The sequence below is a fragment of the Streptomyces sp. GbtcB7 genome, assembly GCF_019091445.1.
GTDB lineage: Bacteria > Actinomycetota > Actinomycetes > Streptomycetales > Streptomycetaceae > Streptomyces > Streptomyces mirabilis.
The window spans coordinates 1-113,231 of sequence record NZ_JAGXJM010000016.1 but is presented as its reverse complement, the minus strand read 5'-3'; the positions used below and the strand labels follow the sequence as shown (position 1 = coordinate 113,231).

At 69.0% G+C, this 113,231-nt stretch carries 99 protein-coding genes and 8 pseudogenes (1 of these 107 running past the window's edge); 48 read left to right on the top strand and 59 right to left on the bottom strand.

The window, feature by feature from the left end; translation table 11 throughout:
* A protein-coding gene (locus KVT44_RS60610; RefSeq protein WP_308314110.1) for a TetR family transcriptional regulator crosses the window boundary here: on the top strand, nt 1-968 show its 3' portion. It extends 979 nt beyond the left edge of the window; only the last 968 of its 1,947 coding nucleotides appear in the window; the start codon falls outside the window, past its left edge; the stop codon is at nt 966-968.
* A gap of 349 nt (nt 969-1,317) precedes the next feature.
* On the opposite strand, the gene KVT44_RS25815 is transcribed toward KVT44_RS60610, so the two are convergent.
* From KVT44_RS25815 to KVT44_RS25805, 3 genes are all read right to left on the bottom strand, one after another.
* Nucleotides 1,318-1,524: a three-helix bundle dimerization domain-containing protein gene (locus KVT44_RS25815; RefSeq protein ID WP_217568948.1), complete on the bottom strand. Its 207-nt coding sequence runs from the start codon at nt 1,522-1,524 to the stop codon at nt 1,318-1,320.
* 28 nt (nt 1,525-1,552) lie between these two features.
* Nucleotides 1,553-1,948: a luciferase family protein gene (locus KVT44_RS25810; RefSeq protein WP_217568946.1), complete on the bottom strand. Its 396-nt coding sequence runs from the start codon at nt 1,946-1,948 to the stop codon at nt 1,553-1,555.
* 221 nt (nt 1,949-2,169) lie between these two features.
* The gene (locus KVT44_RS25805) at nt 2,170-2,997 is read right to left on the bottom strand and encodes an SDR family oxidoreductase (RefSeq protein WP_217568944.1); all 828 of its coding nucleotides are present in this window, start codon (nt 2,995-2,997) and stop codon (nt 2,170-2,172) included.
* Between the two features lie 76 nt (nt 2,998-3,073).
* Here KVT44_RS25805 and KVT44_RS25800 point away from each other — a divergent pair, with 76 nt between their 5' ends.
* Nucleotides 3,074-3,523, top strand: a complete 450-nt coding sequence (locus tag KVT44_RS25800) for a MarR family winged helix-turn-helix transcriptional regulator (RefSeq protein ID WP_217568942.1) — start codon at nt 3,074-3,076, stop codon at nt 3,521-3,523.
* A 74-nt stretch (nt 3,524-3,597) separates the two neighbouring features.
* Here KVT44_RS25800 and KVT44_RS25795 read toward each other — a convergent pair whose 3' ends face one another.
* Entirely contained in the window at nt 3,598-4,536 is a 939-nt protein-coding gene (locus KVT44_RS25795; RefSeq protein ID WP_217568940.1) for a TIGR03620 family F420-dependent LLM class oxidoreductase, read from the bottom strand.
* Between the two features lie 188 nt (nt 4,537-4,724).
* Here KVT44_RS25795 and KVT44_RS25790 point away from each other — a divergent pair, with 188 nt between their 5' ends.
* Entirely contained in the window at nt 4,725-5,654 is a 930-nt protein-coding gene (locus KVT44_RS25790; RefSeq protein WP_308314109.1) for a LysR family transcriptional regulator, read from the top strand.
* An 82-nt stretch (nt 5,655-5,736) separates the two neighbouring features.
* On the opposite strand, the gene KVT44_RS25785 is transcribed toward KVT44_RS25790, so the two are convergent.
* From KVT44_RS25785 to KVT44_RS25775, 3 genes are all read right to left on the bottom strand, one after another.
* On the bottom strand, nt 5,737-6,270 hold the full coding sequence (locus tag KVT44_RS25785) for a DoxX family protein (RefSeq protein ID WP_268256049.1): 534 nt from the start codon (nt 6,268-6,270) through the stop codon (nt 5,737-5,739).
* Between the two features lie 333 nt (nt 6,271-6,603).
* Nucleotides 6,604-7,605 carry a zinc-dependent alcohol dehydrogenase family protein gene (locus KVT44_RS25780; RefSeq protein ID WP_217568936.1) on the bottom strand — a complete coding sequence of 334 codons (1,002 nt, stop codon included), beginning with the start codon at nt 7,603-7,605 and terminating at the stop codon, nt 6,604-6,606.
* An 87-nt stretch (nt 7,606-7,692) separates the two neighbouring features.
* The gene (locus KVT44_RS25775) at nt 7,693-8,292 is read right to left on the bottom strand and encodes a TetR/AcrR family transcriptional regulator (protein WP_217568934.1); all 600 of its coding nucleotides are present in this window, start codon (nt 8,290-8,292) and stop codon (nt 7,693-7,695) included.
* 204 nt (nt 8,293-8,496) lie between these two features.
* Between KVT44_RS25775 and KVT44_RS25770 the strand changes: the two genes are divergently transcribed.
* Together KVT44_RS25770 and KVT44_RS25765 are read left to right on the top strand one after the other, a co-directional pair.
* A complete protein-coding gene (locus KVT44_RS25770; protein ID WP_254649889.1) occupies nt 8,497-9,609 on the top strand; it encodes a PP2C family protein-serine/threonine phosphatase in 1,113 nt (370 codons plus the stop codon).
* Nucleotides 9,610-9,703: 94 nt separating this feature from the next.
* Entirely contained in the window at nt 9,704-10,378 is a 675-nt protein-coding gene (locus KVT44_RS25765) for a hypothetical protein (RefSeq protein WP_217568930.1), read from the top strand.
* A 24-nt stretch (nt 10,379-10,402) separates the two neighbouring features.
* Here KVT44_RS25765 and KVT44_RS25760 read toward each other — a convergent pair whose 3' ends face one another.
* The 3 genes from KVT44_RS25760 to KVT44_RS25750 form a co-directional block, all read right to left on the bottom strand.
* Entirely contained in the window at nt 10,403-10,831 is a 429-nt protein-coding gene (locus KVT44_RS25760) for a hypothetical protein (RefSeq protein ID WP_217568928.1), read from the bottom strand.
* Between the two features lie 321 nt (nt 10,832-11,152).
* Nucleotides 11,153-12,217, bottom strand: coding sequence for an LLM class flavin-dependent oxidoreductase (locus KVT44_RS25755; protein WP_217568926.1), 1,065 nt, complete (start codon nt 12,215-12,217; stop codon nt 11,153-11,155).
* A 115-nt stretch (nt 12,218-12,332) separates the two neighbouring features.
* On the bottom strand, nt 12,333-12,893 hold the full coding sequence (locus KVT44_RS25750) for an NADPH-dependent FMN reductase (RefSeq protein WP_075029532.1): 561 nt from the start codon (nt 12,891-12,893) through the stop codon (nt 12,333-12,335).
* Between the two features lie 85 nt (nt 12,894-12,978).
* Between KVT44_RS25750 and KVT44_RS25745 the strand changes: the two genes are divergently transcribed.
* Nucleotides 12,979-13,440 (top strand): MarR family winged helix-turn-helix transcriptional regulator, encoded by a 462-nt coding sequence (locus KVT44_RS25745; protein WP_054233414.1) that lies wholly within the window; start codon nt 12,979-12,981, stop codon nt 13,438-13,440.
* 16 nt (nt 13,441-13,456) lie between these two features.
* On the opposite strand, the gene KVT44_RS25740 is transcribed toward KVT44_RS25745, so the two are convergent.
* The 7 genes from KVT44_RS25740 to KVT44_RS25710 form a co-directional block, all read right to left on the bottom strand.
* On the bottom strand, nt 13,457-14,647 hold the full coding sequence (locus KVT44_RS25740) for a thiolase family protein (RefSeq protein WP_217568924.1): 1,191 nt from the start codon (nt 14,645-14,647) through the stop codon (nt 13,457-13,459).
* 50 nt (nt 14,648-14,697) lie between these two features.
* Entirely contained in the window at nt 14,698-15,342 is a 645-nt protein-coding gene (locus tag KVT44_RS25735) for a CoA transferase subunit B (protein ID WP_217568922.1), read from the bottom strand.
* Nucleotides 15,342-16,124: a CoA transferase subunit A gene (locus tag KVT44_RS25730; RefSeq protein ID WP_060894651.1), complete on the bottom strand. Its 783-nt coding sequence runs from the start codon at nt 16,122-16,124 to the stop codon at nt 15,342-15,344. The genes KVT44_RS25735 and KVT44_RS25730 overlap by 1 nt, the downstream gene beginning before the upstream one ends.
* A gap of 116 nt (nt 16,125-16,240) precedes the next feature.
* Entirely contained in the window at nt 16,241-18,004 is a 1,764-nt protein-coding gene (locus KVT44_RS25725; RefSeq protein WP_190171648.1) for an FAD-dependent monooxygenase, read from the bottom strand.
* Between the two features lie 14 nt (nt 18,005-18,018).
* Nucleotides 18,019-20,010, bottom strand: a complete 1,992-nt coding sequence (locus KVT44_RS25720) for a maleylacetate reductase and hydroxyquinol 1,2-dioxygenase domain-containing protein (RefSeq protein WP_217568920.1) — start codon at nt 20,008-20,010, stop codon at nt 18,019-18,021.
* A gap of 213 nt (nt 20,011-20,223) precedes the next feature.
* Nucleotides 20,224-21,132 carry an AraC family transcriptional regulator gene (locus KVT44_RS25715; RefSeq protein ID WP_254649866.1) on the bottom strand — a complete coding sequence of 303 codons (909 nt, stop codon included), beginning with the start codon at nt 21,130-21,132 and terminating at the stop codon, nt 20,224-20,226.
* 277 nt (nt 21,133-21,409) lie between these two features.
* Nucleotides 21,410-21,988, bottom strand: coding sequence for an ester cyclase (locus KVT44_RS25710; protein WP_217568918.1), 579 nt, complete (start codon nt 21,986-21,988; stop codon nt 21,410-21,412).
* Between the two features lie 157 nt (nt 21,989-22,145).
* Between KVT44_RS25710 and KVT44_RS25705 the strand changes: the two genes are divergently transcribed.
* A complete protein-coding gene (locus tag KVT44_RS25705) occupies nt 22,146-22,757 on the top strand; it encodes a TetR/AcrR family transcriptional regulator (RefSeq protein ID WP_217568916.1) in 612 nt (203 codons plus the stop codon).
* A gap of 313 nt (nt 22,758-23,070) precedes the next feature.
* Nucleotides 23,071-23,523, top strand: coding sequence for an organic hydroperoxide resistance protein (locus tag KVT44_RS25700; RefSeq protein WP_254649865.1), 453 nt, complete (start codon nt 23,071-23,073; stop codon nt 23,521-23,523).
* A gap of 126 nt (nt 23,524-23,649) precedes the next feature.
* Here the strand turns inward: KVT44_RS25700 and KVT44_RS25695 are convergent, their stop codons facing one another.
* Entirely contained in the window at nt 23,650-24,243 is a 594-nt protein-coding gene (locus tag KVT44_RS25695; protein WP_217568914.1) for a TetR/AcrR family transcriptional regulator, read from the bottom strand.
* 147 nt (nt 24,244-24,390) lie between these two features.
* Between KVT44_RS25695 and KVT44_RS25690 the strand changes: the two genes are divergently transcribed.
* The 3 genes from KVT44_RS25690 (at nt 24,391) to KVT44_RS25680 (ending at nt 27,685) form a co-directional block, all read left to right on the top strand.
* Complete coding sequence (locus tag KVT44_RS25690) at nt 24,391-25,137, top strand: SDR family NAD(P)-dependent oxidoreductase (RefSeq protein ID WP_217568912.1); 747 nt, start codon at nt 24,391-24,393, stop codon at nt 25,135-25,137.
* 78 nt (nt 25,138-25,215) lie between these two features.
* On the top strand, nt 25,216-25,965 hold the full coding sequence (locus tag KVT44_RS25685) for an SDR family NAD(P)-dependent oxidoreductase (protein ID WP_190171641.1): 750 nt from the start codon (nt 25,216-25,218) through the stop codon (nt 25,963-25,965).
* 553 nt (nt 25,966-26,518) lie between these two features.
* The gene (locus tag KVT44_RS25680; protein ID WP_217568910.1) at nt 26,519-27,685 is read left to right on the top strand and encodes an MBL fold metallo-hydrolase; all 1,167 of its coding nucleotides are present in this window, start codon (nt 26,519-26,521) and stop codon (nt 27,683-27,685) included.
* Nucleotides 27,686-27,837: 152 nt separating this feature from the next.
* Here KVT44_RS25680 and KVT44_RS58310 read toward each other — a convergent pair.
* Both KVT44_RS58310 and KVT44_RS60105 read right to left on the bottom strand, forming a co-directional pair.
* A pseudogene (locus KVT44_RS58310) lies at nt 27,838-28,272 on the bottom strand (MarR family transcriptional regulator); the annotation flags it as partial.
* A gap of 114 nt (nt 28,273-28,386) precedes the next feature.
* Nucleotides 28,387-28,593: pseudogene (locus tag KVT44_RS60105) on the bottom strand (helix-turn-helix domain-containing protein); the annotation flags it as partial.
* A gap of 238 nt (nt 28,594-28,831) precedes the next feature.
* On the opposite strand from KVT44_RS60105, the gene KVT44_RS25670 reads away from it, so the two are divergent.
* A complete protein-coding gene (locus tag KVT44_RS25670; RefSeq protein WP_217569119.1) occupies nt 28,832-29,497 on the top strand; it encodes a DUF4097 family beta strand repeat-containing protein in 666 nt (221 codons plus the stop codon).
* Between the two features lie 33 nt (nt 29,498-29,530).
* Nucleotides 29,531-30,352, top strand: a complete 822-nt coding sequence (locus KVT44_RS25665; protein ID WP_217568908.1) for an alpha/beta fold hydrolase — start codon at nt 29,531-29,533, stop codon at nt 30,350-30,352.
* Nucleotides 30,353-30,499: 147 nt separating this feature from the next.
* On the opposite strand, the gene KVT44_RS25660 is transcribed toward KVT44_RS25665, so the two are convergent.
* Nucleotides 30,500-32,437, bottom strand: coding sequence for a multicopper oxidase family protein (locus KVT44_RS25660; RefSeq protein ID WP_254649864.1), 1,938 nt, complete (start codon nt 32,435-32,437; stop codon nt 30,500-30,502).
* Nucleotides 32,438-32,827: 390 nt separating this feature from the next.
* Between KVT44_RS25660 and KVT44_RS25655 the strand changes: the two genes are divergently transcribed.
* Nucleotides 32,828-34,201, top strand: a complete 1,374-nt coding sequence (locus KVT44_RS25655) for a hypothetical protein (RefSeq protein WP_099924891.1) — start codon at nt 32,828-32,830, stop codon at nt 34,199-34,201.
* A gap of 46 nt (nt 34,202-34,247) precedes the next feature.
* Here KVT44_RS25655 and KVT44_RS25650 read toward each other — a convergent pair whose 3' ends face one another.
* The 4 genes and pseudogenes from KVT44_RS25650 to KVT44_RS60595 form a co-directional block, all read right to left on the bottom strand.
* Nucleotides 34,248-37,166 (bottom strand): BTAD domain-containing putative transcriptional regulator, encoded by a 2,919-nt coding sequence (locus tag KVT44_RS25650; RefSeq protein ID WP_308314108.1) that lies wholly within the window; start codon nt 37,164-37,166, stop codon nt 34,248-34,250.
* 113 nt (nt 37,167-37,279) lie between these two features.
* Nucleotides 37,280-37,441, bottom strand: a complete 162-nt coding sequence (locus KVT44_RS60605) for a carotenoid oxygenase family protein (RefSeq protein WP_308314107.1) — start codon at nt 37,439-37,441, stop codon at nt 37,280-37,282.
* Nucleotides 37,413-37,661, bottom strand: a complete 249-nt coding sequence (locus KVT44_RS60600; protein WP_308314106.1) for a hypothetical protein — start codon at nt 37,659-37,661, stop codon at nt 37,413-37,415. The genes KVT44_RS60605 and KVT44_RS60600 overlap by 29 nt, the downstream gene beginning before the upstream one ends.
* A pseudogene (locus tag KVT44_RS60595) lies at nt 37,658-37,951 on the bottom strand (carotenoid oxygenase family protein); the annotation flags it as partial. The gene KVT44_RS60600 and the pseudogene KVT44_RS60595, both read right to left, overlap by 4 nt.
* A gap of 329 nt (nt 37,952-38,280) precedes the next feature.
* Between KVT44_RS60595 and KVT44_RS25640 the strand changes: the two are divergent.
* From KVT44_RS25640 to KVT44_RS25605, 8 genes are all read left to right on the top strand, one after another.
* Nucleotides 38,281-38,898 (top strand): hypothetical protein, encoded by a 618-nt coding sequence (locus KVT44_RS25640; protein WP_217568906.1) that lies wholly within the window; start codon nt 38,281-38,283, stop codon nt 38,896-38,898.
* Nucleotides 38,899-39,096: 198 nt separating this feature from the next.
* Nucleotides 39,097-40,311: a carbohydrate-binding protein gene (locus tag KVT44_RS25635; RefSeq protein ID WP_217568904.1), complete on the top strand. Its 1,215-nt coding sequence runs from the start codon at nt 39,097-39,099 to the stop codon at nt 40,309-40,311.
* Between the two features lie 299 nt (nt 40,312-40,610).
* Nucleotides 40,611-42,704: an FUSC family protein gene (locus tag KVT44_RS25630; protein ID WP_217568902.1), complete on the top strand. Its 2,094-nt coding sequence runs from the start codon at nt 40,611-40,613 to the stop codon at nt 42,702-42,704.
* A 174-nt stretch (nt 42,705-42,878) separates the two neighbouring features.
* Nucleotides 42,879-43,583 carry a nitrile hydratase subunit beta gene (nthB, locus tag KVT44_RS25625; protein WP_217568900.1) on the top strand — a complete coding sequence of 235 codons (705 nt, stop codon included), beginning with the start codon at nt 42,879-42,881 and terminating at the stop codon, nt 43,581-43,583.
* Nucleotides 43,580-44,179: a nitrile hydratase subunit alpha gene (gene nthA, locus KVT44_RS25620; RefSeq protein WP_099924897.1), complete on the top strand. Its 600-nt coding sequence runs from the start codon at nt 43,580-43,582 to the stop codon at nt 44,177-44,179. Before nthB ends, nthA begins: the two co-directional genes overlap by 4 nt.
* Nucleotides 44,176-44,514, top strand: a complete 339-nt coding sequence (locus tag KVT44_RS60100) for a nitrile hydratase accessory protein (protein ID WP_217568898.1) — start codon at nt 44,176-44,178, stop codon at nt 44,512-44,514. Before nthA ends, KVT44_RS60100 begins: the two co-directional genes overlap by 4 nt.
* A gap of 284 nt (nt 44,515-44,798) precedes the next feature.
* On the top strand, nt 44,799-45,365 hold the full coding sequence (locus KVT44_RS25610) for a hypothetical protein (protein WP_229889208.1): 567 nt from the start codon (nt 44,799-44,801) through the stop codon (nt 45,363-45,365).
* A 150-nt stretch (nt 45,366-45,515) separates the two neighbouring features.
* Nucleotides 45,516-45,881, top strand: coding sequence for a hypothetical protein (locus KVT44_RS25605; RefSeq protein WP_217568896.1), 366 nt, complete (start codon nt 45,516-45,518; stop codon nt 45,879-45,881).
* A gap of 57 nt (nt 45,882-45,938) precedes the next feature.
* Here KVT44_RS25605 and KVT44_RS25600 read toward each other — a convergent pair whose 3' ends face one another.
* From KVT44_RS25600 to KVT44_RS25585, 4 genes are all read right to left on the bottom strand, one after another.
* Nucleotides 45,939-47,504, bottom strand: coding sequence for a DUF1254 domain-containing protein (locus KVT44_RS25600; RefSeq protein ID WP_217568894.1), 1,566 nt, complete (start codon nt 47,502-47,504; stop codon nt 45,939-45,941).
* A 96-nt stretch (nt 47,505-47,600) separates the two neighbouring features.
* Entirely contained in the window at nt 47,601-48,476 is an 876-nt protein-coding gene (locus KVT44_RS25595; RefSeq protein ID WP_217569114.1) for a geranyl diphosphate 2-C-methyltransferase, read from the bottom strand.
* Between the two features lie 83 nt (nt 48,477-48,559).
* Nucleotides 48,560-49,618: a family 2 encapsulin nanocompartment cargo protein terpene cyclase gene (locus KVT44_RS25590; protein WP_217568892.1), complete on the bottom strand. Its 1,059-nt coding sequence runs from the start codon at nt 49,616-49,618 to the stop codon at nt 48,560-48,562.
* Nucleotides 49,615-51,045 (bottom strand): family 2B encapsulin nanocompartment shell protein, encoded by a 1,431-nt coding sequence (locus KVT44_RS25585; protein ID WP_308314104.1) that lies wholly within the window; start codon nt 51,043-51,045, stop codon nt 49,615-49,617. The genes KVT44_RS25590 and KVT44_RS25585 overlap by 4 nt, the downstream gene beginning before the upstream one ends.
* On the opposite strand from KVT44_RS25585, the gene KVT44_RS60095 reads away from it, so the two are divergent.
* Entirely contained in the window at nt 51,046-51,168 is a 123-nt protein-coding gene (locus KVT44_RS60095) for a hypothetical protein (protein ID WP_268256046.1), read from the top strand.
* A gap of 414 nt (nt 51,169-51,582) precedes the next feature.
* Nucleotides 51,583-53,028: a glyceraldehyde-3-phosphate dehydrogenase gene (locus KVT44_RS25580; RefSeq protein ID WP_060898151.1), complete on the top strand. Its 1,446-nt coding sequence runs from the start codon at nt 51,583-51,585 to the stop codon at nt 53,026-53,028.
* Nucleotides 53,029-53,123: 95 nt separating this feature from the next.
* Here KVT44_RS25580 and KVT44_RS25575 read toward each other — a convergent pair whose 3' ends face one another.
* From KVT44_RS25575 to KVT44_RS25560, 4 genes are read right to left on the bottom strand one after another with little or no spacing between them, the layout of a single operon-like run.
* Entirely contained in the window at nt 53,124-53,993 is an 870-nt protein-coding gene (locus tag KVT44_RS25575; protein WP_217568890.1) for a sugar phosphate isomerase/epimerase, read from the bottom strand.
* Nucleotides 53,990-55,009 carry a Gfo/Idh/MocA family protein gene (locus KVT44_RS25570; RefSeq protein ID WP_217568889.1) on the bottom strand — a complete coding sequence of 340 codons (1,020 nt, stop codon included), beginning with the start codon at nt 55,007-55,009 and terminating at the stop codon, nt 53,990-53,992. Before KVT44_RS25570 ends, KVT44_RS25575 begins: the two co-directional genes overlap by 4 nt.
* 59 nt (nt 55,010-55,068) lie before the next feature.
* Complete coding sequence (locus KVT44_RS25565) at nt 55,069-56,502, bottom strand: sugar porter family MFS transporter (RefSeq protein ID WP_217568887.1); 1,434 nt, start codon at nt 56,500-56,502, stop codon at nt 55,069-55,071.
* A gap of 9 nt (nt 56,503-56,511) precedes the next feature.
* The gene (locus tag KVT44_RS25560) at nt 56,512-57,462 is read right to left on the bottom strand and encodes a TIM barrel protein (RefSeq protein WP_217568885.1); all 951 of its coding nucleotides are present in this window, start codon (nt 57,460-57,462) and stop codon (nt 56,512-56,514) included.
* 215 nt (nt 57,463-57,677) lie between these two features.
* On the opposite strand from KVT44_RS25560, the gene KVT44_RS25555 reads away from it, so the two are divergent.
* Nucleotides 57,678-58,685 (top strand): LacI family DNA-binding transcriptional regulator, encoded by a 1,008-nt coding sequence (locus tag KVT44_RS25555; RefSeq protein ID WP_217568883.1) that lies wholly within the window; start codon nt 57,678-57,680, stop codon nt 58,683-58,685.
* Between the two features lie 160 nt (nt 58,686-58,845).
* Here the strand turns inward: KVT44_RS25555 and KVT44_RS25550 are convergent, their stop codons facing one another.
* A complete protein-coding gene (locus KVT44_RS25550; RefSeq protein ID WP_190171620.1) occupies nt 58,846-59,850 on the bottom strand; it encodes a substrate-binding domain-containing protein in 1,005 nt (334 codons plus the stop codon).
* Nucleotides 59,851-60,592: 742 nt separating this feature from the next.
* Between KVT44_RS25550 and KVT44_RS25545 the strand changes: the two genes are divergently transcribed.
* The 6 genes from KVT44_RS25545 (at nt 60,593) to KVT44_RS58285 (ending at nt 67,376) form a co-directional block, all read left to right on the top strand.
* Complete coding sequence (locus KVT44_RS25545) at nt 60,593-60,793, top strand: DUF6229 family protein (RefSeq protein WP_095858363.1); 201 nt, start codon at nt 60,593-60,595, stop codon at nt 60,791-60,793.
* A 362-nt stretch (nt 60,794-61,155) separates the two neighbouring features.
* Entirely contained in the window at nt 61,156-64,026 is a 2,871-nt protein-coding gene (locus tag KVT44_RS25540) for a type 2 lanthipeptide synthetase LanM family protein (RefSeq protein WP_217568881.1), read from the top strand.
* A 365-nt stretch (nt 64,027-64,391) separates the two neighbouring features.
* Nucleotides 64,392-65,501 (top strand): PP2C family protein-serine/threonine phosphatase, encoded by a 1,110-nt coding sequence (locus KVT44_RS25535; protein ID WP_217569110.1) that lies wholly within the window; start codon nt 64,392-64,394, stop codon nt 65,499-65,501.
* 48 nt (nt 65,502-65,549) lie between these two features.
* A complete protein-coding gene (locus KVT44_RS58295; RefSeq protein WP_254649863.1) occupies nt 65,550-66,236 on the top strand; it encodes a cation:proton antiporter in 687 nt (228 codons plus the stop codon).
* A 267-nt stretch (nt 66,237-66,503) separates the two neighbouring features.
* Nucleotides 66,504-66,686: a hypothetical protein gene (locus KVT44_RS58290; RefSeq protein ID WP_254649862.1), complete on the top strand. Its 183-nt coding sequence runs from the start codon at nt 66,504-66,506 to the stop codon at nt 66,684-66,686.
* A 3-nt stretch (nt 66,687-66,689) separates the two neighbouring features.
* Nucleotides 66,690-67,376 (top strand): hypothetical protein, encoded by a 687-nt coding sequence (locus KVT44_RS58285; RefSeq protein ID WP_254649861.1) that lies wholly within the window; start codon nt 66,690-66,692, stop codon nt 67,374-67,376.
* Between the two features lie 73 nt (nt 67,377-67,449).
* Here the strand turns inward: KVT44_RS58285 and KVT44_RS25525 are convergent, their stop codons facing one another.
* Nucleotides 67,450-68,022 carry a dihydrofolate reductase family protein gene (locus tag KVT44_RS25525; protein ID WP_190171618.1) on the bottom strand — a complete coding sequence of 191 codons (573 nt, stop codon included), beginning with the start codon at nt 68,020-68,022 and terminating at the stop codon, nt 67,450-67,452.
* A gap of 721 nt (nt 68,023-68,743) precedes the next feature.
* Nucleotides 68,744-70,366 carry a glycoside hydrolase family 76 protein gene (locus KVT44_RS25520; protein ID WP_254649881.1) on the bottom strand — a complete coding sequence of 541 codons (1,623 nt, stop codon included), beginning with the start codon at nt 70,364-70,366 and terminating at the stop codon, nt 68,744-68,746.
* Between the two features lie 628 nt (nt 70,367-70,994).
* Between KVT44_RS25520 and KVT44_RS25515 the strand changes: the two genes are divergently transcribed.
* A complete protein-coding gene (locus tag KVT44_RS25515) occupies nt 70,995-73,817 on the top strand; it encodes a trehalase family glycosidase (protein WP_308314103.1) in 2,823 nt (940 codons plus the stop codon).
* Nucleotides 73,818-73,871: 54 nt separating this feature from the next.
* Here KVT44_RS25515 and KVT44_RS25510 read toward each other — a convergent pair whose 3' ends face one another.
* From KVT44_RS25510 to KVT44_RS25485, 6 genes are all read right to left on the bottom strand, one after another.
* Nucleotides 73,872-74,207: a hypothetical protein gene (locus tag KVT44_RS25510; protein WP_099925933.1), complete on the bottom strand. Its 336-nt coding sequence runs from the start codon at nt 74,205-74,207 to the stop codon at nt 73,872-73,874.
* 170 nt (nt 74,208-74,377) lie between these two features.
* The gene (locus KVT44_RS25505) at nt 74,378-75,805 is read right to left on the bottom strand and encodes a cellulose binding domain-containing protein (RefSeq protein WP_217568875.1); all 1,428 of its coding nucleotides are present in this window, start codon (nt 75,803-75,805) and stop codon (nt 74,378-74,380) included.
* Between the two features lie 48 nt (nt 75,806-75,853).
* Nucleotides 75,854-77,386, bottom strand: a complete 1,533-nt coding sequence (locus tag KVT44_RS25500; RefSeq protein WP_217568867.1) for a beta-N-acetylhexosaminidase — start codon at nt 77,384-77,386, stop codon at nt 75,854-75,856.
* A 43-nt stretch (nt 77,387-77,429) separates the two neighbouring features.
* On the bottom strand, nt 77,430-78,269 hold the full coding sequence (locus KVT44_RS25495; RefSeq protein WP_217568865.1) for a carbohydrate ABC transporter permease: 840 nt from the start codon (nt 78,267-78,269) through the stop codon (nt 77,430-77,432).
* On the bottom strand, nt 78,266-79,255 hold the full coding sequence (locus tag KVT44_RS25490; RefSeq protein ID WP_190171614.1) for a carbohydrate ABC transporter permease: 990 nt from the start codon (nt 79,253-79,255) through the stop codon (nt 78,266-78,268). The genes KVT44_RS25495 and KVT44_RS25490 overlap by 4 nt, the downstream gene beginning before the upstream one ends.
* Nucleotides 79,256-79,284: 29 nt before the next feature.
* Complete coding sequence (locus tag KVT44_RS25485; protein WP_217569108.1) at nt 79,285-80,514, bottom strand: extracellular solute-binding protein; 1,230 nt, start codon at nt 80,512-80,514, stop codon at nt 79,285-79,287.
* Between the two features lie 301 nt (nt 80,515-80,815).
* Here KVT44_RS25485 and KVT44_RS25480 point away from each other — a divergent pair, with 301 nt between their 5' ends.
* Nucleotides 80,816-81,655 (top strand): GntR family transcriptional regulator, encoded by an 840-nt coding sequence (locus KVT44_RS25480; RefSeq protein WP_099925935.1) that lies wholly within the window; start codon nt 80,816-80,818, stop codon nt 81,653-81,655.
* A 315-nt stretch (nt 81,656-81,970) separates the two neighbouring features.
* Here KVT44_RS25480 and KVT44_RS25475 read toward each other — a convergent pair whose 3' ends face one another.
* From KVT44_RS25475 to KVT44_RS25465, 3 genes are all read right to left on the bottom strand, one after another.
* Nucleotides 81,971-82,753, bottom strand: coding sequence for an SDR family oxidoreductase (locus KVT44_RS25475; RefSeq protein ID WP_217568863.1), 783 nt, complete (start codon nt 82,751-82,753; stop codon nt 81,971-81,973).
* Nucleotides 82,754-82,900: 147 nt separating this feature from the next.
* On the bottom strand, nt 82,901-83,740 hold the full coding sequence (locus KVT44_RS25470; protein ID WP_099924917.1) for an SDR family NAD(P)-dependent oxidoreductase: 840 nt from the start codon (nt 83,738-83,740) through the stop codon (nt 82,901-82,903).
* Between the two features lie 174 nt (nt 83,741-83,914).
* Nucleotides 83,915-84,790 (bottom strand): helix-turn-helix transcriptional regulator, encoded by an 876-nt coding sequence (locus KVT44_RS25465; RefSeq protein ID WP_217568861.1) that lies wholly within the window; start codon nt 84,788-84,790, stop codon nt 83,915-83,917.
* 222 nt (nt 84,791-85,012) lie between these two features.
* On the opposite strand from KVT44_RS25465, the gene KVT44_RS25460 reads away from it, so the two are divergent.
* The 3 genes from KVT44_RS25460 to cynS all read left to right on the top strand — a co-directional run bounded on the left by KVT44_RS25460 (nt 85,013) and on the right by cynS (nt 87,159).
* Nucleotides 85,013-85,885 carry a helix-turn-helix transcriptional regulator gene (locus KVT44_RS25460; RefSeq protein WP_217568859.1) on the top strand — a complete coding sequence of 291 codons (873 nt, stop codon included), beginning with the start codon at nt 85,013-85,015 and terminating at the stop codon, nt 85,883-85,885.
* Between the two features lie 159 nt (nt 85,886-86,044).
* A complete protein-coding gene (locus KVT44_RS25455) occupies nt 86,045-86,611 on the top strand; it encodes a flavin reductase family protein (protein ID WP_217568857.1) in 567 nt (188 codons plus the stop codon).
* Between the two features lie 104 nt (nt 86,612-86,715).
* Nucleotides 86,716-87,159, top strand: a complete 444-nt coding sequence (gene cynS, locus KVT44_RS25450; protein ID WP_217568855.1) for a cyanase — start codon at nt 86,716-86,718, stop codon at nt 87,157-87,159.
* A 33-nt stretch (nt 87,160-87,192) separates the two neighbouring features.
* Here the strand turns inward: cynS and KVT44_RS25445 are convergent, their stop codons facing one another.
* Nucleotides 87,193-88,044, bottom strand: coding sequence for an MOSC N-terminal beta barrel domain-containing protein (locus KVT44_RS25445; protein WP_308314102.1), 852 nt, complete (start codon nt 88,042-88,044; stop codon nt 87,193-87,195).
* Nucleotides 88,045-88,576: 532 nt separating this feature from the next.
* Here KVT44_RS25445 and phzG point away from each other — a divergent pair.
* The 3 genes from phzG to KVT44_RS25430 all read left to right on the top strand — a co-directional run bounded on the left by phzG (nt 88,577) and on the right by KVT44_RS25430 (nt 91,789).
* Nucleotides 88,577-89,212 carry a phenazine biosynthesis FMN-dependent oxidase PhzG gene (phzG, locus tag KVT44_RS25440; protein ID WP_217568851.1) on the top strand — a complete coding sequence of 212 codons (636 nt, stop codon included), beginning with the start codon at nt 88,577-88,579 and terminating at the stop codon, nt 89,210-89,212.
* 46 nt (nt 89,213-89,258) lie between these two features.
* The gene (locus KVT44_RS25435; RefSeq protein WP_217568849.1) at nt 89,259-89,951 is read left to right on the top strand and encodes a M24 family metallopeptidase; all 693 of its coding nucleotides are present in this window, start codon (nt 89,259-89,261) and stop codon (nt 89,949-89,951) included.
* Nucleotides 89,952-90,190: 239 nt separating this feature from the next.
* Nucleotides 90,191-91,789 carry a metallophosphoesterase family protein gene (locus tag KVT44_RS25430; RefSeq protein WP_217568847.1) on the top strand — a complete coding sequence of 533 codons (1,599 nt, stop codon included), beginning with the start codon at nt 90,191-90,193 and terminating at the stop codon, nt 91,787-91,789.
* A gap of 873 nt (nt 91,790-92,662) precedes the next feature.
* Here KVT44_RS25430 and KVT44_RS25425 read toward each other — a convergent pair.
* On the bottom strand, nt 92,663-92,839 hold the full coding sequence (locus tag KVT44_RS25425; protein WP_217569145.1) for a hypothetical protein: 177 nt from the start codon (nt 92,837-92,839) through the stop codon (nt 92,663-92,665).
* Here KVT44_RS25425 and KVT44_RS58280 point away from each other — a divergent pair.
* Nucleotides 92,768-92,977, top strand: a pseudogene (locus KVT44_RS58280) (transposase); the annotation flags it as partial. The gene KVT44_RS25425 and the pseudogene KVT44_RS58280 overlap by 72 nt on opposite strands.
* Before the next feature lie 516 nt (nt 92,978-93,493).
* On the opposite strand, the gene KVT44_RS25415 reads toward KVT44_RS58280, so the two are convergent.
* Nucleotides 93,494-94,243: an IclR family transcriptional regulator gene (locus KVT44_RS25415; protein WP_099924926.1), complete on the bottom strand. Its 750-nt coding sequence runs from the start codon at nt 94,241-94,243 to the stop codon at nt 93,494-93,496.
* 139 nt (nt 94,244-94,382) lie between these two features.
* Between KVT44_RS25415 and KVT44_RS25410 the strand changes: the two genes are divergently transcribed.
* The 4 genes from KVT44_RS25410 (at nt 94,383) to dmpG (ending at nt 98,040) form a co-directional block, all read left to right on the top strand.
* Nucleotides 94,383-95,147, top strand: a complete 765-nt coding sequence (locus KVT44_RS25410; protein WP_308314101.1) for an IclR family transcriptional regulator — start codon at nt 94,383-94,385, stop codon at nt 95,145-95,147.
* Nucleotides 95,148-95,237: 90 nt separating this feature from the next.
* On the top strand, nt 95,238-96,086 hold the full coding sequence (locus KVT44_RS25405) for a 2-keto-4-pentenoate hydratase (RefSeq protein ID WP_190173626.1): 849 nt from the start codon (nt 95,238-95,240) through the stop codon (nt 96,084-96,086).
* Complete coding sequence (locus KVT44_RS25400) at nt 96,083-97,030, top strand: acetaldehyde dehydrogenase (acetylating) (RefSeq protein WP_217568841.1); 948 nt, start codon at nt 96,083-96,085, stop codon at nt 97,028-97,030. The genes KVT44_RS25405 and KVT44_RS25400 overlap by 4 nt, the downstream gene beginning before the upstream one ends.
* Nucleotides 97,027-98,040 carry a 4-hydroxy-2-oxovalerate aldolase gene (dmpG, locus tag KVT44_RS25395; protein ID WP_217568839.1) on the top strand — a complete coding sequence of 338 codons (1,014 nt, stop codon included), beginning with the start codon at nt 97,027-97,029 and terminating at the stop codon, nt 98,038-98,040. The genes KVT44_RS25400 and dmpG overlap by 4 nt, the downstream gene beginning before the upstream one ends.
* Nucleotides 98,041-98,259: 219 nt before the next feature.
* Here the strand turns inward: dmpG and KVT44_RS25390 are convergent, their stop codons facing one another.
* From KVT44_RS25390 to KVT44_RS25375, 4 genes are all read right to left on the bottom strand, one after another.
* A complete protein-coding gene (locus KVT44_RS25390) occupies nt 98,260-99,204 on the bottom strand; it encodes a 3-carboxyethylcatechol 2,3-dioxygenase (protein WP_217568837.1) in 945 nt (314 codons plus the stop codon).
* On the bottom strand, nt 99,201-100,955 hold the full coding sequence (locus KVT44_RS25385; protein ID WP_217568835.1) for a bifunctional 3-(3-hydroxy-phenyl)propionate/3-hydroxycinnamic acid hydroxylase: 1,755 nt from the start codon (nt 100,953-100,955) through the stop codon (nt 99,201-99,203). The genes KVT44_RS25390 and KVT44_RS25385 overlap by 4 nt, the downstream gene beginning before the upstream one ends.
* Before the next feature lie 26 nt (nt 100,956-100,981).
* Nucleotides 100,982-101,842 carry an alpha/beta fold hydrolase gene (locus tag KVT44_RS25380; RefSeq protein WP_217568832.1) on the bottom strand — a complete coding sequence of 287 codons (861 nt, stop codon included), beginning with the start codon at nt 101,840-101,842 and terminating at the stop codon, nt 100,982-100,984.
* A gap of 363 nt (nt 101,843-102,205) precedes the next feature.
* Nucleotides 102,206-102,403 carry a hypothetical protein gene (locus KVT44_RS25375; RefSeq protein WP_217568830.1) on the bottom strand — a complete coding sequence of 66 codons (198 nt, stop codon included), beginning with the start codon at nt 102,401-102,403 and terminating at the stop codon, nt 102,206-102,208.
* Nucleotides 102,404-102,415: 12 nt separating this feature from the next.
* Here KVT44_RS25375 and KVT44_RS25370 point away from each other — a divergent pair.
* The 3 genes and pseudogenes from KVT44_RS25370 (at nt 102,416) to KVT44_RS25360 (ending at nt 103,939) form a co-directional block, all read left to right on the top strand.
* Nucleotides 102,416-102,954, top strand: a pseudogene (locus tag KVT44_RS25370) (winged helix-turn-helix domain-containing protein).
* A gap of 83 nt (nt 102,955-103,037) precedes the next feature.
* Nucleotides 103,038-103,370 carry a DDE endonuclease gene (locus KVT44_RS25365; RefSeq protein WP_308314100.1) on the top strand — a complete coding sequence of 111 codons (333 nt, stop codon included), beginning with the start codon at nt 103,038-103,040 and terminating at the stop codon, nt 103,368-103,370.
* A 98-nt stretch (nt 103,371-103,468) separates the two neighbouring features.
* On the top strand, nt 103,469-103,939 hold the full coding sequence (locus KVT44_RS25360; RefSeq protein WP_217568828.1) for a DUF5959 family protein: 471 nt from the start codon (nt 103,469-103,471) through the stop codon (nt 103,937-103,939).
* A 185-nt stretch (nt 103,940-104,124) separates the two neighbouring features.
* On the opposite strand, the pseudogene KVT44_RS25355 reads toward KVT44_RS25360, so the two are convergent.
* A pseudogene (locus KVT44_RS25355) lies at nt 104,125-104,322 on the bottom strand (transposase); the annotation flags it as partial.
* Nucleotides 104,323-104,589: 267 nt separating this feature from the next.
* Between KVT44_RS25355 and KVT44_RS25350 the strand changes: the two are divergent.
* Complete coding sequence (locus KVT44_RS25350) at nt 104,590-106,128, top strand: MauE/DoxX family redox-associated membrane protein (RefSeq protein ID WP_217568826.1); 1,539 nt, start codon at nt 104,590-104,592, stop codon at nt 106,126-106,128.
* 135 nt (nt 106,129-106,263) lie between these two features.
* Here the strand turns inward: KVT44_RS25350 and KVT44_RS25345 are convergent.
* The 6 genes and pseudogenes from KVT44_RS25345 to KVT44_RS25320 form a co-directional block, all read right to left on the bottom strand.
* Nucleotides 106,264-107,484 (bottom strand): annotated as a pseudogene (locus tag KVT44_RS25345) (IS256 family transposase).
* 92 nt (nt 107,485-107,576) lie between these two features.
* Nucleotides 107,577-107,894 (bottom strand): annotated as a pseudogene (locus tag KVT44_RS25340) (transposase); the annotation flags it as partial.
* A 1,325-nt stretch (nt 107,895-109,219) separates the two neighbouring features.
* A complete protein-coding gene (locus KVT44_RS25335) occupies nt 109,220-109,981 on the bottom strand; it encodes an SDR family oxidoreductase (protein ID WP_099924937.1) in 762 nt (253 codons plus the stop codon).
* A 58-nt stretch (nt 109,982-110,039) separates the two neighbouring features.
* On the bottom strand, nt 110,040-111,476 hold the full coding sequence (locus KVT44_RS25330) for an MFS transporter (RefSeq protein WP_308314099.1): 1,437 nt from the start codon (nt 111,474-111,476) through the stop codon (nt 110,040-110,042).
* Between the two features lie 271 nt (nt 111,477-111,747).
* Entirely contained in the window at nt 111,748-112,344 is a 597-nt protein-coding gene (locus tag KVT44_RS25325; RefSeq protein ID WP_217568823.1) for a TIGR03086 family metal-binding protein, read from the bottom strand.
* The coding region (locus KVT44_RS25320; RefSeq protein ID WP_217568821.1) for an RNA polymerase subunit sigma-70 at nt 112,341-113,231 on the bottom strand (891 nt) is incomplete at its 5' end. The genes KVT44_RS25320 and KVT44_RS25325, both read right to left, overlap by 4 nt.

Below are 113,231 nucleotides of genomic sequence, written 5' to 3'. Positions count from 1 at the left end.
GCGCCGGGAAGATCACCTGCCCCGTGCTGGTCTGCGAGGCGACCGACGACCTGTTCTACTTCCACCGCCGAGGAATCCGATCCGCGCAAGCTGTACCGGCACCTCACCGCACCGAAGACACTCCTCGGCTTCACCGAGGAAGAAGGCGGCGATGCCCACTGCCACCCGGGTGCCCTCCGTCTGGCGGTTGCGCGTATCTTCGACTGGCTCGACGACACGATCTGACCCGTTGCGCGTCACGCGGAACGCTCGGCTGCCGCCCCTGTGTGCGGGAGGCGCAGCCGGGCGCGAGCCGCCACTCACGCGAACCCACCGCATATCATTCCCGGGGGCCGGGACAGGCCGAAGACCAAGGAGGCCCCGTGGCCCAGCGCACAGAACGCGCGGACGCCCTGCGCAACCGAGAAGCCGTCCTGGCTGCCGCCGACGCCCTTTTCGCGGCCAGCAGCAGCCCCCACAGCGTGTCGATGGACGACATCGCCGCGGCCGCGGGTGTGGGCAAGGGCACCCTCTTCCGTCGCTTCGGCGACCGCGCCGGCCTGATCGGCGCTGTGATCGCCTCCCGCCTCGACCCCCTGCAGCAAGCCGTGCGGGAAGCGCAGGACGCGCCCGGCTCCTCATCGCGGCAGCGGGTGCTGGACCTCCTCGACGCCTCACTGCGCTTCAAGATCGAGAACCGGAACCTGATGACGGCCGCCGAGGACGCCGGGCTCAGCAGCCCCTACCAGGCCGAGCACTACGGCTGGTGGCACGAAATCCTCCGTGCGGCACTGGAACAGGTGCCCGGCGTCCACAACGCGGATTTCACCGCCCACGCCCTGCTGGCCGCCATCCGCGCCGACCTCGTGGCGCACCTGATCGACGATCAGAAGATGACGCCCGAAGGCCTGCGTTCCTCGCTCGCGTCCTACGTCGACAGCGTCCTCGGCGGCAGTGCCGATCCGCCCGGCACGCGCAAGGACGCGTGAGCGACTGCTCCCGGGCCGCAAGCCGATGTTCGCCACCGACCTGGACGCCGCCGCACGTGGCGCGTCATCGCCGCTGAGCTTCCTGGCCCACTCGGGCTCGGCCAGGACTTGCCGGAGCTGGACCGGCATGGGATTCCTGGTCCCTCGCACGGCACGCGGGGACCGCGAGATCGACGCAGCACACTTGTACGTCAGGCGAGTTGGCCCGGTTCCACTGCCCCGCCTGGTGCACATTCCACCTCGGCTTCACCGGTGCGGCCCTCGACGGGGAGCACACGACCGCTCCACCCTGCGGAGCAGCAAGTCTTCGGCGAGCGCGCCTGCGCTCGCCGCCGTGTGAAACGCGATGTCAGCCCTGAGCCTCGTTCAAAAGGGTGCGCGCCTTGCGTTCGACCAGGACCGGAACGAAGTCGCGCACGGGCCGGTCACTGAAGGCAGCGTGAGCCGTGGCTACAGCCGCCTCGACCTGCTCGGGCGTACACGTCTCGTCGTAGGCGCTCGTGAGACGTTCGACGACTCCGCGGATAGCGTCTTCCTCGCGCGTCTCGACAGCCACGACGTCCCCTGCCCGAAAGATGTGCTCCTCAGCTTCCGCTGGAACTGTCACGCGGAAGCGCCATGTCGTGGTGATCATTACACTTGGCCGACGGCGCATCGCGGGAAACCGGCCATGCCTGATGGGCCTGAAGAGCGAGGCTCACCAGGGTCAGCAGCAGGTCCATGTCCGTCTCGACTTCGAGGCGTATCGTCACCCAAGGCGAACCGGGCACCAAACGGACCGCGGTCGCGCCCCTGAGGTGGTCTTCGAAACGCCGGATGGCGCGGGCGGTGAGGTGCAGGTCAACGTCTTGGTCCGTATGGAAGTGGACGATCTCGTCCTGGACCGTGCGCAGCGCCCGCCCCGTGCCACAGCTTGGCGGTGTCTCCGTGAGGTCCGGCCAACTCGCCAGTTGCGCCATGGCGCGCAAGGCCAACGTCATGTACCCATCATGCCCAGCTCACCACGAAGTCACCATGACTTGGGGAAGCCGTAACTGAGGCGCACCGCCTGAATGTCCGGATACCAGTTCGCAGGCCGACGGGGCTTCAATGGCGCCTTTGGCCACCGGCGTCCGCCGTAGGCGACGCGCCGTCACTGAGGCGGCATGTTGGAGCGGTCGCCGAAGCCGACGCGGACTAGATGGTCGTCGACCTGCGGCTCTCATGCCCCGAGCCAGGAGGTGGTCAGAGCCTGTACGGCCGAGCCGTCGGCGTCGGCCAGCTTGACCGCGGTGAATCCGGCCGCGGACTCGGAGCTCTGGTAGCGGAACCGGGGCTCGGCGGCGGTCAGCGCGCCCACGACGGTCTCCGCGCACTCCCGGGCCGACTGTGCCGCGGAGAACGCCTGCTGGGTGCGGGCCAGATAGCTGTTGATCACCGACTGGTAGTCCCCGGCTCCGGCGACCAGGGCCTCGACGTCCCGGTCGGCCCGCACGTTCGCGACGAACTCGGTGGCCACCGCGCCGGGCTCGATCACACTCACCGCGACACCGAGCTTGCCGACGACCGGGGCGAGACTCTCCATCCAGCCCTCGACCGCGAACTTGGCGGCGCAATAAGCCTCGTTGAACGGCTGGCCGACCACCCCTCCCACGCTGGTGACCGTGATCAGACGTCCCTCGGCAGCGCGAAGGTGCGGCAGCGCGGCCTTGGTGACCTGGACGACTCCGAAGAAGTTGACCTCCATGACGTCGCGGACGTCGTCGACGCTCTCCAGCTCGATGGTGCCGAGGTGTCCGGCCCCGGCGTTGTTGATCAGCGCGTCCAGCCGTCCGTGGTCGGCGATCACACCGTCGACACAGGCCCTGACCGAGTCCGGATCCGTCACGTCGAGCTGTCGGACGTCGGCGTCGGGCAGCCGCTCGAGGAGTGCCGCGGCCTTGGCGGTGTTCCGCATGGTCGCGACGACCTCGTAGCCCGCCTTCGCGGCGAGTACGGCGGTTTCCAGACCGATGCCGGTCGACGTGCCGGTGACGAGGGCGATCTTCATGGCGAACCTCCATGGTTGCGTGTACACACACATATTAGAGTTGTGTGTGCGTGCGCGCAAATTGTAGACTCGCCTGGTGACGGACATCAGGCTCAAGCAGGCAGAACTGCCTGTCGAGGACCAGGCGTACTACCGCCTCGTAGGGGTGAGCAGTGCCCTCACCTCACGCGCGAGCGCCCGACTGGAGGAGGACTTCCGCCTGCCGGCCTCCTGGTTCGAGGTACTGCTCTGGCTCTACCACCAGGACGGGCCGCTGTCGGCCACCGATCTCGGCTCCTGTGCGTTGATCAGCCGCAGCCAGGTCTCCCGGGTGATCGACGCTCTCCAGGCCCGCGGACTGGTCACCCGCGCCCCCTCGGCCACCGACGCCAGGTCCGTCGAGGTGACCATCACACCGCGGGGCCGCGACCTCTTCGAGCGCGCGGACGCCGCCCGCCGCGAAACCCTGTCGCCGGTCCTGGCGGACAGGCTGGACCCGTCCGAGCTCGAAGAACTGGCCCGCATTCTCCTCAAGCTCAAGGGCTGAGGGCGGTATCGGCCGGCGTCGCCCCGGTGCACGTCTGAGGGCGCACCGGGACCGGACCGCCGGACAACGCCGGTTCAACCTGAGGTGTCGACGCCGGCCAGCGCCGGGGCGAGCCACTCCAGCTGGTCCACGCCGACCGAGAAGTCGGTGCCGACCTGCGACAGCAGCGTCACGTGATCCGCTCCGGCGGCCAGGTGCTCGCGCACCTTGGCCGCGATCGCGGCCGGATCGCCGTGGGCGATGATCGCGTCCACCAGCCGGTCACTCACCTCGGCGATCTCCTGGTCCGCGTAGCCCAGCCGGGCCAGCCCGGTAGCGTACGACGGCTGGCCGAGGGCGGCCGACACCCGCTCCCGCGCGATCGCCCGCGCCCGGTCGCGGTCGCTGTCGGGGACCACGGACAGTCCCACGACCAGCAGCTTGTCCGGGCCGAGCACCTGCCGGGCCTGCGCGGTGAACTCGGGGGGCTGTACGGCGGGCAGCGCTCCGTCGGCGATCTCGCCGGCCAGCGCCAGCATCTTCGGACCGTTCGCGGCGACGATTCGGGGAACGGCGACGTCGGGCGCGGGTGGCTGGGTCGGGGTGGCCATCCGTTCCACGTAGTCGCGCATGGTGGCCAGCGGGCTCCCGAACTCCTGGCCTACGTCGGCCGCCTGCTGCGGGTGGCCGACCCCGAGGCCGAGCACGAACCGGCCGGGATAGGCCTGAGCGAGTACGGCCGCCGCACCGTGCATGGTCTGCGGTTGCCGGGCCCAGATATTCGCGATGCTGGTGCCGAACGCCAGCCGCTCCGTTGCCGACAGCAGCACGGCCAGCTGGACGAAGGCATCCTTGCCACCGATGACCTCGTTGGTCCACACGGCGTGGTAGCCGGCGTGTTCCAGGCGGTGGACGGCCTCGCGCTGGAGATCGATGGACAGGGGGGTGGTGAAGGAGACCGGCAGGGTCACGCCGACCGGCCCCAGGGCCCGGCGGGCCGCGTCGATCACGGTAGTGGTCCCCGTGGACCCCATGAATATCCTCCTCGGATTGCCGGCCCGACACGGCGCTCAACGGTGTCCGACCGGTGATTCCACTGTGTGACCCCAGTGCACTCCAGGTCCAATGAATGTTTCGCAATACGCATCCCGCTTTGCGCAACACCCCAGTTCGCGGCGGCCATTCGGGCATACGCCGATCGGCGAGGGGCTACGCTGCAGATGTGCCCGACTCGCCACCACCTGCCCAGGACCTCGACCTGAAGCTGGTGCGGTGCTTCACCGTCGTCGCCGAGCACCGGCACTTCGGTCGCGCGGCCACCGCCCTGCACCTCACCGCATCCTCGCTGAGCCGGCAGATCAGTCGTCTCGAACAGCTGGTGGGCGCCCAACTGCTGGACCGCACCCCGCAGGGCAGCCGACTCACCGAGGCCGGAGAGGTCTTCCTCCCGCTCGCCACAGCACTGCTGCGCTCCGCCCACCAGGCCACGGCACGTGCCCGGGCCGCCGCCCAGCCGGCCCGGATCACCATCGGCTACATCGCGAACATCATCGTCACTCCGGCGGTGCGCGAGTTGCGCCGACGACACCCCGACGCCGAGGTGCGCTCCGTCCACCTGCCCTGGAACGAACCACGGGCCGCGCTGCTCGATCACCGGGTGGACGTGGCGGTGGCCCGGCTGCCGTTTCCCACCGACGAACTGCACGTCACGGTCCTCTACGACGAACCCCGGGCGCTCCTGGTGCCCCTGGACCATCGCCTGGTCGGCAAGGAATCGGTCACCCTCGACGACATCGCCGACGAACCCCTGTCCCGGACGCTCGACCCGATCTGGAACGCCTTTTGGCGAGTCGATCCCCGACCCGACGGACGGCCGGCACCCGACGGTCCGCTCATCGAGGGGACCGTCGAGGACAAGATCGAACTCATCGCAGGCGGGCAGGCCGTGGCCATCGTCCCGGCCGGCGCCCGCATCAACAGCCTGCGTCCCGACCTCACCACGATCCCGCTGGAGGGTGTCGAACCCAGCCACGTCGTGCTGGCCACCCGCGCCGGCGACCGCGGCCGTCTCGTGACCGCCTTCCGCCGATACGCCGAAGCCCACCTCACCCCTCCCGACCCAGGGAGCCCTGAGGTTGGCCCTCCCGCGTGATCCGCGGAATGACTCCGTGGCGCGGCTGGAGACTGACTGGCGGCTGGCGGCTGGCGGCCGGCGAACGGCTACTGGCGAATGGCTAGAGGATGAGGAGGACGATCGCGGCGCCTATTCCGCCCAGGAACAGAGCGACGGCCGCTTCGGCCCAGCCTCCTTTGCCCCACGGGAAAAGACGGTCGACGGCCAGCTTTCCCGGGCCGATGGCCGCGACGGCGAGTGCGGTGACGGTGATACACACGCTGTACTCCACACCACCTTGGGTGTCCCACAATCCATGCGCCCCGCTCACGGTCGCCATGGCATTGATCATCACGCCGATCAGGGCAGCCGCCGCCAGCGGCGTGAACAGTCCCAGAGCGAAGCCGATGCCGCCCAGGAATTCGGAGCCGCCGCCTATGGCGGCGTAGACCTTTCCGGGCCGGTACCCCAGCGCGGCGAACCCCTTGCCCGTAGCGGTGAGGCCGTCGCCACCGAATATCCCGAAGAGCTTCTGGGCACCGTGTCCCGCCATGAGCAGGCCGAACGTAAGTCGGATGAGAAGCAGACCGCAGTCACCGGCGGAGACCGCTGCCCGCGCGGGGGCGTCGACTGTCGGAGCGGTGGGAGAGCGCAGTCGCTGCGTTATGTAATTCACGGGGTGCTCTTCTCCGCAACGCGCTCCGGAACGGTGCCGGCTGACCATCCAGGAGCTCGCAGAGCTGATTGTCCGGTCGCCATGGCGCGTTGAAGACCTTCAAGACCTTCAGGACGCCATGTATGGAGGACCACAACGCTGCCACACGCGGCCGGAAAGGAAGTTCTCGCGTCGGATCGCGTCGGGCCGCCGGTCGTTTTCTCGTGCAGCGATACCGCCGCACTCTCCCATCCTTACTCCATTCCTTTCCTCATGGTCGAGCGTTCGACGGGGAAGGTACGCGAGCACTACAGGCGGAATACGGAGTGCGACTCACGGTCCGCTGGGAGCCTGTGCGATGTCCACCACGACCTTGCCTGCCGCGGTGCCCTGTTCGACCGCCGCGTGTGCGTCGGCGACGGAGTCGAGGGTGAACGTGCGTGGGTCGAGCCGTGGCTTCAGGGAGCCCGCGTCGGCGAGGGCGGTGGCCTCGCGCATGATCTCGCCGTGGTGCGCGCGGTGGCTGCCGGTGAGCATGGGCATGAGGGTGAACACGCCGGAATAGGTGGCGCCCCGGAAGGAGAGGGGAGCGAGGGCGTGGGTGCCCCAGCCGAGTGCGCTGACGACGTGGCCGGTGTACGTGCGCACGGCGGTGAAGGAGGCGTCGAGCACGGGACCGCCGACGGTGTCGAAGACGACGTCGAAGCCCTCGCCGCCGGTGTGTTTGCCGACGTACTCCGCCACGGACATCGCGGTGCGGTCGATGGGCGTGGCGCCGAGGCGCGCGACCTCCTCGGCGTGGGCGGGGGAGGTGGTGGCGTAGACGTCGGCGCCGTGGGCACGGGCGATCTGGATGGCCACGTGCCCGATGCCGCCGGCTCCGCCATGGATGAGGACCTTGTGTCCGGGACGGACTCGGGCGCGGTCGATCAGGCCCTCCCACGCGGTGATGAAGACCAGAGGCAGCGCGGCGGCTTCGCGCAGGGTCAGGGCGGCGGGTTTGACGGCGAGCAACCGGGCGTCGACGGCCGCGTACTGGGCGAGGGAGCCTTGGAGGTCGCCGACCCCGCCGGTGAGTCCGTAGACCTCGTCGCCGACTTCGAATCCGGTGACGTCGGCACCGACGTGCTCGACCACACCGGCGAGGTCCAGGCCGAGTACGGCGGGCAGGACGGTCCGGGCGTGTGCGGCCTTCCCCGCCCGGATCTTGATGTCGAGCGGGTTCACTCCACTGGCCGCGATCTTCACCAGGACCTCGCCCGGGTCGGGCGCGGGCCGGGGGAGGTCTTTGAGTACCAGGGGTGCCCCGAACTGTTCGAGGATCGCTGCGCGCATGGCCCTGCCTTCCTTCCTGGAAGTTGTTCGTGAGTACGGAGCCGGGGCGTGGGGCGCCTCGCGGTCACGGGTGTGCCTGGTGGCCCGTCACGGGAGGTTTTCGGCCGTGTCGCGGCGGGTGTGGTCCTCGAGGAGGCGCCGGGCCGCGGATCTGGCCTGATCCACCACCGCGCGGTCCTGGAGCAGCCGTCCGGACGCGAGGGCGCCGTCTATCAGGAGGCCGAGGTGGCGGGCGAGGGAGTCGGGGTCGGCGGCGCCCGCCTCGGTGCTGAGCTGTGTCAGCCAGGTGTGACGGCGTTCGGTGTGCTGCACGGTGATGGCCCGGGCCTCGGAGTCGAGCGCGGTCTCGACGGCGGCACTGACGAAAGGGCAGCCGAAGAAGCCGTGCCGGTCGAAGGCGTCGGTCAGTGCGTCGAAGAGCCCGGTGATCCGGGCCGCCGCATCGTCGCCCGCCCGCTCGGCGGCCGCCTCCAGTTGGGCGCGCCAGGATATGTCGGTTCTGCGCAGGTAGGCCGCGACCAGCTCGTCCTTGGTGCGGAAGTGGACGTAGAGGGTGGATTTCGCCACCCCCGAGGCGGCGATCACCTGGTCCACGCCGACGCCCCGCAGGCCGTTCGCGTAGAACAGGTCGGCCGCCGTGTCCAGGATCTTCTCGACCGTGTTCGTCCTTCTCGTGCGCGTCGCCATGTGCGGGCACCTCCCTTAATCGAACAGACTAGTCCGTTCGATTAAGGGAGGCAATGTCGGCCACCGAGATCGGCACCCGTTTGTGCCGAACGTTTCGGACCACCGTTCCACCGTCCCGCCGTGCGTCTACGTTCCCGAGTCGGGCCTGACCGCCCGGTGCCCCGCTCTATATCCACTTCGACCGATATGATGCGTTTTGTGATCATGTCCGGACGGCTGCGGCGCCGTCGTTCCCTCGGCGGTGGCTGGTGGGAAGCTGCCCCGCTGTCACCGGTAGTCCTCACCGTCCTCATCACCTGCCTGGCGTTCTCCACACCGAGGGAGATCGCCGTCAGTCGACTCCTGCCCGCCGCCCCCGCCCTGGCTGCCGCGATGTGGCCCGTACTCCCCACGATCCTGCTGGGCACGTTCTGCCTGCTGGTCATGATCGGCCTAAGCTTCGTCTACACCGACCTGGGGACGCAGTACACCGCGGCCGCGATCGTCGCGGTCACCCTGGCGGCCGCCTACGCGAGCCATGTCCGACTTCAGCGGGAGGAGGCGCTCTTCCACATCCGCCTCGTCGCCGACGCGGCCCAGAAGGTACTGCTGCGCCCTCTGCCACGCCGCATGGACGACGTCGAGATCGAGTCGTTGTATCTGGCGGCCCAGCAACAGGCCAGGATCGGCGGCGACTTCTATGAAGCCGCCGCCACGCCGTACGGGGTCCGGCTGCTCATCGGTGACGTACGCGGCAAGGGCCTGTCCGCGGTGGGGGCGGCCTCGGCAGTGATCAGCTGCTTCAGGGAGGCCGCGTACGACGAGCCCGACCTGAGAGGCGTCATCCATCGTCTGGAGGTCAGCATCATCCGCTACAGCGCCGCGTTTCCGGCGCAGGACCTGCCGGAGCGCTTCGCCACCGCTCTCATCGCCGAGATCCCGCACGGCGGCGGCCACGTCAGACTTCTCAACTGTGGGCACCCTCCGCCGTTGCTCGCGCATCGCGGGAAGATCCGCGTCCTGGATCCCACCGCTCCCTCGCCGCCTCTCCACCTCGCGGCGCTCCTCGGAGACCACTACTGCGTCGACACCGTCGCCTTCACCCCGGGCGACCAGCTACTGCTCTACACCGACGGCGTAACGGAGACCCGGGGCCGCACCGGTGAGTTCTTCCCGCTCCCGGACTGGATGCGGCGGCAGGGCCCGACGCCGCCCCGTGAGCTGCTCGACCGGCTTCACCAGGACCTGCTGCACTACAGCGGCGGCAGGCTCAACGACGACATCGCGGCCCTCGCGGTGAGGAGCCCGAGCACCCAGGCACCGGAATACCCGGTGTAGGTGGCCCGATGCCGTGGTCGGGGCCCGCGGTCGGATCCGCGGTGCGGCGCGGGCGGTGACGCAACGAAGTCGGCCAAGGCTCGTTGATCACCGCATGAAGAACGTCATCATGGGGCGGCAGTTGCACGTCCTGGCCACGGTTGCCGCCCTGACGCTGGGAGTTGCGGGCGCGGGAAGCGCACAGGCAAGCCCGGCGGCTCGGGGTTGCCCCACTGCGGAGATCTTCGCCACCGACAACACCGCGATCATCACGGATCCGGCCGACTCCCGGCTCAACACCCGCCTGACGCGCTTCGACCAGGAGGTGCGCGAGATCATCCACGCCAATGGAGCCAGGCCCGGCTCCTCGACCCTCCTGGACGGCGTCTTCTGGTCCGGCGACCTGAAGAAAGCCACCTACGAGCGGTCACGCGAGGTCGACGTCGACCAGGTCGGCCGCGACGGGCTTCACCACATCGCCGCCGTCGTCGCCAAGCAGTACCACCAGGAATCGGTACTCACGTTCCGCTGCCTGCCGCGCACCTCGCCGGACACCGACGCGGTAGAGATCCAGGCCCCCGGCGTCAGCCGAACCCGTCTGCATGACGCGCTGCTCGCGGACGCGGAGGCCCGCGCCCGGCTCGGCGGCGGCTCGGTCACCCTGGACGGGCGGCTCATCCTCATCGCCCCGCTCGCCGACCTGCCGGTGGCCCAGAGGTTCACGGCCGAGCTCGGCGTCGACTGGAACAGCGCCGAGGTGCGCTACGGGGACGAGGAGTTCGTGAGCTGAAACCGAGTCCCGCCCGGCTGAACGTCACGCGCGCTGGGGGCCGGCCGGTAGATGCGTGACAGCCACGAAGGTCGCGAAGGCGGCAAGACTCCCGCACGCGAGACCGGGCCAGTCGGCCCAGTCGGGATCGGTGGGGGCGGACACCAGGGCTCTGATGAGCCTGTCCGCAGACCATGCTGCCGACAGAGCGGCGACGAAGGCCGGCCAGCGATGCCGTACCCCCTTGATGACGTCGTCGAGGAGGGCTTGCACGGTGCCGACGAACATCACGACCACCACCATGTCCCCCCAGCCGAGGGCGGCGGCACCGGCTCCCGCCGCGACCACGAAGACCCAGACCCGCGCGAGGGGCCGGACCGGGGCGGCATCGCGAGAGGCCTGCCGCGGCAGCCAGAAGAACCGCCGCACGCTCTCCGTGAAACCGTGCCTGTGCTCTCCGTCGTCAGATGTCACATCGCCCCCCGACTGGTGAGGTGGACCGATTCGGCCGACCGCGCCGAACCGGCTCACCCGCGGATTCGTTCGGCTCGCGTCAGCTGGACGCACGGCAGGGAACGAAGGTTGCGGCGTCAGCAACGGGAAGGGGCGGTATCCGTCGGCCCTCCGTCGCGCACTCAGTGCGCGGGCCACGGATACCGCCCCGACGGACACGGCTACGGCCGTGTCCGATGGGTCGCGTGCTCCCACAGTCGCGACCCTCCTGCAGCCGTGTCAGCCATCACGGGGTGCAGGCGGCTTGGACGGCGACGCCGGTCGGCTTGAGGGTGGAACACCTCACGAGGCCATCAGCTCCCGCACCCGCGGGGCCACCTTGGTGCCGAAGAGCTCGATGGTGGTCATGAGCGTCTCGTGCGGCAGACCGTTCATCCCGTACTTGAGGTCGAAGCGGCTCGCGTCGAGCTCCCGGAGGGTGGCGGCGATCTTCTGTGCCACGGTCTCAGGTGATCCGACGAACAGTCCGCCGCCGGGACCGACATCGTTCATGAAGTGCTCGAATGTCGGGACGCGGAATCCTCGCTGCCGGGCCATCATGCGCATGGTCTTCTCGTAGTACGGCCAGAACTCCTCCACCGCCTGCTCGTCGGTAGCGGCCACATGCCCCGGACTGTGCACGCCGACGGGCACATCGGGTCGGTCGAACTTCTCCAGCGCCTGGCGGAAGAGCTGCGAGAAGGGGGCGAACCGCGCGGTCGGACCGCTGATGATCGCGAGCATCAGCGGGAATCCGTAGCGTGCGGCACGGACGACGGACTGAGGATTGCCGCCTACGCCGATCCAGGTGGGGATCGCTCCGGACTCGCTGTGCGGGTAGACGGGCTGGTTCGCCAGCGCCGGCCGGGTGCTGCCTGACCAGGAGACGGGCTTCTCCTTGCGCAGTTCGGCGAAGAGGCCGACCTTCTCCTCGAAGAGGGTGTCGTAGTCGCCGAGGTCGTAGCCGAACAGCGGGAAGGACTCCGTGCTCGAGCCCCGGCCGAGAATCACCTCGGCACGGCCGTCGGACACGGCGTCGAGGGTCGCGTACCGCTGGTAGACCCGCACGGGATCGTCCGAGCTGATGACGGTGACACCGGATCCCAGACGTATGTGCGAAGTACGCGACGCGATCGCCCCGAGCACCACATCCGCCGCCGAGAGCGGCATCCAGTCGACGTGGTGCTCACCGATGGCGAAGTGGTCGAGTCCGACCTCATCGGCGAGGACACCCTCCGCCACCAGGTTGCGGATCGTCTCGCCGTGCGAGAGCGGTCGACCCTGGGCGTCGTCGGTGACGTCGCCGAACGTGTCCAGTCCAAGCGTGATCGGGTGCCCGCCCGCGGGGGAGGCAGCACGTTCTGACATCGGCGGATTTCTCTTTTCCCGTAACGGTCGAAAGGGGGCCTCAGGCCCCGCACCCCGCACCGGTGTCGGACGCCGGTGCGGGGCATGGGTGGGCGGCGCCCCGTGATGCCTCGCGTCAGGCGGCACGCAGCGGAGCGAGGGCGTTGCTCCACGCCACGACCTGGTCGAGGGTGGCGGTGACGGCGTCACGGTGGCTCTCGGCGGGCTTGAAGACGCTGAAGTTCTCGAAGTCGGTGAACAGGGAGAGCGCCACTTGGGAGCGGACGTCCGCCATCTGCAGTTCACCGGCGATCAGGCGCAGGTGCTCGACGGCGCGGACGCCGCCGGTGGAGCCGTAACTGACGAAGCCGACGGCCTTGTTGGCCCACTCGGCCGCCAGGAAGTCGATGGCGTTCTTCAGCGCACCGGGCACCGAGTGGTTGTACTCGGGGGTCACGATGACGAAGCCGTCGAACGAGGCGATCTTCGCGGCCCACTGCTGCGTGTGCGGCTGGCTGTACTGGCCCATCGCCGGCGGGTAGGCCTCATCCAGCAGCGGCAGCTTGTAGTCCACCAGGTCGACGAGCTCGTACTGTGCGTCGGTGCGGCGCGTGGCCAGCTCGTGCACCCAGTGGGCGACGGCCTCGCCGTTGCGTCCGGGGCGCGTGCTGCCGAGGATGATGCCGATCCTTGTCATGGTGTGCACCTTCGCTTGTATGTGTGCTTGTCGAGTCAAGTAAATGTAGGAGTGCTTGCCGTGTCAAGGAGATAGGGTGTGAGGCATGCCCTACGACGAACAGCCCCTGCGCCCCTTGGATCAGACCGAGGAATCGCTCGTGCGCGCCCTGGCCCACGTCATGATGGCGCTGCCACGACTGGTGGACGCGGACATGGTCGGCGACGGAGGGCTGCCCCTTTCCGAGTACACCCCGCTCATGTTCCTGTCCGAGGCGCCCCACCGCCGGATGCGGATGAGTGAGCTCGCCACCGCCTGCAATCTCTCGCTCAGCGGCATGACCCGTGTCGTCAACCGCCTCGAAAAGCAGGGATTCGTCCAACGAGCCAAGTGCCAGGAAGACCTGCGCGGTTGGAACGCCGTCCTCACCGACGACGGCCTCGCCCGCCTCCAGGAGGCCTGGCCCGCCCACCTGGCCAGCATCCGACGGCACGTCCTCGACAACCTCGCCGGCCATGACCTCGCCGCACTGACCGCCGCACTCGAACGCGTGGCGACGACGCCCTGACCCGGTGGCGGTCGCCTCAGCGCTCCAGGACCAGGGCCAGGCCCTGCCCGACGCCGATGCAGAGCGCGGCCAGGCCCGTGCCCGAGCCGACTTCCGCGAGCTGATGGGCAACCGCTCCGGTGATGCGAGCGCCGGAGGCGCCGAGGGGATGCCCGATGGCGACGGCGCCGCCCTTCGGGTTCAGGATGCCGGAGTCGAGTTCCGGCAGGGCGGCGAGACAGCCCAGCGCCTGGGCGGCGTATGCCTCGTTGAGTTCGACGGTGTGCAGGGCGTCGAAGGTGCGGCCCGCCTTCGTCAGGGCCTTGCGGATGGCGTCGACCGGGCCCAGGCCGAAGTACTGCGGCTCGATGCCCGTCACGGCACTGGCGCGGATCCTGGCCAGCGGCTCACGGCCCGTCTCGGCCAGCCCGGCCTCGTCGACCAGCAGCAGGGCAGCCGCGCCGTCGTTGAGCGGCGAGGCGTTGCCGGCCGTGACCGTACCGCCCGCACGGAAGACCGGCTTGAGGCGGGCCAGCGCTTCGAGTGAGGTGTCGTCCCGGATCCCCTCGTCGCGGGGCAGGTCCACACTCTCGACGGGGACCACCTCGGCGTCGTACGCACCCTCCTTCCACGCCCGGGCGGCCTTCTCGTGACTGGCGAGCGCGAAGGCGTCCTGGGCCTCGCGGGTGATGCCGTACTTGTCGGCGATCAGCTCGGCGCTCTCGCCGAGCGGGATGGTCCACGCCTCGGGCATCCGCGGGTTGACCATCCGCCAGCCGAGGGTGGTGGAGTACAGCTCCTGGTTGCCGACCGGGAAGGCCCGCTCCGGTTTGGGCAGGACCCACGGGGCGCGGCTCATGGACTCCACTCCGCCGGCCACGGCGACGGAGGCGTCGCCGAGCGCCACGGCGCGGGCGGCCTGGATGACCGCCTCCATCCCCGAGCCGCACAGCCGGTTGACGGTGGTTCCGGGGACCGTCACGGGAAGACCTGCCAGCAGCACGGCCATGCGGGCGACGTCCCGGTTGTCCTCCCCGGCGCCGTTGGCGTTTCCGAAGAACACGTCACCGATGAGGGACGGGTCCAGGGCGGGACTGCGGCGGAGCAGTTCACGTACGACTCCGGCGGCGAGGTCGTCGGGGCGCACGGCGGACAGGGCACCGCCGTAGCGGCCGATCGGGGTGCGGACGGCGTCGACGACGTAGACGTCCCGCAGGCGCTCGTTCATCGGGACTCCTTGTGGTGGGGGGAGTTGGGCAGGGGAGGGCTGAAGCGGGGTCAGCCGACGGTGTCCGGCACACGCACGGGCGCGGCGGTACGGCTGACGATCTCGTCCGTGCTGACGCCGGGAGCGGCCTCCACGAGGACGAGTCCGTCCTCGGTGACGTCCAGCACGCCGAGGTCGGTGATGACGCGGTCGACGCAGGCCACGCCGGTGAGGGGCAGGGTGCACACGTCGACGAGCTTCGGACTGCCGTCCTTGGCGCAGTGGTCCATGACGACGACGACTCGGCGGGCGCCGTGGATGAGGTCCATCGCACCGCCCATGCCCTTCACCATCTTGCCCGGGATCATCCAGTTGGCGAGATCTCCGGTGGCGGAGACCTGCATGGCTCCCAGAATGGCGGTGTCGATGTGACCGCCCCTGATCATCCCGAAGGACAACGCGGAGTCGAAGAAACTCGCACCCGGCAGTACGGTGACCGTCTCTTTGCCCGCGTTGATCAGGTCGGGGTCCACGTCCTCCTCGGCCGGGTACGGCCCGACGCCGAGGACGCCGTTCTCCGACTGGAGCACCACGTGCACTCCTTCGGCCACGTGCTCGGGCACCAGCGTGGGCAGTCCGATGCCGAGGTTGACGTAGTCGCCGTCCTGGATCTCCGCCGCCGCGCGCGCGGCCATCTCGTTCCTGGTCCATGGCATCAGTGCCGCACCGTCCCTCGTGCCGACGGCGCGGAGACAGTGCGCCGTTCGATGTGTTTGTCCGCGGCCTGCTCCGGCGTCAGTTCCACCACACGCTGGACGAACACGCCGGGGAGATGGATCTCGTCGGGGTCGAGCTCGCCGGGCTCGGCCAACTGCTCGACCTCGGCGATCGTGACGCGGCCGGCCATCGCGGCGAGCGGGTTGAAGTTGCGGGCCGAGCGGTGGAAGACGAGATTGCCGTGGCGGTCGCCCCTGGCCGCCCGCACCAGTGCGAAGTCGGTGGTGATGCCGTGCTCGAGCACATGACGCCGGCCGTCGAACTCGCGGACCTCCTTGGGCGGTGAGGTGACGGCCACGGTGCCGTCGGGGGCGTAGCGCCAGGGCAGGCCGCCCTCGGCGACCTGGGTACCGACACCTGCGGGCGTGAAGAAGGCGGGGATGCCGCATCCGCCGGCGCGCAGGCGCTCGGCGAGCGTGCCCTGCGGCGTCAGTTCGACCAGCAGTTCACCGGAGAGGTACTGGCGGGCGAACTCCTTGTTGTCGCCGACGTACGAGCCGGTGACGCGGGCTATGCGCCCGGCGGCGAGCAGGATGCCCAGGCCGCCGCCGTCCACGCCGCAGTTGTTGGAGACCACGCTCAGCCCTGTCACACCGGTCGCGTACAGCGCGTGGATCAGCACGTCGGGGACGCCGCTGAGGCCGAAGCCGCCCACGGCCAGGGACGCTCCGTCCATGACGCCTGCCAGTGCCTCCTCGGCCGTGGCAACCACCTTGTCCATGTGCACTGCGCTCCGTTCCGGTCCGGCAGACCCGCCCCGGGTGGTGTCTGCCTCTGTTCGGGTTTCCGTGTGGGGGTGTGAGTGTGTGGCTGTGCGCGGGTGTCGCGTCGTGGTCGTCAACGGTGCAGTACGGTCCTCAGGGCTTCGAGCAGCTCGCCGTATGCCGTGGAGTCGGCGTCCGGCGCCGAGGAGGCCCGCCAGGCGATGTGTCCGTCCGGTCGGACGAGCAGGCACCCGTCCTCGGCCACCTCCGATGTCCGGCGCCACTCGCCGTAGGCGTCGCGGCTGTCCTCGGCGCCGATGCGGACGCACTTCAGAGGAATCCCCAGAGCCTCGGCGCAGTCGGCCGCGGCCGACTCCCACACACCACCGGACAGGCCGGTGATCAGCGTGAGAGCTCCCTTGCCGACGACGTCCAGCGTGGACAGGCGGTGGCCGTTGCCGTCGACGAGCCAGGCGTGCGGGAGTTTCGCGCCGGGGCGGGTCGTCGGCTGGTGGAAGAGCTCCGGATCCCGGGTCCATTCCTCGGCGGCGCCGGTGTCCTGGACGACCGCGGAGGAGTCGTAGCGCTGGTTCATCTCGACGCCATGGGCGTTGAACTCGTAGTTCTTCAACTGAATGGCCTCTTCCAGCGCCTGCCGTCGCTTGGTGCCCTCGGCCGTCCCGCTGCGGCACGCGGCGAGACCGTCGACGATGTCCTCCTCCTCGCTGTACTCGTCGAGTCCCAGTGCCTGGAAGATCGGACCGAACTGGTCACGGCTGAGGTTGGCGCGATCGACGATCTGCCGGCCGACCGGTGCCCGCTCCGCGGTGTACGTGTCGAGGAGCCCCGGACCGGCCTGACCGCGGATGACCATGGCGAGCTTCCAGGCGAGGTTGTACGAGTCCTGGATCGAGGTGTTGGAACCGAGGCCGTTGGACGGCGGGTGCCGGTGCACCGCGTCCCCGGCGCAGAAGACCCGCCCGGCCGAATACGTCGTGGCATAGCTGTGGTTGACCGTCCACAGCGAGCTCGACATGATCTCGACGGGAATGTCGCGGTCGCCGATGAGGTCGTGGACGATGTCACGGGCGGTCGCCTCGTCCATGTGGGGCGGGGGCTGGTCGATGTCGTATCCCCACACCAGCAGCCATTCGTTCCACGGCCGCACCATGCGCACCAGCCCCATGCCGATGCCGCCCATGTGGGCGCCGGGACGCATCACCCAGTACAGAACGCTCGGGCGGTGGGCCACGTGCCGGGACAGGTCGGCCTTGAAGACGATGTTCATGCTGCCGGCCTTGCCGCTCTGCCCGGCGATCGGCAGTCCGATCTGCTCCGCCACGCCGCTGCGGCCGCCGTCCGCACCGATCAGGTAGCGGGCTCGCACGGTGAACTCGTCTCCGCGCACCCGGTCCCGGAGCCGGGCGGTGACGCCGTCGGCGTCCTGTTCCAGGCTGAGGAACTCGGTGTCGAAACGGATCTTGGCTCCCCGCGCCGCGGCGTTCTTCACCAGGATCGGTTCCAGAAAGGTCTGCGGAAGGTCGATCATCTGCGCGGGGCTGGCGGCACCGTACTCGGTCGCCGCGTGCGGGCCGGTGCCCCAGCTGCGGATCCGGCCGATCTCCTCGCCGGCCAGGGCGGTGCACAGAACGGTGTCGCCCATGAGTTCGGCGGGGCTCCCGGCCGCGGCGGCTTCGCCGTCCACGCCGAGGTCGCGCAGTACCTCCATGGTGCGCTGGTTGGTGATGTGCGCACGGGGGGTGTCGGCCAGCCAGCCGTACTTGGTGACGAGCAGGGTGCGAATGCCGTACGTGGCCAGGAGCAGGGCCGCGGATCCACCGGCGGGGCCACTGCCGACCACGAGGACGTCGGTGTCGTAGGTGTGGGTCGAGTCCATGAGACTGCTCCAGGTCAGTGTGCGGGGCTGTCGGCCAGGCGGGCGATGCGGAAGGTGAACTGCAGGCTGCGCCACTCCCCGTCGACGGCACGGCCGTCCGGGGTCGGTCCGACCCGGGGTGTGAAATCCACGATCAGGCCCTCCTTGACGCCGAACACGGTGTCGGAGTCGATGTAGTGGCCGCCCTTCACGAACAGCTGGGTGACCAGGCGCTGGTGGCCGGCGGCGGAGATCATGAAGTGCAGGTGGGGCGCACGGTAGGGATGACGTTCGACGGCTTGGAGCAGCTGTCCCACCGGTCCGTCGTCCGGGATCGGGTACTCGGCCGGCAGGGTCGTCCAGAAGCGCAGGCGTCCCTGCTCGTCGGTGCGCAGGCGGCCCCGCAGCACCGGTCCGTCCAACTCGGGCAACTGGACGTCGTAGAAACCGTCCTTGTTGGCCTGCCAGACGTCCGTGACGGCATCCGGCACGGGCCGTCCGTCCGTATCGGTGATGAGGATGTCGGCCCACAGGGGAGTGCCGGCCACCCCCTGTGAGATGTCGCCGCCCTGTGCGGTTTCCGGCGGCCCGTCCGTGTAGAAGGGGCCGAGGACCGCTGACGGTGTGGTCTGCGGGGTGCGTGAATGGGTGAGCAGGTCGACGATGCTGGAGACACCGAGTGTGTCGGACAGCAGCACGAACTCCTGACGGGTGCTGGTGGAGATCTGTCCGGTACGGGTCAGGAAGTCGATGGCCTGTTCCCACTCGGATTCGGTGACGTCATTGCTCGTCACGAAGTGGTGCAGGTGCCGTACGAGATCGCTGAGCAGCTGCCTGCCCCGCGGATCGGGTGCGTCCGCGAAGCTCTCCACCACCTGTGCGGTCAGGCGCTCCACGTCCGAAACCACTCCGTGCGCCGCGGGGGCCGCCGGCCCAGGGGTTCGCGGAGCGGGAGTCGGCGCCGCGGGAACCGTCGGACGGCGGCCCTGCCAGGCGTCGCGCAACAGGCTCTCGATTCCCGTGGGCGTCAGCTCACGGGGGTTGGGGTACGGCGTGGCGACCGCCAGCCGCGCGGCCTGCGGCAGATCCGCCTCCGCCATGCCCAGCTCGCGCAGCGAGGTGGGGCCCCCGAGCGAGGTGATCAGGTCGAACATCCCGCTCGGAGCGTCCGGCACGCCGAGTGCGTCGGCGATGCGGCTCATGGCGTCCCGAGCGGCCGGGGCGTTGTAGGCCATCGCGTGGGGCAGGATCACGGTGTGCGTCGCGGCGTGCGCCAAGTCGAACGCACCCCCCAGTGTGTGGCACAGCTTGTGATGCAGGCCCATACCGACGGAGCCGAGGCAGGTACCGGCCAGCCACGCGGCACGCAGGAGGTCGGCGCGTGCCGCGGTGTCGGACGGCTCGGCCACGAGAGCCGGCAGGGCGCGGGCGCTCAGCGCGATCGCATCGAGCGCCATGGCGTCGATGACGGGGTTCGCCTGTGGCGCGTACAGGGCTTCCACGGCGTGTGCCATGGCGTTGACCGCGCTGGTGACCGACAGGCCCACCGGCAGGCCGAGGGTGAACTCGACGTCGTAGACGACGGTCTCGGGCAGGATCGCGGGCGAGGCCACCGTGGTCTTGCGTCCGTCCTGTGTCTCTCCGAGGACGGGGGTGACTTCCGAACCCGCGTAGGTGGTGGGAAGGATCAGCTGCGGCAGATCGGTGCGGAGCGCGAGTGCCTTGGCCAGCCCCGTGGTGGAACCGCCGCCGACGGCCACCAGGCAGTCGGCGGAGTGTTCCCGGAGGACGTCGAGGGCCCGCTCGGTCACCTCGACCGGAGTGTGCATGGTGGCACCGTCGAACTCCGCCACGATGACGTCACCGAGGACATCACGGACCCGGGCGGCGGCCTTGGCCACCGACGGAGTGGACAGGAGGAGGACTCGGGAACAGCCGAGTCGCTCGACCTCCTCGCGGACCTGGCTGACCGTTCCGGTGCCGAAGACGATCCGCGAGGGATGGGAGGTGTACACGAAATTCCTCATGGGGGTCCGCCTTCGCGTTGCCGTGGGTCCCTGAATTTCTGACACCGAGTGTGGGGACGGCGGGCCCTCGGACTCCTGCACGTTTCGAGCGTGTTTCTGCAGGATCGGCGCGGTGCCCTGGCCCTGGCGGGGGCGAGGGGTGGGGGCGCGAGGTGGATGCGGTGCCTGTGTTGCGCCGCAGAAAAGGGCCGGGGCGGGCCGCGGAACGCGGCGTCAGCCCGCGCGTCGGACCGCGGCGGGGGTCGTGCCGAGCTTGGCGCGCATCACGCGCGTCAGGTGTTCCTGATGGGAGAAGCCACAGTGGACGGCCACGTCGGGGATGGGCAGGACCGTGGTGCGCAGCATCCGGCGTGCGTGGTCCAGCCGCAGTTGCAACAGGAACTGGTGCGGAGATTTTCCGGTGCTGGTCCTGAACTGCCGACTGAACTGGCTCGCACTCAGCCCGGTGGCGGCGGCCAGATCGGAGACGCGCAGCGGGTCGGAGATGTGCTGCTCCATCAACTCCCGTGCGGACACGAGCTGCTGAGAGGTCAGCCCCGACATCGCGCCGGCCGGGGCCGCGGGCCGACCGGCCGTGTGCGCGTGGGCGAGCTGGGCGGCGAGCATGCCGACGAGGTGATCGACGTAGGTGCGCGCGGAGGGCTCCCACTGCCGCACGACGCCGTCCAGAGTCAGCATGACCTGCTCGATCAGGGGATCCGAGCTGCCCAGTTCCTCGGCGAGTTCCACCGCCTCACGGCCGCCATGCGCTTCCTGGAGGGCCGAGTCGCTGAGATAGAGGTGGACGGTGTCGAGGCCCCCCTGGAGTTCGACATCCAGGGCGCGACCTGCCGGGTGGACAAAGAGCCCCCCGGCCGGAATCCGCTGGGCCCGCATCGACCGGCCGGACCGGCGTCGGACGGTGACCGGTCCACTGAGGTGAAGGATCAGCAGGTGAGTGGGGGCACCGTCGAAGGTCGAGTGGTACGGCGTTTCCCGCTGGGTGGACAGATACGCGTGCTCCCAGCCCAGACCCGAGCTCGTCCGGTCCGGGGCGACCCATTCCTGGCGCAGGATGCCGCCCGTGTCGAGGAGCCCCAGCTCAGACATAGTTCCATCCCCGATCTCGGCGGTGGTGCCCATGCGAGCCTCCCATACGGTCGGCGATCAGGTCCATATTGTTGAGTGCTAAATCATTGCCGGATATTCCCGCCGGGAGGAGGTGGCGGATCGGTCGGCGGGGCGCCGACGAATGGTCAGGTCGGTCGGGCAGGCCGGGTCCGGAACACACGGTCGTCGGGTGGTTGCGTGAACGTTGTCCATGCAATCCCGGTGGAGCCTGGCCTGCCGGGACGTCGAGGAGGCTTTCGGTTCAGCGGTTCAGCGACTCGGCGGCTCAGTGACGCAGCGACTCGGCGGTTCAGTGGCTCGGTCCCGGGTTGTCCTGCGGCCGGCCGGCCGCCTCGACGGCTTTCGCCGTGACGTCGGTCGCGGCGCGCGTGGCCCTTCCGGTCACCCGCCAGGCGACCATGCGCAGCGCGGTGGCCGGAGCGGGCGGGAAGACGCCGAGCTGGCCGAGCATGGTCATGTCGTCGCGCACCGCTTCGTGTCCGACCACTTTGCCGTCGCGGAGTTCGAGCACGTGGATCTGTTCGAAGTCGATGTCACGCCCGGTGGGGGGTATGGCCTGGTCGAGAGCGCCGTCACGGAAGCGGACGAAGGGACCTGTGTGGCGGCCCTGCATGCGAAGCCGTACCCAGACCTGCTCGTCGTTGCGGGCGATGCCGAGGACGGGGAAGGTCAGGTCGCTGAAGGCGAAGCGCATCCACGCGCTGGAGGCAAGGACTCCCGCCGGTCCGGGGAGTGCGCAGGCCGTGGGCGACACGGCTGCCTCGCGGTTGTGGAAGTCCTCGTGTACCACCTCGGCGGCCAGTGCCGGATCGCCTGTCTCGAGGACCCGGAAGAGTCCGTGGGCCAGGTCCGTGGCATCCATGCCCATTGCGTTGATCCCTTTCGACGGGTGTGTGATCCGAAGGGTGACGCCGACCGGTCCGAGGGGGACAGCGGCGCGGTCGTAGCCGGGGCCGAGCGCGAGGCCGGCCGGCGGATATTGAGGTTATAGCACGCCTAATGAATTCACGCCTTAGGATGACGCCATGCCGTCCAAGCGCCGCTACGTCTCCCCGCTGCGCGAGCAGGCCGCCGCACGGACGCGGACGCTGATCCTCGGGCAGGCCACGAAACTGTTCGCCGAGCACGGCTACGGTCGCGTGACCGTCGCCGACATCGCTTCAGCGGCCGGCGTCGCCTCGAAGACCGTCTTCGCGAGTGTCGGGAGCAAGAGCGACATCCTGAACCGGATCGTCGACCAGGGTGTGATCGCTTCTGGTTACGAGCAGGCCATGGAGGACCTGCTCGCCCTGCGGACGCCGGAGTCGGTCCTGAAAGCCCTGGCCCACGGCACGCGGATGGGCAACGAGGGGCAGTTCGCCGTGCATGAAGCGATCCGCAAGGCGCTGCCCGTACATGAGAACGGCGAGGCCCTGTGGGAGCGCGCGACCGCGGCGTACCGGGACGCACTCCGCGCGACCGCCCACCACCTGCACCACCTGACCCCGCCGCCCTCCCACTCGGTGAAGGAGACGGCCGACCTTCTCTGGTACTGGTTCGGTCCCACCGGCTGGCGAACGCTCGTGGTGGAGAACGGCTGGTCATGGGAGCGCGCCGAGGAAGTCCTCTACCGCACTTCGGTCGCCACCCTTCGCTGACACCGTTCGCCGAAAGCCGCCTGCACGACGACGCTGGTCCGGACGCCGCTCGACAGCTCCACACGCGCTCAGGACTCATTCCGGCGGCTGAAGCTGCGCCACGCACCGCGATGCCGCGTCGGTCTCCACGACCGTTCGAAGAACCGGGGACGGTTGTGGCCGAAGAGGGCAGGGCCTTCGAAATGCCCTCGCAGGCCGATCAGGCGTCGCTCATGTCGTACGGATGGGTTCGTCGGGATGCGATCAGCGGCAGACTTTGGAAAGGTCCCGGCCGTGGGCCGGGGCGATCCGCGGGTCCGGAAGGGAGATCGAGATGGCACGAGTTCTCTACACGGCGGAGGCAACCGTGACCGGCGGCCGTGTAAGCGGCCACGGGCGCACCCATGACGGAGTCCTGGACGTCCAGCTCCGTGTGCCGAAGGAGATGGGCGGCGACGGGGGTGGCACGAACCCCGAACAGCTCTTCGCGGTGGGTTATGCGGCCTGCTTCGAGGGCGCACTCGGCGTGGTGGGCCGTCGCGAAAGGGTCGAAACGGGCGACGCTTCGATCGAGAGCCGTGTCAGCCTCCTGCCCACCGAGGATCGTGGGTTCGCACTTGCCGTGGAGCTCCACGTGACCCTGCCGCAGATCTCGGATCCCGAGCAGGCAGCACAGATCGTCGCGGCCGCACATCAGGTGTGTCCCTACTCGAACGCCACCCGGGGCAACATCGACGTCACCTTGACCGCCAACGGTCACGAGGTCGACTCGGGCGTCGACGACTGAGCCGGCGCCGCCCAGGCCCGGCCCACTCCCGGCGGGGAGCGGCTCCTTCTGGGTCGGGCCACCACAACGACAGGTGGGCGCGGTCGACAACGACAGGTGCGCGCGGTAGCCGTCGGGTGGTCCGTCTCAGTGCGGGACGGCGGCCTCGACCAGGGCCGCGGCTACGGTACGGGCCGCTGATTCGGCGCTGGGGTCGCGGTCCAGCCAGGCGCTGATCCCGGCGCCGTCGTAGAGCAGGATCAGTTGGTGGGCGAGTGACTTCGCGTCCGTGGCGCCTGCCTGCTGGGCGAGGTCGAAGAACAGCTCGTGCAGCCAGGTGCGATAGTCCTGCGCCGTCTGTTCGACGACACCGCCGGGCGGGGCGTCGGCACTCGCGCTGATGAACGCGCAGCCGCGGAACCCCGGCTCGGTGAACGACAGCCCCTGCACCTCGAACGCGCCGACCAGGCGCTCTTTCGGGGAGTCGTAGCGGGCTTCGAGTTCGCGTGCCATGCGCTCGGCGGTCGCCGTGTGCCGTGCCTGGAGATAGGCGCGGACCAGGCCGTCCTTGCTGCCGAAGGCGCTGTACAGCGTTGCCTTGGCGACTCCGGCGTGCTCGATGACGCGGTCGATCCCGACCGACTGGACTCCCTCGGCGTAGAACAGCTCGTTGGCGGCGGCCAGCAGCCGCGCCCGTGCGGCCACGCTGCGTTCCCGGGGGGACAGCACCTTCTCAGACATGGGTGCACATTAGCAGACAGATCTGTCTGTCTGCAATTGACCGCCCCTTTCTCATCCGTCTCCCTTGACGCATCCAGACAGGTCTGTCTAGGTTGGAATTGTTGCCAGACAGACCGGTCTGGATGACATCTTCGGAAGGCGCATCCCATGTCTGTGGAGCGCGAGGACAACCTCGACCTGCGACCCATTACCGCCCTGGTCACCGGGGCCACGTCCGGCATCGGCCGGGCGATCGCCAAGCGGCTCGCCGCCGACGGCATGTCCGTCGTCGTGACCGGCCGCAACGCCCAGCGCGGCGCCGAGACCGTCAACGAGATCACCGCGGACGGCGGCCATGCCCGGTTCGTCGAGGCGGACCTCGAGGACCCGGCCGGCATCGAGCGCCTCGCCGCCGAGGCCGGTGAGATCGACGTCCTGGTCAACAACGCCGGGCACGCGGTCTGGGCACCGACCGAGGAGATGAAGGTCTCCGACTACGACGCGATGTTCGCCGGCAACGTCCGTGCGGCGTTCTTCCTCGTGGCGGCATTCGCCCCTGCGATGGCGGCGAAGGGATCGGGTAACGTGATCAATATCGGCAGCATGGCGGGCAGCGTCGGCCTGGCCAGCGGTGCCGCGTACGGCGCGACCAAGGCCGCGCTGGCATCCTTGACGCAAGGCTGGACGGCCGAGTACAGCGGCCGCGGCGTCCGCTTCAACACCGTTGCCCCCGGTCCCGTCTACACCCGGCCCGAGGCCCGCGACCTGTTCGACGCCCTCGGCGAGACCACCGCGATGAAACGCGCGGCCGAGCCCGCCGAGGTCGCCGAGGTCGTCGCCTTCCTCGTGTCGCCGAAGGCCGGCTATGTCACCGGCGCGACCATCGCCGTCGACGGCGGCCGCACCGCCATCTGAACCCGCCCGCTCCTTATGCGGGGATCGGGCACCAGGGCTGATTCGACGCACATATGACACATATGAAAGGTCACAGCCATGAACAGGCTGGACGGCAAGGTCGCCGTCGTCACCGGCGGCAGTAGCGGTATCGGATTTGCGACCGCGCAACAGTTCGTGGAGGAAGGTGCCTTCGTGTTCATCACCGGACGGCGCCGGCCCGAACTGGACAAGGCGAAAGACGAGATCGGCAGGAACGTCACGACCGTCCAGGGTGACGTCAGCGTCTCCGCCGACCTCGACCGGCTCTTCCGGACCGTCGCGGAGGAGAAGGGGAAGATCGACGTCGTCGTCGCCAACTCGGGTCTGGTCGATCCGCAGGTGTTCGGCCGGATCACCGAAGCGAGTTTCGACCGTACCTTCAACGTCAACGCCCGTGGCACCCTCTTCACCGCCCAGAAGGCCTTGCCCTTGATGAACGACGGCGGTTCGATCATCCTCGTCGGATCGATCGCGGGCCACGTCGGCGTCGAGGGGTACACCACCTACAGCGCCACCAAAGCCGCGCTGCGCTCCTACGCCCGCACCTGGACCAAGGAGCTCAAGGGCCGCGGCATCCGGGTCAACGTCCTCAGCCCCGGCCCGATCGACACCCCGATCATGGACAGCCAGGCGGACTCCAAGGAAGGTGCCGACGCGATCAGGGCGGCCTTCGCATCCGTCATCCCACTCGGACGCATGGGACGTCCCGAGGAAGTCGCCGCGGCCGCCGTCTTCCTCGCATCCGACGAGAGCAGCTTCTGTGCAGGCATGGAACTGAGCGTCGACGGCGGTATGGCACAAGTCTGAGGCGGGAGCCCGTCGAACGGGGGCTCTCGACCCCGTCACGTCGCGGCAGGTCAGGCGCCTCCCTGCAAGCCCGCCCGGAGGGCGTCGAGCAACTGGTCCAAGTTTCCCAGCTGTTCGGCGCCCATCGCTCCGAAGACCTCCCGCAACACCCCTACCCTCGCCGCGGTCCCCGCGGCGAGCGCCTTGGCGCCCTCCGGGGTGAGGCGCACCAGCTTGGAGCGCCCGTCCTGAGATCGGGCGAGGCGAAGCGGTTCAGCGTGCGCTGCGGGAGGCCACGGCCGAACTCGTCCACGACATCCGGCGGCCGCGCAACGCCTGAACGACACCGCCCGCCCCGCCCGACGGGAGTGCTCCAGTCAGTGAATGGCCATGCCCAGAAGATGTAGACACTGGCATCATTGTTGTCGTTGACATCATTGTTTCCAGTGACTACATTCAGGGTCGCAGATCCTGCGGAAACCCCGAGGGCTGTTCGTCGAGGCGGCAGGTCGACAGTGAACCTTCCGTCTCATCTCAGCCTCGGCCCACCCGGCTATCACCACGGAGACCTCTCATGCCTCTGCCGCGCCTCGGGCGGTTGCTTCGCCCCGCCGCCTTCGGCGGCATCCCCACCGGTGCACGACTGGAGCGTATGCAGGCATCTCCTCAGTACGCCGACGGCAGCTTCCGCAACCCGACGGACACCCTCACCATGGCCTCCGGCTCCGCGCTCGACTTGGCCCGGACGAACGTCCACCGGGCCGATCGCGTCCGTCGCAGGCCGGCCACGGCGATCCCCCTGCACCGACCGGCCCTCACGGGACCCGACGCGGCGCCGGAATCCGGTCTGCGACTGACCTGGACGGGGCATTCCACCGTTCTCACTGAGATTGACGGCGCAAGGCTGCTGTTCGACCCGGTATGGGGCGAGCGTTGCTCACCGGTGGGCTTCGCGGGACCCCGACGACTCCACCCGGTCCCGTTGCCCCTTGAGGACCTCGGCCCCGTGGACGTGGTGGTGATCTCCCACGACCACTACGACCATCTGGACATGCCCACCATTCGCGCCCTCGCCGGCACGGGCGCCCAGTTCGCGGCCCCGTTGGGCGTGGGGGCGCACCTGGAGCGCTGGGGAGTCGCACCAGAACGGATCACGGAACTGGACTGGCACGAGTCGACACGGGTCGCAGGTCTGACACTGACTGCCACACCCGCCCGGCACTTCTGCGGACGGGCCCTCCACCGCCGCACACTCTGGGCATCCTGGGTGGCGACCGGCCCCACGCACCAGGTCTTCCACAGCGGGGACACGGGTTACTTTCCCGGCTTCGCCGAAATCGGGGCGGCACACGGCCCGTTCGACGCGGTGATGATGCAGATCGGCGCCTACAGCGACTTCTGGCCGGACATCCACATGACGCCGGAGGAGGGTCTCCGCGCCCATCTCGACCTGGGCGGAGGCGAGCCGCACGGCGTGCTGCTGCCGATCCACTGGGGCACCTTCAACCTGGCCCCGCATCCGTGGGAGGAGCCCGCCGAGCGCACGTACGCGGCCGCTGCTGAAGCAGGTGCTCGGGTTGCCCTGCCCATACCGGGTCAACCCTTCGAACCTGGCGGCGAATTGCCTCAAGCCCCGTGGTGGCGCACGGTGGCAGCGCCCGCATCCGACGCAGCCTCGACCGTCTCCAAGGCCCGCCACCCGGCGGGCGCTCGCCCCGCTCCGGCCCAGCAGCAGCCGTAACTCCGACGCACGACAGGGCCGCGAGCGGTGTCTCGCGGCCCTGTATCGACCTGAGTCGCGCGGGCGCTTGCGGTCACTGGCCGGGCGGGGACTCCGGCAGCTCCGCCGCGCGGCGGCCGGGCCGTACCGCGCCCGCACTCCGCATCGGTTGTCTATCCGTGGTCCGGACCTGGTTGGGCGGTGTCGTTCGAGGTTGCTTCGGGTCTGGTGTGGAGGACTTCGCGGGCCTGTTCGGCGGCGCGGGTGATGCTCTCGCTGATGAAGTCGAGGAAGCGGGCGATGTTCTCCAGGCGGGTGGCGGCGGGGGTGTGGGGGCCGAGGATGGCGACGCCTTGGCGTGCGGTTTCGACGAGTTGGTCGTTGGCTCGGGCGCTGGCGATCGTCGCCTCGTACCAGGCGTCGTCGTCGACGACGTAGCGGTCGCGGCGGCGTTCGTCGCGTTCCCGGCGGACGAGGCTCTGGCTCTCCAGGAAGGCGATCGCTTTGGAGATGGACGCCGGGCTGACCTGGAGGCGCTGGGCGAGCTGGGACGCGGTGAGGCTGCCCGCGTCGGTGGTGAACAGGCAGGTCAGCACCCGGGCCGTCATCTTGGTCAGGCCCGAAGCCATGAGGACGGTGGTGAACGTCTCCTCGTACTCGGCCACGGCCTCGGCGTCGCGTCCGTGCGGCTGGGCAATTGACTCCGGCCCTCGGGAGGAGGCGGGCCGACGCCGGTGCGCGCGGCGTTCGGTGGCGCGGTGGGCCAGGTCGGCGCGGTAGGCGGTGGGGCCGCCGTTGCGCATCACCTCACGCGTGATCGTCGAGGTGGGACGGTCGAGGCGTCGGGCGATCTCCGCGTAGGGGAGGTTGTCGGCCAGCCCCAACGCGATCTGCTGGCGTTCCTGCTGGGTGAGCCTGCCTCCCGGCATCGCAATCTCCTTGATGGTCCTTCGCGGCGGTCCCTGATCCCCCCACTGTAGCGTTCACGTCTCGCCCATTGCAATGACCGGAGCAATGGGCGTTGCGTTACCTTCAAAGCCGTTGCAACAGTTTCCTGGCATCTACCTGCACAGATGCCAATTCTGTGCAACAAGCTCGTTGTCTGATTCTGGAAAGCAACGTAGCGTTTCCGATGTCAGAAACAACGAGCGAGCACGGGAGAACATGATGCAGAAGTTCGACACCCCCGCCCCGATCTCCGCCGTCCTGGACATCCCCGCCGGACGCGTCCAGTTCATCGCCGCGGACCGCGCCGACACCACCGTCGAGGTCCTGCCCGCCGACCCCTCCAAGAGCCGCGACACCAAGACCGCCGAGCAGACAGAGGTCGCCTACGCCGACGGCGTCCTGCGGATCACGGCCTCGACCCCCGACAACAAGCTCTTCGGCCCCTCCGGATCCCTGGAGGTCACCGTCCAGCTGCCGGCCGGCTCCCGCATCGAGGCCCAGACCGCCAGCGCCGAGCTCCGCGGCGTCGGACGCCTCGGCGACGTCGCCTTCGAAGGCGCGTACCGCCAGATCAAGATCGACGAGGCCGCGAGTGTCCGCCTCACCGCGATCGACGGCGACGTCGAGGTCGGCCGGCTGGGCGGCTCCGCTGAGATCAGCACCGCTAGGGGCGACATCCGGATCACCGAGGCCGTGCGCGGCACGGTCGTGCTCCGCACCCAGTCCGGCGACATCTCGGTCGGCGCCGCCGCCGGCGTCTCGGCCACCCTGGACGCCGGCACCGCCTACGGCCGCGTCAGCAACGCCCTCAAGAACGACGGCACCGCCGAACTCGACATCCGCGCCACCACCTCCCGCGGCGACATCACCGCCCGCAGCCTCTGAACAAACTGAAGCAGAACCAGCCAGGGGGAACACATGACGAAGAACAGCACTTCCTCGACCGGTTCGAAGTGGACCGGCATGGTGCCGGTCGACGATACGGCCCTGGCCGTCACCGACACCGGCGGACCCGGTGTCCCTGTGGTCTACCTCAATGGCCAGTTCGCCACTCAGGGGTACTGGCGGCGGGTCATCGCCGAACTGGGAACAGGGTGGCGGCACATCACCTACGACGAGCGGGCCCGCGGCAGATCGAAGAGCTCGGCGGACTATTCCTTCGAGGCAGCCGTCCGGGACGTCGATGCCGTTCTCGCGGCCAGGGGTGTGGACCGGGCGCTGGTGGTGGGCTGGTCCTACGGGGCGGTCGTCGGGGCGCACTGGGCCGGCCGGAATCCGGAGCGTGCCCTGGGCACGGTCCTGGTCGACGGCGCGTTCCCCTACGACTGGCTCGACGAGGCCATGGAGCAGCGGATCCGGAAGCTGTTCCGGCGGATGGGCTGGTTCCTGCCGCTGCTGCGCCCGACGGGGCTGGCCCCGCGGATGACCGCCGAGCAGCAGGCGAACAGCAACATCGAGCTCGGCAGGCTCTCCCGCGAGCGCGAGCTGGGCCCCGTGCTGGACGACATCACCGTCCCCGTGCGGTACGTGGTCGCTTCGGGGACGTCCTTCGGAAGTCGCGGTGACGAGCAGGAACGGATACGCACCGGCCTCGACGCGGTGACCACCAGCAACCCGAACATCCAGATCAGTGCGAAGGTCGCCGGCAACCACGGTGCGATCCTCAAGAAGGACTTCCCGTCCATCGCCGAGGCCGTACGCGAGGTCGCCGCCCTCGACCGCGCGGGGCGGACGGGGTGAAGCTGTAGCGGCCGAGCACGTTGAGGGGGTCACGGAAGCGCGGAGGAGAAGCGCCGGCGAACTTCCCGTACGCCTCGGCCTGTTCATCAGTAGTGCCGGTCCGGGCCCCTTGGGCGCGGACCGGCACACGCGGGTCGATCGATCCCGTCAGTGGCTGTGGCCGCCACCGCCATGGCCGCTGTTGTGGTGGATGCCGTCGGGGCCGACGATCGTCCACGGACGCATCAGGTCGTCGTCTTCGTGTTCGAGGAGGTGGCAGTGGTGGATGTACGTCGCCGGGAGCTCGGCGCCACTGTCCGGAATCGACGCGATCTCATCCTTCGGCGGGATGAATTCCTCAATGATGATTCTGGTCACCATCTGCGCAGGGGCCTTGACCGTGTCCTTGTAGGACAGCGCTTCGTCCGGGTCCGGCGGAATCGGTGGGCCGGTGAAGTAGTTGGCCAACACCGGGTGGTCCTTTGGTTTGCGGCCACCGTAGATCCACTTTTCGTAATCCTTCTGGTAGGCGGCCGCGTCGATCGGCTGCCTGTTCAGCACCTGGAAGTTGACGAGGTGGACATGCATCGGGTGGGCGTCGTGGTTGGGATTGATGTACTCCCAGATCTCGGTAGAACCCTCCTTGATGAAGTCCTGGGACGGCTCCATGTATGGCACCGCGTTGAACGTCATCGTCCTGTAAAGCTCGTGCTGGTACACGACCCATTCCCGCCGACGGGTGTGCGGTTTCGGCTTGATGGGTGCGACCGCCTTCAGCCTGAGTTTCTCGGGTGGCGTCGTCCTGTCCTCACCTCCGGACAATTGCTTGGTGACCCGGAATTGCATGATGTCTGCGATTTCCGGTCCGCAGCCGGGGATGCCGGGGAAGTGGACCTGCGTTCCCGGGTAGTTCGTCAATTTGACCTTCGTGCCCGGGCGCACCCGACTGAAGTCGACGATCAGGTCGTACCGCTCGGCTGGACTGATCAGGAAGTCCAGCATGTGCAACGGGGCGCGGAAGCCGCCGTCGGTGCCGATCAGCCAGAACGGCAGTGGGGGCTCAAGAAGTGCGTCTCTGGGGTCTACGTCGAACCTCAGCCGCCAGAAACGCTCGTTCGAAGCGTTGAGAATGCGCAGCCGGTAGCGTCGCGGTTCGACGTCAAGGTAAGGGTATGCCTTCCCGTTGACGACCGGGGTGTCCTCGCCTTCCCTGTCGGTCATCGTGTAGGCGAGCGAGCCGTTCGCGTTGAAGGTCCGGTCCTGCAGGATGAGGGGGACCTCGAATTCGCCTCGCGGCAGCCCGAGCCGCTCGTCGGCGGGGTCACGAATGAGGTAGAGACCGGCAAGGCCCGCATAGACGTTGAGAGCGCTCATCCCCATGGCGTGATCGTGATACCAGAGCATGCACGCATGGTCGTGGTTGGTGTAGCCGTAGATCGCTTCGTTGGGTTTGACCCGGCTCGGGTCCAGGGTGGTGTAGCCCTCGGCGTGGAAGCCCTTCGGGCTGAACGACTGCAGCGGCAGGCCGTCGGACTGTGGTGCTGTGTAACCGCCGTGCTGGTGTACGACGTTCCACACGTTGATGTCATCGGGGAACTGCGGGACGTACTTGTAGGGAGGCGGAGGGATCGGGGCGACGACGGGCTTCTTCTCGCGAATCATGTCGATCACGTGCTGGAACATGTGGGTGGTCGGCAGCTCGTTGCGCCACTTGACGACCGTCGGGTGGTCCCTGGTCACGCTGAAGGTCGGCCCGAGATAGCCCATGCCGATCGGCCTGTGAGGATCGTGCGGGTTCGTGGCCCAGTAGCCCCACGCGGGTGACGGCTCGAGATCCCGGTGGAATTGCCACGAGCCCTGCCGCATCGTGACCTCGTAGTAGTCGGCGCCTGGATAGACGGAAGGATCAGAGATGGCTGTCATCGGCCTGGGCAGCGGGTCGACGAACTTCTCCAGCGGAGGGGTGTTCGGCGTCCCCGAGGGGTCCTCACACCCTGCCGGCGGGTGAGCCGTCGCCGAATACGCCCGCGTTCCCAGAAAATCCCGCGGAAGCATGGCCGCAGCCCCCAGGCCACCGGCCATGAGGAATTTCCTTCGCTCGATCATCGTCCCCGTCCTTCCGTCGCCTCACGTAGCGCCCAAGGAATACAGGGGGCTGGTTCGGAACGTAACCGCAGCGCGCCGGTCCGTTCTGATGGGGCCACTCATTGAGCCGATCTGAGCAGCAAATCGGAAGGCGTCGGAATTGGAATCAAACTATTACCGCCAGTCGTTGCTGCTTTCCTGTGTGTCAATTCAATACCTTGTTGTCGTGGTGGAAGCGGTCGGTGGTCAGTTCGGCGACGCGGGTGGCGGGCAGGGCGTAGCGTCTGAGCAGGGCGCCGGTGATGCGAGCTCCTGAGCAGGTCCCGGACGCGGGGGCGCGACCTGACGAACGGTGAAGTTCCGTCCTCAATCACCGTGAACCGTGGTCAACATCGTTCTAGCATCTGTCAGGTGAAGATCCATGGAATATTCAAAAAGGGCCTGAGACCCGCTGCGGCCACCGCGTATTTGGCGGTGGCCATGCTGTTGGTGTCGGCGGGCACCGCTCAGGCGGCCCCCGGCGACAACCCCAACAAGCTGACCACGATCACCTCGTCCTCGGAGCTGTCGAAGCTCCAACTGGTCGAGCACCGGGTCCCGACGGCCTCTCTCGACAACCTGGCGAGCGAGATGGGCACGTCCCGCGGGGTCGACCAGGTCCTCGCCAGTGCCAACCACCCGATGCGGAACGCGGCGAACTGCTACGGCACCGAGACCGCCGCCCTACCGGTGAAACCGACCGCCGAGTCCTCGTACTGCTGGGACACCGGTGACGCGGTCACACAGGACTGGCTGCCGCAGTCCGTGACCTCCTCCGGAGATGCGGACAACGACGGTGTGTGGGGCACCAACAAGGTCATCCTGTCCGGGTGGGGACAGAACGGCACGACCACCACGGACCACATGGGCCGTATCGCCTTCATCGACGCCAACGACCCGAACAACCTCAAGTACCGCTGGGTGCTGCCGGTCATCCCGCTCAACGGCGGCACCGACTACCGCGCGCTCAAGTCCCACATGGGCGGCATGGTCTGGTACCAGGACAAGCTGATCGTCACGTCGTGGGAGAAGGACTCCGACAACAACGTGATGTACATCTTCGACATGAAGCGCATCCTCCAGGCGACCGTCAACAGTTCCGCGGTCGGCAAGGTGAGTGGCGGATGGTCGGCGGACGGCTACCAGTACGTGATGCCGGCCGTCGGCTCCTACAGCCTCGCCGGAGGAGCCTGTAGTTCGACCAACGACGACTCCCTGCCGTGCTTCGGCTCCATCTCGCTGGATCGCAGCAGCGTGCCGGACAGCCTGGTCGCCACCGAGTGGTTCTCCTCCGGCGGCACGGAGCCGGCCCGCATCTGGCGGTACGACTTCAGCTCCGAGCCCGGCTACCTCGCCACGGACAGCAGCAGCCACGTGAACGCCTCGGCGGCGTACGAGACGAACGCCGTCGGGTTGCAGGGCGTGCTGTCGCACAGCGCCACCAGCGGTGGCACTCCGAACTTCTACGTCGACGACGCGCGCGGCGGTGTCGGCCAGCACGGCATCCTGTGGCGGCAGAACACCAGCGGAGCCACGGCGGCCGCCAACTGCGGGCAGGACATCATGTACGCCTGCTGGGGCCAGCACACCGAGAGCATGTCCTACTGGTGGAGTACGGGCCGGGTGTGGACGCTCACCGAATGGGCGGCCGACAGCGCAGGGCACTGGACAGGAACCGACAATGCGATTCCGCAACGGGTGCTGTTCTCCGTACCGCTGTCCTCGATAGACAGCTCACTCAGCTGACGGGGATGTGTGCCCCGGGACAGCGATTCCCGGGGTACACATCCCGTCACGCGTCACCGAGCGGTTCACCCAGTTCCTCGAGGCGGACACGGACGCGCTCGGCGTCGGGGTGGGCGAGTTCGGTGAAGAGGGTGAGGGCGCCGCGCCAGGCGGCGCGGGCGGCCTCGTGGTCGCCTGTCGCACGGTGCGTGTCACCGATACGGACGAGGGTTCCGGCCTCCTCGGCCGGCACTCCCAGGTCCCGAAAGATGGTGAGAGCGTTGCGGTAACTGGTGAGGGCCTGTGGGTGGTCGCCGAGGTTGTGGTGGGCGTAGGCGATGCTGTCCCAGGTGGCGGCCTGGCCGATGTGGTCTCCGAGATCCCGCTGAATGGTCAAGGCCTCTAGGCAGTGGTCGAGGGCTTGTTGGTGATCCCCGAGCGTCGCGTGGTCCCAGCCGACCGCGTTGAGGGCGGTCGCCTGCGCGGCCCGCCGGCCGGTGGCCCGGAAGAGATCCAGGGCCAGCTGATCGTGCCGGAGGGCACCGGGGAGGTCACCGTGCTGCTCGGCCTCCCAGCCGAGGCTCAGGTGGACGTAGGCCCGTCCGACGTCGTCTCCGAGTGCGGTGAAGAGTCCCAGGACACGGTCGAGGTGGGCACCGGCTTCGTCGCGCAGGCCCAGTCGGCCCGCCACCCGGGCCAGTCCGAGCAGGCCGTGAGCTTCCACGACGGGGTCGGACAGCCGCAGTGCGGCCTCGAGTGCGGTCCGTTGGGCGGTCGCCCAGTCGTGCCAGTGCCCCTGCCGGTCGAAGAACCGCTCCAGGGACGAGACGAGCAGGCAGACAAGGCGGTCCGAACCCGAGCTCGTGGCCGCGTCGATGACGGCGAGCAGCACCGCGTACTCGGCCGCGAGCCAGGCCAGGGCCGACTCGTCGTCGGCGAGCGGTTCGGGGAGGGTCCCCTCGGGGAGAGGCGGGAGCGGCATGGTGTCCACGTACGGTGCGATCAGCCGACCGGCGGCGTGCGCCGTGTACAGATAGTGCTCGAACAGCTGGTTCACGGCCGCCCGGCACTCGGCCTCGCTGTGCTGGGCGTGTGCCAGTTCGGCGGCGTAGGCGCGGAGCAGGTCGTGGAAGGCGTACCGGCCGGGGGCGTGCTCGTTGATGAGATGCACGCGGGAGAGCTCGGTCAGCAGCAGCCGCGCCTCCCGTACCGCGAGCCCGGCCAGGGCGGCCGCGGCCGACGCGGTGAAATCAGGTCCGGGATGCAGTCCGAGCAGTCGGAAGAGGCGGGCGGCGGCGGGGGAGAGGGCGCGGGAGGACCAGGAGAAGACCGCGCCGACATCGGCCGACGCGTCGGCCTCGATGAAGGCGTCGAGACTGCCATGGGCGTCGCGCAGCTCGGCGGCGACGGCCGACAGCGAGAAGCGCGGGTGGGCGGCCGCGCGGGCGGCGACGCAGGCCAGGGCCAGCGGCAGCCCGGCGCACAGTGCCGTGATCTCGGCCGCCGCCGTCCGCTCGGCGGAGACCCGCTCGGCCCCCAGGCGGCGGACGAGGAGTTCCCGTCCCTCGTCGGTGCCGAGCGGACGCAGGGTGAGGGAGTGGGCCCCATGGGCGGCCACCAGACCGGAGAGTTGGTTGCGGCTGGTGACGATCGTGAGGCAGCCGGGCGTGCCGGGCAGCAGCGGCCGTACGTGATCGGAATCCCGCGCGTTGTCCAGCAGGACGAGGAACCGGCGTCCGGCCAGCATGCTGCGGTAGAGCGCGGCCTGGGCGTCCAGACCGTGCGGGACGCGTTCCGGCGGTACCCCCAGTGTGTCCAGAAAACCGCGGACCGCTTCGTCGGGACGCATGACGGCCCCCGATGGGTCGAAGCCCCGCAGATTGACGTAGAGCTGCCCGTCGGGATAGCGGTCCGCGACCCGATGGGCCCAGTGCACGGCGAGCGTGGTCTTTCCGATTCCGGCCATTCCGTCGATGGCACTGATCACCACTGTTTCGGCGGACCGCCCCTCGCTCGACAGCGGTGCGAGGACCTCGGCCAGTTCGGCCCGCCGCCCGGTGAACGTCGGTAGATCGAGCGGCAGTTGCGCGGGCACGGGCAGGGAGGCCACTCGCGGACCGACGAGGTCCGAGGCCGTTGGACCCTTGTCGGTGTGCGTCTCGGAGGCGCCGGCTGCGGGCCCGGCCGCCGTGGATGCCGCGTCGCGCAACACCGCCTGGTGGGCGTCGCGCAGCTCCGGTCCAGGATCGATGCCCAACTCGTAGGCGAGATGGTTCGACACGGTGAGGTACGTGCTGAGCGCCTCGGGCCGTCGACCGGTGGCCGAAAGAGCGAGCATCAGCCTGGCCATCAGCGGTTCGTCCAACGGGCTGTCGGCAGCGGCCTCCCGGAGCCGGGGGAGGACCACACCCGGCACGTTCGCACGCAGCGCGACATCGGCGGCCTCCTTCACGGTCGCGAGGCGCTCGCCCTCCAGCGAGACGAACGCCGCGTGTGCGCGCGCCTCCACGGGGATCCCGTGGGCCGTCGGCCCCTGCCACAGCGACAACGCCTCGGTGAGGAGATCCACGGCCCGTTCGGGTGCCCTGTCCGAGGCGGCCCGCCGGGCCTCGACCCGCAGCGCACGGAAGCGCAACAGGTCCAGAGAGTGGCTGTCGGCCACCAGTCGGTATCCGCCCGTGTCCCGGAGCAGCCACTGGCCTGTCGCCCGGGTGGGAAGGCCGGGCTCCAACAGGCGGCGCAGTGCCCCGACATGCCGGTGGACCACATTGACCGCGGTGTCCGGCGGACGCCCGCCCCACAGGACGTCGACGATCTCGCTCACGGAAACCGGCTGACCTGCCCGTACCAACAGCAGTGCCAGCAGCGCCCTTTCCTGCGGACGCCCGAGGTGCAGCTCCGTCCCCGCCCGCCAGACCCGAACCGGTCCAAGTACCGCGAACCGCACCGGATCCGGCGCCACCGCATGCCCCCTCTGGTCTTCCACCCCCGGCGCTCACCCTACGTCACGCCGCTGGGACGCCTGTCTGAAGGACGACCGGCGTACGGCAGTGCCCTGTAGGCCTCCGGCATCAGCTGAACTCCGCGCCGTGTGTGCCGTCACTCCTCCGTCGGCAGCCGGCACCCGTGCAGTCCCAGTGGCACTCGCACCGGGATCCGTACGCGCGCCACCGGGCCCGCCTCCGGTTCCTGCGCCGCGAAGACCAGCAGCTGGCTCGTCCCGTCCGTCCTGTCACACGGCTCGTGCCGGACCGTTGCCACCCTCCCTGTCGGCCGCTCGGTCCGCGCCCGACCTTTCGGAGTCACCGAGTGCCAACCGGGGCCACTGTACGTAGTCGAGCGTCACCGTCGGGTCCGGTCCGTCCGACTTGCTGGTCCAGTCTGACGAGTCGTACGCGTTGACGGTGTGCCACAGCCAGAAGGCCTCGTCCTCGGCCCAGCGCACCGGCCCTCCGTCCCGTGGCACGAGGTGGTCGATCATCGGACCCGATGGAACGGTGCGGCGCGGCAGGTCAGCCACGGCGGTTCGAGGCCGTAGCAGAAGACAGCCATCTCGCCGGTGAGCGGGTCGGTCTTCGGATGCGCCCTGATGCCGGAGGGCAGTGCGCCGCCGAAGGTCTCCTTGCCGAGAGTGTCCGGACCCGGGCTCACCCTGAAGGGGCAGGCGGATTCGGCCAGGGCGAGAATCCTGCCACCGTGTCCGACGACGTTGATGTCGGGCAGGTCTGCGGATTGGGGCCGTTGCGCAGGTACAGCCCGTCCAGGTCGTGCGGCAGGTGCCCCTGGACGTCCAGACCGATGACGTCGACCTCTTCGATAACCGGGGCGTTCAGTCAAACGCCGAGGTCCGCCGCCTGCGAACGGAGTGCCGAACAGGTACCGGGGGACTTCCGCAGCGGATGCGGCGGGGTTGGGGCGGTCGCAGCATGAGAAGCAGAGGTCCTCGCCTCAGCGCCCGGCCGGGGGATTCCTCGCGCTCTCGGTTTCCGACATGGAGGCGCCATCCGCGGAGGTGTCCGATGGCTCAGCCCGATGCGAATCGAGGACTCGGAGCGACGGGGAGCGGCGAGTCTCCGCCGTCCAGAACGACGCCGGCCGGAATGACGGCGGCCGATGCGCAGGCTGATGCGCAGGCCGATGTGTCCAGCGGCGAAGCCCCGCGCACCAACAGTGTCTTCCTCGGTTTCGCCCCCTGGATCATCTTTGACGTGGTGGCGAGCCCCAGTACGTGGAAGTACGCCGCACTGGCAGCGCTCATCGCGGCCCTGGTGCTCAACGTGCCCGACCTGCGGCGCGGGAGCTTCAAGATTCTGGAGGCGGCGAGTCTGGTGTTCTTCGCCGTCCTCTTCGTACTCGGGCTCGCGGTGAACCGCCAGGACCTGATGTGGCTGGAGACCTACGCGCAGACGTTGGCCAACGGGGTGATCGCCGTCGTGGCACTCGGTTCCCTCGCCTTCACACCGTTCACCGAGCAGTACGCACGCGAGTCGGTGCCCCGCCAGTACTGGGACACACCCTTGTTCCGGCGCACCAACAGGATCCTGACGGCGATGTGGGGTGGGGTGTTCCTGGTCACGGCCCTGCTGGGGCTGCTCGCGCTGCATGTGAAGTCGGGGTCGGACTGGCTCAACTGGGTCATCCCGATCGCCTTGCTGGTCGCAGCGATCCGCTTCACGAAGTGGTACCCGGCACATGTCAGGGCGCAGGCGCGGGGCTGACCCGGCGGAGGCCACGCTCCGCAGTTCGTGTGCGTCGACCGTGATGTCTCACCGTGTTCCGTTCCTCCCGTAGCGGGGAGAGGTAAAGCAATCGTATGGTCTAGTCCAAGAGTTATCTGGTCTAGGCCAATCTATTGGCATGGACGCAACACCTGCAGGAAGCTGGGGCGACTCTCCCCCACCTCCTGGAGGCACGCAGTGAGACGTCTTCGCGCATGTCTGGGCGCGGCAGCCGCCGTTGGACTCGCCGCAGCGGGCACGACCGCACTGGTCGCGGGCAGCGCTTCCGGCGCGACCTCCGCACTCGGCAACCGCTGGTACGCCGCGGCTCCCTACCTGATGCCGCTCGACAACGACCCGCCGGACCCGGCCACCATCATGGACGCCACCGGCCTCAAGGCGTTCCAGCTCGCCTTCGTCCTCGCCCCCAACGGCGGCGGCTGCAGCCCCACATGGGGCGGTACGGCCGCGGTCTCCTCGGACACCGCCGTGCAGTCGGTCGTCAACACCATCCGTGCCAAGGGCGGCGACGTCTCCGTCTCCATCGGCGGTTACGGCGGCACCAAGCTCGGCCAGGTGTGCTCGGACGCGGCTGCCACGGCGGCGGCGTACCAGCAGGTCATCACCAAGTACGGTCTGCACGCCATCGACTTCGACCTCGAGGAGCCGGAGTACGAGAACACGGCGGCCATCAAGAACGAGATCGGCGCCGCGAAGATCCTCCAGCAGAACAACCCCGGACTCTACGTCTCCGTCACCACCGCCGGCACCGCTGACGGGACCGGCTGGTTCGGAAAGCAGATGCTGCTGGAGGCGAAGTCACAGGGTTTCACCCCGAACAACTTCTCCATCATGCCGTTCGACGGCGGCTTCAACGGAGCCGCGTCGCAGACCAGCGCGCTGACCAACTTCAACCAGATCCTGCAGTCCACCTTCGGATGGGACCAGGCGACCGCCTACGCCCACGAGGGCTTCTCCGGGATGAACGGGCGCAGCGACACCGGCGAGTTCTTCACGCAGACCGACTTCCAGACCGTGCTGGACTACGCCACCAGCCACAACATGGACCGCTTCACGTTCTGGTCCCTCAACCGCGACCGTCAGTGCACCCCGGCCGACAACGGCGGCCGGACCTCGGGCACCTGCTCCAGTGTGGCGCAGAACTCCTGGGACTTCGCCAAGTACTCGGTGAAGTTCGCCGGGGTCACGCCGCCCTCCTCGACTCCCACCCCGACGCCGACGCCCACGCCCCCGAGTACCGGGTGCAAGCCGGCCTGGAGCTCGACCGCGGTCTACACCGTCGGCAACGAGGTGTCGTACAACAATCACAACTGGAAGGCCAAGTGGTGGACTCAGAACGAGACGCCCGTCGCCTCCGACTGGGGCGTGTGGCAGGACGAGGGTGCCTGCTGACGACCTGACCGCCTGACGACCTGACCGCCTGAGGTCTGCCGGACCGGTTCGGCGGGGCCCGTGAGGTGCCCCGCCCACCGGGCGCCGCGCGGCCCGGTGCCCAGTGCCTGGTGCGTGCCCGTGCGCCGATCAGGGCCGCCACCACGTGCGCCGGCCGTTCAGAGGGTCGAAAATGGGCAGAGGCGCGGTCGTCGAGGACACGCGGTGCCTGCCGAGAGGAACCTCGCCATGCGCGGACAGCCGCCATTGCCGTCAGGGGCCGTTCGCGGTGCACGTACCGGCGCGGGCGGCGAGCACGCATGACGCCGGGGCCGGGTGGTGCCGCGATCCTACGGCGGTCGATTCAGGTCACCTGCTCGGCGAGCGTCGGCTTCTACACGTTCCTCTACGGTCTTCAGCAGCCCGTGGCGGCGCTGTACGCACTGTTCACACCGATCGCGTTCGGCCTGCTGTCCACCATTCCCGGGACCGGTCGGCAGCAGGCATGGATCACCTTGCGGACCCTGCCGTTCGGAGTGGTGTTCGTCGCGCTGGGCACGGCACTCGCGGTGAGCACGGCGGCCGCCGTGGCCGGCATGCTGATCGTCGGATTCCTGTTGAGTTTCACCGTGGTGGCCGGACCTCGTACGGCGGGTCCCGCCCCCGGTCTCCAACTCCTCTACATCCTGGCCTGCTTCCCGCCGTACGCCCCTCAGACGCTGGGCGCCCGGCTGACGGGCGTGGCCGTGGGCGTCGTACTCCTCTCCCTGTGCCAGGTGTTCGTGCTGTCCGGTCCACCTGCCACGAGCTACCGGACCGTGCTTGCCGACGCGCTGGAGACGGCCGCCGCGGCAGCGGTCGATCCGGCCCGGGTCTCGGTCGCGAGGCTGCGTGATCTCAGCGAGGGGATGCGGCTGTCGCGGGTTTCCCCAGGTGAGCGCCCGACCGGCCCGGGGCGCCGGGACCGGGCCCTGGCACAGGCGGGAGCCGCGGTCCGCCGGGTCGTGGACCAGTTGGCGTCGCGGAGCACGACGTCCGTGCCCCCTGGAGCGGCACCGCGCACGGATCCATCGTCCGCCGCGCTCCGCGAACGCGTCGCGCGGACGTGCGAGGACACGGGTGCGGCCCTGCGCGCCGGTGAGCGGCCACCGACGGCCGACGCGCTCGACAAGGCGATCCGGCAGTTCCAGGCGGAACGGATCCGCCGTGCGGCCGACCCGGGGGAACCGGGCGTGGACACCGACGTCCTGCGGCGACAGGCGGCGGAGCTGACACTGGCCGAGTCGACGTGGATCGCGGTGACAGCCGTGGGTGTCTCTGCCGCCGGGCGCAGAACCTCACCTCTGCGGCCCCGCGAACTCTTCTGGTACGCCGACCTGCCCACGACGCAGCTGTGGGCGCGTCGCATCGTGGGCAACGCGACGCATCGCTCGGTGTGGTTCCAGAACGCGGTACGGGTCGCGTGCGGCCTCGCCATCGCCCGTCTTGTCGCCGGCACCCTCGACCTCGCGCACGGCTTCTGGGTCCTCCTCGCGGTCCTCACGCTGGGGCGTACCACGGTCGGCGCCACCTGGCGGGCCGTGCGCCAGGCCATGATCGGCAACCTGGTGGGGGCTGTCGCGGCAGGTGCGCTGCTCATCGCCCTCGGTCGGCACCTGGACGCCTACGCCGTCCTGCTCGTGCCGGGCATGCTCATCGCCTTCGCTCTGGGCCCGCGGCTCGGAATCGCCTACGCACAGGGGCTGTTCACGCTGGTGGTCACCCTCGCCTTCGCCCAGATCACCCCGACCAGCTGGCGACTGTCGGAAGCCCGCATCGTCGATGTCGTCACCGGCAGTGTCATCGGCCTCCTGTGTGGGCTGCTCGCCTGGCCGGCGGGGGCACGGAGAGAGGTTCACCGCACCATGGCGGGCCTGCTGCGCTCGTGCGGGACGTTGGTACCCGCCACGGTCGAGGCGCTGCTGGCCCCGTCGGCGGCCGCTCCGTCTCCGCCCGCGACGTTGCCGACGCTGCGGCATCTGCGTCTGGCGGAGGCCGCCTACGCGCAGTTCCGCAGCGAGCCACCCACCGCCTGGGAGGGCGCCCAGGCCGACTGGCACGGGGTGCTCATCGTGGCGTACCACACGGTGCTCGGTGCCCAGCGGCTTCCTTGCTTCGAAGCGCCCCTGACCGAGGTGCCGCCCGACGCGCGCGCATGGGTCCGCGGGACGGCCGCCGAGCTGACGACGGACGCCGACCGCATCGCCACGTACTTCACCACCGACGAGCGCCCCGCACCCGGCCGCAGCCCCCCTGGCCCACCGCTTCCGGAGCACCATCCGGCCCTGCCCACACTCATCGATCTCGAGGTGTGGTTGACCGACATCGACCACCAGCTCGCCCGCATCGAAGACTCCGTCGGCCCCAAGACCTGATCCCGACGGGTCCCGGCACACCATTCGCAAGGCGTCCGCCACCGTCGGCCGGGACGGTCGCCGGCAGTGGGCTGCCTGAACGGCCCGATCCATCCCGGCCTGCGGCGCAGAAGGGAGAGGTCGCATAAGATTCGAGTATCTGGTCCGTTATGCGGCTATTTGAGGAGTCGCGTCATGGAGGGCGTCGCTGACATGGGGGGCACCTCGGGATGGGGCCCCGCGCGTCCGCCGAAGGCCGATGAACCGGTCTTCGCGGAGCCCTGGCAGGGCCGGGCCGCCGCGCTGACGATCCTGGCCACCCGGGTGTCCGGTCGGAATGTGGACGCCTTCCGGCACGCGCAGGAACGCCTGGACCGAGCCGCCTACCTCGATGAGGGCTACTTCGGCCGCTGGCTCAACGCCGCCGAACTGATGCTCATCGAGGGCGCCATCCTCGCCCCCGGCGAGATCAACGCCCGGGCCCGCGACCTGCGTGGCGAACACGTCGAAAATCCCTCCGTCTCCGTCTCCGTCCCCGAATCGGCCCGGCCCGACGCCGGCCCGCCCACCGCGGCGATCGCCGCCTGGCGGTCCGCTCCCGGTTCGCTGCGCACCATCGACGCCGCCCCCGCCTTCGCCGTCGGCCAACGGGTCCGCGCCAAGAACATCTCGCCGCCCGGGCACACCCGCCTGCCCGGCTACGTCCGGGGACACGCCGGCGTCGTCGAGGTCATCCAGCCCGCCGCCGTCTTCCCCGACACCCACGCGCACTTCCTGGGCGAGAACCCCCAACACGTCTACTCCGTACGGTTCGACTCGCACGAACTGTGGGGCGGGGGCGCCGACTCCTTCGCCGTCACCGTGGACCTGTTCGAGAACTACCTGGAGACCACCTCATGACGACCTCCAGCGAATCCGGCGAGGCCCCTTCCGCGGCCCTGCGCACCGAGGCTCTCGAACAGCTGCTCACCGAACGCGGTCTGATCGACCCCAAGATCGTTGATGCGTTCATCACCAACTACGAGACCAACGTGGGTCCGCTCAACGGCGCCAAGGTGGTCGCCAAGGCCTGGACCGACCCCGAGTACCGCCGACGGCTCCTGGCGGACGGTACCTCCGCCATCAAGGAACTCGGCTTCGGCGGCCCCCAGGGCGAGCACATCGTCGTCGTCGAGAACACTCCCACGACCCACAACGTCGTCGTCTGCACCCTGTGCTCCTGCTACCCCTGGCCCGTGCTCGGCCTTCCGCCGAGCTGGTACAAGGACCCCGTCTACCGTGCACGCGTGGTCAAGGAACCCCGCACCGTCCTCTCCGAGATGGGCCTCGACCTCGGCGACGACGTCCAGATCACCGTGCGGGACTCCACGAGCGAGGTTCGCTGGCTCGTCCTGCCCGAGCGGCCCGCCGGCACCGAGCACCTGACCGAGGAGGAACTCGTCCCGCTCATCACCCGGGACGCCATGGTCGGCGTGGCGAAGGTGGCAGCCGCGTGACCGCCCCCCTCGACATCGACGGGACCGCGGCCCCACCCCGCGCCAACGGGGAACTCGTCTTCTCCGAACCCTGGGAGAGCCGCGCCTTCGGGATGGCTGTCACCCTCTACGAGGCAGGCGCCTTCACCTGGCCCCAGTTCCAGGGCGCACTCATCGCCCGCATCGCCGCGTGGGAGAACGCACTCGACCAGGACCGGCCGTGGAGCTACTACCACCATTGGCTCGCCGCGCTGGAAGACGTACTGGACGAGCAGGGAACCGTCTCCTGCGACGAAGTCGCCACTCGTGCACTCATCCTGGCCCAACGCCCGGCCGGTCACGACCACCACCACTGACCCCGGCGTTCCCGCACCCCCGCCGCGCACACGACGGCGCCCTCGAGCTTCCCGCGGTTGTGAGCCACCTCTGATCCGGCTCTGATCAAACCCTGATGGAGCGCTGCGAGGCTCATGAACGAGATGAACGCCGATCGCGCGTCGCCGAAACCGTTCCACCGCAGTCGGCGCGACATCCCCCGAAATCCGCCCTCCTCATGGAGTGATCAATGGTATTCGCGCACCGCAGGAACGGATCGGCCAGGCATATTGCCCGTACGGCCGGGACGCTCGCAGCTCTGACCATGGGTGCTTCACTGCTCGTGGCCCCCCAGGCGTTCGCGGCCAGTAGTCCGACCAACGCCGAACTCCTGAAGGCCTGCAACTGGGCAAGTCTCTGCAAGTTCCACCCGCAGAGCTACTGGGGTTACACCGGGCCGAAGCATCAGGTCGGCAGCACCGCGTACAACTGCGGGAGCAACACCAACCAGCACCGGATCGACTGGTCGGACACGACCACCGCCGGCAACACGGTCGGCGTCTCCGTCTCGGCGACCTACAAGTTCTCGTTGGTCTTCGAGGCCTCCGTGGAGACCAGCTACAGCCACAGCTGGGAGAACTCCCACACCGACACCGAGTCCAACACGATCAACATCTCGCCGAGAAGTGTCGGGTGGCTTGAGCGCGGAACCTCGAAGCAGCAGGCCAAGGGCTGGTGGGAGATCCAGTTCAAGAACAAGTACTACGACCACTACGTCTGGTACATCTACGACTTCCAGCAGTCCGGCTTCAACAAGGACAACCCCAGCTACGGCTACGTCAACTTCAAGGACCGGCCGATGACCCCGGCCGAAATCGGCGCACACTGCTGAATCGGCCTTCACCCCCTGCCCCGGTCGGACCGTGCCCGGCGACATGGCGGCGACGCGTCCAGTGATCCCGTCTCAACACCCCGCCCCCATCCAGTCCAACCCGGTCCCGTCCAGTCCAACCGGTCCAAGAACAAGAATGGTGACAGTCCCATGCACAGTCTCAAGCGCAAAGTCGCCACGGCGGCACTCGTCGCAGGCGCCCTCTTCGGCGGTCTGGCGGTTCCGGGAACGGCCTACGCCGCCAACAAGTACGTACAGCTCAAAGTCTGCAGTGGGTCCACCGAGACGGTGAAGTTCTACTTCGTCGGGGAGAACCAGTACGGCGACTGGGGCGGCTCGAGGTTCTGGGAGATCGCCCCGAAGGGTTGCACCGTGGCGGACGGCTACTGGTGGATAGCCGGGCAGTCGGTCGAGTTCCACCACCGCAAGCCCAGCACCGGATGGCGGTGGGAACCCCGGCTCATCTCGGCGAACGACACCAGCAACGGCGCCACATACCAGCTCTACATCGGCTGAGAGGGGCCCCGTGCACGGGTCCGTGGGCCGCCACGCGCGGCACACGGACCCGTCGGGTCACTCGACGCGGGTGAGCGGAGGGCATTCCCATACCGCGTCCACGACCTCGCGGTGCGGACGGTACATGCGCAGGATCACGAACCAGGTGCCGGTTTCGGGTGTGGGCAGCCAGTTGGACTCGCGGTCCTCGCCCGGTGATGTGGACTGTAGATGGAGGGTCAGTCCGCCGTCAGGGTCCATGGCGATCCCGGTCGTGCGGTCCCCGACCGAGTAGCGGCCGGCCGGGTTGGGGATCAGGTTCATGTCGTCGCCGTACGCGGACAGGGACCAGAAGGCATCGACGGGTGGCATCGCGCCCGCGTCGAAGCGCAGCGCGTACCGGCCGGACGACAGCTTGTTGCCGTCCGCGTCGTCGTAGTTGAGCAGATAGACCGCCTCGTCGGGATCGTTGGCCATGATGCCCGCCAACGACTGGTCGGCGGCACGCTTGACGAAGTCGTCGCCGAAGCGGCCCATCTGCGGTGGCGGATAACGCCAACCGTTCACCACATGTGCCCACTCACCGCTGAGCATCTGCTGTTTGAGCATCGGCGTGCCGACAGCCGCAGCCCTGATGAGGTTCTGTCTGACCGCCTCAGGCTGGGCCTCGACGTCGAGACCGGGACCGATGCCGACCTCGGCGAACTGCTTGAGCAGGATCGCGTGGTGCGCCGGTGGCGGGTTCTCGGCCAGCATGGCGTTGAGCGTCTTCCAGGGGCCGAGGGGATCCTGCGCGGGGTCCACCGGCGCCGGCACCTCATGGCTCGCCGGGAGCAGCGCCGGGTCAACGGGGCCGCCGCCCCTGTCGAAGAAGCTGAGCGGAGTGAGCCGGTACTGGGCTTGGAGCGTCTGCACGTTCGGCACGTCGTCCTCGCCGTCGACCAGCGTCCTGCCGAGGATCAGGATCCACGGGCTCGGCGCGGTCGCGACACGGCGCACACCATCGGGAAGCTTCCCGCTCCAGTCCGGACCGACGATCGCGAAGTGGCCGGCCTCGGATCCCGTGGAGCGCTGGCCTATGTAGTCGAAGTTGTCGGAGGTGATGCCCATCAGCTCGAAGGAGAAGTAGCGATCACCCATGTCCGGATGCGAGAGAATGACCGGCTCGTCGCGCAGGTTCACCCACGCGGTCGAGTACAGGGTGTCGTTGTTCGGACAACCGCCGTCCCGGTACGAGGCGTCCAGCAGTTGTTGTGCGTGCCAGAAATGGTTGACCGCGGCGTACGGCACCGTCGCCGGGTCACGCGGCTGGGTCACCCACTGGTGGCGCAGCCTGGCGTTGTAGATGTACGGAAAACCGTAGACGAATGCCTGCTCACCCAACGTGTAGGCGTACTCCCCACGCCAGTCACGCACTCGTCCGGTCAGGATGGGTGTCACCGCCTGCCGCACCAGCGGCAGCGTCTGAGGCAGATGCCGCAACCGGTCCACCACGGCCTGGGGGTGCCGTACGGCATCCGCCGCGGCCCGACCGGCGGCGCCCGCGGCGCTCGCTGCCCGGTTGATGGTGGCCGTGACGCCTGCGGCATCGTCGTGCGTCCGCCGAAGCGGACGGTGATGTGTGGGATGTGTGGCTTCGGACATGATCATGTCCTCCCCGTTGTGAACACCTTATGGGAAGCCTCTGCACCACTTCTCACCATAGGTCGCATCCGGAGGAGCGCCAACGCGGGGGAGATGTCAGACGCGGTCAGCCGCGATGAGCAGGTACTGGAAGCTGCCGTTCTCGTAGGCGCTCAGGAACGTTTCCTCGATGCCGGTGACCAGGTGGTCGGCCTGCTTGCGGAGTTCCCAGTAGGGGATGGTGTCGGCGGTCAGGTCCTGGACGTGGACGGGTACGAGGCGGTTGCGGGCCATGGCGCGGAAGTATTCCGACCGTGGGTGGATGTCGCAGATGTAGTGGGCGTTGATGAGAGACACCTCCCGGGAGGCCCGCCCGTAGGCGTCGTTGTAGCAGCCGGTGATCGTCACGTAGCGTCCGCCGCGGCGCAGCAGCCGTGCGTGCTCGGCGAACAGCAGGTCGAGTTCCACGTACATGGTGGACTCGTTGTTCCAGGAAGCCGCATACGCGCCGGAGGGCAGGCCGGTGTCGAGCATGTTCCGGTGGTGGTAGCGGACCTTGTCGTCGATGTTCCGAGTGCGGGCCTGGGCATTGGCGAAGTCGGCCTGTTTCCTCGAGATCGTGACGCCGTCGGTGTGGCATCCGTACCGCAGATGGGCCACCACACTTCCGCCGCCGCGCCCGCAGCCGGCGTCGAAGACGCGGTCGGCGCGGGTGAGGGGGCCGAGATGGGAGGCGAGGAGGTCGGCCTGTGCCTGTTCCAGACGGTGCAGTTCGGCGGTGATCCGGTCACGGCGCATGGCAGCGCCGTCTCCGTCCCCGCCTCCGTGCCGGTCCTCGTCGAGTACCGACCGGTCGACGTCCCCGATGCCGTAGTGGTGGTGGTAGAGGTCGTCGATCTTTCCGAGTTCGAGGTTGACCGGGTTCTCCTCGGCGTTCCAGTAGTCCGCGACGCGGGTCTGGTACGTCGACTGGCAGGTGGACTGGGTCGGCATCGGTGCTGCCGCGGTACCGGCATCGGTGATGGGCAAAGGTGACTCCTTGTGGCGCGGTGGACGACGGGCCGGGCGGCAGGGTGTTACCAGTAGTTCGGCAGGTGGTAGCGGTGGGTGTTGGTGGCGTGCCATTCGTGGTTGCCGGACACCCAGGCGGCCAGGCCCCCGGCGTAGCGCTCCACGAGAGGCGAGGTGGCGGACAGAGCCGCCGCCTCCTCCTCGAACGCCTCCATGACCTGGTTGTGGATCTCGACGGCCTTCAGGAAGGCGGCCTTCAGCCCGCACCGTTCGTTCGCGGCGATGACCTGAGGCAGATTGAGATGGCTGGGATCGTTGGCCAGTTCCTTGGTGAAGGAGTACAGGTCGTTGACGATCGTGGTGGCGTTGCCGGCGAGTGCGGTGATCCGCTGGATCTCGGGCCGGACGTAGAGGGCCTCGGGCAGCTCGTAGCCGTCCACGGCGTCGACGATCGCCAGGCAGGGGCGGAAGTTGTTGAACTGCCGCATCATCAGGTACTCCCAGACCGGTGGCACGTATCGGATCTCGGCCCAGGCGGCCTCACCGAGATAGCCCAGATGCAGCCGGGCGAGATCGTGCACCAGCCGGTCGGTCTGGCTGGGGGTGGCGAAGACGGCGTAGTCCTTGAGGGCCCCGTGGTACGAGCGCAGCGGCCCGTCGGCCTGTACGCCGCGCCGCCACCGTGCCTCCAGTTCGGGAGTGGAGTGGAAGGGGTCGAGCGCGGACTGGGCCCTGATCAGCCTGCCGCCGAGGCCGCGCGATGAGCCGCCTCTGTCCTCGTCCTCCTCGCAGTAGCAGTTGTCGACGAGGTTCTCGGCCAGCAGCAGTTTGCCGGCCGTGGTGAGACGTTCGAGGTCGGCCGCGCCCGGATGCTGGAGTACGACGGCCCGGCCGAACTGGAACCCCGCGAAGTCCCCCGTCCACGCCTTGGGGAACGCGTCGAGCCGACGGACCCAGGCCTCCAGCCTGCGGTCGACCTCCGCTGCCTTCCCCGGGTCCGCGGGGGCGGCGGGCCGGTGGCGCAGCCCGGGGATCGCCCCGCTCCGCCGGGTTTGCGTGACGGGGACGAGGCGGGGCGGCCCGGGCAGTCGCGTCGGCGATCCGGAAGCCGATGGTGTGCTCATTCCGCGGTCCGCCCGACCTGGACGTTCTCCAGGATCCCCGCGGCGTCGGGTACGAGGATGGCCATCGCGTAGTAGGCGGTGACCAGGTAGCTCATGATCGCGGTGCTGTCGATGCCCATGAACCGTACGTTCAGACCGGGCTCGTACTCCTCCGGAATGCCCGTCTGGTGCAGGCCTACGACCCCTTGGTCCTTCTCTCCCGTGCGCAGCGCGATGATGCTGCTGGTGTGCTGGGGACTGATCGGGATCTTGCTGCACGGAAAGAGCGGAACGCCGCGCCACGCCGGTACTTCGTGGCCGTCGAGGTTCACGGTGCCGGGCACCAGCCCGCGCCGGTTGCACTGCCGGAAGAAGGCCGCTATGGCCTTCGGGTGGGCCAGGAAGAGCCGGGTCTTGCGCCGCATCGACAGCAGTTCGTCGAGATCGTCGGGCGTGGGGGGACCGGAGAAGGTGCTGACGCGCTGGCCGTAGTCGACGTTGTGCAGCAGACCGAACTCGCGGTTGTTGACCAGCTCCCACTCCTGGCGCTCGCGGATCTCCTGGATGGTCAGGCGGAGTTGCTGCTCGGTCTGGTTCATCGGATGGTTGTAGAGGTCGGCGACCCTGGTGTGGACGCGCAGGACGGTCTGGGTCAGGGACAGCTCGTATTCGCGCGGGGCGAGGTCGTAATCGACGAAGCCGCCGGCGAGGACCGGTTCGCCCACGTGTCCGGCCTGCACGGGTACGTCGGCCTCGCCCTTGCGGTTCATGGGCTTGCTCTGCTGCTGTGCGAAGGCGTCCAACTGGGCGGCGAGCGACGGGGTGCGCTCCACGAACGCCATGAGCGTGTCCCAGTTGAGTGCCAGCACCACGCCCGGAGTCTCGGCCCGTACCGAGCCGAACCACAGCGGGTCGGCCTGGCCGATGGCCTCGTCCCCCATGCCGTCGCCGTCCGTGATGACTCCGGTGACTTCCTGCTCGCCGTACTTGCCGGTGGTGTAGCGGGTGAACCGGCCGTGGACGACGAGATAGGCCTCGGTGACGGGCTGCCCGGCGTCGAAGAGGACCTGGCCCGTACGCACCTCACGCACCCTGAACCGTGAGGAGATCTCCTGCAGGGCCGCGGTGTCGGAGTAGCCGCGCAGGGCGGGCAGCTCTGTCAGTGTCTCGGGAATGACCCTGATGTCGTCCGCGCCGTTCTGCTCGAACTGCACCCGGCCCCGGCCGACGCGGAGTTGGAGTCGCCGGTTCACCCGGTAGGCGCCGCCCTTGACGTCCACCCAAGGCAGCATCTTGAGCAGCCATCGCGAGGTGATGGCCTGCATCTGAGGTTCGGACTTGGTGGTGGTGGCCAGCTGACGTGCCGCGTCGGTGCTGAGACTGGTGGACCGTGGTCCGTCGGCGGTGGACCCGGCGGCGCTTTCTGGGGAGCTTTCCGGGACTGTCACATGTCCTCCCGATACGTGAGCGGGCGTGGGTGGATACGCACGAAGATCAGCGAACAAGGCAGGGCGTCGACGCCGTACGCCTCGGGCAAGGGCTCCTACGGCCCGGCCATGGACGACGTCTGACCTGAACCCGTGTCGAAGGGGCGCCCCGGCGACGCGTCGGGAGCCGTGCGGCGTGGGTTCACGGAGGCGGTGGAGGTCGAAGAGGGGTTCCGGGGAGGCGGGCGCCAGGACAGTAATCTCGTGACGGTCCGGGCAGTTGGGCAGCGCGCGCCCCATGTCAAGCGAAACAGTCACCGGTGGCGGTCGGAACCGCGTGAAAGGGGCGCATTCGTGCCCTCGAAGTGGGCGTCCCAGGCGCGAGGCAGACCGGCCAGGAGGGCGCGCTCGCACGCCGGTCGCCGGGACCCGCGCCACCGGCGCGACGGCGTACGAGCGTCTCAGCTGCGCGTTCCTCTTGATCAGGTGGCCCCGCTCGAATGATCGAAAAGGCGTCGGGCTACCATCTGAGCGCCACCTAGCTCGAAAGATGAATCTGTGACTGTCAATGACGACTCGTTCACCAACTGGAACAACCGCGAGGAGATCGCGGAGTCGATGATCCCGATCATCGGGAAGCTGCACCGGGAGCGGGACGTCACGGTCCTGCTGCACAGCCGTTCCCTGGTGAACAAGTCAGTGGTGAGCATCCTCAAGACCCACCGGTTCGCCCGGCAGATCGCCGGCGAGGAACTCTCGGTCATCCAGACGCTGCCGTTCCTGCAGGCTCTCACCACGCTCGATCTCGGCCCGTCGCAGATCGACATCGGCATGCTCGCCGCGACCTACAAGTCCGACGACCGTGGTCTGTCGGTGGCGGAGTTCACCGCCGAGGCCGTTGCCGGCGCCACGGGCGTCAACAAGATCGAGCGCCAGGAGCCGCGCGACGTCGTCCTCTACGGGTTCGGCCGCATCGGCCGCCTCGTCGCCCGCCTGCTCATCGAGAAGGCCGGCTCCGGCAACGGCCTGCGACTGCGCGCCGTCGTCGTCCGCAAGGGTGCCGGCCAGGACATCGTCAAGCGCGCCTCGCTGCTGCGGCGCGACTCCATTCACGGCCAGTTCCGGGGCACGATCACCGTCGACGAGGCGAACAGCAAGATCGTCGCCAACGGCAACGAGATCAAGGTGATCTACTCCGACGACCCGCTGTCGGTGGACTACACGGAGTACGGCATCAAGGACGCCATCCTCATCGACAACACCGGCAGGTGGCGTGACCGCGAGGGCCTGTCCCAGCACCTTCGCCCCGGCATCGCCAAGGTCGTCCTGACCGCACCGGGCAAGGGCGACGTTCCCAACATCGTCCACGGCGTCAACCACGACACGATCAAGCCGGACGAGCAGATCATGTCCTGCGCCTCCTGCACCACCAACGCGATCGTCCCGCCGCTGAAGGCGATGGCGGACGAGTACGGCGTTCTGCGCGGCCACGTGGAGACCGTCCACTCGTTCACCAACGACCAGAACCTGCTGGACAACTACCACAACTCCGACCGGCGCGGTCGTTCGGCGCCGCTCAACATGGTCATCACCGAGACCGGTGCCGCCTCCGCCGTCGCCAAGGCGCTGCCCGACCTCAAGGCGAAGATCACCGGCAGCTCCATCCGCGTCCCGGTACCGGACGTGTCGATCGCCATCCTCAACCTGCAACTCGCCCGCGAGACCACGCGCGAGGAAGTCCTCGACCACCTCCGCGATGTCTCGCTGACCTCGCCGCTCAAGCGCCAGATCGACTTCATCAGCGCCCCTGACGCGGTCTCGAGCGACTTCATCGGCTCGCGTCATGCCTCGATCGTCGACGCCGGCGCGACCAAGGTCGAAGGCGACAACGCGATCCTCTATCTGTGGTACGACAACGAGTTCGGCTACTCCTGCCAGGTCGTCCGCGTCGTCCAGCACGTCTCCGGCGTGGAGTACCCGACCTTCCCCGCCCCGGCGGTCTGATCGCGGCGGCCTCTCCCGGTCGGCATCCAGGTGCCCTCCACTCCCACCGTGCCCCGGCGGTCCTCCGGCCGTCGGGGCACGGTGGGTCGCTCGCGTTATGCGGAGAGCTCCTTGCTGATGCGGTCCAGCATGAACGCGGAGGATTCCCTGGCGCGTTCCTCCCAGGCGAAGACGCACGCGGTGGCGACCCCGTCGAAGTTCAGTTCCCGGAGTGTGCCGAAGAAGGCGTCCCAGTCGACCTCGCCCTGGCCGATGTCGAGGTGTTGGTGGATGCGGGCCGCGGTGCCGGGCGGATTGAGGATGTAGCGCAGGCCGGAGGAGCCCTTGTGGTTGAAGGAGTCGGCGATGTGCACATGGTGGAGCTTGTCGCCGGCGTAGCGCATCATCGCCGCGATGTCCGCGCCGACGTCCGAGGCTCCCGAGAGGTGGAAGGAGTGCGGGGCGCAGTAGAGGTAGTTCACCCAGGGCTTGTTCACGGCGCGAACGAGGTCGACCGCCGGCGTGTTCTCCTCGCAGAAGTCGTCCGGGTGCGCCTCCAGGTTGAGGGCGATGCCCTCGCGTTCGAAGACGGGGAGCAGTTCCTCCATGGAGCGCCAGAAGGCGGCCTCGCTCTCGGCGGCCCGGTCGGGGCGCCCGTTGAACTCCGAGTTCATCAACGGGCATTCGAGCTCTGCCGTGATCTCGAGCATCCGCCTCCAGTAGCGGACGGCGGCCTGCCGTTCGGTCTCGTCGGGCGAGGACCACTTGTAGAGCGGGAGTACGGAGGAGAGCTGGACGCCGTGCCTGCGCAGTGAGTTCTTCAAGTCGGCCACACGCCCGTCGTCCGCCCGTGGATGCAGGAAGAACGGCATGAAGTCGTCGCGCGGGGACAACTCGATGTACTGGTAGCCGAGTTCGGCGACCGTGCGGACCATCTCGTCGAGCGGCAGGGCGCGGAACATGTAGGGGTCGAGGGCGATCTTCATGCGGCGCCTCCGTAAAGGGCGGGGCGGGGCTTCATGTCCACGGTGACGACGGTGCCGTCGGACTCCAGGGAGCGGACGGCGGCGTCGGTGATGACGGTGGCGGCGTAGCCGTCCCAGGCGGAGGGGCCGGTGGGCTCGCTGCCGGTGCCGACGGCCGCGATCCATTCGCGGAACTCGGTGTCGAAGGCGTCGGCGAAACGCCCCTTCCAGTCCTGCGGTACGGCGGTCTCGTGGTGTCCGGCGGTGCGGACCCCGACGGCGGCCGGGTCGGGCAGCCGGACCAGGCCCTCCTCGCCGACGGTCTCGCACTGGATGTCGTAGCCGTACTGGCAGTTGACGAAGACCTCCAGGTCGATGCGGACCCCGTTCGCGGTCTCGAAGAGCATGATCTGCGGGTCCTTGAGGTGCGCGAACCGCTTGCCGGTGGCGCGTGGGGTGATCACCTGGGCGGAGACGATCTCGTCGTCGAGCAGCCAGCGCAGGACGTCGATCTCGTGCACGGCCGTGTCCTGCGCGGCCATCACGGAGGTGTACGACTCCGGCACGGTCGGGTTGCGGTGGGCGCAGTGCACGATCAGCGGGGCGCCGATCGATCCGGAGGCGAGGACCTCCTTCATCTGGCGGTAGCCGACGTCGAAGCGGCGCATGAAACCGACCTGGACGAGCCGGCGGCCGTGGGCGCGCTCGGCCTCGACGATACGCAGACAGTCCTCGGCGGTCGTGGCGAGGGGCTTCTCGCAGAACACCGGCTTACCGGCCGTGACGGCGTTCAGGACGTGCTCGGCATGGGTGGGGCCCCAGGAGGTGACGAGAACGGCGTCCACCTCTGGGGAGGCGATCAGGTCGGCACCGGTCGGCAGCGCGCCTGCGCCGACGCGGGCGGCCACCTCGGTGGCGCGGGCCTGGTCTATGTCGGTCACCGCGCTCACGCGTGCGCCGGTGACGACCTCGGTGAGTCGTCGTATGTGGTCCTGGCCGATCATTCCGGCACCGATGACACCTACACGTACGGTCATGATCGTTTCCTTCGGGAGAGGAGTCAGGAGCGGAGTCAGGAGAGAAGTCGGAAGAGGGGTCAGGAGAAGCGCGTCCGGAGTTCGGCTTCGAGGGTTTCGAGGGTGCGGCCCCTGGTCTCGGGGACGTAGCGCTTGACGAAGGTGAGCGAGAGGACGCCCGCCGCCACGAAGAGGAAGAAGGTGTTGGAGATCCCGATCCCGTCGACCAGGGACGGGAAGACCAAGCCGATCGCGAAGTTGGTCAGCCACAGCACCACGGCCGCGACGCCCATCCCGAAGCCGCGCATCCGCGTCGGGAAGATCTCCGACAGCATCAGCCAGGTCACCGGCGAGATCGCGCCCTGCTGGAAGGCGAGGAAGGTGACGGTCATCGCCAGCACGGCGAACGCCCGGCCCGTGCCTTCCGGCAACGCCAGCGAGAACACGCCGATCAGCAGCAGGGCGGTGGTTGTTCCGATCTGACCGCTCATCAGCATGGGCCGACGGTCGACGCGGCCCAGGAGCCAGATGCCGACGAAGGTGGCCAGCACCGAGATCACGCCGTTGGCGATGTTCGCCGTCAGGGCGCTGTCCGCGGTGAAGCCGGCGTCGGTGAGGATCTGAGTGCCGTAGTACATGATCGTGTTGACGCCGGTGATCTGCTGCACGATCGCGATGCCGAAGCCGATGAACATCAGTCGGCGCACCCAGGGGGTGGCCTTCATGTCGCGCCAGCCGCCGAGCTTCTCCTGCTCGTCCTTGACGGCGAGTGCGGACACCTCGCTCAGTTCGGCCCGGGCCCGGGCCTCGGACCTGACCTGCTTGAGCACCTCGAAGGCCTCGTTGAAGCGGCTCTGGGAAGCCAGCCAGCGGGGGCTGTCCGGCATGACCAGCATGCCGAACCAGAGCACGACGGCCGGGACCGTGGCGATCACGAGCATCCAGCGCCAGACACCGCCGGACTCACCACCCACGTCGGCGATGACCGCGTTGGAGGTGAAGGCGAGCAACTGACCGCTGACGACCATGAGTTCGTTACGGGTGACCAGTGCGCCGCGTCGCTCCGCCGGTGAGATCTCCGCGAGGTAGACGGGCACGGTCACCGACGCGCCGCCGACCGCGAGGCCGAGTACGAACCGAGCGACCACCATGACCGCGGTGGTCGGGGCCAGCGTGCAGCCGAGCGCGCCGACGAAGAACAGCACCGCCAGTGTCAGGATGCTGCGCCGCCTGCCGCGCGCGTCCGAGAGCCTGCCGCCGGCCACGGCCCCGAGTGCGGCGCCCAGCAGCAGCGAGCTGGTGACCATGCCCTCGGTGACCGGGGTCAGTCCCAGGTCGTCGGTCATGTAGGGCAGGGCACCGTTGATGACGCCGGTGTCGTAGCCGAAGAGGAGCCCGCCGAAGGTCGCGATGAGGCTGATGACCCGGAGCCGTCGTCGTACCGCGGCCGGTGCGTCGTCGACGATCCGGGGCGCAGTGGTGGATGCCGTTGCCGTGTCGTCCCTGACGTCCATGGCCGCCGCCTACCGGGTGGTCTTCGGGCGCCGGGTGCCGGAGAGGCCGCAGCCGTCCAGGTGTTCACGTGTGCGTACGGCGATGGGCAGCGGCACATCGGGAGCGCACGGATACAGGTCCTGCTCGACGATCACGAACAACTCGGCGGCAAGTCCCGCGAGTTCGGTCACCACGTCGGCCGGGTTCGGCACGCCCTCCGGCGGGGACACGCACACCCCGCGCCGTACGGCCTCGCCGAACGAGAGGTTCTCCGCGGCGACTTGGGCGAGGACCGCCGGGTCCATCTGCTTGATGTGCACGTAGCCGACGCGCTCGCCGAAGCGGCGGATCAGGTCCAGGTTGTCACCACCGCCGTATGCCACATGGCCGGTGTCCAGGCAGAGGTTGGTGTACCGGCTGTCGGACTCGCCCAGCAGCCGCTCGATCTCGGGCTGGGTCTGGATGTGACTGTCGGCGTGCGGGTGGATCACGAGCCGTAGGTCGTACTCGTCGAGCAGGAGTCGGCCGAGCCGGTCGGCGGCGCGGCCGAAGCCCGCCCACTGCACGGCGGTCAGCTCGGGCGGCTCGGTGAACTCGCCGGTCTTCTCGTCCCGGTACATGGGCGGGATCAGGACCAGATGGTGGGCGCCCGCGGCGGCGGTCAGCGCGGCCACCTGCCGTACGTGCGCGAGCATCTCGTCCCAGGCTTCCGGTCGGTGCAGCGCACCGAAGGCGGTGCCGCCGGAGACCTGGAGCCCACGGGCGTCGAGTTCGGCCTTCAACCGCTGCGGGTCGGTGGGGAGATAGCCGTACGGTCCGAGCTCCAGCCACTCGTAGCCGGCCTGCGCGAGTTCGTCGAGGAAGCGGGTGTACGGGACCTGGTGCTCGTCCTCGGGGAACCAGACGCCCCAGGAGTCGGGAGCGGAGCCCAGGCAGAGGTTGCCCGCGGTGGTGCGGAGCGGGGATGGCGCCGGTGCCATGGCGTGTCCTTGGGGGAGGGGGCGGGGGACGTTCGGCGGTCTTACGGTGGGTTCTCTCGCGCGCTCTACTAGCGCGCTCTAGTGCGAGTACGATGGCCCCTGTCCAAATGTCATGTCAATAGCTTGTTGCTGGGAGATTTCGCGACTGCCCTTAGGGTGGGCGCCGTCGAAGGGTGGGTACGCAGGTGGACGCATCGGGCAAGCAGCGGCCCACGATGGCGGACGTCGCTGAGAAGGCTGGTGTTTCCCGTGCGCTGGTCTCGATCATCTTCCGGAATCAGCCCGGCGCGAGTCAGGAGACCCGCGAGCGGGTGCTGCGTGTCGCCGACGAGATCGGCTACCGCTTGGACAGCGCGGCCCGGCTCCTGGCCCGCGGCCGCAGTCGCACGCTCGGCGTGATGTTCACCGTCCACCAGACCTTCCACTCGGACCTGATCGAGGGCATCTACCCCGAGGCCGAACGGCTCGGCTACGACGTCGTCCTCTCCGCGAGCTCCCAGGGCCGCAGTGAGGCCAAGGCGGTGGAGGCTCTGCTCAGTCACCGTTGCGAGGCACTGATCCTTCTCGGTCCCGAGGCGGAGCCCGCGTACCTGGAGGAACTCGGTCAGCGCACGGCGACCGTCTCGGTCAGCCGCCGGGTTCCCCGCGCCCGCGTCGACTTCGTGCACAGTGCCGAGGCGAAGGGCATCCGGCAGGCCATGGACCATCTGGTCGAACAGGGCCACCGGCGCATCGTGCACGTCGACGGTGGCCGGGGCCCCGGCTCGGCCGAACGCCGTCGCGCCTACCGGGCCGCGATGCGCCACTACGGCTTGGAGTCGGAGATACGGGTGATCCCCGGAGACCACACCGAGCGGTCGGGCATCGAGACCGGCCGCGTGCTCCTGGCGGAGCGCGACAGCGGGCATCCGCTGCCGACAGCGGTCCTCGCGGGCAACGACCGTTGCGCGATGGGCTTGTTGATGGCGCTGGCGCGGGCAGGCGTCGACGTTCCACGCGACATGTCCGTCATCGGCTACGACGACAGCCATCTCTCCCACCTGATGCCGATCGGCCTGACGACCGTTCGCCAGGATGCGGTCCTGATGGCCGAGCACGCGGTGCGGTTCGCCGTGCAACGGCTGGAGGACGTTGGCCTGGAGCCTCGAGAGGCGGTGCTGGACCCCAAGCTCGTGGTGCGCGGTACGAGCGGGCCGGTTCCGTCGGACGGCCCCGAGGGGTAGGCGGCGTCGAGGCACGGAGCGGCGGCGTCTGCCGTGCGCGGTGACCCGGCGCACGTCATGGGCTTTGGCATACGCGACGGTGCCTCCCTCGCCGCCGAGGACTGCCCGATGCGGCGAAGGGAGGCTCGGCCGCTGTGCCCACAGCCCCGGTCGGATGCCGCTATCGCGTGCCGTTCTGCGCGAACTCGGCGACGGTGTCGACGTTCTCCTTGGTGACGAAGGCAGGTCCGGTGAGGACCGGCGCGGTGCCGCCTCCGCTGACGTTTCCGTTGGTCTTGTACAGCCACAGGGCGTCGACGGCGAGGTAACCCTGGAGGTACGGCTGCTGGTCGACCGCGAACTCGACCGATCCGCTCTGGACGGCCTTCACCAGGTCCTTGTTGAGGTCGAAGGTGGCGATCTTGGCCTTGCCGCCGGCGTCCTGCGCCGACTGCACGGCCGTGAGTGCGAACGGGGCGCCGAGGGTGACCACTTGGTCGATGGAGGAGTCCTGCCGGAGCTTGGCGGTGATCGTCGCCTTCACGGACGGCATGTCGGTGCCGTTGACGTAGAGGGTGTCCGTCTTGCCGGTGAATCCCTTCTTCAGCCCGGCGCAGCGGGCCTCCAGCGCGACCTGCCCCTGCTCCTGGATGACGCAGAGAGCGTGCTTGGCGCCGAGCCGGCTCAGGCGCCCGCCGAAGGCCTGGCCGGCGATGTTCTCGTCCTGGCCGAAGTACTCGAGCATGTCGAGTCGCTTCCAGTCGTCCAAGCCGGAGTTGAAGCCCACGACCGGTACGCCGGCTGATGCGGCCTTGGCCGCCACCGCCTTCAGGGCGTCGGGCTTGGCCGCGGTGAGCGCGATGCCGTCGACCTTCTGGTCCAGGGCGTTCTGCACGAGATTGGCCTGGTTGCCCGCGTTGGGGTCGCTGGAGTAGACGAGCTTGACGTTGTCCTTGGCGGCGGCAGCTTGGGCGCCCTTGCGGATCAGGTCCCAGAAGGTGTCGCCCGGGGCAGCGTGGGTGATCATGGCCACGGTCATGCGTGGGGTGTCGGCCTTGCCCGCGGAGGCGGCCGCGCCGCGTTCCTCGGACTTCTTGCCGCCCGAGCTGCTGGAGCAGCCGGCTGCGATGAGTGTGCAGGTGAGAACAACACCGGCCAAGGCGGCCGCTCGGTGGTTTCTGCGCATGTCCGTTGCGCCTCTCTGTGCTGGTCAGGGTGGGTTTTGGCGGGGCGGGGGGATGGCGTCGACGCCCGGCGGGCGGGCTTGAGGGCTTTCGATGACGGGGAGGGACACGCTCGGCCCTGCTCGGCGGCCGCGGTTGGTGTGTGACGGCGGAACGTGGAGCGGTGGGGTGGCGGCGGTCATGGGTGCGGACCGCCGGCCGTTCGCGACCGGAGACTAGAGCGCTTTATTAGCGCGCTCTAGTGGCACGTACTATGGAGCGCTCTCCAAGTGATGTCAACAGGTTTGTCAGGACGTTCCGACATGTGCCGGTGCGCGGATACGGCGGTGGGCGGTCCTCGGCGGCCGTCGACTTCATGGGAGCCGGTATCGGAGACCGCCGGTGCGCTTGTTGGCCAAGTGGCCGGTCTGGACCGGGACATGAGAGGGCGCGAGATCGGGGTCGTTCGGTTGCCGACCGGCCCGCGGTGACCGGACGAGCGCCGAGGCGCCCTTACCTCGCTCTTCAGGGGCTTCTCGTCGGCGCGCAGCCCGGGCCGGAGCTTGGAGTCGGAGGCTCGGCGTCCGCTGCGTCCGCCCGGTCGGCGCTCGGCCGTGCGACCGTCCCACCCGTCCCGTGGGAGGTGGCAGGCCGCATGAACACCACATGGCTTTGGCCAGATTGGACGTCTGACGGGTGTTCGAACCCGGCGATACTCAGGGCTGGGCAATCCGCCCCAATCCCCACATCCACCGGAGGTCTCTCATGCCCCAGACCAGCGTTGCCACCACCGCCGTGCTCGATGCCTGGCTGGCGGGCGCCGAGAGCGCGTACGGCCAGACCAACCCCGCCGGACCCCTCTACGTCGGCGGCGCCGCCGCCGAGGCCGCGCTCACCGACCCGAGCGACTCCCTCTACGGCTTCTGTTCCAGCCCGAGTGGGTCGCACGGCAGCTGGTGTTGCTGATCGCCTGCGGTGACTCCAGGGCCCTTTGTGGAGGGCCTGACCGCTGAGTGCCCTCTCCAGGGCGCGCTTTTTGACCGTATCGCCTGCGGAGTACGCCTCTTCGGGAGCGCCCCTGCGGGGTACGGTTCATAAAGCCGGAGCGTGGGAAACCGCGCGCCGAGCCACGACGCGTCCGCACCCGGGAACGCGCCGCAGCCTGCCGAGTCGGTTGCCGCCCGCCCCGCGCGCGTCGGGGATGCGGGGGTTTCCGGCTCGGTCGGTTGCTGCCGGGTGCGGACGGGTCCGGGCTGGTCGCACAGTTGCCCGCGCTCCCTCGGAACGACGCAAGAAGCGAGTTCATGGCGGAATGAGGAGGGTGGACGGTGAGCGGATCGGCGCCGGAAAGATCGGAAAGGCCGGGGAAGCCGGGGGAGTCGGGAAGGCGGGACGAGGCGGAATGGTTCGCCCGACCCGTACGGACGATCGCCCGGCCTTGGCGGGAAGAGCTGGCCCGGCGGCTGGCCTCCCTTGACGCCCTGAGCCGGGAAGAACAAGAAACGGTACTGGAAGCCGGCCACACCGCCCTGCTCAAGTCCCTGCACGCGAAGCTGTCCCGCCTGTTCCTGATCGAACTGCACGCCCTGCGCATGACAGCGGGCGGCGGACGTCACGCCGAGGACGCGGGGGCGGGATCCGACACGCGGACGTGGACCGCGTTCCTGGAGCAGGCCGAGGAGGAGGGCTATCTCGACCGGCTGGCCGGCCGATACCCGAACGTCGGCCCGCGGATCGCGTCGGTGGCGCGGCTGTCGGTGGCGGCGACGGCCGGATTCGCGGAACGGCTCGCCGCGGACCGCGAAGTGCTGCGGCCGCTGCTGGGGGGACCCGCGGGGGAGATGCGCGCCGTCGCGTTCGGGGCGGGCGACACCCACCGGGGCGGCCTGACGGTCAGTCGGGTCGACTTCGCCGGCGGCAACGTCATGTACAAGCCCCGGCCGTCCGCATCCGACGTGGCGCTGGGCGCGCTGCTCGACGAGCTCTACGCGGATTTCCCCGGCGCACCGTCGCCCGACGAGCGCATCCGGGTGCCGCGGACACAAGCACGCGAGGGCTACGGCTGGGCCGAGTTCGTCCGCCACCGCTACTGCGCGGACGAGGCCGAACTCGCCGCGTTCTACCGGAACATAGGGCACTGGCTGGCCGTCCTCCGCTTCACCGGCGGCACCGACATGCACGCGGAGAACATGATCGCCGCGGGTCCGGTGCCGGTGATCGTGGACGCCGAGACGCTCTTCGACGCCCCCGCGCCCTTCCCGCCCAGCGGCCGGGGCGACGCGGTGGACGTGGCCGCGGCGGCCATCCGCCGTACGGTGCTGCGTACCGGACTGCTGCCCGTACGCGGCACCGGCTTCGCGCTCGGCGGGGTCGACATCTCCGGAGTCGGGTCGCTGCCCGGCCAGCAGCCGCTGATCCCGAACCCGGTGATCGCGGACGCCGGCACCGCGGCGGCCCGTTTCCAGGTGGACCTGGTGGCGATGCCCACCGCGGGCAACCACCCCAGTCCCACTCCCGTGCTGAGCGCGTACTGGGACCGGATTCTGGCCGGCTTCCGCGAGATGACCGCGCACCTGCGTAGGCCCGGGACCGATCCGCACCGGCTGCTGCGCCGCTTCGAAGGCGCCCAGGCGCGGCGGATCCTGCGGCCGACGCAGGCGTACGTCGACATCGGCCGGATGCTCTGGCACCCGGCGTCGTTGCACGACGAGGCGGCGGCGGTCGAACGGGCCCGGGACATCCTGCGGCGCAACGCCGAGGTGCTGCCCGGTGCGCCGACCGAGCGTGCGGCCATCGACGGCGAGATCGCGGACCTGTTGGCCGGTGACGTGCCGATGTTCACCTTCACCGTGGACTCGGCCGCCGTACGGACCACCGTGGAGGACTGGCGCACCGCCGACCTGGCGCTGGAGGAGGCGGTGATCCAGGACGCGCTGGTCGGTGCGTACCTCAACGAGCGTTCGCTGCCCACGCGGACGCAGGCCGCCGCCCGCGACCCGCACGCCCGGGACCGGGAGCGCCGCCGCCGCGACCTGGCCGCGCAGATGGTACGGCGGCTGTGCGACGGGGCGGTGCGCGGCGAGGACGGCACGGTCACCTGGATCAGCCCCGTCTTCACCCCCGCGGGGTGGTCGATCAGGGTGCTGCCCGCCGACCTCTACACCGGGCAGGGCGGGGTGGCGCTGACGCTCGCGGAGTACGTGACCGAGGTGCGGGCCGGGCGGGCGGAGGAGGTGCCGGGCGTCGCCGAGACGTTCGAGGGGGCGCTGCGGGTCCTGGTCGGCACCGAGGACCGGACACCGACGCCGTCACCCGGGGCGTTCAGCGGTGCCGCGTCGCAGGTGTGGACGTGGCTGGCGCTGCACCGGGTGCTCGGTGAGGACTGGCTGCTGGAGCGGGCCGCCGCGAGGGCCCTGCTGCTCGCGGAGGGCCGACTGGTCGAGGACGACGTCGAGGTGGACCTCCTCAACGGGGCGGCAGGCGCGGTCGTCCCCCTGCTCAACCTGGCCGCGGCGACCGGGCAGGACCGCTGGCTCGGCGCCGCCGCGCACATCGGCCGCCGACTGACCGGGCTGGCCACCCTCGACGCGAGCGGCGCCCGCTGGACGACCCGGCTCAACCCCGAGGGCATCGGCGGCTTCGCCCACGGCGCCACCGGCATCGGCTGGGCGCTGACCCGGCTCGCGCTCGGCGACGCGGGCTCCGCGGCCGAACGGCGCGACTGGAACCACCTCGCCGAGCGGGCCTTCGCCTATCAGGAGTCCCTCTACCAACCCGAGCACGGCAACTGGCTCGACGTCCGCATCGGCGCCGAGGAGGACTTCTTCACCAGCTGGTGCCACGGCAGCGCGGGGGTGGGCATCGGCATGCTCGACCTCCACCGGCGCACGGGCGATCCCGCCCACCTCGACATGGCCCGTCGGGCCGCACGTGCCTGCGCCGCCGAGGGCTTCGGCTGGAGCCATACCCTGTGCCACGGCGACCTCGGCCTCTGGGAATTCCTCACGTCCATGGACTTCGGCGACCCCTCCGACCTCGACGCCGAGATCCTCACCGGCCTCGAGCAACGCGGCCCGGTCGGCGGCCTGGCCCGCGAGGCGTTCTCGCCCAGCCTCATGTCCGGCCTCTCAGGAGTACTCCACACGCTCCTGCGCATGCACCCCGCGGCCACCCTGCCGAATCCCCTCCTCCTCGACTGACCCGACCTCGGGCGTGGTCGCGGAGGTGGTCGCGCTCCGTGTCCGACGGGGCGGCCACCGTGGTGAACGCGACGCCGGACGGGCAGCGTGAGGCCCTGGTCGCATGCGGTTGGGGGCTGGGCGGCAGCCCTGCCGACCCCGCGCCGGGCGCCGGTGCGGGGTCGGTCCCGTCGACGCGTGGTCCGGCGCGTGCGGGACGCGCTCGGCAGTCCTGCCGGCGCATTGCCGATAGTTCTCGGCTGCGCTCGCAAGCTGTCCTGGGGCGGTGCACTGTGGAACATGTGGGGATTTGGGATCGCTTTGCCGGCTTCGGCCCGGGGCAATCGAAGCATGTGCTGCTGGCGCTCCCCGTCCTGCTGATCGTGATGATCACGGTCGTCGACATCGTTGCCCCGGCCGACATCCACCTGGGCCCGCTGCTGGTGATCGCGCCGGCGATCACCGCATCCTTCGCCGGCCCCCGGCTGACCGGGGCGATCGGCGTCCTGGCGCTCGCGGCCGAGGCAGGCATCGCCCTGTACGACGGCATCCTCTTCTCGCGCAACGTCGTCGTGCAGATGGTCGCCCTCGCCGTACTGAGCCTTCTGATCGTGGGCTACTCCGTGGTACGCGAGAGACACGGACGGGAACTGGCCCAGGTGAGATCGGTCGCCGAGGCCGCACAGCACGTACTGCTGTGGCCGCTGCCCAGCGGGATCGGCCCCCTGCGTACGGCGTCGGTATATCTGGCCGCCGAGGACGAGGCCGAGATCGGTGGAGACCTGTACGCCGTCACGCGTACCGACGACGCCACGCGCGTACTCATCGGAGATGTCCGAGGCAAGGGCTTGGCGGCCATCGGCGAGGCCGCTCTGCTGCTCGGCGCGTTCCGCGAAGCCTCCCATCAACACGCCGACCTCATCGCGCTGACGGACGCGCTGGAACAGAGCGTCGGCCGCTACCACGGCGAATTCACCCCGCCGGAGGACGAGGCCGGGGCCGAGGAGCGCTTCGTGACCGCCCTGTTGCTCGAGATCCCCGACGATGCCGCCATCGTCAGGATGACCAGCTGCGGGCACCCCGCGCCCCTGCTGCTCAGCCCGGAACACTCCGTCACCGCACTGAGGCTGCACCCCGCGCCCCCGCTGGGAATCGGCGTCCTGGGCCCATCGCCGCGCACGCTGGACGTGTTCACCTTCGAAGCCGGGGAAACCCTCCTGCTCTACACCGACGGCGTCATCGAGGCGCGCAATCAGAGCGGTGACTTCTATCCGTTCGCCGAACGAGCCGCCCAGTGGACCGAGAGCGGCCCCGAAGCGCTCCTGCGTCACATCCGGCGTGACCTCCTCGCCCACGTCGGTGGACGCCTCGGCGACGACGCCGCGCTCATCGCCCTTCGCCGGACACCCACCCATTCCGGCCACCACCTCGCCAGGCTCATCCACGCCGAGCCCTCCAGAGGGTGGGGGCGGGACTCCCAGGAACGCAGCTCCTGAGAAAGTCCTGGCCTGGTTACCCGTGCGTCGCGGCGCGACCGTGGAGCCATGAACACGAACGGCACCGACGTGGAAAGCCTGGAACTGATCGTTGTCGTCGCCGTCGGTGTACTGGCGATGGGCCGGCTGTCGCGTCGTACGGGCCTGAGTGAACCGCCGCTGCTGCTCGGCGCGGGCTGCCTCGTAGGACTGACACCCCCCTTCGCCGGGTTCACGCTGTCCCCCGACGTCGTCCTGTTCCTCTTTCTTCCCGCCCTGCTGTACTGGGAGGCGCTGACCTCCTCGGTACGCGAGATCCGCGACAACTTCCGCAGCATCGCCCTACAGGCCACCGGGCTGGTGCCGGCCACCGCCGTCGCAGTGGCCGCCGTGGCCCACACGTTGGGCTACAGCTGGCCCATCGCCTTCGTCCTCGGTGCCGTCCTGGCTCCGACCGACGCCGCGGCCGTCGCCGCCGTGGCCAAGGCCATGCCACGCCGCATCCTGACCGTGCTGCGCGCCGAAAGCCTGCTGAACGACGGCACCGCTCTGGTCCTGCTGGCCGTGGCCATCGAGGTCGTCACCGACGAGCGACCCTTCTCCTGGTCCGGTACGGCGCTCGCCTTCGTCGAGTCCTACGCCGGCGGAATCGTGATCGGTGCCGCGACCGCACTGCTCCTCATCCCGGTCAGGCGCCGGCTGCCCGAGCCCCTGCTCCACAGCGTGCTGAGTGTCGCCACCCCCTTCCTCGCCTAGGGCCTGTCCGGCGGATCATGCCGGAGACGCGGGGTCTGGCACGCCCTCCCCCAAGCTCTTCGAGCAGGGGGTGCCCCCAGCGGCGTTGTCGTCGGTCGCCGACTCCCCCAAGCTCTCGGCTTCGCTCGAGCAGGGGGGACCCCCATCGCGTCGACTCCCTCCTCCGCCTTGCAGCTGCACGCACCAAGCCCCGCTCACCAGCATCGATGAGACCCCGCCCGTTTCCTGCGACCTGATCCGCCGGACGGGCCCTACCTCTGCGGCCTTGTGACCACCCGGTTCGGCCCCCGCGTCATCGGTTCCGACGCCCGCATCCAGGCCATCGCCTTCTGGGAAGTGGCCAGTTACCCGCTCAACAGCGCGCTGTTCATCCTCGTCGATATCCAACTGCCCGCCGCGATCAGGGCATTGACCTCGGTCTCCCTCGCGCAGGCGGCGATCGCCGCCTGAGCCGTGAGCGTCGCTGTGATCGGGACACGGCTGCTGTGGTTCTACTCGGTCCCCTATCTGGTCAGGTTCCTGGACCGGCGTCCTCAGCAGCGGGACCGCCGTATCACCGCCCCTCAGCGGCTGCCGCTGGCGTGGGCGGGGATGCGCGGAGCCATCTCGCTGGCCGCGGCGCTGACCGTGCCCGCCGTGACCGCCGAGGGACATGTCGTCGAACAACGCGACGCCGTCGTGTTCATCACGGCTGTCGTCATCGTCGTCACCCTTACGTTCCTCGGTCCGACGCTGCCGACCGTGGTCCGCCGGGCCCGCTTCCCCGAGGACGAGGTCGAGACCGCGGAACTCACCCTCGCCCGTTGCCATATGAGCAGCGCCGCCCTGCGCGCCCTACCGGAGTTGGCGCAGCGGTTCGGGGTCCCCGAGGCGGCCACCCTCCGCATGGCCCAGGACATCGAGGACCGTAGGGCCCCCGCTCCCGGCTCCACGCGACGCCGTGAGAGCGTGCGGCGCCTCGAACTCGCCCTGCTTCAGGTCAAGCGGGACACGCTCAGGGACCTGCGCGACGCCGGCCGCATCGACGACATCGTCCTCCGCGCCGTTCAGGAAGTGCTCGATATGGAGGAGGTCCGCCTGGGGACAAAGGCGCATCACCCAGCGGCGGAGTCTTCCCAGGACGACCCCGCGCGCTCCTAGGGCCCTCTTCGGAAGTGGATCAAGGCCGTGTGCGGTGATCGTGTCCCGCGGCGTGGAAAGCCTCTGGGCTTGGTCAGCGGACGACGTCGAGGACGTTCATCTGCAGGCCGTTGGAGTACACGGCGTGCTCGACGAGCCTGAGCTTCTGGGTGTCCTTGTCGGTGGCGGGGAACAGGCGCTTGCCCGCGCCGAGCAGCAGCGGGTGGACGAGCAGGTGGTAACGGTCGATCAGGCCGGCGTCGGCGAGGCTGTGGTTCAGGGCGACGCTGCCGTGGACGATGATCGGGCCTCCGTCGGTCTCCTTGAGGGCGGCGACCTCGTCGAGGGAGCGCAGGATGCTGGTCTCGCCCCAGTTCGAGACGAGCTTGTCCTCAGTGAGGGTGGTGGAGACGACGTACTTCGGCATGGTCTTGTAGTGGGCGAACTCGTTCATGTCCGGCCACACCGGGCTGAACGCCTCGTAGCTGGTCCGGCCCATCAGGACGGCGGTGGATTCCTGCTGCTCCCGTGCCTTGATGTCGAACGCCTCGGGGACGAACTCGACGTCCTTGAAGGTCCATCCGGAGTTGCGGTAGCCGGGTTCGCCGCCCGGGCCCTCCATGACGCCGTCGAGCGAGATGAAGGCGGAGCTGATCAGGGTACGCATGCTGGTTTCCTTTGGGGTTTCTGGTGTGCGGTTTTCGATTGCTCGCCGCCGCCTCGACCACGTTCGAGGCGGCGGCCTCCTGGTGGGGACTCTTTGCGGGCCGCCCCCGGAGGGAGGCCGGTGCGGTTCCGTGCCGGGGCCGGGCGGCGAGGATCCGGGCCCGCATCGGGTCCAGGGATGCCTCGGCCGCGCGGGTCTTCGATCACAGCGACGTCCAGCACCGCTCCAGAATCTCTCCGACAAAAAAAATTGTCAAGGAGGGAAATGTTGTCGGTGGGTGGAATGGCGGCAGACAGGGTAGGCGTGGGAACCCATCGGACAGTGGGAAACGGCCCGGGATCCCGGCGACGGTGGGTCGCCAACGCCTCTGCCCGCGAGTCTCACGACGCCGATCTCCTGATCGCTGTGATCCACGGCTGGTGAGGCCCTCGGCTCGTGCAGTGAGGGCGGGCGGTGCCACATTGTGCGCGGTGCGAACCGGCATGCGGTGCCGGTTGAGTACTGGGGCATGCCGTGCGTTCGAGATCGGCTTGCCCGGGGGCACGCCCGGGAAGTGCCACCGGCGACCTGGGCGGACCCGCGAGAGCCGCGGCCGTAGCCGGGGCTGTTCGACGAGGCGCCGGAGGAGCTCGTCGAGTCGTGGAGGGCCGAGCGCGCTCATGCCGGCCGACTCGCACGTGGGTCGGGGACCCGCGTGCGAGCCGGCTCCCGGAACCGGTCGTCAGCCCGCGGCGGCGGTGAGCGCTTCGAGGGCGCCGGCCTGGGTACGCCAGTCGGTCTGGTTGGGGCTGGTACCGGCCCAGCGTTCGCCGAGGGCGTTGAGGGAGCTACGGTCCCGCGCCCACAGCGTGTCGGCCTGCTTCTGGACGTAACTCTGGTAGGTGCCGGAACCGGTGGCCTTCGCGAGGTCGGCGAAGTTCCGCATGAAGATGCCCTTGAACTGCTTCTGGTTGTCGTCGCAGGACGTCGAGCCGACGTCGCAGGACTCGGTGAGCACTCCGCCGGAGGTCAGCGTCGGGCTGCTGATCGCGGCGTCGGCCAGGGTGCGCGCGGTGGTCAGCAGCGAGCTGTCCCCGGTCGTCTTCCACAGTTCGGTGAAGCCGCCGATGGCCAGTCCCTGGTTGTAACTCCACACGGTGGAGCCGTTGTTGGCGCAGGCGGAGGTCAGCCCGTCGTTCACCAGACCGGAGGAGTTGATCATCCCGCTGGACCGGTACCAGGCGGCGGACGTCTTGGCCCGCTGCAGCCAAACGGTGTCGCCCGCGATGCGCTGGTGCAGCGCCGTGGTCAGCCAGAGGTACTGCCCGTTCGTCACGGCGTTCTTGTAGGTGCGCTCGCGGTCCCACCACACGCCGCCCCCGCAGGTGCCGGGGTCCCAGTACTGCTGAACGTAGTTGGCGATGGTGACCGCCTCGTTCAGATAGCGGGAGTCACCGGTGTAGTCGTACGCGTCGATCCAGGCGATGGCCCACCAGCCCGAGTCGTCGATGGAACGGCTGATGAAGTCGCCCTCGATCGCATCCGAACTGCGAACACCGGCCGCGAAGGTGCCCTTGTTCTGGTCGAAGGTGCGGGCGATGACCCAGTCGTAGTCGTGCCTGCCGGTGGCCCGGGAGGAGTCGATGAGCGCGGTGAGGGTGGCGGCGGAGTTCCACCAACTGCTCGGCCACCAGCCGTTGTAGGGGTCGTACGAGGACATCAGCGCGTCGGCCGCCGCGCGCGTCCTGGTCGGCACGGGTCTGACCCACGCGGTGCAACTGCCCTCGTTGTGGCTTGCCTCCCGGCCGCAGGCGCGGACCGCGCCGCCGTAGAGCAGCCCGCGCGGATCGCGGGTGGCGTACATCGCGGTACGGGTGCCGGTGGCACCGGACGGGGTGCTGGTGCGGCCGAGCGAGGAGCCGTCCGGCCAGGTCGAGCCGCCGTCCCAGGAGCGGTCGAGCCAGATCTCGTCGCCGGCGCCACCGGTGTCGATGCTCGCCCAGGCCATGGAGTTCTTCTGGTCGACGTGCAGCCGGATCGTGCGGCCGTAGAGAGTCGTCGACGGCACCGGCTGGTCGTCGCCGGCCGCCTTGCCCGCGTCGGTGCCGTCACAGAGCGTGTCGCAGACCGTGGGGTAGACCCAGTTCGTACAGCCGACCCCTGCGGCGTCGCCGCAGGCCCGCACGAGCCCGCGCCGGTGGTTGCGAGGATCGGTGATGTTGTACATCAGCGTCCTGGTACCGGTCCAGGTTCCCGGGACGCTCGCCTTGCCGAGCAGTCCTTCCCAGGTGGCGCCGCCGTCCCAGGAGCGGTCCAGCCACACCGAGTCGCCGGTCACGCCGTTGTCGATGCTGGCCCACGCCATGTCGTCCGCGTCGGACACGTGCAGTTCGAGGCGACGGCCGTTGAGGTCCTTGTTCGGCACCGGGAAGCTCTCCTGCCGGGCCTGTGAGGGGTCCAGCGTGTCACAGGCCAGTACGCACACCTGGGTTGCGGCGGCCGCCGGCGTCGCGGCCGGGACCAGTGCCACGAACGCGAGAGCGGCCGTCAGCAGGAAGGTGAGGAGCCGTGGTCTGACAACGATGTCGGAGTTGTGTGAGGGCACCGGAACTCGCCTCGATTTCAGGGTGGGGGACGCCGGTTGGGTCTCACTGAGCCGGACGGGGGACCGGCAATGGTCCATACCTGCCCGGGAGGCAGTGAACCGGCTTGGTGGGGTGCTGTCAATGTCTCCAACGGGAGTGATTTCAGGGGTGGTTCACACCAGCTGTGACGGGTTGACACCCCGCTGTGGGGCGCACATCATCGGTGGAACTTCGGCGAGGCGTCTCGCACACCCACCGCTTCATGAGTCCCAGGCCTTCGTCAGCGATCAGTTTGAATCGATTCAAGCACTTCGTTCCCGCATTCAGACCCGGGAGGTACCTATGCGGCGCCGCCGCCCCTTGTTGATCCGAACGCCCTGCCCAGGGCGCCTACTTGGCCTCGCCACAGTGGTGTCCGCCGCACTGCTCATGGCTCCCGCGCCGGCCACATCGGCGGCCACCTCGTCGACCGCAACAGGAGCCGGCAAGGCGACCCTTGACGCCCTGAACTACTCGCCGACCTCGCGCACCCTCAAGCCGACCGCGATCTACCGAACGTCCGGCAGTGTCGCGGACCCGCAGAACGTCCTCAGCGGGCAGCCGACGCGGATCTCCGGCTCGCAGTCGGCCGTCACCCTCGACTTCGGCAAAGAGGTCGGTGGCGTGACAACGTTGTCCTTCGGCAGTACCAGCGACAGCGGCCAGCGCGTCGGCCTGGCCTTCAGCGAGTCGTCCCTGTACGTGGGCAACAACAGCGACCGCAGCAGCGGACGCGACGGCGAGGACGGGGCGCTCTACGCCACGGCCTCCGCCAACGGCACCTACACGGTGCCCACCGCTCAACAGCGGGGCGGCTTCCGCTACTTGACGGTTTTCCTGGACACCTCGGGTTGGGTGGATCTCAAGGGCGTCAGCCTCAACTTCACCGCGGCTCCGGGCAAGGCCGACCCGGCCGACTACGCCAACTACTTCTCCTCCAGCGACGACCTGCTCAACCGCATCTGGTACGCCGGGGCGTACACCGTCCAGCTCAACACGATCGCCTCCAACCAGGGCCGCGCCTGGCCCCCGCCGTCCTCGGCGTGGGACAACGGCGCCACCGTCGGCGTGGGTGACTCCGTCCTGGTCGACGGGGCCAAACGCGACCGTACGGTGTGGCCCGGCGACATGGGCATCGCCGTACCCACGCAGTACGCGTACTCCAACGACCTCGTCTCGACCCGCAACGCGCTCACCACGATGTACAACGCGCAGTCGGCGGAAGGTGAAATCCCCTGGTCGGGGCCGCCGTTCAACCTCACCGGCTCGGACACCTACCACACCTGGACGCTGCTGGGGACGTCGACGTACTACACCTACTCGGCCGACCGGGCGTGGCTGGATTCCGAATGGGCCGACTACAAGCGCGGGATGGCCTTCATCACCAACAAGATCGACGGCAACAACCTGCTCAACGTGACGCGCACCCAGGACTGGGCCCGGGTCGGCCAGGGCGGCGAGAACGTCTCCGCCAACGCGCTGCTGTACGCCGCGCTCAAGGGCGGCGCCACCCTGGCCACGGTCGAGGGCGACAGCGCACTCGCCGCGAGCTGGAACGCCAAGGCGGCCGCCATCAAGTCCGCCGCCAACTCCCTGCTGTGGGACGCCGCGAAGGGCATGTACAAGGACAACCCCAGCAGCGGCCTGTACCCGCAGGACGGCAACTCCCTCGCCGTCTGGTACGGGTTGACCGACTCCGCGGCCAAGTCGAAGAGTGTCATCGCGGGGCTCGGGAAGAACTGGGGCATCTACGGCCCCACGACTCCCGAATGGGGCGGCAACGTGTCGCCCTTCGCCGGCGGCATGGAGCTCAACGCCCGCTTCACCGCCAATGACGACTACACCGCCCTGGACCAGATCCGCCGCACCTGGGGCCACATGCTGACCAGCGACATCGGCTCCAAGAGCACCTTCTGGGAGGGCATCAAGGCCGACGGCGGCCTCGCCTACGGGGGTTCGTTCATGAGCCTGGCCCACGGCTGGTCCACCGCGCCCACCTCCACGCTCACCTTCGACGTGCTCGGCACCGCACCCGAGTCGGCGACCGGCACGTACCGCTTCGTCCCGCACCCCGGCGACCTGACCAGCGCCGAGGGCCGCATCACCATGCCCCAGGGCGCCGTCAACGCCTCCTGGTCCCGCGACCCCGCCGCCGGCACGTACTCGGCGCACCTCACCAGCCCGGCCGGTACCACCGGCCGCATCGGCGTCCCGAAGTTCGGCGGCGGCAACATCTCGGTGTCCGTGAACGGCACCGTCGTCTGGAGCAACGGAACGTTCACCCCCACCTCGGGAATCACCGGCGCGAGCCAGGACGACACCTACGTCTACCTCACCGGCGTCGCCCCGGGCGGCTACACCGTGGCCGCCACCGGACTGGGCAATCCGTCGCCGCCCGCCGATCCCGGTACCGGCGCGCTGCGGCCGGGCTTCACCCGGTGCGCGGCCGAGGGCGGTACCTGCTCCTTCAGCGGCACCCGCTCGGTGGCCTACGGGGCTGGGACCTACACGTACAAAACAGTGACCGGCAGCACCGCCTGCACCAACGACTCCTTCGGTGGTGACCCGGCGTCGAATCTCGTCAAGTCCTGCTACGTCGCCGACGCGGGCGGCCCGCCCGGATACACCGTCTGCGCGGCGGAGGGCGGCACCTGCGCCGTGCCCGGCTACAACCGTGACGTCGTCTACGGCGCCAACGGCAACTTCGCCCACCAGGTCACCAACGGGTCCGTCGCCTGCACCAACGCCCACTTCGGCGATCCCATCGACGGAGTGGCCAAGTCCTGCTACGTGGCGCCCGCGGGAGGACCGTCCGGTGGCTGGACCAAGTGTGCGGACCAGAACGGAACCTGCCCGGCCGCCGCGGGGCAGCCGGTGACATACGGCGCCTTCGGAGCGTTCACGACGATCACGGCCACCGGCGACACCCCGTGCACCGACGCCACGTTCGGAGATCCGATCCCGGGTGAGTCGAAGGCCTGCTACACCGCCACCGGCGGTCCGGTCGGCTACGCCGCCTCCTGCTCCGCTGAAGGCGGCACGTGCGCCTTCAGCGGACAGCAGACCGTCGCCTACGGCGCCCGGGGCCGTTTCCTCTACAAGGCGTTCACCGGCGGCACCGGCTGCACGACGGCGGCATTCGGCACCGATCCGCTGCCGGGCGTGAGCAAGACCTGCTACCGCACCACCTGAGCAGCGCAACGCCTCCGGCAGCCTCCGTTCCCCGCGTGTCAGGGGGCTGCCGGATCACTCCGGATGGGCCACTGCCTCCTTCTGCAGTTGCACCGCCGCCAGCAGGCTCAGTTTCGGTTCCGCCTGGCGCAGCGCCCGCACCGCCGCGACGGAGGTGATGTCCCCGGTGAAGCCGACGTCGGCCAGCCGGGAGCGGACCCAGCGGGCACGCAGTTGGGTCTCGGTGGCGGAGGCGGTGGACTCGACGAGCGCGGCAGCGCGTTCCAGACCGAGGCGCTCTTCCGGTGAGGCCTCGGCCAGTGCCTGGCGCAGGGTCGCCGCGACCACGTCCGCGTCCCGGATGGCCAGCACGAAGTTGTTCTTCTTGCTCAGTCCCGTGATTCCTGTCATGGGGATCAGCCTGACTGCCATGTTCTCCGCGCGCCAAGCGACTTGAGGAGGCTCAGAGGCTCGGCCACTCGCCGTCGGCCCGTGCGGTCGGGGCAGCGGACCGCGCACCCGGTGCGTGCCTGCGCGCCGGGTGTGCGGTCGCCCTGGCTTTTCGTCATCGGGCGATGGGATCAGCTGCTGGGGACGGTGTCCTCGAACGTGGTGCCCGCGCTGCGGTACGCCGTCACCTTGGCGGCGACCTGCGCCGGAGTGAGGACCTGGTCCTTGACGTGCAGGACGTAGTCGACCTGCTCGTCGTACGCCCGCGCGGTGGTGCTGGTCTGGCCCGCGAGGTCGATCAGCCACTGGTTGAAGTTGATCGACATCGGCCGCTCCGGCAGGTACGCGGAGTCATGGGTGCCGAAGAGCTGTCCGTCGATGTAGTACTTGATGCTGCTGTTGTCGATGGTCAGCACCAGGTCGTGCCAGCCGTTGTAGCTCTGCCGGCCCTCGGTGTGCTGGTTGACCGCCACCCACGGGTCGGCCTGGTAGGTCTCCCAGGACGTCGTGTAGAGGATGTCGGAGGTCTCGCCCCAGCCGCCGTTGGGCAGATACTCGAAGTCGTACTCGGAGTAGTCGTCCGCCATCGGTGCCGTGAGGTCGTTGATGGTGAAGAACGTCTGGACGAGGTGGTCGCCGTCCGGGCCGTACTTGGGCGCGTCGTTGAACTTGACCCGGGCCGCGTAGGTGCCGTTCTTGAACTTCCGCGCGTTGGTGACGATCTCGGTCTGCTTGGTGCTCTCCCCGGTGCCCGACGTCGAGGTCTCCAGGTTCATGACGGAGTTGCCGCTCGTGGTGGCGAAGGTGACCTTGTCGGGCGCCCAGGTGGCGCCGGACACGCCGGGGCCGCCGGAGGTGGAGCGCACGCTCCAGCCGTGCGCCGAGACCTTCGGGTCGTTGTAGGCGCTGTAGTTGAAGTCGTCGAACAGCGTGGCGCCGGTGGCCGGCGGGTCGGTCGGCGGGTCGGTGGGCGGGTTCGTCGGGTCGTTGCCCGCGGGGGCCTGGCCCCACAGCGTGGTGCCGGACAGCTGCGCGGTGACCTTGGACCAGTCGGCGTACGACGTCTGGGAGGCGCCGAAGGAGTAGTCGTCGCTCTGGTTGAGCGACTGCCACGTCGACTGGTAGAAGCGCAGCTGCATGTCGCCTGTGTCGGCGCCCGGCGCGAGCGTGCCGGCGCCGGAGGTGAAGCCGATCTCCAGGTAGCGGTCGGCCGTGGCGGTCGGGTTGGCGAGCGTGCCGAAGGTGCCCGTGACGTTGGCGCAGCCCTTGACGGCCCAGGAACAGGCGAAGCGATAGGACGCGCCGGCCGAGTCGGCCTTGAAGTAGTAGCGGATCCTGACGTTCGCCAGTTGCACGGTCGTGCTGCCGGTGTTCTTCACCTTGAACCAGGGTTCGGACTGGTCGGCGGTGGCTCCCGTGGCGCTCGTACGGTACTGGACGCTCAGCCCGTCGCCGGCGGCGCTCGCGGTGGCCGGGAGCGCGGTGAGCGCGGCGGCGCCCATGGCCACCGCGACGGCGGCGGACGCTGCGGCGCGTAGCCGGTTCTTCGCGAATCTCATGGTTGTTCCTCTCCAGAAAGGTGGGGTGATTCCCGGAACGGGACAGGGTCAGGGGTGTTGCCGGACATCGAGGGCGTCGAGCCGCACGGTGTGCTCGTCGAGGCGGGAGCGGAAGTCGGCCCAGTCGGTCGCGCCGCTCCAGGCGCGGTCGGCGAGGGCACACAGCCGCGGGTAGGTCAGGTACTCGATGTGGGCGGGCGTCGTGACGAACTCGGTCCACAGCTGGGTCTGGGTGCCGAGCACCCGCCCGGCCACGTCCGGGTCCGCGTCCTCGGGTACGGGATCGTGGGCGTGGACGGCGCGCAGATCGACGACGCCTCCGGGCTGGGCCAGTGGCTCGCGCGGGTCGCCGGACTGGGCGTAGTCGAGGTAGGTGGCCCGGTGGTAGGCGCTGACGACGGGGTGGCCGCGGCGGGCCGCCGTCAGAGTGTGGGCCGAGTCCCGCCAGGTCATCACGGTGAAGTCGAGGGGCAGTTCGGCGCCGGTCTCGGCCCAGCCGACCGGGCGGCGTCCGTGCCGGACGAGGAATTCGCCGATCTGCCCGAGGAACCAGCCGTGCAGGGCCGCGGGGCCCGGCAGGCCCTGCGCCACCGCTCGTTCCCGCGCGGCGACACTGTGCGTCCACTCGGTGGTGGGGCACTCCTCGCCGCCGACATGGATGTACGGCGAGGGGAAGACGTCCATGACCTCGTCGAGGACGGTGCGGCAGAAGTCGAGGACCTCGTCGTGGACACCGAGGACGGTGTCGCACACGCCCCAGCGGGTCCAGACGTCGAGGGTGCGCTCCGGATGGTTGCCCAGTTCGGGGTAGGCGGCGAGGGCGGCGCGTACATGGCCGGGCATCTCTATCTCCGGCATGACGGTGACGCCGCGAGCGGCCGCGTACCGTACCAGCCCGACGAGTTCGTCCCGCGTGTACGCCCCGCCGTGCGGGATGTCGTCGTACGTGTCGCTTCCGGCCGGGCCCTTCTGGGACTCGGCGCGGTGGCCGCCGACCTCGGTGAGCTTGGGCAGTGCGGCGACGGGCATGCGCCAGCCCTGGTCGTCGGTGAGATGCAGATGGAACACGCTGATCTTGTGCAGGGCCAGCAGGTCGACGTACCGGCGCAGGTAGGAGACGGGCTGGAAGTGGCGTGCCACGTCCAGCATCGCGCCGCGCCAGGGGTGGCGGGGGACGTCGGTGATCTCGGCGCACGGCAGCCGCCACCGTGTACCGCGCTGCGGAGTGTCCAACAAGGCCTGAGGAGGCAGGAGTTGGCGGAGTGTCTGGATGCCGCGCAGCAGACCGGTCAGGTGTGCGGCGCGCAGCAGCACGGCGTGCGGGGCGACGGTGAGCCCGTACCCCTCTTCGCCGAGGCCGGTGAGTCCGGGGTCGAGCGTCAGGGCGAACTGTCCGTGCGGGGACGGCCGCAGGGACAGCCCGGTGGCGGGGGCGAGCAGGGTGCGCAGCAGGTCCGCGGCCGGTTCGGCGCCCGCGCCGATGTGCAGCGCGGTGCCGGCGTCGAGCGTGAAGTGTCCCGGCCTGGGTGCGGCCTTGGTGGGGCGGGGTACGAGGGTGAGCGCGGATCGCTGTGCGGGCATGGATCAGCTCCGGGACGGGGTCGCGTGGGGGTGGGGTGTGAGGTCAGCCCTTGACTGCGCCGGCCGCGAAGCCGGAGGTGACATGGCGCTGGAGCAGCAGGAACACCACGAGCGCCGGGGCGGCGAAGAGGGTCGAGGCGGCCATCGTGGCGCCCCAGTCGGTGCCGAAGACGTTCTGGAACGAGGACAGCCACACGGGCAGGGTGCGGTTGTCCTGCTGCTTGATGATCAGGAAGTTGGCGTAAGCGAACTCGTTCCAGGCGGTGATGTAGCCGAACAGCGAGGTGGCCATCAGGCCCGGGGCAAGGAGCGGGAACGCTATATGCCGAAATGCGCCGAGCCGGGTGCAGCCGTCGACCTGGGCGGACTCCTCCAGCTCCGGGGGGATCGTGCCGATGAAGCCGCGCAGAACGATGATGGTGAAGGGCAGCGTCATCATGAAGTAGACGAGGGTCAGGGTCGGGAGCCGGTCGAGCATGTCGGTGTCCCGGGAGATGATGTAGACCGGGATGATCAGTGATTCCCAGGGCGCCATCTGCGCGATGAAGACCATGAGCATGAACTGCCGGCGCCCCTTCCACTTCAGCCGGGCGACCGCGTAGGCGGCGCCGAGCGCGATGACGAGGGCGAGCAGGACGGCGCTCAGCGTGACGAGGATGCTGTTGCGCCAGAACAGGCCGAAGCCGGCGGCGCCGACGGCGGTGCGGAAGTGGTCGAGTGTCCAGGTCCGAGGGACGATCCGGGGGTTGTCGGACTGGATGTCGCGGGTCGGGGTGAACGCGGTGGCGACCATCCAGTAGACCGGGAAGAGACAGACCACGACCGTGACGACGGCGGCGGCGTTCAGGGGCAGGCGGCGGATGCGGGGCCGGGTCGTGCTCATGCGAGCTCGTCCTCCTGGCGGAACATCTGGCGGAAGTAGAAGACGAGCACGCCCGACATCAGCACGACGGTGACCATGGAGGCCGCCGAACCGAGGTCGTACCGCTGGCTCGACAGGGCGGTCTGCACCGCGTACACGGGCAGGATCGTGGTCGCGTCGCCGGGCCCGCCGTTGGTCATCACCCAGATCTGGACGAACGCCTTGAAGGTCCAGATCACTTCGAGCGAGAACACCAGCATGAAGATCGGCCGGACCATGGGGAAGGTGATGGAGCGGAAGATCCGCGGCCCCGACGCCCCGTCGAGCCGCGCCGACTCGTACAGCTCGGTGGGGACGGTGGTGAGGGACGAGTACAGGGTGATCGCGGCGAAGGGCACGGACTGCCATACGACGAGGACGACCACGATGGCGAAGGCGGCCGGGCCGTGCGCGAACCAGGGGTAGCGGTGGAAGGACTCGAACCCCAGGTCGGTCAGGACCGCGTTGACGATGCCGAACTCCGAGTGGAACAGCCACTGGAAGACGGTGGTCGCCGCGATGACGGGCATCGCCCAGGTCAGCACGAGCGCGCTGAGGACCGCGGTCCGCCCGAACCGGCCGAGCCGCTCGACCATGAGCGCGACCAACGTGGACAGCACCATGATCAGGACGACGTTGATCGCCATGAAGAGGAAGGTGCGGCGCACGACCTCCCAGAAGCGGCCGTCCCCCAGCAGCGTCTCGTAGTTCTTGAATCCGACGAAACGCGCGCCGCCCAGGATGAGTTGGCGCAGACCGAAGTCCTGCAGCGATATCACCACGGCGCGGACCAGGGGATAGACGAGCAGATAGAGCGTGCCGAGGACGGCGGGCGCGATCAGCACGTACGGCCAGATCCCACGGCCGGTGGACTTCGACGGGCGGCGCGGCCCTGGACCGGTGGAGCGCCGGGGCGGCCCGGTACCGAGTGGGGGGCGGGGGGCGGTCTGCTCGCGGACGGCCGACACGGCGCTCCTCCTTCCGGTGCGTGGACGGTTCAGGAGCCGGAGTTCATGGCCGCGGTGATGGCCTCGGAGGCGGTGGCGGCCTTCTTCTGGATGTCGCCTCCGGTGAGGACGGCCGTCATGTAGTCCTTGATCGGGTTCTTGGCCTCCACGGCGGCCCAGCCGGGGGTGTTGGGTGTGGCGTGGCCCTGGGCGGCGCCGACCGCCATGGCCGCGGCTCCGGGGTCGGCTGCGACCGCGGAGGCCAGGGTGGTCTTGTTCGGGACGTAGCTCATGGCGACGGCGAGCTTCTTCTGCCAGGTGTCGCCGGTGAGTTCCTTGACGAAGGTGTAGGCCGCGTCCTGCTTGGTGGACGCCGTGGGGATGACGAGGTCGGAGCCGCCGGTGAAGACCGCGCCGGGCTTGTCGGCGGCCTTCCCCGGGATCGGGAAGAAGCCGAGCTTTCCCTTCAGTGCTGGGTTGTTCTGGATGACGACGTTGGCGCCGCCGGGTGTCGAGATGACCTGGGCGACCTTCCCCTTTGCCATGACGTCCGCCTGCGGGGGGTTGGCCTCGTCGGAGTCCCTGGGGCCCTTGCCGAGGGCCTGGAGCTTCTCGTAGAACTCCAGCCCGCGGATCGCCTCGGGGGAGTCCAGCGTGCCCTTCCACTTGCCGCCGGACTCGGTGGCGAGGTCGCCGCCCTCGTCCCAGACGAAGCCCGCGAGGGTGTACCAGTTCTGGCCGGGCAGATAGATGCCTTGCGTGCCACCCGTGTTGAGCTTCTTGGTGGCGGCGATCCACTGGTCGCGGGTCTTGATGTCGGTCGCGTCGATGCCCGCCTCCTTGAAGAGGTCGGTCCGGTAGATGACGACGCGGTTGGCGGCGTAGTACGGAATGCCGTACTGCTTGCCCTCATAGACGCCCGGCTCCGCGAGACCCTTGAGCCAGTTCTTCCCCCCGAGGTCGTCGACCTTGTCGCTGAGGTCGAGCAGCCCCCCGCTCTGAGCGAACTGGGCGACCTGGGTGTTGCCGGTCTCGATCACGTCCGGTGCGTCGTTGCTGGCGAGGGCGGCCGTGACCTTCTCGCCGATCCCGTCCCACTCCTGGATCTGCACCTTGACCTTGATGTCCGGGTGAGCGGTCTCGAAGCCCTTGACGAAGTCTTTCTGGAACTGGGCCGAGACGCTGTCGCGCATCAGCCAGACGTCGATGGTGGCGCTCCCGCCGGAGCTGTCGTCGGAGGTATCGGAGGAGCTACTGCAGGCACTCAGCCCGGCCGTCATCACGAGCACGGACACACCGGCAAACAAGCGGAGCTTCACGGTTCACCTCTGGAGGACATGACCTGACCACCTGACCAGTGAAGTCCACTGGACAGCTCACCTCTTGATGTGGGGTTGAAGGTGGCATAGACCAATCGAGGGCGTCAACCCCCCGTACTTCAAAGGGTTTTGGGGTGCAGGCCAGTCGGGATCTGGGCGATCATCTCTCGGTGGCAGTTACACTTGCTTGGTCAAGGGGGCAGTTGCGGGTGACCACTGGTCAACTGGTTAACTGGTTATTCCGCGCATGAGGGAGGGCACCATGAAGGCTGACGCACCAGGTGCGGTGCTCAAACGGGAGCGAGTTCGCGACTTCATCCTCGACCTCGTCGAGTCGCACCGCCCGGGGGACGCGATCCCCTCCGAGCGTTCCCTGTGCGCCCGCCTGGGTGTGTCCCGCCCGACCCTGCGCGCGGCGGTCGACGAGCTCGTCGCCGCGGGGCTTCTGGTACGGGAGCACGGTCGCGGCATGTTCGTGGCACCCGAGAAGATCACCCAGGAACTCGTCTCGGGTCAGCAGGCCATGACGGTGCCCCAGGCCTCCGGGACCTGGTCGAGTCGCCTGCTGGAGTTCACCACCATTCCGGCAGGCGCGCGTGTGGGCCGTAAGTTGCGCCTCTCGCCCGCCGCCGAGATCGTGTACGTGGCACGGCTGCGCCAGGTCGACGGCGCCCCGATGGCCATCGAGCATCTGCACATCAGGGCCGATCTGGTCCCCACCCTGTCCGCCCAGGAACTGGAAGCCGGCGACCTGTACGAGCACCTGCGCGAACAGCATGGCGTGCACGTCCAGGAGGCCGTACAGGCGATCGAGCCGACCGTCGTCACCCGGGCGGAGGCCGAGCTGCTCGACGTGCCCGAGCTGTCCCCGGCGCTGCTCTTCGAGCGGCTCACCTCGGACACCACGGGGCAGCCCGTCGAATACGTCCACTCGATCTACCGCGGCGACCGCTATCGCATCGTCTCCCGGCTCACCCTCGGCCCCTCGGCCGCGGTGCCGCCGGCCCGGCTCGGACACCACCCCGGCATCCCCCCGGGCGACTTCGCCCACCGCGACACCATCGCGTCCTCCACGCGCGGGGACATCCAGTCGGCACCGTGAGCCACCGCGGTTTCCGGCTGGGCGGGGGAGGGGCGCCCGGCGAGCGCCGGTCCGCCCTGGGCGCAGGCAGGCACGGGACCACGGCTCCGGCGCCGACAGGACTGATCTCGCCGCAGGCTCATACCCCGGCGCGGATGAGCCGCGCGGTGCTGTCCTTCGCGGCCGGCTCGGCCGCGTATGGGTGGCTCGGTGGCATGCGCTGCGCGTCGATCTGCTCGTATGCGGTGACGAACGGACGTTGTCACTTCAACCAATGCGCGGGGCGTGGGAGGAACAGCCGAGTGCTATTCCTCCCCCGCCATGACAGGACCGACCTCAGATGGCCTGAGCCGTGGGCATGATGGTGATCTCGGTGAGGTTGACGTGGCGGGGCACGGCGGCCATGAAGGCGACGGTTTCGGCGATGTCGGCGCTCTGGAGGCAGTCGATGTCGTGGATGAGGTCGGCCATCAGCTTGGAGGCGTCGGGGTCGGTGACGTGGTCGGGGAGTTCGGTGTCGACCATGCCGGGTTCGATGGTGGCGACGCGGACCATCTTGGGGCCGAGTTCGACGCGGAGGAGCCGGGTGAGGTGGCTGATGTAGGCCTTGGTGCCGGAGTAGATCGAGAACTTCGCCAGGATGCGGGTGGCCGCGATGGACGAGGTGTTGATCAGGTCGGCGGGCTTGCCCTGGGCGGCGGAGTCCGTCAGGTGGGGGAGGAACGCGGCGATGACGTTCATCAGGCCGCTGATGTTGAGGTCGATCTGGCGCTGCCAGTCGTCGACCTTGAGTTCCTGGATGCCGGAGATGAGCTGGACTCCGGCGTTGTTGAACACGAGGTCGGCCTTGCCGAAGCGTTCGGCGACCTGGTCGGCGGCGGTCTGGACGGCGTCGCGGTCGGTGACATCGACGGCCAGGGCGAGTGCGGTGCCGCCGGCGGCCTCGATGTTCTTGACCAGGCTGTCGAGGCGTTCCTTACGCCGGGCCAGTACGACCACCGTGGCACCGAGCTCGGCGAGGCGCTCGGCGGTGACGGCACCCATGCCGCTGGAGGCGCCGGAGACGACAGCGACACGGCCGGCCAGGGGAGTACCGGTGAGCAGAGCAGCAGACATCACAAAACCTCAGTCTCTTTGATCGCGAGGTGGGGAGTGCGGGATTGATCGGAAGGTGGGGAGGGCCGCATCGGTGTGGTGCCCGGCCGGGCCGGTCGTCCTGCCCGGCAGGGCTGCTCGAGGGGCTGCGGGTGCCCGATCGCGCCGGGGTCAGGCGGCGTCGTGGTGCGCGGTGGCGGCAGACTTCTCGCGCCACGGGGCGAGGTCGTCCTGCACCTGCTGGTACTTGACCTCGAGCCGCTCGATGGTGTCGCGCCCGAGGTAGAGGTGCGTGGGCAGCTTCTCGGTGGAGGCAACCTCGACGATGAGCGCGGCGCCCTTGACGGGGTCGCCGAGCTGGGCGTGGTTGGCCTGGTCGATCCAGTCCAGCGTCACGTGCGCGGGGGTGTCGTCGTAGTCGGTGATGCGGTTCGCGGCGACCGACAGCGAGCTGGCGTCGAGGAAGTCGGTGCGGAAGACGCCCGGCTCGACGACCATCGACTGGATCCCGAACGGTGCCATCTCCGCGGAGAGCGCTTCGCTGATGCCGGCGACCGCGAACTTGGACGCGCAGTACAGGCTGACGCCGGGCTCGCCCTCGAAACCCGACCGGGAGCCGATGTGCACCAGCCTGCCGGACCCCTGCTTGCGCATGACGGGCAGCACGGCACGGGTGACGTTGATCAGGCCGAAGACGTTGAGGTCGAACAGCGACCGGGCCTCCGCGTCGGTGATCTCCTCCAACGCACCGAGCAAACCGCGGCCGGCGTTGTTGACCAGGACGTCGATGCCCCCGAACCGGTCCACGGCGGCCTCGACCGCCTGCGGGATGCTGTCGTTGTCCGTGACGTCCAGGGCGACCGCGAAGACGTTGTCGGAGCTCTTCAGATCGGCCGGAACGCGTTCCGGGTTTCGTACGGCGACCACGACATTGTTACCGCCTGCCAGAGCGGCGCGGGCGATTTCAGCGCCGATTCCACGGGAGGCGCCGGTGACAAACCACGTAGCCATGGGAAAAACCTCTTTCGTCGTTTCCCCTTCTCGGGGATTTCCTGTTGACGTATTCGAGTGTGCCCGTCGCCTACGGCGGTATGAAGGCTGCGCTTTTCCTGGGAGTCCCACACCCAGGAAGACGAGGCGGGCCCTTCGTGGATCGAATTCCGGGTGCCGTCGACGGCACCCGGCTCAGGCGCCGTGTGCGGGATTCTGCTGGTGCGGTACTTCAGGTGCGCTGATGGAGCCCAGCAGGGCCAGGCCGTCGGCGGAGGGGGAGCCCGGCTCGGCCTGCAGGATGACGAGCTGCTGTCCCGGAGCGCTGCGGATGTCGAGGGCCTCATGCCGCAACTCCAGGTCTCCCACGCCGGAGTGGTGGATCTGCTTGACCTCGTAGGGCGGGACCCGGGTGTACTCGCGTGCCCACAGGGAACGGAACTCCGGACTGCGCACCGACAGTTCACCGACGAGCTCCAGGATGCGGGGATCCTCGGGCGTGCTCGCGGCGGACCGCTGAAGGTCGGCGACCGCACGGTGCTTGGCCCGCTCCGCGTTCCTGTAGAAGGTCTTCGCCGCGGGGTCCAGAAAGAGCATGCGCAGCACGTTGTCGTGCTGCGCGAAATCGCGGTAGAGGGCATCGGCCAATGCGTTGGTGGCCAGCAGGTCCTGGGCATGCCCGACGATGAAGGCCGGCGTCCTGGTCCAGCTTTCGATCAGTTGCCGCAGGTGCGGGCGGACCCGCTCGACCCGGAAGGGTCGCTTCGTGCGGCGGGTTGCCGGCCGGGCCAGCCGGAAGAGTTCCCGCTTGTCCTCTTCCCCGAGTTGCAGGACGCGGGCCATGGCCTCCAGCACCCGGAGTGAGGGGCTGAGTTCACGGCCCTGCTCGAGTCGGCTGTAGTAGCTCGGACTGACACCTGAGAGCGTCGCGACCTCGTCACGCCGCAACCCGGGCACTCTTCGCCGGCCGGCGCTGGGCAGTCCTGCGTCCACGGGGCTGAGGCGTTCCCTGTGGGAGCGGAGGAACTGACCCAGCCCTTCAACCGAGTCAGGGCGCGTGTCGTTGTCCATGCTGCCGAGGCTAGGCGGAAAACGCCCGGAAAACTTCTGTCGACGGTGGGTGCATTACACCCAGGATTGCGGGCTCCCGGGCGGCACAAGGAGCCGGCGGACAACGAGAGGTCTCCCAGGCCTGCCAAGAGGGTGAATTACTGTGTGTGCCGGGTGTGCCACCTGGTGCAATAGTCCGCGACCGGCACTTCTCATCGGCTGGAAACCATCTAGTCTTGCCACATGAGCAATGGGACACCTTTGGGTGATTTCCTCAGAGCCCGCCGAGAGGCCCTCAAGCCGCACGACGTCGGTCTCCCCGAACATGGGCGACGTCGGGTGCCGGGACTGCGCAGAGAGGAAGTCGCGCTGCTCGCCGGGGTCAGCTCCGACTACTACATCAGGCTGGAACAGGGGCGCGAAAACAGCCCGTCCCCGCAGGTGCTCGAGGCCGTGGCGCAAGCGCTGAAACTGGATGCGGAGGCTGCCGACCATCTCAACCGCCTCTGTCTGGCCTCCTCGCAGCGCCCGCACGACTGGGGAGAGGCGGACGTCAGCCGGCAGTTGTTGCAGCTGATGGACGGATGGGAGCACACTCCGGCCTTCGTCATCGGCCCGGCCCTCGACATCATGGCGGGCAACTCCCTCGCCACGGCTCTCCACAGCGGGTTCGACCAGTTCGACAACCTCGCCCGCATGGTGTTCGTCGACCCGGCGGGGCGCGAGTTCTACCAGGAATGGGAGCGCGCCGCACACTCCTGTGTCGCCGAACTCAGGGCAGCCTACGGCCACGATCCCGAATCGGCCCGCATCGCCGAGGTCGTGGCGGAACTGTCCGCCCAGAGCGAGGAGTTCACAGGGATCTGGCAGATGCACGAGGTCAAGGGAAAGTCCCAGGAAGGAAAGCATCTCAAGCATCCCCTGGTCGGCGACCTGCATATCAAGTTCGCGGCTTTCACGGTCAATGGCGCCCCGCACCAGCAACTGGTGGTCTATCAGGCTGAACCGGCCAGCCCGACCGCGGATGCCTTCGAGACGCTGAGGACCATGGCCGCCGAGCCGAAGCACGCCCAGGCGGCTGTGCCCGCGGCCGACCTCGCCGCCAAGGAGCAGTAGCGGGGCACATGAGCATGTGCGCCCGGTGGAGACTGGTCCTGCCGCACCCAGGAACAACGCGGCCTTCATAGCGGTGTGCCCGTCTGCCGACACTCGATTCGACAGACAGCGCGCCGGCCGGGATGCCGACGCGCGGATCGCACGGCACCAGGAGCACACATGATCACCGTGAAGGACCTTCAGCCCCACCCCCTGGACCAGGTTCACCGTCTGATCGAGCCTGGCCCCGTCATCCTGGTCACCACCCGGCACCGCGGAATCCCGAACGTGATGACCAACGGATTCAACATGATGGTGCGCCATGACCCGCCTCTGATCGCGTGCACCATCGGCCCCTGGGACCACAGCTACCAGGCCCTGGTCGAAACCGGCGAGTGCGTCATCTCGGTCCCGACGGCGGACATGGCTGCCACCGTGGTCGACATCGGCAACTGCTCGGGCGCCGACGTGGACAAGTTCGAGGAGTTCGACCTGACCGCCGTATCCGGTGCGGAGGTCCAGGCACCACTCGTGGCCGAATGCTTCGCCAACATCGAGTGCAGGGTCGCCGACAGCAGCCTCGTGGCCCCCTACAGCCTCTTCCTGCTGGAGGCCGTCAGGGCGTGGACAGACCCCTCTCAGCCCCCACCGCAGCTGTTTCACCACCGCGGAGACGGGACGTTCACCCTGGACGGGCCGACCGTGGACCTGAAGGACCGCATGACCAAGTGGCAGTACCTCGTGTAGGTCAGCGGGTCAGTAGGCCAGCGGGTCAGTGGGTCGATGCCCCGACACGGCTCCTACTCTGGTGTGACGTGCGACCAGGACCACCGTCGTCAAGGGAGATGCACATGCTCACCAAGCAGGAAGCCGCCGAAGCCGTACGTCAGGCCAAGGTGAAGACCGGGGTCACGTGGGCCCAACTGGCCGAAGCGATCGGCAAGCCGCTGGCCTGGACCACGGCGGCCCTGCTCGGCCAGCACCCGATGGGCAAGGACGAGGCGGCCACAGCGGCGGCACTGCTCGAACTCGGTGACGACGCCGCCCTGGCCTTCCAACTCCAGCCGACCCGGGGAGCCCTGGACGCGGTCGTTCCCGTGGATCCCACGATCTACCGGCTCTACGAGGTCATCCAGGTCTACGGGCCGACCATCAAGGAGCTGATCCACGAGCAGTGCGGCGACGGCATCATGAGCGCGATCAACTTCCGGCTCGATGTCCGGCGTGTTCCCGACCCCGCGGGCGACCGGGTCGTCATCACCCTCGACGGGAAGTACCTGCCTTACCAGTGGTAGTGACTCACTGAGCAGTCGAAGGGAATCATCGTGTCAGGCCCAGCGGACCGGGTCGCCGAGCTGGATCGGCCCCGGACGCAGCACCTGGGCGTAGACGCCGGCGCACGGCTGCGGCCCCATCGACTCCAACGGGATGACCCGGTTGTGGTCCGCCAGGACCCGGAGGGCGGCGGCGTCCGGGGGAAGGGCGCCGTGCGCCAGGGTGAGCACGGCGCAGCGCGGAGTGCGCGCGATGACGCGCAGAGTGAGGTCGGTGCCGATGCGCAGAGTATGGCCGGTCCAGTCGTTCTCCGCGAAACCCGCGGCAAGAGAGGTACGGATCACGATGTTGGGGCGGTAGCGCTCCACTTCGGCGGTGCCGGTCGGGGCCAGGGCCGCGATCCGGGCGACCGTTGAGGTCGTGAGCAGATGGACGGGTGCGTAGTCGAAGAACGTACCCTCCGGAGAGCCGCCGCCCAGTCGCCCCTCCCGCGCGCTCACCGGTGGCTCCGAGGCGTCACGCAGTACGTCCTCGGGGTCGGCACGGTCGAGCGTCGCCTCGTACGGAGGGGTGTCGGTGAGGTTGACACGGCGGCCCACGATCTCCGACAGCATCTCGTCGACGCCCGGTTCCGTCGACCACAGCACCTTGCCCTCCGCAGCGGTGATGCGTACCGCGCCCTCCTCGGCCCGTGCCGTCAACGTGAGCAGCCGACGCCACAGACGGGGGTGCTTGGCGCTGGCGACCTTGCCGGTGTCCCGGTCGGTCAGGGCGAAGCGCCGGTCGTGGGCGAGGCCCCGCTCGGTGACGTCGACAGTGGAGAGATCCTCGCCGAGCATCGACTTCACCGGGTAGCGGATGAGCCGACCCACCGTTCCCAGCCTGCCTGCTTCCTCCGACGTCACCGTGCAAAGTATCGAGGTCCGTACAGCGAGCGGCAAGGTCTTTCCGGCGCCTGCCGGTGCGGCGCCCGCCTGCCTCCGCATACGCCATCTGGATGGTCGATCCGAGTTCGTGCGTAGGATGTGATCACGCTGTTCAGGGTGGCATCTGCGGAGCTGGAAGGGGTCGGCCGTGGCTGTTCTGGTGGTGCAGCACGTGGCGGAGGAGGGACCGTACGAGATCGGCACCTCCTTGGGGCAGCCGGGCTCGCGCTGCGGGTGTGCCGGGTGTGGGCAGGCGACCCGCTTCCCGAGGATCTGAACGGGGCCGAGGCGCTGGTGGTGCTGGGCGGGCCGATGTCCGCGTACAGCGACGACGGTTTCCCCACACGCACGCCCTTGACCGCGTGGCGAGGCGTGCCGTCGGCCCGGCGGGGCGGGGTTGCCCCGCCCGTATCCGGTACCTGGGGTCGACTGCGCATGAGCGAGGCCGGCCGGAGCCGCCCGTCCTCGCCCACGGCGAACGGCGCACTGACAGAGGACGATGTCCCAGCCCATGCTGCGCGTTGAGACCCTGAGCGGTGACGCCACCCTCGACCTCCCCGAGTTCGACCACCCGCCCGCCGAGCCGCTCGGGCTGCTGCGGGCGTGGCTCGACAGCGCCACACGGCACGGAGTGCGCGAGCCGTACGCCGCGGTCCTCGCCACCGCCGACGCCGACGGACGTCCTTCGACCAGGGTGTTGCAGGTCAAGGATTTCGACGGACGCGGCCTGGTCTTCGGAAGCGCCCGTGGCAGTCGCAAGGGCCGGGAGCTGGAGGCTCGCCCCTGGGCGTCACTGAACTTCTACTGGCGCAAGACCCTTCAGCAACTCACCGTGGCCGGACCGGTGGAAGTGCTCACCCCCGCCGAATCCGACCGGCTCTTCGCCGCACGCCCGCCGGCGGCACGGGCCGCGTCGGCGGTCTCGGCACAGACCCGGTCACTCGCCGGCGAACCCGCCCTGCGCGAGCGCGCCCGTGCACTGCTCGCCGGGACCGAACCGGCGCCGCGCCCTGTCGGATGGACCGGATACCGCCTGGTCCCGGAGAGCACCGAGTTCTGGTACGGCAGCCCCGACCGACTGCACCGCAGGCTCCGCTACGACCGCGAACAGGGCCAGGACTGGTCCTGGCAGCGACTGCAGCCGTGACGAATCCGATTGCCGGACGATGAGTCACATGTCTACGGTCGGCCCCATGGCGGATGACGAACCCACGCGCGCCGCGCGTCTGCTGGATGCCCAGGCGAAGGCGGAGCGGCTGTTCGCGGAGATCGAGGAGCGCGGGCTGGTCGCGCCGGGGGAGGGCGAACGGGCGGTCAGCGACCGGATCCGGGACCTGGCGAACGAACTGTTCGGCACGACCCGCCACTGGCACAAACGCATCGTGCGCTCGGGCCCGAACACGCTGAAGCCCTACCGGGAGAACCCGCCGGACCGGGTGATCGGCGCCGACGACATCGTGTTCGCCGACTTCGGGCCCATCTTCGAGGAGTACGAGGCCGACTTCGGGCGCACCTTCGTCCTCGGCGACGACCCGGTCAAGCAGCGGCTGCGCGACGACCTGCCCGAGGTCTTCGCGGCCGGGCGTCGCTTCTTCGAGAGCGACCCGGACATCACGGGCAAGCGGCTGTACGCCGAGGTCGAGCGGCTTGCCTCCGACGCGGGCTGGGAACTGGGCGGCTGGCACGCCGGGCACCTTGTCGGCGAGTTCCCGCACGAGACGATCGACGGTGCGGACGTGGAGTCGTACATCGCGCCGGGCAACGACACCCCGCTGCGACGCACCGACAAGGCCGGGCGCCGCTGCCACTGGATCCTCGAGATCCACCTCGTCGACCGGGGGCGCGAGTTCGGCGGTTTCTACGAGGAACTGCTCGACCTCGGCTGATCCGTCACGCTCGCTCGACGAAGGGCGACCGGGTCGAAGGGACCCTCTCTCATCGATGGTCGTGGCTCTGTCACGTCAACGGCCGGGCGGCCACTGGCAAAGGCCGGGGCAAGAATCGTCTCCGTGGCCCGCCACTCGCGGCGCAATGACCGTCTGGCAACGCACCGTTCACCCAGGGGCCGCTGGGGCGCGCCAGGGTGCGGTCGTTGTCAGCTCAACTGCTCGCCAGAGAGGGCACCATGGCCACACAGACAGGGACATCGGACGAGTCGACGAAGTCTTCCGAGGGGGTCAGCCGTCGTCACGCGCTGGGCCTTCTCGGTACGGCAGGGGCCGGCGCGGCCGTCACCCCGTTGCTGGGAGCAGGTACGGCGCAGGCCGCTCCGGCCCTTCACCTCACCGCGGACTCGGCAGGTGCGCCCCCGGTCCAAGGGCTGCACCTGACCTTCGGGGCGGACCCGCGCACCCAGATGACGGTGTCGTGGATCACCGACAGACCGGTGACCAGACCCGTTGTGCACTACGGCACGCTGGAGCACGGCTTCGGATCCAGCGCCGACGCCCGGACCGTCACCTACGTGGACGGCACCTCCAGCCGTACCGTCTACGTCCACCACGCCTCGCTGAACCGGCTCACCCCGGGCACCGACTACGTCTACCTCGCCACTCACGAGGGCACGACGCCCGACAGCGGTACGTTCCGCACCGCTCCGCGCGGACGGAAGCCGTTCACCTTCACCAGCTTCGGCGACCAGTCCGCTCCGCAGGTGACCTGGGCGGCCGACGGCAAGGTGGCGCTCGACGCGAACTCCACCCCCGCGACGAAGGACATCGTCACCGGCATCGAGCAGGTCGCCCCGCTCTTCCATCTGCTCAACGGCGACCTGTGCTACGCGAACCTGGACGTCGACCGGGTGCGTACCTGGAACAACTTCTTCACCAACAACACCCGTTCCGCGCGCTTCCGCCCCTGGATGCCCGCGGCCGGCAACCACGAGATCGAGAAGGCCAACGGCCCGCTCGGGCTCGGCGCCTACCAGACCTACTTCACCCTGCCCTCCACCGAGACCGACGCCGAACTCGCGGGCCTGTGGTACGCGTTCACGGTCGGCTCCGTCCGGGTGATCGTGCTGCAGAACGACGACAACTGCCTCCAGGACGGCGGCGACGTCTACATCAGCGGCTACTCCGGCGGACGTCAACTCGCCTTCCTGGAGAAGGAGCTGAAGGCGGCGCGCTCCTCCGGCGACGTCGACTGGGTGGTCGTCGCCATGCACCAGGTCATGATCAGCTCCTCGGACGCGAACGGCGCCGACCTGGGCCTTCGCCAGAAGTACGGTCCTCTGTTCGACAGGTACGGCGTGGACTTGGTGCTGTGCGGCCATGAGCACAACTACGAGCGCTCGCTCGCCGTCCGCGGCGTCGTCACCGGCAGCGAGACGCTGACCCCTCGCCCGGTCTCGCAAGCCACCGATTCCATCGACACCGGTCTTGGCACCGTGCACATGATCCTCGGCGGCGGGGGCGTCTCGGGCACGACGAACGAGAAGTTCTTCACGGACGGCACCGCCAAGGTGATCACCGCTGTGTCGGCGACCCCCGGCTCCAACGGCAAGCGCACCTCCACCTACACCAAGGAAGAGGCGGTCTGGACCGGAGTCCGGGACATCGAGCACCCCTACGGCTTCGCCGCCTTCACCGTCGACCCCGGACGGCACGCCGGTGACACCACCCGCATGCACGTGACCTACTACAACGTGAACAAGCCGAACGGCGACCTGTCGGTGTTCGAGACCTTCACGCTCCACCGCCGTCGCTCCGACGGCCACTCGAGGTGACCCTGCCGCCGGTCCGCCACCGGCACCGGCCCACGGACGCGGTCCCGTCGTGACGAGGCAGTCCGGACTGCGCGCAGATCGAGCTGTGGCGTGGTCCCCGACGACGCAGGGGTGAGCCGCACTCCGGTACACCGGCTGAGACTGCGGCGGGTGAAAGGTGCCTGACGGGTAAAAGACCAGGTCAGGCGCCTTTCTTCGTGCGCCGTTGAGCTGTGGAAATGGCTACCGTTGAGACGCGTGGCGGCTCGCTGGTCCGGGAATGGTCCGGATCTTGGCCGCGGGTTTTGCTGTCTGCTCGGCCGGGCTGGCCCCAAAGGCCTGCGAAGTCATGCAGCCGGCCGAGAAGCCGACGGTGGAGGACGACCGCCACGACGCGTTCGCCGCCGGGACCAACCAAAGAGGCCCAGTTGCGAACCCCGGCCGTCCCGAGGGACGACGGCGACCAGACCGGGCCAGTCGCGCACAGCTTGGGGCGGCCTGGCCCATGTCGGGAAGCTGCAGGAAGGACAGTCGGTCCTCGTCCCGGCCGCCTCCAGCGCCGTCGGTCTCGCCGCGATCCAGATCGCGAACCGCATCAGGGCCCGCCGGCCTGGTCAGGCTCAGGTCTAAGGCGGCAGGCCGTGCTCGGTCGACCTGGACGGGGCGATTTTCTTCATCTCGCGCCGCTGGGCCAGAGCGAACCTTCTCGGCCGACTGCCTTCGTGCCTTGGATGGAGCGATTCGAAGCCGCCGGTTCCGGCGGACGCCGGGGCGTCGCAGGCGGGTGCCCGAGCCGGCGATCTCGTGGCCCGCCAGGCTGCCGCAGGTCCAGCTCCTGCCGCGGTCCTGTGCCGCTACGGACACCACGGTCCCTTACCGCGCAGGGCGTTCGTCTCAGTCGATGAAGAGGCTCCATGCGACGGCGTTGAGGTTGTCGGCGAGGAAGATGTCGGTCCCTCCCAGGCGCTTGTCATAGTTCGGCATGAGGTCGGCTGCGCGGGCGACGGGCTGCTCAAGGGGCTGGTGAAGCTGGTCCTGGAGGGTGCGCTGGAGGCCGAGATGACCGAGCATCTCGGCTACGAGAAGGGTGATCGGGCCGGTGCCGGCTCGGGCAATGCGCGCAACGGCACCTCCCACAACCGGGTGTTGCCCGATGTCGGGCCGGTCGACCTGGACGTCCCGCGCGATTGTGCGGGCAGCTTCAGCCCCACTGCAAGAAACAGGAGAAGCGTCAGCACCAGGGCTTGCACAAAGAAGAAGACACTCCCCATCGATCGGGATCCGCGCGGCTGTGGCGGTGACGCACGTATGACGCACGAGGCTCTCCGAGGGGTTTCCATTTCGCCTCGAAACTGCCTCTGACCTGCATGTTTCCTGGAAGGGGGCAAACTGCACACCTTCCCGATGACCTCGCACGTGGAGTGTGTGGCGAACCTTGAGCCTGCCACAAAGGGCGTCTGACCAGATGATTCACAGATCTGGGGGCTCTGCTCGACCTGTTTCCGGATCACCATCAGGTCAAGGTCGTCAGCGCCCGCGCCTTCGTTGGCCGTGACCTCTGGTCAGGTTGTGAGTTGTTCCCGCTTTGGGCGGACTGGAGATGTGGGTTGCTCTTCGCCTGAGGGACACCCGCCCACCAAGTCGTGGAGAGCGTACGGAAGCCCGAGGGCGTGGACTTCCGAGCAGCGGTGGCCGTCCCGTCCAGGCCCGCCTGTGGCCGGGATGTCAGCCGAGCGCCGCGATCTCCTCGGCCACCGCGCGCATCACCGGCACGGCCGCGTCAACCACGTCCTCTCGGGCGGTGATCAGGTTCACGCACAGGTGCAGCGCGGGGTCGGCGGTGTGCAACGGTACGGCGACGCCGAAAGCCCCGGGTTCGATCTGCCCGAACGTACGGGCGTACCCCCGCTCCCTGACCTCCGCCACGGCGGCCGGCTCCCCCGGGGAAGGCAGACGCAGCGCGGCGAGGGCGAGCCCAGCGGCGCCGACACCGATCGGGTGGCGGCTGCCCACGCGATAGGCGATGTGGTAGTCGACGGTCTGTGGCTCGACCACCGCGACGGCGACGGCCTCGTCGCCTTCTGCGGAGATCAGCGCGACAGTGGCGCCCAACTCGTCGGCGGTGCGCCGCAGAATGGGCAGCGCTGCCTCCCGGATGCCCGCCGCGTACCCGCGCGCCAGCGTGACCGTGCCCGAGCCGGCGCGATAGCGGCCGTCGGAGCTGCGAACGACCAACCGGAACTCAGCGAGCGTGACCAGGATGCGGTACGCGATGGTGCGATGGACGTCGAGCCGCTGTGCCACCTCGTTCACGGTCAGGCCCTGAGGCTGACCCGCGATCGCCTCAAGCGCCAGCAGGCCGCGGGCGAGTGTCTGGGAGCCGGAGGCCTTTCCCTGCGCGCCGCCGCCCTGCGCCGTCAAGCCCCGGGCGGTCTCGGTACCCCGCGTGCTCGAGGCCGCCTGGTCGTCACTCATTCCGGCAGTCTACGACCGCGCGATGACAGCCTGTCCCCTCCGCCCACGCCCTGCGTGATCCGATCGCCGTAGAATCGGATCACGCCGGCAGGCCATGGCCTGGAGGGGACACGCGCGGTGGCGAGAAGCGGAGGCAGGCGTGGGCGAGGCCGCACCGAGCGGTGTGCTGAGCAAGGCACTCGCCGTGCTGCAGGCGTTCGGCGTCGAGGACACCACCCTCGGCTTCGCCGAGTTGCAGCGTCGCACCGGCCTGCCCAAGGGCACTTTGCATCGCACGCTCGGTGATCTGGTGGCCGCGCGCCTGCTCGACCGGGTGCAGGGCCGCTACCGTCTGTCAAGCCTGGTCTTCGAACTGGGGATGCGCGCCTCGGTCGAGCGCGGTCTGCTGGAGGTGGCGACCCCGTTCCTGGAGGACCTGTACGAGCGCACGCACGAACTGGTCCACCTGGGCATCCGCGAGGGCACCGAGGTGGTCTATGTGGCGAAGATGGGCGGGCACCAGCAGGCCGACTCCCCCTCCCGGCTCGGCGGGCGCATGCCGCTGCACTCCACTGCCCTCGGCAAGGTTCTCCTCGCCCACGCGCCCGCCGACGTCCGTGAGTCGGTGCTGCGCGGACCGCTGGAACGCCGGGCCCCCCGGACCATCACCAACGTCGACGTCCTCACGCGCCAGCTCTCCGACATCGCCGCGAAGGGCGTCGCGTTCGAGTACGAGGAGTCGGCGGTCGGCATCGTCTGCGTCGCGTCCGGGATCTTCGGCCCGTCGGACGAGATCCTTGGCGCGATCAGTGTGACAGGCCCCGTGCACCGCTTCCAGCCCGCCCGGCACGCCAACAGCATCCGGGCGGCGGCGGGCGGCATCACCGCCACCCTCGGCCGACGCGAGGAACTCCTGCGGCACTGACCCCCGGGGTTGCCCGGCGGACAGGTCCGTGTTCCGTCACGCGGAACTTTTTCCTGGGCGCCACGCGCCTTGAGTCTCCAAGCTGAGGGCATGAACGAGACCCCCAGTGGCAGCGACGCCGTGGCAAAGGCAGCTCAGCGCCTGTTGGCAGCCGCCGCCGACCGCGTGCCCTGCTCCCCGGTCCGCGACCTGATCGGCAGCGACGACGTGAAGGCGGCGTACGCCGTCCAGGAGTTGCTCACCGCACGCCATGTGGAGACCGGCGCGCGCGTCACGGGACGCAAGATCGGCCTCACCTCGCCCGCCGTCCAGGCCCAACTCGGCGTGGACCAGCCTGACTTCGGTGTCCTCTTCGACGACATGCAGGTCGCCGACGGCACCCTGGTGCCGGCCGGGCGGCTGCTCCAGCCGAAGGTCGAGGCCGAGATCGCGTTCGTGCTCGGCGCGGACCTCGCCGAGGGGCCCCTGGATGCGGAGCAGATCCGGGACGCCGTGGCGTATGCCGTCCCGGCCCTGGAGATCGTCGACAGCCGAATCGCCGGCTGGGACATCACCTTCGGCGACACCGTCGCCGACAACGGCTCCAGTGCCCTGTACGTGCTCGGGTCGGCGACGAAGACGATGGCCGAGTTCGAGCCGGTGACCGCCGCCATGACGCTCACCCGGGGCTGCGAGACCGTCTCCAGCGGTGACGGCGCGGCCTGCCTCGGCGACCCGCTGACCGCGCTCGCCTGGCTGGCGCGGACCGCACGCCAGGTCGGCGACCCGCTGCGGGCGGGCCAGGTCGTGCTCTCCGGTGCCCTCGGCCCGATGGTCGTCGCCGAGCCCGGGGACACGTTCACCGCCGAGATCAGCGGCCTCGGGTCCGTCTCCGTCCGCTTCCCCGCGTCCCCCGAGGGCGACGCGCTCTCCGACTCCGACGAAGGAACCTCCGTATGAAGACCAAGGTGGCCATCATCGGCTCGGGCAACATCGGCACCGACCTGATGATCAAGGTGCTGCGCCTGTCCGACACCCTGGAGGCAGGCGCGATGGTCGGCATCGACCCCGCCTCCGACGGGCTCGCCCGCGCCCAGCGGCTCGGCGTCCCGGTCATGGCCGAGGGCGTCGAGGGCTTGGTCCGCATGGACGGCTTCGAGGACATCAGGATCGTCTTCGATGCCACGTCCGCCAAGGCCCATGTGGCCAACGCCGCCGTCCTCGCCCCGCACGGCAAGCAGCTCATCGACCTGACACCAGCCGCGATCGGCCCGATGGTGATCCCCGCGGTCAACCTCACCGAGCACGTCGCCGCGGACAACGTCAACATGGTCACCTGCGGCGGTCAGGCCACGATCCCGGTCGTCGCCGCGATCTCCCAGGTGGCTCCGGTGCCGTACGCGGAGATCGTCGCGTCCATCGCGTCGAAGAGCGCAGGCCCCGGTACCCGCGCCAACATCGACGAATTCACCGAGACCACGAGCCACGCCATCGAGAGCGTCGGCGGCGCGGGGCGCGGCAAGGCCGTCATCATCCTCAACCCGGCCGAGCCCCCGCTGATCATGCGGGACACCGTGCTCGCCCTGGTGAACGCACCGGAAACGGACACGCACGAGGCGATCCGTGCCTCGATCGCCGCGATGGTCGAGCAGGTGTCGGCGTACGTGCCCGGCTACCGGCTCAAGCGACAGGTGCAGATCACCCCGGTCCCCGCCGACCAGCCGGTGCACACCCTCACCTCGGACCCGGTCACCCACCAGGTGTCGGTCTTTCTCGAGGTCGAGGGCGCCGCCCACTACCTGCCGGCCTACGCCGGCAACCTCGACATCATGACCAGCGCGGCCGTCCGCATGGCCGAGGCCATGGCCGCCCACAGCAACGAACTTCAGGGAGCGGGCGCATGACCGTCGACAGGCTCTTCATCCAGGACGTCACCCTGCGGGACGGCATGCACGCCATCCGCCACCGCATCGAGCCGGAGCGGCTCGGCAAAATCGTGGCCGCGCTCGACGCCGCAGGCGTCGACGGCATCGAGGTCTCCCACGGCGACGGCCTCGCCGGCGGCTCCCTCAACTACGGTCCAGGCAGCCACACCGACTGGGAGTGGATCGAGACCGCCGCCGCCCACATCAAGAACGCCCGCCTCACTACGCTGCTGCTGCCCGGCATCGGCACCATCGAGGAGCTCAAGCAGGCGTACGCGCTCGGCGTCCGCTCGGTGCGTGTGGCCACCCACTGCACCGAGGCCGATGTCTCCGCGCAGCACATCGCCACCGCCCGCGAGCTGGGCATGGACGTGTCCGGCTTCCTGATGATGAGCCACATGGCCGACGCCAAGACGCTCGCCGGGCAAGCCAAGCTCATGGAGTCGTACGGCGCGCACTGCGTCTACGTCACCGACTCCGGCGGCCGTCTGATGATGGACGGCATGCGCGACCGCATCCGCGCCTACCGGGACGTCCTCGACCCGGTGACCGAGATCGGCGTCCATGCCCACGAGAACCTCTCCCTCTCGGTCGCCAACTCGATGATCGCGGTGGAGGAGGGCGTCACCCGGGTCGACGCCTCGCTGGCGGGCCAGGGCGCGGGCGCGGGCAACACCCCGCTGGAGGCGTTCATCGCCGTGGCCGACCTCAACGGCTGGGCCCACGGCTGCGACCTGTTCGGGCTGCAGGACGCCGCCGACGACCTGGTGCGTCCGCTGCAGGACCGCCCGGTGCGCGTCGACCGCGAGACCCTCACCCTCGGCTACGCCGGCGTCTACGGCTCCTTCCTGCGCCACGCCGAGACCGTGGCCGAGCGCTACGGCGTCGACGTGCGCACCATCCTCGTGGAGGTCGGTAAGCGCGGCCTCGTCGGCGGCCAGGAAGACATGATCGTCGACGTGGCGCTGGGGCTGGCCGAGTCCCACTGACCCACGGGGCGACGGCACGGCAATTCCCGGACAGCGGCCGGGCCGTCGCCCGTGTCCGCAGACCCAACCCGCTTGTCGCGTTGCCGGTGGACGACGCTCGTCGGCGCCGCGTCCGGAACGTCGCGAGCTGAGCCGCCCGGGCAACTGGACTGGCTCGCTCCGCGTTGACCAGTGCGGATGTGACACACCGGCAGCCGCAATGACAGGTCGGCCAATCGGTCACGGTGCGGTGTGCGCGGTCATCACGCCGAAGCCTGCGATGTACTCGCGGATCGGCCGGTAGAACGAGTACGTCACGTCGTACGGGCCCGCCGCGCCGAGGGATGCGAAGGCGGCGACCCAGGTGCGGACCTCGTGGGCGGAGTTTCCGGCATCCTTCGCCATCTGCTCGGGCGTCACCGCGTCGACCGGGGAGAGATCGCCGGAGGCGAGGGTCGCCATCAGGGCCTGGTCCCACTCGGGGTTGAGATCCTGGATGGTGGCCGTGCCCGCCGTGAAAGCCTTGGCCGTGTCGATGACCCGTTGCTGCCGGGCGTCACGGGCCGCGGCCGTGGGGTGCCTGCCGTTGAGCAGCAGGGCGCGTGCGGCGTCGTCGGCGGTGGCCCACTGCGGTACCGGCGGGTCGTGGGAGAGGCCGCCGGAGCCGATGACGAGAACGCGCTCGTCCTTGAGCGTCGAGAGGAAGCCGCCGATCGCCTCGCCGAGCCTGCGGACCCGGCGCATGGTCACGAACGGCTTGGCGACACCGTTGACGAAGACCGGGATGGTCGGCACGGTGTCGATGCCACCGAAGAGGAGCTCCAGTGGCTGGATGGCGCCGTGGTCGACCTCCATCCGACGGGAGATGGCCACGTCGATGTCGCGTTCGGCCACCCACTGGGCCAGTTCCTCGGCGCGCTCGGTCGGCACGCTCAGCGGGCCTTCGGCAGTGCCGTAGTCACCGACGCCCAACGCCTCGTAGCCGATACAGAACGGCGGCATCAGGTCGTAGAGGAACCCGTTGTAGTGATCGGGCGCGAAGGAGACGACCAGCGTGGGGTCGTACTCCTTGACGAAGGCCCGCGCGGCGGCGAAGGCGCTGTGGACGGCGTCGACCACCGCAGCGGGCGGGTCGGCGTACTCGAGGAGCGGGCTGTGCGACATCGCGACGACGGCGAGGCTCATGCCTGCACTCCTTGCGTGGTACGTGCCGTGGTCTGCGCAGGGGTGTCTTCGGCGGTTCCCGCTGTGAAGAGCGAGCCGGCCTTTCTGACGGAGGCGAGGGCCTGCGTCGCCTGCCGGGTCAGGGAGGCCGCGGCGACGAAGCGGTCGGGGCGCAGCACGACCAGGCCGCAGGAGTGGATGTCGAACCAGTCCTTGAGGGCCCCGGTGGTGTCACCGACCACGGTGACCGGCGCCGAGGAGCCCGCGTACTGCTTCTCGGCCCAGGTGCGTTGGGTCTCCGGCATGACGGAGACCAGTTTGATCCGGTGGCGGCGGGCGAACTCGAGGTCGGTGGGAGAGAGGAACGCCGTCGGGTCGGTGCCCCAGGTGGCCAGCGTCCACCAGTCGCCGGTGACATCGTCGAGCAGGACGTTCGTGGCGTCCGCGGTGTTCACCCGGGGCTGGATGAACTGCAGGCCGACCGGTGAGAGTTCACCCGCCGAGTCGATGAACGGTGCAAGCTTGCTGCGCTTGAAGCCGGCCTGCGCCTGGCCCGGGGTGAGCGTGACCTGGTCGACGACGACACCGGCGGCGTAGCGCGGCATCGGCTTGAACCGCAGCTCGGTGAAGTACGACTTCCACTTCGGCACGAGGTTGAGCGCCGAGGCGGACAGGTCGCGCACCTTGCCGCCGAAGCGGCCCATCTTCATGACCGTACCGGCCGCCATGTTCACGTCGATCATGTCGGCGGCGTGCTTGCGGCGCTCCTCGGCATAGGTGTCGAGGAGGGCGTCGTCGGCGTCGCCGGACAGGACGCTGGTGAACTTCCACGCCAGGTTGGTCGCGTCACGTATCCCGGAGTTCCAGCCCTGGCCGAGCCAGACCGGCATCAGGTGCGCGGCGTCACCGGCGATGAAGACCCGGCCCTTGCGGAAGTCCGAGGCGACCCGGCCGTGGTGGGTGAAGACGCGCTGGTTGATGACCTTCAACGCCGACGGGTCGGGGACGTGGCGGCGGAGCAGGGAGTGCAGGAACGTGGGGTCGTCGAACAGCTCGGTGGGCTCGTCGTCGTGGAGCATGAACTCCCAGCGGCGGATGCCCTGGGGAAGACCGATGGACACGTACGGTCGGCGCGGGTCGGCGCCGAGGTACACCGACGGGGTGCCGATCGGGTCGTTCTCGACGTCGACGACCACCCATCGGGTCGACGGCGACTTGCCCTCGAACTGGACGCCCATCCACTTGCGGGTGAAGGAGCTGCCGCCCTCGCAGCCGACGGCGTACCGAGCGGTGAGAGTTACCGTCCCGGTGGCGTTGTCGTCGGCGTCGAGCCGCTCGGCGGTGACCGCGACGTGGTCCCCGCGGTCCTCGATCCCTACGACACGGTGACTGAAGCGCAGCTCGGTGCCCTCGAAGCGGTCGAGCCCGGCGGCCAGCTCCTTGTCGACCAGCGGCTGGATGAAGCCGTGCTTGCGCGGGTAGCCGAACTCCTGCGTCTTGGGAGCGTTGGTGGCGAGCACCTGGCCCGTGCCGTTGACCAGCCGGACCACGTGGTGCGGGACCGTGTAGGGCTGGATCTGCTGCCACAGGCCCGCCGTGTGCAGGGTGCGGATCGACTCGTCGTCGAGGCCGACACCACGGGGGTAGCCGATCAGCTCGTGGCGGGCTTCGAGCACGGTGGCCCGGTGGCCGCGTACACCGATCAGGTTGGCGAGGGTGAGGCCCACCGGCCCGGCTCCGATGACGACGACATCAGTGTCGAAGGTGGTCATGGGGGTGTGTCCGATCGGGTCAGCTGTCAGTTGTGGGACAGGAAGTCGATGACGAGGCGGTTGAACTCTGCGGCGTGCTCGATCATGGCCCAGTGGCCGCAGTGGTTGAGCAGTACGAGCCGCGAGTCGGGGATGTTGGCCAAGAGCCACAGGCTGGTCTCGTAGTGCAGGACCCGATCGTCCTTGCCGTGGATCAGCAGGGTCGGCGTCCGGATGCCGGAGATCTTGTCGCGGTCCACCTTGATCGGGATCGGGGCGCCGTGCGCGAGGCCCTCGACATAGTTCTTGAGGTGGTCGGTACGGGCGAGCGCCGCTTCCGAGCGGGCCCGGGTCAGCTCCGGGGTCGCGAAGCGCGCCTTGTCGTAGGTCATGATCTCGACGAGCGCCTTCATGTTCTCCGGGCTCGCGTCCTTGTACGCCTTGACCAGGACCTTCAGGCCCTCGCTCGGGCCGTCACCAGCGCCGAAGAGGGAGGCCGGGCCGCGGCCGAGTGAGGCCCCCATCGTCACCAGGTGGGTGATGCGCTCGGGGTGCAGCGTGGCGAAGCGGACCGCGGTGTGGGCGCCCATCGAGTTGCCGACCAGGGCCGCCTTGGGCAGGCCGAGCGCGTCCAGGAACTCCACGAGCGTCTTGTCGTGGTCCATGTCCGTGGTCGCCTGGGCGTCGGAATCGCCCCAGCCCGGCATGTCAGGGGCGATGACATGGAAGCCGGCGTCGGCGATGGCGCCGATGTTGCCGGAGAAGTTCGACCAGCCGGTCGCGCCGGGGCCGGAGCCGTGCAGCAGGACGACGGGCATGGCACCGGCCTCGCCGGCCTCGTAGTACCGCATGTGCAGCCCCGACGGAAGGGCGATGTCGCGCGATGCGGTCTCTTTTGTGACGGCCATGATCCGGATTCCCTCGTACGGTGCTCGTGCGTTATGTGAACGCTGGCGAACGATAGTTGCACAGTTACCTGCATGTAACGCTCGCGATCGAGGAATGTCAAGGGACGGCTGTACTGGAATGAGGTGCAGCCGATCAGCCGCCACGAGCACCGACGGCTGCGTGATCGGCGATCTCGGCTCGGCGGGTGACGCCGGGCTCGGCGGTGCGGATTGCCGCACCCGAGCCGCACCCGCACGCCGAGGTGGCGCCGCGACCCCACCCAGGAGAGACGACCGGGCCCAGAGGGTCCCGGCCGCCCGTCCTGACCAAGGGGCCCGCCACGCGGCGCAGCCGGGACCGCCGACCGTCCCGGCCGATCCCGATTACGCGCGGAGCGCTTCCTTGCCCAGGTTCGACAGCGCGACGGCGAGCTGCTCCATCAGGCGCTCGTGCGCCACGGCCGGGTTCGCCTGGAGCGCGAGGAAAGCGCCGTCGAAGCCCGCGAGCGCGAAGTCGACGGTGTCGTCGGCGACCTGCCCGGCCCGGTCAGGGGCAAGGGTGGTGAAGGCGTGAGTGATCACAGCATGGAGGTTGTGAGGTATGCGCAGGGCGGTGGATTGACCGACGCTGAGAGGGACGCGCGGGAACGGGTGCGCCAGGATGTGTGACCCGGTTCCAGGCCGGGGCGACGAACAAGGCTGTCGCTGTCGCGTTGCGGGTGTCGCAGCGTTCGGTAGAGCGGTGGAGGCGGCAGTGGCGCGAGGGCGGTGCGGCTGGTGTCGCTTCGAAGGGTTCGCCCGGGCGCCCCAGGCTCTCTGACAAGCAGATCGCCCGGCTGGAGCGGGAGTTGGAGCGCGGCCCACTCGCACATGGCTGGGCTGACCAGCGATGGACTCTCGCACGTGTCAAGAACTTGATCGGGCGGCTGTTCCACATCTCTTCCACGGTGGAGGGCACGTGGCGACTGTTGAAGCGGCACGGGTGGTCCTGGCAGCAGCCCACTCGCCGCGCGATCGAGCGTGACGACGATGCAGTGTCGCTCTGGAAGAAGGAGGTCTGGCCGCGGGTAAGAGCGTCGCGGCGGCGTGCGGCGGCTGGATGGTCTTTGAGGACGAGGCCGGCCAGTCGATGACGCCGCCGCGTGCCAGGACCTGGGGCCGGATCGGCCAGACCCCGGTAGTGCGAGTGTGGGGCCGGGGCTCTGGACGAGTGTCGATGGCGGGCATGATCGGCTACAAGCCGGGCGAGCGGTCCCGACTGATCTACTCGGTCCGCGAGTACAACGGGCGCAAGGACCAACCGAAGGGCTTCGGTTGGCGGGATTTCCGCGACCTGCTGGTACGCGCGCGCGTCCAGCCCACCTACGCACCCGACCTGAACCCGCAGGAAGGCGTGTGGTCCCTGGTCAAGCGCGACATCGGCAACCTCGCCGCCGCCGACCTGGGCCAGATCACACGGGCCGTGAAGCGCAAGCTGAAGATGCTGCAGTACCGACCCCACGTGATCGACGGCTGTCTCACCGGCACCGGCCTGGTTCTGGTCCGCTGATCGCGCCGAACGTTTGTCGGGGGCCTCCTGCGTCCGCGCGCACGCCATGAGACAGGATGCACGCTACTCGCACCAGCTAGGCCAAGTGGAGGCGCACTGTGGGAGAGCCGGAACCAGTCGATCTGATTCACCTGACAGACGCAGACGGCGACCGGTGCATCGTTCGCGTCACTGGGCGTTATCAGCCTGGCATTCTGGCCGGGCATGACACCCTACGCGCCGATGTCCTGGTGTCCACCAGCTTCCTGGACGCACGCCTTGAGCTCTACCTCTTCCAGCGGGATCTCACCGCCTGGGAGCACGAGCTTGAAGGGCTGGTTCCGGGGGGTGAGGCGGGAATCGGCGGCGGCCGCGGTCTGGAGCTTGGCATTCGGCTCAACGAGGATCAGTCCGTGGGCGTGACGATCCACGACCCCGACCGGCTCTCCACATTTTTCTGGATCCAGCCACAGGACGACTGGATCCAGGACCACCGAGTCCGACTGGACCGACTTCGGCAGGTCTGGCCAAGCGAGGTCATCCAGACCGCTCCCATGGTCTACAAGTGGAGCCCGGACCGTAGGAACTGAGCACCTACGGCACAACCATCGGGAGTCAAGCCGCTACCTTCGTCGCCGACGATGGGCGCACGCCCACAGGCCAAACCAACTGGTCAGCCGACATCACGAGTTCAAGCTCAGTAGCGCAGATCTCATTGTTGGTCACGTCCGCGGGAGTGGTGTATCGACGGCCACTCGGTGATCTCGTTTTGAGGCTATGCGGTGAGTTCGGTGGGCAGGGCGGTCTCGTCGGTTTCTGACTCGATCGGGTGGAGGCGGGCCTTGGTCAGCAGGTCGAGTCCCATGTAGCAGCGGGCCTCGGTCCACTCGTCGTTCTGCTCGGCCAGCACCGCGCCGACCAGCCGGATGACGCCGGTGCGGTCGGGGAAGATCCCGACCACGTCGGTGCGACGGCAGCTTGTCCCGCAAGGCGCTCCGTTGCTCCCGCGGAAACGCTAACTACCCGGCCTTGGGGAAATTTCGGAACCTGCCGAGGACCTTCAATGGACGCCATTGATGTCGATCGGCCACCGGGCTCACGGCCGTCTGGGTGAGTCTGACCTGTGGAGTGTTGTTCGCGGCCTCGCAAGGCGGTACGAGTCGTTCGGGGCGCCGTGGTATGTGTGCGTGATGCCTGCGCTCCGTCCGGAGGGCGTCCAGAACGATTGGAGTGAGCGGGCATGGTCCTGGCAGCACGGCTGGTGTTGGCTGCGGTCTTCGGGGTCGCGGGGATCGCCAAACTCATGGACCGCGAGGGACTGCCTCGCGCCATCGCAAGCTTCGGCCTGCCAGCTCGAACGGGGAAGCCGCTTGGATACCTTCTCATCTCCTACGAGTTCGTCACAGCCCTGGCCCTTATCGTCAACCCATGGGCAAGGATCGGTGCGCTTGGAGCGCTCGGACTGTTGCTGACGTTCTGCCTGGCCATCGTGGTGAGCATCGCACGCGGCCGGACCCCGGATTGCCACTGCTTCGGAGGGCTACGCGCCACGCCGGTCGGGTGGGCCACGCTCGCACGCAACGGGCTCCTCGCAGCTACGGCGGGATTCGTCGCAACCGACGGGCGTGCCCCATGGTTCTTCACGGGCCTAGGTACCATCGCAGCGACGTGTTGGGTGGTGCTGGGACTCAAGCGATCCGGGAAAGTGCGACCGGGCATGGTCACACCGGGCTTTTCATTGCCTGACGCAACTGGACAGGTGTGGACTCTCGACAAACTGCTTGCCGCTGCGCATCAGCCACTCCTGCTTCTCTTCACTGATCACGCGTGCGGCGCGTGCGACGCACTGCTGCCACAGGTGGCCCAGTGGCAACAGGCCTATGCGGAACGGCTGACCATCGCAATCGTGAACGGCGGTCCCGCCGCAGACAGCGTTGCCTTCTCACGTGAGCACGGGCTGCGGAACCTACTGGTAGACGAAGACCGAATGCTGCTCACCACTTACGGTCTGACCGCCACACCCAGCGCAATGCTGATCGACGCCGACCGGATCCTCGCCGCCGCGCCAGCAGCTGGGTCAGTAGAGATCGCCGACCTGGTGACCAGGGCGCTCCAACCGCGTGGTAGATCAACGATCGCACGACGCGCGCTGTTGTTCGCCTCGGCCACGATGGTGCCCGCCGTCACCTCCACCCGCGCGATGGCCCGCGGCGTTACCGGGGCGAACTGGCGCCCAAAGCAAGTGAAGTTCGCTGGGGGATGGCTCTGCAAACAGCGCTACGCGCTGTGTACTAAAGCCGCCTGCAAACCCTCGCCGAGCGACCCGAACGTCCTCATCTGCCGCTGCGTGGTGGAATACGGCTACTCCTACGGCTATAAGTCGTGTGCAGAACGGGCACCAGTCAACAAAAGATTGGTATCGACGTTCTCGACACAAAACACCAACCACTATACCCGCACCATGACCTGCACATCCCGAGCACAATGGGCAAACTGTCTGGACGTGGAATGCGAAATCGACCCGCGCAACCCGAGACGCGCTGTGTGCCGCTGCAAGTCCGTGGAGAGCGGCGAATTTTTCACATTCGGGGGAAACTGCGACACCAGCACCTGCACCTCCGTGATTTGGTCAGCGGCAACACCACCCGGAGTCCCCTTCCAAGCCGCGATGGAGAGCATCGGCCTATCAGTCACACTCCCCAAAGCATGCCCGACAGGCACGGACGACGATGACCTTCCGCCTAGCGGCTTGGGGCTGGAGTTGCTTTGGGGCGAGTGATCACGGTCCCTTAAGCTTCCGGCGAGTCGGGCAGTCTGTGGACCTGCCCGTTAAAGCACGACGTTGGGGCCATGATCTTAGGTCACGTCCGCGGGAGTGGTGTATTGACGGCTACTCGGTGATCTCGTTTTGAGGCTATGCGGTGAGTTCGGTGGGCAGGGCGGTCTCGTCGGTTTCTGACTCGATCGGGTGGAGGCGGGCCTTGGTCAGCAGGTCGAGTCCCATGTAGCGGCGGGCCTCGGTCCACTCGTCGTTCTGCTCGGCCAGCACCGCGCCGACCAGCCGGATGACGCCGGTGCGGTCGGGGAAGATGCCGACCACGTCGGTGCGACGGCGGATCTCCTTGTTCAGCCGTTCCTGCGGATTGTTCGACCAGATCTGCCGCCAGATCTCGCGAGGGAAGGCGGTGAACGCCAGCAGGTCGTGCTGGGCGGCGTCCAAGTGGGCTGCAGGTTTGGGGAACTTGGCTTCCAGGGCGTCCAGGACGTGTCGCATCTGGGCCTGGACGGCGTCGGTGTCGGGCTGTTCGAAGACGGTCCGCAGCAGCGTGGCCACCCAGGGCTGGGCCGATTGCGGAACCTGGCTGAGCAGGTTGCGGGCGTAGTGGGTGCGGCATCGCTGTCAGGAGGCGTCGGGCAGCACTGCGCCGATGGCGTCGACGAGGCCGGCGTGGGCGTCGGAGATGACCAGCTGGACACCGCTCAGGCCGCGGGCGATCAGGGAGCGCAGGAAGGCGAGCCAGCCGACGCCGTCCTCCGCGGTGGCGACGTCGATGCCGAGGATCTCGCGGCGCCCGTCGGCGTTGACGCCGACCGCGATCAGGGCGTGGACGTTGATGATGCGGCCGCCCTCGCGGACCTTCTGGGTCAGCGCATCGACCCAGACGAACGCGTAAGGACCTTGGTCCAGGGGCCGGTTGCGGAAGGCTGCGACCTGCTCGTCCAGGTGCCGGGCCAACACGCTGACCTGGGACTTCGACAGCTGGGTGACGCCGAGAGAGGCGGCGAGCCTTTCGACCCGGCGAGTGCTCACGCCGAGCAGGTAGGCGGTGGCGACCACCGAGATCAGGGACTGCTCGGCCCGTCGGCGCCGTTCGAGAAGCCAGTGCGGGGAGTAACTGCCCTGGCGCAGCTTGGGGATGGCCCGTTCGACGGTCCCTGCGCGGGTGTCCCACTCGCGCGGGCGGTAGCCGTTGCGGTGGTTGACGCGTTCGTCGCTGACCTGCCCGTATTCGGCGTTGCAGAGAGCGTTGGCCTCCGTGGACATGAGCGCGGCGGCGAACGTCTTCACCACCGCGCGCAGCAGATCCGGACTCGCCGCGGCCAGGTTGTCTTCCGCGAGGGCGTGCAGGGGTATTCTCCGGTGTCCATGTTGAGCCAGGTGATGGTGAGGTAGTCGGGCGTTCGGCAGGGCCGGCGGATGGCGGCCAGTGCCCGGGAGCCCGCTGGGGCGAGCGTGTCGACCGGGCGGGAGACCGTCGGGTCAGAGGCCACCGGCCCGAACAGGTCTGGTTCGGCTCGCAGCATCGCGATGTCGGCCAGGCAGTCCCTGCCCAGGGCGGTCGCGAGCGCAAGATCCAGCAGGATCTCGCCCGGGTCGTGCACCGTCCGCGGCGTGCTCCACGGTGCGAGCGCCGCCGACTACGCAACACCCACGCCGCTCTTGCGGACCGTCTCCATCAGTAGCACGGCCCCGGCCTGCGAGACCACGGCATGACCGTTGCACTCGACTCGGACGGGCGGGTACGACCCGCTACGCATCTTCACTCGGGGAGTGCTTCTCCATGGGTGACGAACAGGACCTTCGACAAGCCCTATCGTCCCAGTTCAGAGGCACTCCTCGCATATTTGATCAACCTTCGGACGGCCGCCTTCGTGAAAGCCCGAGGTTAATGGGCGAGTCAAGCGCCGCTGGGTGCGCTCAGTAGCCGAAGAAGTGAAGGGCCGGGTCTCCGGCCTGCGGCCGTGTAATCGACCAACGCTGCGACCTGCGACTTACCTGTCGACGGTAGTCAGCGTTGGTCGCCGTTGAGTGCCCTCGGACGGCCCAGGGACGGCCCGGAGGGTGCTCAACGCATTGCCGGATGAAGCCCTCGACGCCAGAGCCCCGCTTTAGGAGCGAGGTTGGGCGATCACAGGCGTGAGCTGCGGATTCCCTGCCTTGGGAACAGGTCGGCGGTATTGCCCTGGCCAACCCCGGTTCCCCGTGAGTCCCCGTGCGTTCTGGCACGAGGGTGGCACGGCCCGGGGACCGCGCCACAACCCCTCGATGCGACCTACGGGTGGGACGGTCGCTGAGGTTCCTCGCACTGGCCAGGACCCTCCATGCCTACGCCTCGACATCAACTCTGGGCAGGGCCACCGGAATTCGGCCGGTGGTCACCCAGGACCTGATGACCGGCTCCGCGGGCGATCCGAAGACGCCCGCCAGCAGGATGTGCAACAGGAGCTCGGCGGCCGTTGCGAACAGTACGGGGGGAGGACTCTTGGTCGTAGCCCGCCCGGTCGATCACCAGCTGGCCGGCTGGTAGGGCCCCGCTGTTGAGGTCTGCATGCAGGCCGGCCGCCGCAGCATGATCCAGCCCTTCGGGCAGGCCCGGCAGCAGCCCCTGCTGTGGAGTAGACCGGACTGTCTTCCAGAACCTGACCCGCCAGGCCAGCCGGTCTCCCTCTCCCGGCGCGAACTCGCCACCCACCAGAGCCCTGAACTGCAGACCGCCGTAGTTCTGCTGCAGTTCCAGGACTGCGCGGGACCGGACGCCGGTGGTGACCGGGCGTGCGGGGGCCAGCCCGCTGACCTGGCTCTTGCCCAGGAGGCTGAACTCACGGCGGTCGTCGTCGACTGGCGCGCTTCGGCCGGATGCCCTCACCACAAACACGCAGAACCCCTCCGTTTCATGCAAGACCGGAATCCGCGACGCGAGCGTGGTTCATGGCGTCCAGGTGGAGCGCGCCACTGTACGAACGACCTGGACGCCATGGGCCGCGCCTGCTCGGCTCTGCCTGGGTCGATGGCAGACGGGATGGGACCCCTCGACGCACGCCCTCGACTGGTCGCCGGTGCCGCGGCGGCATCGCGCCGCCGCGGGCCGTCAGCTGATCGGGCTCAGCCCCTCGACGGTGAGGAGGTACGAAGGATGATCGTGGCCTGGATCGGCGGCCAGCTGCACGATCGCCTTGCCGACCTGCTCGGGGGTGAGTGCCGGCCCCAGCACTTCGAGGAAGGTGTCCACGTCCACCCCTTGGCGAGCGGCGTAGGCGGCCACGCCGTTGGCGCCGAGATCGGTGGCCGGGGAGAGTTTGGGCAGTACCGAGACGAACTTGACGCCAAGTGCGTCCCGTTCGGATTCGGCGGCGGCGTAGGCGGAGATGAACTTGATCGTGGCCTTGGCTCCGGCGTAGCCACCACTGAGGAGCGAACCGCCCAGCGCGGCCCCGCTGGAGAATGCGATCACGACACTGCCGGGATCGAGCGGGCGCAGCAGCGACTCGCGGGTCCAGTTGAACACCTGCTGGACGTCTACCTCCCAGTTGCGGCTGAACGTCTCCCACGTCTGCCGCTGAAGCGGCCTGGCCAGCGGGCTCGCCCCGGCATTGAGCACAAGGGTGCGCGGGTGATACTCCTCGACGAGCCGGCCGGCCACGACCGCATCGGATGCATCGGCGACGACCGGGATGACGGTGTCGCCGAGCTGCGCCTGCAGGTCCTCCAGTAGCCCGCGGTCACGGGCCACTGCGACGACGGACGCGCCCGCCGCCGAGAGGGCGACGGCGACGCCGCGACCGAAGCCCCGGCTCGCGCCGGTGACCAGCGCCGTGGTTCCGGTGAGATCGGTGAGTTCTTGGGTTGGCATCGAAAGCTCCTCCGGGTTTTCTGGGTTCTCTGGTTCCGGCACCGTGGTGGGCTCGGCCTCAACCGGTGGCTGACGCCTCCTGCGTCTGCGGCAGCGGAACGGGATCGTCCGGGTGCGGGATGCTCGCCTGTGTCTTGGACGGCGACAGGAGTCCGGGCACGACCCCGACGAGGGCCATGGCGCCCGCGACCAGCAGCGCGTACCGGAACCCGTGCAGGAACGACGCCGGTGAGGCGTAGCTCCCGTAGTGCGAGAAGACCGCCGCGAGGATCGCGACGCCGAACAGGCCGCCCGTCTCACGCACCGTGTTATTGGCACCCGCGGCCACGCCGGAGTCGTTGATGGGGACCGAGCCCACGGCGGCGTTGGCGAGTGTGGGGAAGACACACGAGATACCGATGCCCGACACGATCAGCGGAAGGATCAGACTGCCGTAACCCACGCCCGGTTCGGCGGCCAGCCCGAGCCAGCCGAGCCCCAGGCCCATCAACAGCAGGCCACCCGCCATGAACGGCCGGTTGCCGAATTTGTCGGACAGTGTGCCGGCGAGGGGTGCCACCAGCATCGGCATCGCGGTCCAGACGAGGATGCGCACCCCCGCTGCCAGCGGGGAGTAGCCCAGCCCGACCTGGAACATCTGGGCGATCATGAAAAGTGAGCCGATCAGCGAGAAACTCAGGAAGAAGGCCACTCCGCCCGAGGTGGCGAACCCGCGCCGACGGAAGTACGCCAGCGGCATCATCGGGAACCGGGCCCGGCGCTCGCGAACCAGGAAGGCGACGATCAGGGCCACGCCCACGATGAGCGCGCCGATCACCTCAACGCTGCCCCAACCGGCAGCCGGCGCCCGGACCGGTGCCCACACCAGCGCGAACAGGCCGAGCGCGATCAGCGGCAATCCCACCAGGTCCAGCTGCGGGCGAGGACCGTGGCTCTCCCACAGACGCACCATGGTCAACACGATGGCCACGGCTCCGTCCGGCACGTTGTTCCAGAAGATCCACTGCCAGGTGGTGCCCTCGGTGTTCGCGCCACCGAGCAGCGGCCCGGCGGCCACGCCCAGACCGGTGATGGCACCCCAGATCCCGATCGCCGCGCCCCGCTTCACCATTGGGAAGGCCTCACTGATCAGGGTCAGTGTCAGCGGCAGCACCGCCGCCGCGCCGATGCCCTGCACGAGCCGCGCCGCGATGAGCGTTTCCACACTGGTCGACAGCGCGCACGCGACGGAGGCCGCGGTGAACACCCCGAGACCGGCGACGTACATGCGTCGCCTGCCGAACCGGTCGCCCAGCGCCGCGCCCGTGAGCATCAGGGAGGCGAACGCAAGGTTGTAGGCGTTGATCGTCCACTCGAGATCGGACAGGCTCGCATTCAGATCCGTCCGCAACGACGGGAGCGCCGTGGCGACAACCACCACGTCCAAAGAAGTGATGAAAGCGCCGATCGATGCCAGGATCAGTGTCCAGGCCACCCGCACCGGGCGAACGGCCACGTGCGCAGCGTCACGCATGGCCGACGCCCGCGAAACCGCCGGGGCAGCTGGGGTGCGGCGCAGCGGGCATGCACCGAACTGTGCCCGCCGTAAAGGATTCATCCAACAAGGGATTTCTCCGCTTCATATACGAGAAAAGCCATTCCGTGAATTTACGCAATGGCGGTAAGGTCAGTCGCCTCACTACTGATAAGGACCAGAACCGAGACCGGAATTCATCGCCTGCTGCCGAAATTCCCGGCGCGCGGCCGTCGATCGGAGCCGTCCGCGTCTATATCGCGGGGCTGCGGCCCAGGAAGGCGACAAGCTGGTCACTGGGGTCGGCCCGTCGCGACGCCGCGACGGGGGCCGCGAACAGTGAATGGCGCAGGACTTCATCGACCACCAGGGGGGACAGCATCAGCAAGTCGACCGCCAGGGTCGGCGGAATCCGCCGGTGGCTGCCGCAGGCCACGGAAATGTCCCACCCATGCACTGCGATCTCAATGGCGCCCGTGATCGCCACCAGTTCGGCCGGCAGCGGATGCCCGGCCACGGCGACTGAGTGACCGGAGTGTTCGGCCACGGCCCACGCGTGCAGAAGCCGTCGCGTACCGTCTCGGTAGGCCGCCACGAGGCCCGCTGCCGGGTCGCCGTCGGCGCGCCTCTCGGGACCTCCGCCCCCAGCCGGAACCAGGTCGACGGAGCGGTGTTCGACACCCTGCCGCAGCACCCCGACCGACTCGTTGACGTGACGCAACAGCGCATACAGGTCCCAGTCAGCGCAGGGCGTCGGACAGGACAGGAATCCGGCCGTGACCGTTTCCATGCTCTCCAAGCCGTAACCGATCGCCCGCTCCAGCAGATCGGCCGGACCGATCAGCGTCATGAGCTCGTCGGCACGCGGGCAGGGGCCAGGCTCACAGGCAGGCCGAAGGGGGCAAAGAGGTCCGGGTCGTTGAACGAGATGATCCGCGAGATCCCGGTACGCGTAAGGGTGAGCACCTGCACCGCGTGCGCACGATGGATGCCGTCGTGCGCGAAATATGCCGCGACGGCGGACTGTCCGTTGGCCTCGGTGCGGACCATGCGGGCCATGCCTGGTCCGGCGAAGACCTTAGTCGCGATGAACCGTCCGACCGCTGAACGGCCGGCGAACCAGGTCGCGTTCGGGGGCATCTCCAAAGCGACGTCGTCGCGCAGCAGCCGCAACAGGGCATCGATGTCGGCGTTCTCGAATGCCAACATGTACTGGTCGAGCAGCGCCCGGTGACCTGGTTCGTCGGGCTCGGCGAGCGCTTCTTCCACAGGCGCGATCCGCTCAAGGTGGGCCCGCGCGCGCTGCAGTGCGCTGTTGACCGCTGCCGGTGTCGTGTCGAGCAGGTCGGCGACCTCTGCCGCCCGCCAGGCCACCACGTCCCGCAGGATCAGCACCGCCCGCTGCTTCGCGGGCAGGTGCTGCAGGGCGGCGATCAGCGCCAGCCGGACGCTGCCCCGCGACGCGACGATCGCAGCCGGGTCGGCCGTCATCGGGTCGCTCTGCGGCGCGGGCAGCGGCTGCACCCATGCGGTCCCCGGCTCCCCCAGAGACAGGGGCCGGTCCGGGTCGTCGCTGGCCGGACCGAGGCCGGACGGCAGCATCCGGCGGCTCCGGTGCTCCAACGCGGTCAGGCACGCGCTGGTCGCGATCCGATAGAGCCAGAAGCGCAGCGAGGAGCGCCCTTCGAAGCTGTCGTAGGACCGCCAGGCACGCAGGTACGTCTCCTGCACCAGGTC

Excerpts from the sequence above, each read along its gene's own strand:
- KVT44_RS25755 (WP_217568926.1), bottom strand. The coding sequence starts at position 12,217 with ATGTCAGAACGTGCTGCCTCCCCCGCGGGCGGGCACCCGATCACGCTT.
- KVT44_RS25485 (WP_217569108.1), bottom strand. The coding sequence starts at position 80,514 with ATGACGGCCGGGCTGAGTGCCTGCAGTAGCTCCTCCGATACCTCCGAC.
- KVT44_RS25725 (WP_190171648.1), bottom strand. The coding sequence starts at position 18,004 with ATGGACTCGACCCACACCTACGACACCGACGTCCTCGTGGTCGGCAGT.
- KVT44_RS25770 (WP_254649889.1), top strand. The coding sequence starts at position 8,497 with ATGTCCGGACGGCTGCGGCGCCGTCGTTCCCTCGGCGGTGGCTGGTGG.
- KVT44_RS25560 (WP_217568885.1), bottom strand. The coding sequence starts at position 57,462 with ATGGCACCGGCGCCATCCCCGCTCCGCACCACCGCGGGCAACCTCTGC.
- KVT44_RS25780 (WP_217568936.1), bottom strand. The coding sequence starts at position 7,605 with ATGCGCGCAGCGATCCTCGAACAGTTCGGGGCACCCCTGGTACTCAAA.
- KVT44_RS25595 (WP_217569114.1), bottom strand. The coding sequence starts at position 48,476 with ATGCCGACCCAGTCCACCTGCCAGTCGACGTACCAGACCCGCGTCGCG.
- KVT44_RS25630 (WP_217568902.1), top strand. The coding sequence starts at position 40,611 with ATGACGCCGGGGCCGGGTGGTGCCGCGATCCTACGGCGGTCGATTCAG.
- KVT44_RS25495 (WP_217568865.1), bottom strand. The coding sequence starts at position 78,269 with ATGAGCACGACCCGGCCCCGCATCCGCCGCCTGCCCCTGAACGCCGCC.
- KVT44_RS25600 (WP_217568894.1), bottom strand. The coding sequence starts at position 47,504 with ATGTCCGAAGCCACACATCCCACACATCACCGTCCGCTTCGGCGGACG.
- KVT44_RS25735 (WP_217568922.1), bottom strand. The coding sequence starts at position 15,342 with ATGCCATGGACCAGGAACGAGATGGCCGCGCGCGCGGCGGCGGAGATC.
- KVT44_RS25570 (WP_217568889.1), bottom strand. The coding sequence starts at position 55,009 with ATGACCGTACGTGTAGGTGTCATCGGTGCCGGAATGATCGGCCAGGAC.
- KVT44_RS25535 (WP_217569110.1), top strand. The coding sequence starts at position 64,392 with ATGATCACGGTCGTCGACATCGTTGCCCCGGCCGACATCCACCTGGGC.
- KVT44_RS25765 (WP_217568930.1), top strand. The coding sequence starts at position 9,704 with ATGAAGAACGTCATCATGGGGCGGCAGTTGCACGTCCTGGCCACGGTT.
- KVT44_RS25665 (WP_217568908.1), top strand. The coding sequence starts at position 29,531 with ATGACGAAGAACAGCACTTCCTCGACCGGTTCGAAGTGGACCGGCATG.
- KVT44_RS25745 (WP_054233414.1), top strand. The coding sequence starts at position 12,979 with ATGCCCTACGACGAACAGCCCCTGCGCCCCTTGGATCAGACCGAGGAA.
- KVT44_RS60095 (WP_268256046.1), top strand. The coding sequence starts at position 51,046 with ATGTCCTCCCGATACGTGAGCGGGCGTGGGTGGATACGCACGAAGATC.
- KVT44_RS25640 (WP_217568906.1), top strand. The coding sequence starts at position 38,281 with ATGACGGCGGCCGATGCGCAGGCTGATGCGCAGGCCGATGTGTCCAGC.
- KVT44_RS25685 (WP_190171641.1), top strand. The coding sequence starts at position 25,216 with ATGAACAGGCTGGACGGCAAGGTCGCCGTCGTCACCGGCGGCAGTAGC.
- KVT44_RS25720 (WP_217568920.1), bottom strand. The coding sequence starts at position 20,010 with ATGAGGAATTTCGTGTACACCTCCCATCCCTCGCGGATCGTCTTCGGC.
- KVT44_RS25575 (WP_217568890.1), bottom strand. The coding sequence starts at position 53,993 with ATGAAGATCGCCCTCGACCCCTACATGTTCCGCGCCCTGCCGCTCGAC.
- KVT44_RS25520 (WP_254649881.1), bottom strand. The coding sequence starts at position 70,366 with ATGGCGTGGGCCAGCATCGACAACGGCGTGACCGGCGACTCGGTGTGG.
- KVT44_RS25775 (WP_217568934.1), bottom strand. The coding sequence starts at position 8,292 with ATGGCGACGCGCACGAGAAGGACGAACACGGTCGAGAAGATCCTGGAC.
- cynS (WP_217568855.1), top strand. The coding sequence starts at position 86,716 with ATGCTCACCAAGCAGGAAGCCGCCGAAGCCGTACGTCAGGCCAAGGTG.
- KVT44_RS25705 (WP_217568916.1), top strand. The coding sequence starts at position 22,146 with ATGCCGTCCAAGCGCCGCTACGTCTCCCCGCTGCGCGAGCAGGCCGCC.
- KVT44_RS25715 (WP_254649866.1), bottom strand. The coding sequence starts at position 21,132 with ATGGGCACCACCGCCGAGATCGGGGATGGAACTATGTCTGAGCTGGGG.
- KVT44_RS25660 (WP_254649864.1), bottom strand. The coding sequence starts at position 32,437 with ATGATCGAGCGAAGGAAATTCCTCATGGCCGGTGGCCTGGGGGCTGCG.
- KVT44_RS25435 (WP_217568849.1), top strand. The coding sequence starts at position 89,259 with ATGGCGGATGACGAACCCACGCGCGCCGCGCGTCTGCTGGATGCCCAG.
- KVT44_RS25460 (WP_217568859.1), top strand. The coding sequence starts at position 85,013 with ATGAGCAATGGGACACCTTTGGGTGATTTCCTCAGAGCCCGCCGAGAG.
- KVT44_RS25795 (WP_217568940.1), bottom strand. The coding sequence starts at position 4,536 with ATGGGGTCCACGGGGACCACTACCGTGATCGACGCGGCCCGCCGGGCC.
- KVT44_RS25470 (WP_099924917.1), bottom strand. The coding sequence starts at position 83,740 with ATGGCTACGTGGTTTGTCACCGGCGCCTCCCGTGGAATCGGCGCTGAA.
- KVT44_RS25430 (WP_217568847.1), top strand. The coding sequence starts at position 90,191 with ATGGCCACACAGACAGGGACATCGGACGAGTCGACGAAGTCTTCCGAG.
- KVT44_RS25605 (WP_217568896.1), top strand. The coding sequence starts at position 45,516 with ATGCACAGTCTCAAGCGCAAAGTCGCCACGGCGGCACTCGTCGCAGGC.
- KVT44_RS25465 (WP_217568861.1), bottom strand. The coding sequence starts at position 84,790 with ATGGACAACGACACGCGCCCTGACTCGGTTGAAGGGCTGGGTCAGTTC.
- KVT44_RS25525 (WP_190171618.1), bottom strand. The coding sequence starts at position 68,022 with ATGCGTACCCTGATCAGCTCCGCCTTCATCTCGCTCGACGGCGTCATG.
- KVT44_RS25555 (WP_217568883.1), top strand. The coding sequence starts at position 57,678 with ATGGCGGACGTCGCTGAGAAGGCTGGTGTTTCCCGTGCGCTGGTCTCG.
- KVT44_RS25400 (WP_217568841.1), top strand. The coding sequence starts at position 96,083 with ATGAAGACCAAGGTGGCCATCATCGGCTCGGGCAACATCGGCACCGAC.
- KVT44_RS25510 (WP_099925933.1), bottom strand. The coding sequence starts at position 74,207 with ATGACAGGAATCACGGGACTGAGCAAGAAGAACAACTTCGTGCTGGCC.
- KVT44_RS25405 (WP_190173626.1), top strand. The coding sequence starts at position 95,238 with ATGAACGAGACCCCCAGTGGCAGCGACGCCGTGGCAAAGGCAGCTCAG.
- KVT44_RS25700 (WP_254649865.1), top strand. The coding sequence starts at position 23,071 with ATGGCACGAGTTCTCTACACGGCGGAGGCAACCGTGACCGGCGGCCGT.
- KVT44_RS25680 (WP_217568910.1), top strand. The coding sequence starts at position 26,519 with ATGCCTCTGCCGCGCCTCGGGCGGTTGCTTCGCCCCGCCGCCTTCGGC.
- KVT44_RS25610 (WP_229889208.1), top strand. The coding sequence starts at position 44,799 with ATGGGTGCTTCACTGCTCGTGGCCCCCCAGGCGTTCGCGGCCAGTAGT.
- KVT44_RS25415 (WP_099924926.1), bottom strand. The coding sequence starts at position 94,243 with ATGAGTGACGACCAGGCGGCCTCGAGCACGCGGGGTACCGAGACCGCC.
- KVT44_RS25380 (WP_217568832.1), bottom strand. The coding sequence starts at position 101,842 with ATGGCCGTCACAAAAGAGACCGCATCGCGCGACATCGCCCTTCCGTCG.
- KVT44_RS25425 (WP_217569145.1), bottom strand. The coding sequence starts at position 92,839 with ATGCTCGGTCATCTCGGCCTCCAGCGCACCCTCCAGGACCAGCTTCAC.
- KVT44_RS25385 (WP_217568835.1), bottom strand. The coding sequence starts at position 100,955 with ATGACCACCTTCGACACTGATGTCGTCGTCATCGGAGCCGGGCCGGTG.
- phzG (WP_217568851.1), top strand. The coding sequence starts at position 88,577 with ATGCTGCGCGTTGAGACCCTGAGCGGTGACGCCACCCTCGACCTCCCC.
- KVT44_RS25565 (WP_217568887.1), bottom strand. The coding sequence starts at position 56,502 with ATGGACGTCAGGGACGACACGGCAACGGCATCCACCACTGCGCCCCGG.
- KVT44_RS25350 (WP_217568826.1), top strand. The coding sequence starts at position 104,590 with ATGGTCCTGGCAGCACGGCTGGTGTTGGCTGCGGTCTTCGGGGTCGCG.
- KVT44_RS25455 (WP_217568857.1), top strand. The coding sequence starts at position 86,045 with ATGATCACCGTGAAGGACCTTCAGCCCCACCCCCTGGACCAGGTTCAC.
- KVT44_RS25730 (WP_060894651.1), bottom strand. The coding sequence starts at position 16,124 with ATGGACAAGGTGGTTGCCACGGCCGAGGAGGCACTGGCAGGCGTCATG.
- KVT44_RS25500 (WP_217568867.1), bottom strand. The coding sequence starts at position 77,386 with ATGCCCGCACAGCGATCCGCGCTCACCCTCGTACCCCGCCCCACCAAG.
- nthB (WP_217568900.1), top strand. The coding sequence starts at position 42,879 with ATGGAGGGCGTCGCTGACATGGGGGGCACCTCGGGATGGGGCCCCGCG.
- KVT44_RS25805 (WP_217568944.1), bottom strand. The coding sequence starts at position 2,997 with ATGAAGATCGCCCTCGTCACCGGCACGTCGACCGGCATCGGTCTGGAA.
- KVT44_RS25750 (WP_075029532.1), bottom strand. The coding sequence starts at position 12,893 with ATGACAAGGATCGGCATCATCCTCGGCAGCACGCGCCCCGGACGCAAC.
- KVT44_RS25365 (WP_308314100.1), top strand. The coding sequence starts at position 103,038 with ATGGCGGGCATGATCGGCTACAAGCCGGGCGAGCGGTCCCGACTGATC.
- KVT44_RS25590 (WP_217568892.1), bottom strand. The coding sequence starts at position 49,618 with ATGAGCACACCATCGGCTTCCGGATCGCCGACGCGACTGCCCGGGCCG.
- KVT44_RS58295 (WP_254649863.1), top strand. The coding sequence starts at position 65,550 with ATGAACACGAACGGCACCGACGTGGAAAGCCTGGAACTGATCGTTGTC.
- KVT44_RS25670 (WP_217569119.1), top strand. The coding sequence starts at position 28,832 with ATGCAGAAGTTCGACACCCCCGCCCCGATCTCCGCCGTCCTGGACATC.
- dmpG (WP_217568839.1), top strand. The coding sequence starts at position 97,027 with ATGACCGTCGACAGGCTCTTCATCCAGGACGTCACCCTGCGGGACGGC.
- KVT44_RS25545 (WP_095858363.1), top strand. The coding sequence starts at position 60,593 with ATGCCCCAGACCAGCGTTGCCACCACCGCCGTGCTCGATGCCTGGCTG.
- nthA (WP_099924897.1), top strand. The coding sequence starts at position 43,580 with ATGACGACCTCCAGCGAATCCGGCGAGGCCCCTTCCGCGGCCCTGCGC.
- KVT44_RS25740 (WP_217568924.1), bottom strand. The coding sequence starts at position 14,647 with ATGAACGAGCGCCTGCGGGACGTCTACGTCGTCGACGCCGTCCGCACC.
- KVT44_RS25710 (WP_217568918.1), bottom strand. The coding sequence starts at position 21,988 with ATGGGCATGGATGCCACGGACCTGGCCCACGGACTCTTCCGGGTCCTC.
- KVT44_RS25505 (WP_217568875.1), bottom strand. The coding sequence starts at position 75,805 with ATGAGATTCGCGAAGAACCGGCTACGCGCCGCAGCGTCCGCCGCCGTC.
- KVT44_RS25325 (WP_217568823.1), bottom strand. The coding sequence starts at position 112,344 with ATGACGCTGATCGGTCCGGCCGATCTGCTGGAGCGGGCGATCGGTTAC.
- KVT44_RS25390 (WP_217568837.1), bottom strand. The coding sequence starts at position 99,204 with ATGAGCCTCGCCGTCGTCGCGATGTCGCACAGCCCGCTCCTCGAGTAC.
- KVT44_RS25690 (WP_217568912.1), top strand. The coding sequence starts at position 24,391 with ATGTCTGTGGAGCGCGAGGACAACCTCGACCTGCGACCCATTACCGCC.
- KVT44_RS25335 (WP_099924937.1), bottom strand. The coding sequence starts at position 109,981 with ATGCCAACCCAAGAACTCACCGATCTCACCGGAACCACGGCGCTGGTC.
- KVT44_RS25480 (WP_099925935.1), top strand. The coding sequence starts at position 80,816 with ATGAAGGCTGACGCACCAGGTGCGGTGCTCAAACGGGAGCGAGTTCGC.
- KVT44_RS25550 (WP_190171620.1), bottom strand. The coding sequence starts at position 59,850 with ATGCGCAGAAACCACCGAGCGGCCGCCTTGGCCGGTGTTGTTCTCACC.
- KVT44_RS60600 (WP_308314106.1), bottom strand. The coding sequence starts at position 37,661 with ATGATCGACCACCTCGTGCCACGGGACGGAGGGCCGGTGCGCTGGGCC.
- KVT44_RS25810 (WP_217568946.1), bottom strand. The coding sequence starts at position 1,948 with ATGACGTTGGCCTTGCGCGCCATGGCGCAACTGGCGAGTTGGCCGGAC.
- KVT44_RS25695 (WP_217568914.1), bottom strand. The coding sequence starts at position 24,243 with ATGTCTGAGAAGGTGCTGTCCCCCCGGGAACGCAGCGTGGCCGCACGG.